98 protein-coding genes, 5 tRNA genes and 1 pseudogene are annotated in these 115,343 nt (G+C 63.6%); 70 read left to right on the forward strand and 34 right to left on the reverse strand.

What is annotated here, in order from left to right; translation table 11 throughout:
* Positions 1-125: 125 nt before the first annotated feature.
* The 3 genes from QVN30_RS00005 to ispD all read left to right on the forward strand — a co-directional run bounded on the left by QVN30_RS00005 (position 126) and on the right by ispD (position 4,754).
* Positions 126-2,750, forward strand: a complete 2,625-nt coding sequence (locus tag QVN30_RS00005) for an ATP-dependent Clp protease ATP-binding subunit (RefSeq protein ID WP_289834959.1) — start codon at positions 126-128, stop codon at positions 2,748-2,750.
* A 269-nt stretch (positions 2,751-3,019) separates the two neighbouring features.
* Positions 3,020-4,054 (forward strand): DNA integrity scanning diadenylate cyclase DisA, encoded by a 1,035-nt coding sequence (disA, locus tag QVN30_RS00010; protein ID WP_411431520.1) that lies wholly within the window; start codon positions 3,020-3,022, stop codon positions 4,052-4,054.
* Position 4,055: 1 nt separating this feature from the next.
* Positions 4,056-4,754, forward strand: coding sequence for a 2-C-methyl-D-erythritol 4-phosphate cytidylyltransferase (ispD, locus tag QVN30_RS00015; protein WP_289834960.1), 699 nt, complete (start codon positions 4,056-4,058; stop codon positions 4,752-4,754).
* A gap of 87 nt (positions 4,755-4,841) precedes the next feature.
* Here the strand turns inward: ispD and QVN30_RS00020 are convergent, their stop codons facing one another.
* Complete coding sequence (locus QVN30_RS00020; protein WP_289834961.1) at positions 4,842-5,564, reverse strand: gamma-glutamyl-gamma-aminobutyrate hydrolase family protein; 723 nt, start codon at positions 5,562-5,564, stop codon at positions 4,842-4,844.
* Between the two features lie 386 nt (positions 5,565-5,950).
* On the opposite strand from QVN30_RS00020, the gene ispF reads away from it, so the two are divergent.
* The 18 genes from ispF (at position 5,951) to QVN30_RS00110 (ending at position 18,534) form a co-directional block, all read left to right on the forward strand.
* Complete coding sequence (ispF, locus tag QVN30_RS00025) at positions 5,951-6,457, forward strand: 2-C-methyl-D-erythritol 2,4-cyclodiphosphate synthase (protein WP_087201531.1); 507 nt, start codon at positions 5,951-5,953, stop codon at positions 6,455-6,457.
* Between the two features lie 114 nt (positions 6,458-6,571).
* Positions 6,572-8,038 carry a cysteine--tRNA ligase gene (gene cysS / locus QVN30_RS00030; protein ID WP_289820336.1) on the forward strand — a complete coding sequence of 489 codons (1,467 nt, stop codon included), beginning with the start codon at positions 6,572-6,574 and terminating at the stop codon, positions 8,036-8,038.
* A 188-nt stretch (positions 8,039-8,226) separates the two neighbouring features.
* Entirely contained in the window at positions 8,227-9,186 is a 960-nt protein-coding gene (gene rlmB / locus QVN30_RS00035) for a 23S rRNA (guanosine(2251)-2'-O)-methyltransferase RlmB (protein WP_289834962.1), read from the forward strand.
* A 3-nt stretch (positions 9,187-9,189) separates the two neighbouring features.
* The gene (locus QVN30_RS00040) at positions 9,190-9,876 is read left to right on the forward strand and encodes an NYN domain-containing protein (protein WP_204540801.1); all 687 of its coding nucleotides are present in this window, start codon (positions 9,190-9,192) and stop codon (positions 9,874-9,876) included.
* A 76-nt stretch (positions 9,877-9,952) separates the two neighbouring features.
* Positions 9,953-10,027, forward strand: a tRNA-Thr gene (locus QVN30_RS00045).
* A 654-nt stretch (positions 10,028-10,681) separates the two neighbouring features.
* Positions 10,682-10,763 (forward strand) — tRNA-Tyr (locus tag QVN30_RS00050).
* 9 nt (positions 10,764-10,772) lie between these two features.
* Positions 10,773-10,848, forward strand: a tRNA-Thr gene (locus tag QVN30_RS00055).
* Between the two features lie 4 nt (positions 10,849-10,852).
* A tRNA-Met gene (locus QVN30_RS00060) sits at positions 10,853-10,926 on the forward strand.
* Positions 10,927-11,017: 91 nt separating this feature from the next.
* Positions 11,018-12,208: an elongation factor Tu gene (gene tuf, locus QVN30_RS00065; protein WP_066829724.1), complete on the forward strand. Its 1,191-nt coding sequence runs from the start codon at positions 11,018-11,020 to the stop codon at positions 12,206-12,208.
* A 205-nt stretch (positions 12,209-12,413) separates the two neighbouring features.
* Positions 12,414-12,563 (forward strand): 50S ribosomal protein L33, encoded by a 150-nt coding sequence (gene rpmG / locus QVN30_RS00070; RefSeq protein WP_079989048.1) that lies wholly within the window; start codon positions 12,414-12,416, stop codon positions 12,561-12,563.
* Between the two features lie 12 nt (positions 12,564-12,575).
* Positions 12,576-12,651: transfer RNA gene (locus QVN30_RS00075), tRNA-Trp, on the forward strand.
* A 75-nt stretch (positions 12,652-12,726) separates the two neighbouring features.
* Positions 12,727-13,137 carry a preprotein translocase subunit SecE gene (gene secE / locus QVN30_RS00080; protein ID WP_087201537.1) on the forward strand — a complete coding sequence of 137 codons (411 nt, stop codon included), beginning with the start codon at positions 12,727-12,729 and terminating at the stop codon, positions 13,135-13,137.
* 3 nt (positions 13,138-13,140) lie between these two features.
* The gene (nusG, locus tag QVN30_RS00085) at positions 13,141-13,677 is read left to right on the forward strand and encodes a transcription termination/antitermination protein NusG (protein WP_066829720.1); all 537 of its coding nucleotides are present in this window, start codon (positions 13,141-13,143) and stop codon (positions 13,675-13,677) included.
* Positions 13,678-13,796: 119 nt separating this feature from the next.
* Positions 13,797-14,228 carry a 50S ribosomal protein L11 gene (rplK, locus tag QVN30_RS00090; RefSeq protein ID WP_066829718.1) on the forward strand — a complete coding sequence of 144 codons (432 nt, stop codon included), beginning with the start codon at positions 13,797-13,799 and terminating at the stop codon, positions 14,226-14,228.
* A gap of 106 nt (positions 14,229-14,334) precedes the next feature.
* Positions 14,335-15,042, forward strand: a complete 708-nt coding sequence (gene rplA / locus QVN30_RS00095) for a 50S ribosomal protein L1 (RefSeq protein WP_066829712.1) — start codon at positions 14,335-14,337, stop codon at positions 15,040-15,042.
* Positions 15,043-15,277: 235 nt separating this feature from the next.
* Positions 15,278-15,628: a PadR family transcriptional regulator gene (locus tag QVN30_RS00100; protein ID WP_066829709.1), complete on the forward strand. Its 351-nt coding sequence runs from the start codon at positions 15,278-15,280 to the stop codon at positions 15,626-15,628.
* Positions 15,625-16,758: a permease prefix domain 1-containing protein gene (locus QVN30_RS00105; protein WP_066829706.1), complete on the forward strand. Its 1,134-nt coding sequence runs from the start codon at positions 15,625-15,627 to the stop codon at positions 16,756-16,758. The genes QVN30_RS00100 and QVN30_RS00105 overlap by 4 nt, the downstream gene beginning before the upstream one ends.
* Before the next feature lie 561 nt (positions 16,759-17,319).
* A complete protein-coding gene (locus QVN30_RS00110; RefSeq protein WP_289834963.1) occupies positions 17,320-18,534 on the forward strand; it encodes a mandelate racemase/muconate lactonizing enzyme family protein in 1,215 nt (404 codons plus the stop codon).
* 228 nt (positions 18,535-18,762) lie between these two features.
* On the opposite strand, the gene QVN30_RS00115 is transcribed toward QVN30_RS00110, so the two are convergent.
* Positions 18,763-19,806, reverse strand: coding sequence for a threonine aldolase family protein (locus QVN30_RS00115; protein WP_289834964.1), 1,044 nt, complete (start codon positions 19,804-19,806; stop codon positions 18,763-18,765).
* A gap of 524 nt (positions 19,807-20,330) precedes the next feature.
* Here QVN30_RS00115 and QVN30_RS00120 point away from each other — a divergent pair.
* The 4 genes from QVN30_RS00120 to leuB all read left to right on the forward strand — a co-directional run bounded on the left by QVN30_RS00120 (position 20,331) and on the right by leuB (position 24,959).
* Positions 20,331-21,872: a 2-isopropylmalate synthase gene (locus tag QVN30_RS00120; protein ID WP_289834965.1), complete on the forward strand. Its 1,542-nt coding sequence runs from the start codon at positions 20,331-20,333 to the stop codon at positions 21,870-21,872.
* 57 nt (positions 21,873-21,929) lie between these two features.
* Complete coding sequence (leuC, locus tag QVN30_RS00125; RefSeq protein ID WP_204540866.1) at positions 21,930-23,183, forward strand: 3-isopropylmalate dehydratase large subunit; 1,254 nt, start codon at positions 21,930-21,932, stop codon at positions 23,181-23,183.
* Between the two features lie 78 nt (positions 23,184-23,261).
* Positions 23,262-23,759 (forward strand): 3-isopropylmalate dehydratase small subunit, encoded by a 498-nt coding sequence (locus QVN30_RS00130; protein ID WP_204587077.1) that lies wholly within the window; start codon positions 23,262-23,264, stop codon positions 23,757-23,759.
* A gap of 39 nt (positions 23,760-23,798) precedes the next feature.
* Positions 23,799-24,959, forward strand: coding sequence for a 3-isopropylmalate dehydrogenase (leuB, locus tag QVN30_RS00135; protein ID WP_289834966.1), 1,161 nt, complete (start codon positions 23,799-23,801; stop codon positions 24,957-24,959).
* Positions 24,960-25,391: 432 nt separating this feature from the next.
* On the opposite strand, the gene QVN30_RS00140 is transcribed toward leuB, so the two are convergent.
* The gene (locus QVN30_RS00140) at positions 25,392-26,045 is read right to left on the reverse strand and encodes a Crp/Fnr family transcriptional regulator (RefSeq protein WP_289834967.1); all 654 of its coding nucleotides are present in this window, start codon (positions 26,043-26,045) and stop codon (positions 25,392-25,394) included.
* A gap of 111 nt (positions 26,046-26,156) precedes the next feature.
* Between QVN30_RS00140 and hcp the strand changes: the two genes are divergently transcribed.
* The 3 genes and pseudogenes from hcp (at position 26,157) to QVN30_RS00155 (ending at position 30,992) form a co-directional block, all read left to right on the forward strand.
* The gene (gene hcp, locus QVN30_RS00145) at positions 26,157-27,761 is read left to right on the forward strand and encodes a hydroxylamine reductase (RefSeq protein ID WP_289834968.1); all 1,605 of its coding nucleotides are present in this window, start codon (positions 26,157-26,159) and stop codon (positions 27,759-27,761) included.
* A gap of 338 nt (positions 27,762-28,099) precedes the next feature.
* Positions 28,100-29,083 (forward strand): hypothetical protein, encoded by a 984-nt coding sequence (locus QVN30_RS00150; RefSeq protein WP_289834969.1) that lies wholly within the window; start codon positions 28,100-28,102, stop codon positions 29,081-29,083.
* A 358-nt stretch (positions 29,084-29,441) separates the two neighbouring features.
* Positions 29,442-30,992, forward strand: a pseudogene (locus tag QVN30_RS00155) (helicase HerA-like domain-containing protein).
* A 71-nt stretch (positions 30,993-31,063) separates the two neighbouring features.
* Here QVN30_RS00155 and QVN30_RS00160 read toward each other — a convergent pair.
* The 11 genes from QVN30_RS00160 to asnS all read right to left on the reverse strand — a co-directional run bounded on the left by QVN30_RS00160 (position 31,064) and on the right by asnS (position 42,097).
* Positions 31,064-31,843, reverse strand: a complete 780-nt coding sequence (locus tag QVN30_RS00160; protein WP_066829675.1) for a mechanosensitive ion channel family protein — start codon at positions 31,841-31,843, stop codon at positions 31,064-31,066.
* Positions 31,844-31,883: 40 nt separating this feature from the next.
* Positions 31,884-32,846 (reverse strand): acyl-CoA dehydratase activase, encoded by a 963-nt coding sequence (locus QVN30_RS00165; protein ID WP_239455978.1) that lies wholly within the window; start codon positions 32,844-32,846, stop codon positions 31,884-31,886.
* A 62-nt stretch (positions 32,847-32,908) separates the two neighbouring features.
* Positions 32,909-34,168 carry a 2-hydroxyacyl-CoA dehydratase gene (locus tag QVN30_RS00170; RefSeq protein WP_204540836.1) on the reverse strand — a complete coding sequence of 420 codons (1,260 nt, stop codon included), beginning with the start codon at positions 34,166-34,168 and terminating at the stop codon, positions 32,909-32,911.
* Entirely contained in the window at positions 34,161-35,192 is a 1,032-nt protein-coding gene (locus QVN30_RS00175; protein ID WP_204540839.1) for an acyl-CoA dehydratase activase-related protein, read from the reverse strand. The genes QVN30_RS00170 and QVN30_RS00175 overlap by 8 nt, the downstream gene beginning before the upstream one ends.
* Before the next feature lie 121 nt (positions 35,193-35,313).
* Positions 35,314-36,108 carry an ABC transporter ATP-binding protein gene (locus tag QVN30_RS00180; RefSeq protein WP_066829664.1) on the reverse strand — a complete coding sequence of 265 codons (795 nt, stop codon included), beginning with the start codon at positions 36,106-36,108 and terminating at the stop codon, positions 35,314-35,316.
* 3 nt (positions 36,109-36,111) lie between these two features.
* The gene (locus tag QVN30_RS00185; RefSeq protein WP_066829661.1) at positions 36,112-37,041 is read right to left on the reverse strand and encodes an ABC transporter permease; all 930 of its coding nucleotides are present in this window, start codon (positions 37,039-37,041) and stop codon (positions 36,112-36,114) included.
* Positions 37,042-37,264: 223 nt separating this feature from the next.
* A complete protein-coding gene (locus tag QVN30_RS00190) occupies positions 37,265-38,299 on the reverse strand; it encodes an ABC transporter substrate-binding protein (protein WP_289834970.1) in 1,035 nt (344 codons plus the stop codon).
* A gap of 101 nt (positions 38,300-38,400) precedes the next feature.
* Entirely contained in the window at positions 38,401-39,414 is a 1,014-nt protein-coding gene (locus QVN30_RS00195; protein ID WP_289834971.1) for an ABC transporter substrate-binding protein, read from the reverse strand.
* 435 nt (positions 39,415-39,849) lie between these two features.
* Positions 39,850-40,170 (reverse strand): type II toxin-antitoxin system RelE/ParE family toxin, encoded by a 321-nt coding sequence (locus tag QVN30_RS00200; RefSeq protein ID WP_066829654.1) that lies wholly within the window; start codon positions 40,168-40,170, stop codon positions 39,850-39,852.
* Position 40,171: 1 nt separating this feature from the next.
* Entirely contained in the window at positions 40,172-40,480 is a 309-nt protein-coding gene (locus QVN30_RS00205) for a hypothetical protein (RefSeq protein WP_289834972.1), read from the reverse strand.
* Between the two features lie 213 nt (positions 40,481-40,693).
* Positions 40,694-42,097, reverse strand: a complete 1,404-nt coding sequence (gene asnS / locus QVN30_RS00210; protein WP_066829650.1) for an asparagine--tRNA ligase — start codon at positions 42,095-42,097, stop codon at positions 40,694-40,696.
* 239 nt (positions 42,098-42,336) lie between these two features.
* On the opposite strand from asnS, the gene QVN30_RS00215 reads away from it, so the two are divergent.
* On the forward strand, positions 42,337-44,064 hold the full coding sequence (locus tag QVN30_RS00215; RefSeq protein ID WP_289834973.1) for an ABC-ATPase domain-containing protein: 1,728 nt from the start codon (positions 42,337-42,339) through the stop codon (positions 44,062-44,064).
* A 513-nt stretch (positions 44,065-44,577) separates the two neighbouring features.
* On the forward strand, positions 44,578-45,582 hold the full coding sequence (locus tag QVN30_RS00220) for a VanZ family protein (RefSeq protein WP_289834974.1): 1,005 nt from the start codon (positions 44,578-44,580) through the stop codon (positions 45,580-45,582).
* A 31-nt stretch (positions 45,583-45,613) separates the two neighbouring features.
* On the opposite strand, the gene QVN30_RS00225 is transcribed toward QVN30_RS00220, so the two are convergent.
* A complete protein-coding gene (locus QVN30_RS00225) occupies positions 45,614-47,218 on the reverse strand; it encodes a hypothetical protein (RefSeq protein ID WP_289834975.1) in 1,605 nt (534 codons plus the stop codon).
* An 8-nt stretch (positions 47,219-47,226) separates the two neighbouring features.
* Positions 47,227-47,946: an ATP-binding cassette domain-containing protein gene (locus QVN30_RS00230; protein ID WP_204563834.1), complete on the reverse strand. Its 720-nt coding sequence runs from the start codon at positions 47,944-47,946 to the stop codon at positions 47,227-47,229.
* A 231-nt stretch (positions 47,947-48,177) separates the two neighbouring features.
* Between QVN30_RS00230 and QVN30_RS00235 the strand changes: the two genes are divergently transcribed.
* Positions 48,178-49,533, forward strand: a complete 1,356-nt coding sequence (locus tag QVN30_RS00235) for an FtsX-like permease family protein (protein WP_289834976.1) — start codon at positions 48,178-48,180, stop codon at positions 49,531-49,533.
* Between the two features lie 45 nt (positions 49,534-49,578).
* Here the strand turns inward: QVN30_RS00235 and QVN30_RS00240 are convergent, their stop codons facing one another.
* Entirely contained in the window at positions 49,579-50,709 is a 1,131-nt protein-coding gene (locus QVN30_RS00240) for an aldo/keto reductase (protein ID WP_289834978.1), read from the reverse strand.
* A gap of 331 nt (positions 50,710-51,040) precedes the next feature.
* Between QVN30_RS00240 and QVN30_RS00245 the strand changes: the two genes are divergently transcribed.
* From QVN30_RS00245 to QVN30_RS00260, 4 genes are all read left to right on the forward strand, one after another.
* Entirely contained in the window at positions 51,041-51,943 is a 903-nt protein-coding gene (locus tag QVN30_RS00245) for an alpha/beta hydrolase (protein ID WP_289834979.1), read from the forward strand.
* Positions 51,944-51,985: 42 nt separating this feature from the next.
* Positions 51,986-52,990, forward strand: a complete 1,005-nt coding sequence (locus QVN30_RS00250) for a YdcF family protein (RefSeq protein ID WP_289834980.1) — start codon at positions 51,986-51,988, stop codon at positions 52,988-52,990.
* Positions 52,991-53,032: 42 nt separating this feature from the next.
* Positions 53,033-53,515: a YbaK/EbsC family protein gene (locus QVN30_RS00255; RefSeq protein ID WP_204540427.1), complete on the forward strand. Its 483-nt coding sequence runs from the start codon at positions 53,033-53,035 to the stop codon at positions 53,513-53,515.
* Positions 53,516-54,222: 707 nt separating this feature from the next.
* The gene (locus tag QVN30_RS00260; protein WP_289834981.1) at positions 54,223-55,395 is read left to right on the forward strand and encodes an isocitrate/isopropylmalate family dehydrogenase; all 1,173 of its coding nucleotides are present in this window, start codon (positions 54,223-54,225) and stop codon (positions 55,393-55,395) included.
* A gap of 125 nt (positions 55,396-55,520) precedes the next feature.
* Here QVN30_RS00260 and QVN30_RS00265 read toward each other — a convergent pair whose 3' ends face one another.
* The gene (locus tag QVN30_RS00265) at positions 55,521-56,456 is read right to left on the reverse strand and encodes a LysR family transcriptional regulator (protein ID WP_204587111.1); all 936 of its coding nucleotides are present in this window, start codon (positions 56,454-56,456) and stop codon (positions 55,521-55,523) included.
* A 230-nt stretch (positions 56,457-56,686) separates the two neighbouring features.
* On the opposite strand from QVN30_RS00265, the gene QVN30_RS00270 reads away from it, so the two are divergent.
* The 6 genes from QVN30_RS00270 to feoB all read left to right on the forward strand — a co-directional run bounded on the left by QVN30_RS00270 (position 56,687) and on the right by feoB (position 67,149).
* Positions 56,687-58,969 (forward strand): hydratase, encoded by a 2,283-nt coding sequence (locus tag QVN30_RS00270; protein ID WP_289834982.1) that lies wholly within the window; start codon positions 56,687-56,689, stop codon positions 58,967-58,969.
* A 184-nt stretch (positions 58,970-59,153) separates the two neighbouring features.
* Complete coding sequence (locus QVN30_RS00275) at positions 59,154-60,458, forward strand: SLC13 family permease (RefSeq protein ID WP_204540418.1); 1,305 nt, start codon at positions 59,154-59,156, stop codon at positions 60,456-60,458.
* Positions 60,459-60,471: 13 nt separating this feature from the next.
* A complete protein-coding gene (locus QVN30_RS00280; protein WP_289834983.1) occupies positions 60,472-61,239 on the forward strand; it encodes an amidohydrolase family protein in 768 nt (255 codons plus the stop codon).
* A 348-nt stretch (positions 61,240-61,587) separates the two neighbouring features.
* Positions 61,588-63,540, forward strand: coding sequence for an aconitate hydratase (locus tag QVN30_RS00285; protein ID WP_289834984.1), 1,953 nt, complete (start codon positions 61,588-61,590; stop codon positions 63,538-63,540).
* A gap of 95 nt (positions 63,541-63,635) precedes the next feature.
* Positions 63,636-64,535 (forward strand): LysR family transcriptional regulator, encoded by a 900-nt coding sequence (locus QVN30_RS00290; protein ID WP_204570532.1) that lies wholly within the window; start codon positions 63,636-63,638, stop codon positions 64,533-64,535.
* A gap of 256 nt (positions 64,536-64,791) precedes the next feature.
* The gene (feoB, locus tag QVN30_RS00295) at positions 64,792-67,149 is read left to right on the forward strand and encodes a ferrous iron transport protein B (RefSeq protein WP_289834985.1); all 2,358 of its coding nucleotides are present in this window, start codon (positions 64,792-64,794) and stop codon (positions 67,147-67,149) included.
* A gap of 105 nt (positions 67,150-67,254) precedes the next feature.
* Here feoB and QVN30_RS00300 read toward each other — a convergent pair whose 3' ends face one another.
* Entirely contained in the window at positions 67,255-67,785 is a 531-nt protein-coding gene (locus tag QVN30_RS00300; protein ID WP_289834986.1) for a cysteine hydrolase family protein, read from the reverse strand.
* 214 nt (positions 67,786-67,999) lie between these two features.
* Here QVN30_RS00300 and QVN30_RS00305 point away from each other — a divergent pair, with 214 nt between their 5' ends.
* A complete protein-coding gene (locus tag QVN30_RS00305; RefSeq protein WP_289834987.1) occupies positions 68,000-69,577 on the forward strand; it encodes an aminotransferase class I/II-fold pyridoxal phosphate-dependent enzyme in 1,578 nt (525 codons plus the stop codon).
* A 202-nt stretch (positions 69,578-69,779) separates the two neighbouring features.
* The gene (locus QVN30_RS00310; RefSeq protein ID WP_087201604.1) at positions 69,780-70,715 is read left to right on the forward strand and encodes a helix-turn-helix domain-containing protein; all 936 of its coding nucleotides are present in this window, start codon (positions 69,780-69,782) and stop codon (positions 70,713-70,715) included.
* Between the two features lie 161 nt (positions 70,716-70,876).
* Here the strand turns inward: QVN30_RS00310 and QVN30_RS00315 are convergent, their stop codons facing one another.
* Positions 70,877-72,154: a putative ABC transporter permease gene (locus QVN30_RS00315; protein WP_289834988.1), complete on the reverse strand. Its 1,278-nt coding sequence runs from the start codon at positions 72,152-72,154 to the stop codon at positions 70,877-70,879.
* 286 nt (positions 72,155-72,440) lie between these two features.
* Here QVN30_RS00315 and QVN30_RS00320 point away from each other — a divergent pair, with 286 nt between their 5' ends.
* Positions 72,441-72,854 carry a hypothetical protein gene (locus QVN30_RS00320; protein WP_289834989.1) on the forward strand — a complete coding sequence of 138 codons (414 nt, stop codon included), beginning with the start codon at positions 72,441-72,443 and terminating at the stop codon, positions 72,852-72,854.
* Between the two features lie 451 nt (positions 72,855-73,305).
* Positions 73,306-74,232, forward strand: a complete 927-nt coding sequence (locus tag QVN30_RS00325; RefSeq protein ID WP_289834990.1) for a LysR family transcriptional regulator — start codon at positions 73,306-73,308, stop codon at positions 74,230-74,232.
* An 84-nt stretch (positions 74,233-74,316) separates the two neighbouring features.
* On the opposite strand, the gene QVN30_RS00330 is transcribed toward QVN30_RS00325, so the two are convergent.
* Together QVN30_RS00330 and QVN30_RS00335 are read right to left on the reverse strand one after the other, a co-directional pair.
* Entirely contained in the window at positions 74,317-77,424 is a 3,108-nt protein-coding gene (locus tag QVN30_RS00330) for a mechanosensitive ion channel domain-containing protein (RefSeq protein WP_289834991.1), read from the reverse strand.
* 11 nt (positions 77,425-77,435) lie between these two features.
* Positions 77,436-78,293, reverse strand: coding sequence for a transporter substrate-binding domain-containing protein (locus QVN30_RS00335; protein ID WP_289834992.1), 858 nt, complete (start codon positions 78,291-78,293; stop codon positions 77,436-77,438).
* Positions 78,294-78,577: 284 nt separating this feature from the next.
* On the opposite strand from QVN30_RS00335, the gene QVN30_RS00340 reads away from it, so the two are divergent.
* A complete protein-coding gene (locus QVN30_RS00340; RefSeq protein ID WP_289834993.1) occupies positions 78,578-78,832 on the forward strand; it encodes a hypothetical protein in 255 nt (84 codons plus the stop codon).
* A gap of 212 nt (positions 78,833-79,044) precedes the next feature.
* On the opposite strand, the gene QVN30_RS00345 is transcribed toward QVN30_RS00340, so the two are convergent.
* The 4 genes from QVN30_RS00345 to QVN30_RS00360 all read right to left on the reverse strand — a co-directional run bounded on the left by QVN30_RS00345 (position 79,045) and on the right by QVN30_RS00360 (position 82,974).
* Positions 79,045-79,605: a ferritin family protein gene (locus QVN30_RS00345; protein ID WP_239455980.1), complete on the reverse strand. Its 561-nt coding sequence runs from the start codon at positions 79,603-79,605 to the stop codon at positions 79,045-79,047.
* A gap of 227 nt (positions 79,606-79,832) precedes the next feature.
* The gene (locus tag QVN30_RS00350) at positions 79,833-80,720 is read right to left on the reverse strand and encodes a DUF5131 family protein (protein ID WP_289834994.1); all 888 of its coding nucleotides are present in this window, start codon (positions 80,718-80,720) and stop codon (positions 79,833-79,835) included.
* Positions 80,721-81,046: 326 nt separating this feature from the next.
* Positions 81,047-81,457 carry a peptide deformylase gene (locus QVN30_RS00355; protein WP_289834995.1) on the reverse strand — a complete coding sequence of 137 codons (411 nt, stop codon included), beginning with the start codon at positions 81,455-81,457 and terminating at the stop codon, positions 81,047-81,049.
* Positions 81,458-81,465: 8 nt separating this feature from the next.
* Positions 81,466-82,974, reverse strand: a complete 1,509-nt coding sequence (locus QVN30_RS00360) for a Sau3AI family type II restriction endonuclease (RefSeq protein ID WP_204540386.1) — start codon at positions 82,972-82,974, stop codon at positions 81,466-81,468.
* On the opposite strand from QVN30_RS00360, the gene dcm reads away from it, so the two are divergent.
* Entirely contained in the window at positions 82,936-84,435 is a 1,500-nt protein-coding gene (gene dcm / locus QVN30_RS00365; protein WP_289834996.1) for a DNA (cytosine-5-)-methyltransferase, read from the forward strand. The two genes, QVN30_RS00360 and dcm, sit on opposite strands and share 39 nt — an antisense overlap.
* Here dcm and QVN30_RS00370 read toward each other — a convergent pair.
* Entirely contained in the window at positions 84,432-84,875 is a 444-nt protein-coding gene (locus QVN30_RS00370) for a helix-turn-helix domain-containing protein (RefSeq protein WP_289834997.1), read from the reverse strand. The genes dcm and QVN30_RS00370 overlap by 4 nt on opposite strands.
* Positions 84,876-84,907: 32 nt before the next feature.
* Between QVN30_RS00370 and QVN30_RS00375 the strand changes: the two genes are divergently transcribed.
* The 4 genes from QVN30_RS00375 to QVN30_RS00390 all read left to right on the forward strand — a co-directional run bounded on the left by QVN30_RS00375 (position 84,908) and on the right by QVN30_RS00390 (position 90,953).
* On the forward strand, positions 84,908-85,699 hold the full coding sequence (locus QVN30_RS00375; protein WP_289834998.1) for a 4Fe-4S binding protein: 792 nt from the start codon (positions 84,908-84,910) through the stop codon (positions 85,697-85,699).
* A 765-nt stretch (positions 85,700-86,464) separates the two neighbouring features.
* Positions 86,465-87,859, forward strand: coding sequence for a lipase family protein (locus tag QVN30_RS00380; protein ID WP_289834999.1), 1,395 nt, complete (start codon positions 86,465-86,467; stop codon positions 87,857-87,859).
* Between the two features lie 202 nt (positions 87,860-88,061).
* The gene (locus tag QVN30_RS00385) at positions 88,062-88,592 is read left to right on the forward strand and encodes a nitroreductase family protein (RefSeq protein WP_289835000.1); all 531 of its coding nucleotides are present in this window, start codon (positions 88,062-88,064) and stop codon (positions 88,590-88,592) included.
* Between the two features lie 525 nt (positions 88,593-89,117).
* The gene (locus QVN30_RS00390; protein ID WP_289835001.1) at positions 89,118-90,953 is read left to right on the forward strand and encodes a DUF2130 domain-containing protein; all 1,836 of its coding nucleotides are present in this window, start codon (positions 89,118-89,120) and stop codon (positions 90,951-90,953) included.
* 132 nt (positions 90,954-91,085) lie between these two features.
* On the opposite strand, the gene QVN30_RS00395 is transcribed toward QVN30_RS00390, so the two are convergent.
* On the reverse strand, positions 91,086-91,247 hold the full coding sequence (locus QVN30_RS00395; protein WP_204563896.1) for a hypothetical protein: 162 nt from the start codon (positions 91,245-91,247) through the stop codon (positions 91,086-91,088).
* 233 nt (positions 91,248-91,480) lie between these two features.
* On the opposite strand from QVN30_RS00395, the gene guaA reads away from it, so the two are divergent.
* The 4 genes from guaA to QVN30_RS00415 all read left to right on the forward strand — a co-directional run bounded on the left by guaA (position 91,481) and on the right by QVN30_RS00415 (position 93,697).
* Positions 91,481-92,464 (forward strand): glutamine-hydrolyzing GMP synthase, encoded by a 984-nt coding sequence (gene guaA, locus QVN30_RS00400; RefSeq protein WP_204563898.1) that lies wholly within the window; start codon positions 91,481-91,483, stop codon positions 92,462-92,464.
* A gap of 10 nt (positions 92,465-92,474) precedes the next feature.
* On the forward strand, positions 92,475-92,648 hold the full coding sequence (locus tag QVN30_RS00405) for a hypothetical protein (RefSeq protein WP_289835002.1): 174 nt from the start codon (positions 92,475-92,477) through the stop codon (positions 92,646-92,648).
* On the forward strand, positions 92,645-93,394 hold the full coding sequence (locus QVN30_RS00410; protein WP_289835003.1) for a nitrilase-related carbon-nitrogen hydrolase: 750 nt from the start codon (positions 92,645-92,647) through the stop codon (positions 93,392-93,394). The genes QVN30_RS00405 and QVN30_RS00410 overlap by 4 nt, the downstream gene beginning before the upstream one ends.
* Positions 93,395-93,556: 162 nt before the next feature.
* Positions 93,557-93,697: a hypothetical protein gene (locus QVN30_RS00415; protein ID WP_289835004.1), complete on the forward strand. Its 141-nt coding sequence runs from the start codon at positions 93,557-93,559 to the stop codon at positions 93,695-93,697.
* A gap of 159 nt (positions 93,698-93,856) precedes the next feature.
* Here QVN30_RS00415 and QVN30_RS00420 read toward each other — a convergent pair whose 3' ends face one another.
* Complete coding sequence (locus QVN30_RS00420; RefSeq protein ID WP_289835005.1) at positions 93,857-94,225, reverse strand: ACT domain-containing protein; 369 nt, start codon at positions 94,223-94,225, stop codon at positions 93,857-93,859.
* A gap of 102 nt (positions 94,226-94,327) precedes the next feature.
* The gene (locus QVN30_RS00425; RefSeq protein ID WP_289835006.1) at positions 94,328-95,179 is read right to left on the reverse strand and encodes a DMT family transporter; all 852 of its coding nucleotides are present in this window, start codon (positions 95,177-95,179) and stop codon (positions 94,328-94,330) included.
* A gap of 497 nt (positions 95,180-95,676) precedes the next feature.
* Between QVN30_RS00425 and QVN30_RS00430 the strand changes: the two genes are divergently transcribed.
* The 3 genes from QVN30_RS00430 (at position 95,677) to QVN30_RS00440 (ending at position 98,385) form a co-directional block, all read left to right on the forward strand.
* Entirely contained in the window at positions 95,677-96,198 is a 522-nt protein-coding gene (locus QVN30_RS00430) for a nitroreductase family protein (RefSeq protein ID WP_204570559.1), read from the forward strand.
* 450 nt (positions 96,199-96,648) lie between these two features.
* Positions 96,649-97,530 (forward strand): ATP-binding protein, encoded by an 882-nt coding sequence (locus QVN30_RS00435; protein ID WP_289835007.1) that lies wholly within the window; start codon positions 96,649-96,651, stop codon positions 97,528-97,530.
* A 420-nt stretch (positions 97,531-97,950) separates the two neighbouring features.
* Positions 97,951-98,385, forward strand: coding sequence for a GNAT family N-acetyltransferase (locus QVN30_RS00440; protein WP_204563911.1), 435 nt, complete (start codon positions 97,951-97,953; stop codon positions 98,383-98,385).
* Positions 98,386-99,144: 759 nt separating this feature from the next.
* Here the strand turns inward: QVN30_RS00440 and QVN30_RS00445 are convergent.
* Positions 99,145-99,999 (reverse strand): GIY-YIG nuclease family protein, encoded by an 855-nt coding sequence (locus QVN30_RS00445; protein WP_289835008.1) that lies wholly within the window; start codon positions 99,997-99,999, stop codon positions 99,145-99,147.
* 69 nt (positions 100,000-100,068) lie between these two features.
* Positions 100,069-100,611, reverse strand: a complete 543-nt coding sequence (locus QVN30_RS00450; protein ID WP_289835009.1) for a DUF2220 domain-containing protein — start codon at positions 100,609-100,611, stop codon at positions 100,069-100,071.
* 656 nt (positions 100,612-101,267) lie between these two features.
* On the opposite strand from QVN30_RS00450, the gene QVN30_RS00455 reads away from it, so the two are divergent.
* The 7 genes from QVN30_RS00455 to QVN30_RS00485 all read left to right on the forward strand — a co-directional run bounded on the left by QVN30_RS00455 (position 101,268) and on the right by QVN30_RS00485 (position 106,825).
* A complete protein-coding gene (locus QVN30_RS00455) occupies positions 101,268-102,698 on the forward strand; it encodes an alanine/glycine:cation symporter family protein (RefSeq protein WP_289835010.1) in 1,431 nt (476 codons plus the stop codon).
* A gap of 307 nt (positions 102,699-103,005) precedes the next feature.
* A complete protein-coding gene (locus QVN30_RS00460; protein ID WP_273357062.1) occupies positions 103,006-103,635 on the forward strand; it encodes a TetR/AcrR family transcriptional regulator in 630 nt (209 codons plus the stop codon).
* Positions 103,632-104,552, forward strand: coding sequence for an ABC transporter ATP-binding protein (locus QVN30_RS00465; protein ID WP_289835011.1), 921 nt, complete (start codon positions 103,632-103,634; stop codon positions 104,550-104,552). Before QVN30_RS00460 ends, QVN30_RS00465 begins: the two co-directional genes overlap by 4 nt.
* A gap of 9 nt (positions 104,553-104,561) precedes the next feature.
* On the forward strand, positions 104,562-105,359 hold the full coding sequence (locus tag QVN30_RS00470) for a DUF2705 family protein (RefSeq protein ID WP_289835012.1): 798 nt from the start codon (positions 104,562-104,564) through the stop codon (positions 105,357-105,359).
* Between the two features lie 216 nt (positions 105,360-105,575).
* Entirely contained in the window at positions 105,576-106,040 is a 465-nt protein-coding gene (locus QVN30_RS00475; protein WP_289835013.1) for a helix-turn-helix domain-containing protein, read from the forward strand.
* 184 nt (positions 106,041-106,224) lie between these two features.
* Positions 106,225-106,494 carry a type II toxin-antitoxin system Phd/YefM family antitoxin gene (locus tag QVN30_RS00480; protein ID WP_066829506.1) on the forward strand — a complete coding sequence of 90 codons (270 nt, stop codon included), beginning with the start codon at positions 106,225-106,227 and terminating at the stop codon, positions 106,492-106,494.
* The gene (locus QVN30_RS00485) at positions 106,484-106,825 is read left to right on the forward strand and encodes a type II toxin-antitoxin system RelE/ParE family toxin (protein WP_289835014.1); all 342 of its coding nucleotides are present in this window, start codon (positions 106,484-106,486) and stop codon (positions 106,823-106,825) included. The genes QVN30_RS00480 and QVN30_RS00485 overlap by 11 nt, the downstream gene beginning before the upstream one ends.
* 313 nt (positions 106,826-107,138) lie before the next feature.
* Here the strand turns inward: QVN30_RS00485 and QVN30_RS00490 are convergent, their stop codons facing one another.
* Complete coding sequence (locus tag QVN30_RS00490) at positions 107,139-107,849, reverse strand: metalloregulator ArsR/SmtB family transcription factor (RefSeq protein ID WP_289835015.1); 711 nt, start codon at positions 107,847-107,849, stop codon at positions 107,139-107,141.
* Between the two features lie 112 nt (positions 107,850-107,961).
* Between QVN30_RS00490 and QVN30_RS00495 the strand changes: the two genes are divergently transcribed.
* From QVN30_RS00495 to QVN30_RS00505, 3 genes are all read left to right on the forward strand, one after another.
* Positions 107,962-108,516: a DUF5714 domain-containing protein gene (locus tag QVN30_RS00495; RefSeq protein WP_239459280.1), complete on the forward strand. Its 555-nt coding sequence runs from the start codon at positions 107,962-107,964 to the stop codon at positions 108,514-108,516.
* A 203-nt stretch (positions 108,517-108,719) separates the two neighbouring features.
* The gene (locus QVN30_RS00500) at positions 108,720-109,352 is read left to right on the forward strand and encodes a DUF6796 family protein (protein ID WP_289835016.1); all 633 of its coding nucleotides are present in this window, start codon (positions 108,720-108,722) and stop codon (positions 109,350-109,352) included.
* An 18-nt stretch (positions 109,353-109,370) separates the two neighbouring features.
* A complete protein-coding gene (locus tag QVN30_RS00505) occupies positions 109,371-110,264 on the forward strand; it encodes an acyl-CoA thioester hydrolase/BAAT C-terminal domain-containing protein (RefSeq protein ID WP_289835017.1) in 894 nt (297 codons plus the stop codon).
* 11 nt (positions 110,265-110,275) lie between these two features.
* On the opposite strand, the gene QVN30_RS00510 is transcribed toward QVN30_RS00505, so the two are convergent.
* Positions 110,276-111,148 carry a helix-turn-helix domain-containing protein gene (locus QVN30_RS00510; protein ID WP_289835018.1) on the reverse strand — a complete coding sequence of 291 codons (873 nt, stop codon included), beginning with the start codon at positions 111,146-111,148 and terminating at the stop codon, positions 110,276-110,278.
* Positions 111,149-111,378: 230 nt separating this feature from the next.
* Between QVN30_RS00510 and QVN30_RS00515 the strand changes: the two genes are divergently transcribed.
* Together QVN30_RS00515 and QVN30_RS00520 are read left to right on the forward strand one after the other, a co-directional pair.
* The gene (locus tag QVN30_RS00515) at positions 111,379-113,271 is read left to right on the forward strand and encodes an ABC transporter ATP-binding protein (RefSeq protein ID WP_289835019.1); all 1,893 of its coding nucleotides are present in this window, start codon (positions 111,379-111,381) and stop codon (positions 113,269-113,271) included.
* Positions 113,272-115,044 carry an ABC transporter ATP-binding protein gene (locus QVN30_RS00520; RefSeq protein ID WP_289835020.1) on the forward strand — a complete coding sequence of 591 codons (1,773 nt, stop codon included), beginning with the start codon at positions 113,272-113,274 and terminating at the stop codon, positions 115,042-115,044.
* The last annotated feature ends 299 nt before the right edge of the window (positions 115,045-115,343 follow it).

Consider the following 115,343-nt stretch of genomic DNA (forward strand, 5'->3'; position numbering starts at 1 on the left):
TCGAGGAGTTTTTAGCCGGTGTTTCCGCGGGCTTCTTTTAAAATTTCACGTTTCGGTTAAGATAGTGCAACTTTGGGTACCACACTGGTCGAACGAACAAGTGTTAGCACGTAAGAGGTATTCGCATGCTAGATCGATTCACCGACCGTGCGCGGCGCGTCATGTCCTTGGCCAAGGAGGAAGCGCTGGCACAGAATTCCACGAAGGTGGGCACCGAGCACCTGCTGCTCGCGCTCGCCAAGGAGCAGGAGGGCATTGCCGCGGAGGCGCTGCGCTCCCTCGATATCAGCTACGACGACATCTTGACGCAGCTCAAGGAGATCCGCACCACGGTTCCCGATGAGGAGCAGCCCGCGGAGGCCGCCAAGCTCGCGTTCACCCCGCGCGTCATCTCGGTCATGGAGCGCTCCTTCCGCCTGGCGCGCGAGAACAACCAGACCTACGTGTCGACCGAGCACCTGCTGCTCGGCGTGGTCGACGAGAGCGACGGCATGGGCATGGACATCCTCCAGCGCCTGGGCGTGTCCGCGGCCGCGGTGCGCGGCGCGGTGGACAAGCTCACGTCGAAGGACCAGGGGCGCAAACGCCCCATGGCGGGCTCGGCATCCGGTCGTCCCGGCGCGGGCCTGCCGTTCTTCTCGGGCGAGTCGGCGCGCGCCGACGACGCGAACGCCAGCACGCTCGCCCAGTTCGGCACGAACCTCACCGCGCAGGCGCGCGAGGGCAAACTCGACCCGGTCATCGGGCGCGAGAAGGAGATCTCCCGCATGATGGAGATCCTTTCCCGCCGCACCAAGAACAACCCCTTGATCCTGGGCGATCCGGGCGTTGGCAAAACGGCCATCGTCGAGGGTCTGGCCCAGCAGATCGCTTCGGGCGACGTGCCGGAGAACCTCGTCAACATGAACATCTGGACGCTCGACCTGCCGGGCCTTGTCGCGGGCGCCAAGTACCGCGGCGAGTTCGAGGAGCGCCTGAAGAACGTCATCCAGGAGGCCACCGAGGCCGACGACATCATCCTGTTCATCGATGAGATGCACACGCTGATTGGCGCCGGCTCCGCCGAGGGCTCCATCGACGCGAGCTCCATGCTCAAGCCGGTGCTCGCGCGCGGCTCGTTCCAGATCATCGGAGCGACCACGGCCGAAGAGTTCCGCAAGTACCTCACCAAGGACCCCGCGTTTGAGCGCCGCTTCCAGCCGATCGACGTCGAGGAGCCGAGCGTCGAGGACACCATCAAGATCCTGAACGCCTTGCTGCCCCGCTACGAGGAGCACCACCACGTGCGCTACACGCCTGCGGCGGTCGAGGCGGCGGCCAACCTGTCGTCCCGCTACATCCAGGACCGCTTCCTGCCCGATAAGGCCATCGACCTGATCGACGAGGCCGGCGCCCGCGCGCGCATCGCGGCCAATCGCGCCCCCGAGCCGGTTCGCACCGCCGAGGCGCACGTCGGAGAGCTCAAGGCGGCGGTCGAGGCGGCCACGAAGGACGACGACATGAACCGCGCCGCCGAGCTCAAGGAGCAGCAGCATGCCGCCGAGATCGAGCTGTCCGAGGCCCGTGCCGCCTGGAACGCCGAGATGGATGCGAGCCCGCTTGCCATCGACGTGCCGCAGATCGCCGACATCGTGTCCGCGACCTCGGGCGTGCCGGTGTCCTCGCTGACCGAGGACGAGTCCCGTCGCCTGCTCGCCTGCGAGGACGTGCTCAAGACCCGCATCATCGGCCAGGACGAGGCGGTGCACGCGGTGGCCAAGGCAATCCGCCGCTCGCGCTCGCCGCTCAAGGACCCGCGCCGCCCGGGCGGCTCGTTCATCTTCCTCGGCCCCACGGGCACGGGCAAGACCGAGCTCGCCAAGACGCTCGCCGAGTACCTGTTCGGCAGCAAGGACGCGCTGATCAGCTTCGACATGAGCGAGTTCGCCAGCGAGTACGAGGTCTCCAAGCTCATCGGTAGCCCTCCGGGATACGTGGGCCACGAGGAGGGCGGCCAGCTCACCAAGGCCGTGCGCCGGCATCCGTACTCCGTCGTGCTGTTCGATGAGATCGAGAAGGCACACCCGGACATCTTCAACGTGCTGCTGCAGGTGCTCGACGAGGGCCGTCTGACCGATGGCCAGGGCAAGACCGTCGACTTCCGCAACACCGTGATCATCATGACGTCCAACGTGGGCGCGCGCGAGATCGCGCAGGACGCGAGCGTGGGCTTTGGCACCACCGGCGAGACCGGGCTTTCCGCCAAGGAGATCAAGAGCCGCGCCATGGGCGAGCTCAAGCGCCTGTTCAGGCCCGAGTTCTTGAACCGTATCGACGACATCGTGGTCTTCCAGAAGCTTGCGGGAGAGTCGCTCACCAAGATCGCCGAGCTTCTCGTGGACGACCTGCGCCAGCGCCTGATCGCCAACGGCATGAACATCGTGCTGACCGATGCCGCCATCGCCAAGATCGTGGCCGAGGGCACCGACCTCACCAACGGCGCCCGTCCGCTGCGCCGCGCCATCCAGCGCCTCATCGAGGATCCTTTGAGCGAGGAGCTGCTGGCGGGCGAGTGGCGCGAGGGAGACACGGTGCTCACCGATGTCGTGGATGACGAGTTCGTCTTCAGCCACGGCACGGGCGAGATTCCGGCTCCGCGGGCGACCGGCGTGCTGGGCGCGTCGTTCGAGTCCGCGCCGCGTAGCGGCTCGGCGGGCGCCCGGAACTCCTCGGGCACCGCACGGCAGCTGGGCGCCGGAGCGCGCTCGTAGGGTCCAGGGACCGGCCCGTACCCTCTTCATAATCCCGAATAGGGTGACCTATCGAACGGCGTCCGCCATCGCGGGCGCCGTTTTCGTTGCGGAGCGCGTCAGTGCGCGGATGTGGTCGGCGGTCTGCAGCGACCTTGGCGGTGACATTTTTCTGTTTAACTTTGTAAAACGTTGTCGCAAAGCGGTGGTATCCATGAGAAAATATTTGCATGACTGAGAATGCGAGCAGATGGAGTAGCACATTGGATAAAAACGAGATTCAAAAGCGCATGGACCAGGCCATCAGACTGACCGCTCCCGGTCAGCCCATCAGGACCGCCCTCGACATGATCATCGCCGGGCATCTCGGCGCCCTGATCTGCGTCGGCGATACCGAAAACGTGCTCGCCGCCGGCAACGACGGCTTTCCGCTGAACATCTCGTTTACCTCCAACCGCCTGTTCGAGCTTTCCAAGATGGACGGCGCGGTCGTGATCGACGAGGATCTGTCGCATATCCTGCGCGCCAACTTCCACCTCAATCCGGATTCCTCCATCACCACGAGCGAGACGGGCATGCGCCATCGCACGGCCGCCCGCATGAGCGTGCTGACCGACGCCATCATGATCTCGGTGTCGTCCCGCCGTTCGGTGGTGAACGTCTACGTCAAGGGCAAGGCCTACGAGATCCAGCCCGTCGGCATCATCATGAGCTCGGTCAACCAGCTCATCGCCACGCTGCAGACCACGCGCGCCTCGCTCGACAAATCGCTGGTCCGTCTGACCGCCCTTGAGCTGGACGACTACGTCACGCTCGCCGACATCACCGGCATCTTCTCGAGCTTCGAGATCATGCAGCAGGCCAAAGAGGAGCTTCGCAGCTGCATCGTCAAGCTCGGCAACCAGGGCAAGCTGGTCCAGATGCAGATGGAGCAGCTCGCCGGCGAGAGCATGGATACCGAATACGACCTCATGATCCGCGACTACGCGAGCGATTCGTCGGAGGAGAACGCGCGACGCATCCGCGAGCGCTTCAGCTCCATGACGCCCGAGGAGCTCTCCAATCCCGCGCGCGTCGCCGACGCGCTCGGTTTCGACGACCTGGATGAGGACTCCGTCATGACGCCGCTCGGCCTGCGCACTCTCTCGCGCGTGTCGGTGGTGCGCGACGGTGTGGCCGAGAAGATCGTCGACGAATACGGCTCGCTGCAGGAGCTCATGGGCGATATCCAGAAAGACCCCGAGCGCCTGGGCGACTTCGGCGTCAACAACCCCGCGATCCTGGCCGATTCCCTGGCGCGCATGCAGGGCAAGCAGGGTGCCTGACATGGGCGACGTGTGCGCGGTCATCGTTGCCGGCGGATCGGGGCAGCGTTTCGGCAACCCCGGCGGCAAGCAGCTCATCGATGCCGCGGGACGTCCGCTCATGACCTGGTCGCTTCTGGCGTTTGACGCCGCGCCCTCGGTCGGCCATATCGTGGTGGTCTGCCCGGCTGAGCGCACCGAGGAGGTGCGCCGCCGCGCGGTCGATCCGTTCGACCTCACGGTGCCCGTGAGTTTTGCCCCCGCGGGCGACACCAGGCAGGATTCCACGCGCTCTGGTCTGGCGGAGGTGCCAAAGACCTGTGATTTCGTGGCGATCCATGATGGCGCACGCCCCCTCATCACCCCAGAGGTTATCGAAGGCGCGGTGCGCGTCCTGCGTGAGGACCCCGAGCTCGACGGCGTGGTGTGCGGACAGCCCGCCGTCGACACGCTCAAGCTCGTCGAAGACGGAATGATTCTCGACACGCCCGATCGAAGCCGCTTCTGGACCGTGCAGACGCCCCAGATCTTCCGCGTCGAGGCGCTCCGCCGTGCCGAGGACGCCGTGCGCGCGGAGGGCTTCGTGGGCACTGATGACGCATCGATTGTCGAGCGCGCCGGCGGCCGCGTCCGCTGCGTCGAGGCCCCGCGCGACAACCTGAAGGTCACGTTGCCCGAAGACCTGCCCTTGGTTGAATTCCTGCTGCGCTCCCGCGGCTGACAAATGGGTTGTTTGGGGACGGGTTCGTTTCAACCCATCCCGCCGTCCCGGTTCGACGCTTTTTCATGAACGCCGTCTAGTGCTCCCTTAACCTTGTGCGCGCTCCACGAGGTCGGTAAACAGTCCGAGCATGCGCGGTTCGCTTTCGAGCAGCTCTTCAGGGTGCCATTGGACCAAAACGATCTGGCCGTCTGCAGATTCCAGTGCTTCGGGGATGCCGTCTGAGGTACGGGCGATCACGGAAAGACCGCGTCCCGCTTCTTTGACGCATTGGTGGTGGAGGGTGTTGGTGTACAGCGAGGTGGTACCGAGGATGCGTGCCACGCGGCTTGCAGCGTCGATGTCGATGCGGTGCATCAGGTAGTCGCGGTTTTGCTTCTGGGCATGCAGCAGATGCCGGGGGTTCGCGTAAGCGAGGTCTTGGTACAGACTGCCTCCCAGGGCGACGTTGGCGAGCTGCAGGCCGCGGCAGATGCCGAGTAAGGGAAGGCCCAACTCGAGGGCACGCATGCAGGCCGTCATCCAAAGTCGGTCGGTGTGCAGGTCGACTTCGCCCAGCTCGGGCAGGGGATCTTCGTGGTAGAGACGCGGATCGACGTCGATGCCTCCCGGCAGGAGCAATCCCTGGCAGCAGGCGAGAAGCCTGTCCACGTCATCGATGCCCGTCGTGGCGGGGATGAGCAGCGGGATGCCGCCGCCTCGCTGGACGGCCGCACAGTACGCGGCATTGGTGAAGTCGCGCATGACGGGGACGTTTCCGCTCGCGTCGATCGTGCGCATGCCGAGAATGCCGATGATCGGCCGATCCATAGGGCTCTCCTTTGGCGGTTGAGTGCAACAAGCCAAGCCGAGCTCTCGCGTCGGTTGGCCGCGCACCATGGTAGCAAGTTTGGTGTGCGATGTGGGTGCGATGGGCAGTGGTATTGCCGCACCCCGCCATCGCTCGCTTTTCATGAAAAAGTGCGATGTCAGAAATCGCTTTCCTGGGCAAACGCCGAAAACGGTGTCCTTCGTTCATGAAAAACCGGGGAGCTGAAGTTCGGTCAGTCCAGGCTGCACCGGCTGCGAGCGACCGGTGTGAAAGCGAGCGGTCGATGTCCCATGCAATCGCGGTCTCACTCGGGGCCTTCCGGCAAACCTTCGCCTGCTGAGGTATGATGCTGGCAACGCAAACCGAGCAGGAAGGCAATCGCGCCATGCAGCAGCCCGCACTTCGCATAGGACACGGCTACGATGTTCACCGTCTGGTGGAAGGACGCCGCTGCATCATCGGTGGCGTGGACATCCCGTACGAGAAGGGCCTGCTCGGCCATTCGGACGCCGACGTGCTCGCTCACGCGCTGGCAGACGCGATTCTCGGCGCCTGCCGAGGAGGCGACATCGGGAAGCTGTTCCCCGACACGGATCCCGCGTACGAGGGCGCGGACTCGCTTGTGCTGCTTTCGCGCGTCATGGAGTTCGCACGCGAGCGCGGCTACGAATTCGTCGATGCCGACTGCACCATTGCGGCGCAGGCGCCCAAGATCACGCCGCATCGCGACGCGATGCGCGCCAACCTCGCCCGCGCGCTCGGCGTCGATGTCGAGCAGGTGGGCGTGAAGGCGACGACCACCGAGAAGCTTGGCTGGGAAGGCGAGGGTGCCGGCATCGGTGCCTGGGCCGTGTGCCTGCTCGAGCGATGTAGCTCCCGCGATCGGGCCTAGGAGCCGGCGCATCGTCCGCCCCGAAGACCCCATCTCCGACCGACCGCACGACGGACGGGCGAGGTGCCGCATCGCGCCTCGCCGTCTTTGGACCTCCCTGAGAGGATGTTTGCCATGAAGATCTACAACAGCAAGACCCATACCAAAGAAGAGTTCCAGCCCATCGAGGCGGGCAAGGTGCGCATGTACGTGTGCGGCCCCACCGTCTACGACAACATCCACATCGGCAACGCGCGCACGTTCATCTCCTTCGACGTCATCCGCCGCTGGCTGATCGCCTCCGGGTTCGAGGTCACGTTCGCGCAGAACCTCACCGATGTGGACGACAAGATCATCAACCGCGCGAACGAGCAGGGCCGTACGGCCGAGGACGTGGCGAGCGAGTTCTCCGAGAAGTTCATCGCGGTCATGCACAAGGCCAACGTGATGGATCCCGACATCCGTCCGCGCGCCACCAAGGAGATCGGCCCCATGATCGGCATGATCAAGACGCTCATCGAGCAGGGTCACGCCTATGCGGCCGATAACGGCGACGTGTACTTCGCGGTCCGTAGCGATCCCAGCTACGGCGAGGTTTCCGGTCGCAAGATCGACGACCTGATGGTCGGCGCGCGCATCGAGGAGAACGAGGACAAGAACGATCCGCTGGACTTCGCCCTGTGGAAGGCCGCCAAGCCGGGCGAGCCCATGTGGAACTCCCCGTGGGGCAAGGGGCGCCCCGGCTGGCATACCGAGTGCGCCGCGATGGTGCACCGCTACCTGGGCACGCCGATCGATATCCACGGCGGCGGCTCCGACCTCGCCTTCCCGCATCATGAGAACGAGTGCGCGCAGGCCTCGTGCGCGTGGCATCAGGGTTTTGCCAACACCTGGATGCACACGGGCATGCTGCTCGTGGACGGCGAGAAGATGTCGAAGTCGCTCGGTAACTTCTTCACGCTCGAGGAGGTGCTCGAGAAGCACTCCGCGGCGGCGCTTCGCCTGCTCATGCTGCAGACGCACTACCGCAGCCCGCTCGACTTCAGCTGGGAGCGTCTCGAGGGCGCGGAGAACTCGCTCGCGCGCATCGCGGGAACGGTGAACAACCTCAAGTGGGCTGCCGACCACGCGGAGGGCGAGGCGGACGCCCAGCGTGCGGCCGCGCTCGTCGCCGCGACTGAGAGGGCTTCCGCGGAGTTCGAGTCCTGCATGAACGACGATTTCAACACTGCCGGCGCGCTCGCTGCGTACTTCCAGTTGGTGACGGAGGCGAACACCTATCTCGACCAGGCCGGCTCCGCCGTGGACGAGGAGGCGGCGACCGTGTGCGCCGTGTCCATCGCGGGCGCGTTTGCGATCTTGGGCATCGAGCTGCCGAAGCCGGAAGAGGAGCTGCCGGTTGGCCTGCTCGGCGTCGCCGCCGGGCTTGTCGGCTATACGGGTGATGACGTCGACGAGGCCGCGGAGAAGATCCTTGCCGCCCGTGCCGAGGCGCGCGCAGCCAAGAACTGGGAGCTTGCCGACGCGATTCGCGATCAGCTTCGCGACATGGGCCTCATGATCGAGGACACCGCCGCGGGATCGCGCATCAAGCACCTCTAGCGCCACCTTTTGGGACGGGGCCATCTTTAATCATCTGCGAGCAGGGGTTTCGATTGCGAAGCCCCTGCCGTCCTTTTAGGGCTCCGACGTCGTTCCCAACCGTGGAACATCTGCGCAACGTGCCGGCGTCGAGGACGTCTCATCTATACTGCAAGGTCGAATAACGATGAGAGTCAGATGGGAGCCGCATGGCACGACAGCAGAACAACAAGGGACAGCGCCCCGAGGCTCGCGGAGGGCGCGGTGCGAACCGCAAGGGGCCCGAAAGGCAGCGCGAGGCCGCTGGGCGACAGCGCCCGGGCGGACGCAGCCAGACGCATCCCGGCAAGGGCGGCCAGCGCTCCGGGGGAGCGACGCGCCCTGCTCGCGCGGCCCAGCCCGCCCATGCACCGGAGGGCTCGTATCTCGAAGGCCGCCGCGCAGCCATCGAGGCGCTGCGCACGGGTTATCCCGTCAAGCGCGCGCTGGTTGCGGAGAGCTCGAGTAAAGACGTCGTCCTGACGCAGATCATCGAGGCGTTGCGCTCGGTGAACGCGCCTGTCAGCTACGTTGCCCGCGAGCAGCTCGATGCCATCTCGAGCCATGGCGCGCATCAGGGCATCGTGCTCGAGGTCGGATCGTACCCGTATGCCGACCTGTCGGACATCATCGCGCGCGCCGGCGACGGTCCGGCGCTGGTGCTCGTGCTCGACCATGTGACCGACGCGGGCAACTTCGGCGCAATCGTGCGCTCGGCCGAGGTCGTCGGCGCCGCGGGCGTCGTCATCGCGAACAAGCGCGCCGCCGAGGTCACGGTTGCGACCTATAAGACGAGCGCGGGCGCGGTCATGCATCTGCCGATCGCCCAGGTTCCCAACATCGCGCGTGCGCTCGAGGACCTCAAGGAGGCCGGTTTTTGGGCGTGCGGCGCTTCCGAACACGCCGAGCAGGTGTGCTGGGACGCTCCGCTCGAGGGCCGGGTCGCGCTCGTCATGGGCTCAGAGGGCGAGGGCATCTCCCGCCTGGTGCTCCAGACGTGCGATTTCCTGACCAAGCTCCCCCAGCGCGGCGAGACCGAGAGCCTGAATGTCGCCCAGGCGGCGACGGCTCTCAGCTTCGAGTGGATGCGCCGCAACCGCGCCGTGCTCGTCGACGGGGCGGGCGAGTAGCCCATGACCAAGAAGAACCGGGCCAAGGCCAAGGCGAAGCGCTTCGGCGAGGGATCGGCGCAAAAGTTCGTCGATGCGAGCACCTACGGCGTGGGTAACGCGTTCGCCTCGGCATTCTCGACGCCCGATGTGCCGCGCGGGTCGAACGTGAGCGGGAAGCGCGAGCTTCTGGTCGTGGACGGCTACAACGTCATCCATGCGACGCCGCGCTACGAGCAGCTTATCTTCGACAAGTCGGACGACCCCTATTCGCACGATGTGTACGACCGCGCGCGCACGGCGCTGATCGCCGACGTCGCGGCGTTCGCCGGCCGCCGCTACGAACCGGTCATCGTGTTCGACGGCGCCGGCAATGTTTCGGCCGACCGGCCCAATCTGCCGCAGGCGGGCGTGCGCATCGAGTTCTCTCCCACGGGCGTATCGGCCGACACGGTGGTTCAGCAGCTGTGCACCGATGCCCGCGAGGCGGGCCGTGCGTGCACGGTGGTCACCAGCGACGGCACGATTCAGGCGACCGTGATGGGGAAGGGCGTGGCGCGCATCTCGGCCCGCATCTTCGTGGAGGAGCTTCGTCACGTCGACGAGGATGTGCGCGAGGCGGAGGAGGCTCCCAAGATCAAGATGACGCTGGGCAGCCGTCTTTCGCCTGAAACCCTGGAGAAGCTGCGGGCGTTCAAGGCGACCCGATAGGGAATGTCGCGGCGCTCTTGCCCCTGATGGTCGCTTTCAGTATCCTGTAAGGGCTTCACGCGCAAGCGCCAAGCGTGCCAGCGTGGCTCAACGGTAGAGCAAATGATTTGTAATCATTGGGTTGCGGGTTCGATTCCTGTCGCTGGCTCCATAGAAAACAGCAGGTCAGACACGGTAAATGGTCTGGCCTGTTTCTTTTTGTTGCCAGTATTAATAAGAAGTGCCAGTAAATCGCCAGTAAATATGGTGAAGTGGGCGCGAAAAGATCCCTGTCGCTGCATTCCATTCGCATCAAGTCATGAAACGGTCATGAACCAGTCATGAAATCGAGGCGGACACGGAACGCTGAACCTACGTCGGGGGAGCTCGAAGATCGAAGCCGGGCTTACCGGTCGGTCGAGCGTCCCTCTGTCACTTGTGCCCATCCCTAATGGCAGGGGGCAGGCCGTGGGAGACGGGCGCGGGCGACGGGATGGGTTGAAATGAACCCGTCCCCAAACAACCCATCCCAGGCGCAGAAGCAGAAGGGGTGTCCCCAGTTTGTAAAAGTGCAAGCGGAAGGTACGTCCCCAATTTGCACAAGCGGAAGGTACGTCCCCAATTTGCACTTGTCAGGAATCCTGCATCTTCACAAGCTCACCATGATAAAGTGCCGCTAAAACCGCAGGTCAACGCCTATGTGGCACAAATGGGATACGCCCGGTGGCGTGTATTAAGCAACTTTGCGTTGACATCCGGCCCCCGAGCGTCGTAATATCCTTCCTGCGCAACGGAGCGGCCAGCCGTTCCGAGCGCGTGAACACATGGGAGTTTGCCCGAGTGGTTAATGGGGACGGGCTGTAAACCCGTTGGCTATGCCTACATAGGTTCGAATCCTATAGCTCCCACCCGTTCACGCCTGTGTAGCTCAGTCGGTAGAGCACCTCGTTGGTAACGAGGAGGTCACCGGTTCAAGTCCGGTCGCAGGCTCCAGTACGGCGGTGTAGCTCAGCTGGTTAGAGCACACGGTTCATACCCGTGGCGTCACTGGTTCGAATCCAGTCACCGCTACCCAGGTAACACGGTGGCTTTCCTATATACTAGGGGAGCCACTAAGTTTATTGGTACGTCCCGCCGGGGACACCTTTAAGGAGGAGGCTTCATGGCCAAGGAAAAGTTCGAGCGCACTAAGCCGCATGTTAACATCGGCACCATCGGTCACGTTGACCACGGCAAGACCACGCTGACGGCTGCCATCACCAAGGTTCTCTCCGAGACCGAGGGCTGCAAGGCCGACTTCACCGCGTTCGAGAACATCGACAAGGCTCCCGAGGAGCGCGAGCGCGGCATCACCATCTCCGTCGCTCACGTCGAGTACGAGACCGCTACGCGTCACTACGCTCACGTCGACTGCCCCGGCCACGCTGACTACATCAAGAACATGATCTCCGGTGCTGCTCAGATGGACGGCGCTATCCTGGTCATCGCTGCCACCGACGGCCCCATGGCCCAGACCCGCGAGCACATCCTGCTCGCCCGTCAGGTCGGCGTGCCCTACATCGTCGTGTTCCTGAACAAGTGCGACATGGTTGACGACGAGGAGCTTATCGACCTCGTCGAGATGGAGACCCGTGAGCTCCTCTCCGAGTACGACTTCCCCGGCGACGACATCCCCGTTGTCCGCGGCTCCGCTCTGGGCGCCCTCAACGGCGAGGAGAAGTGGATGGATTCCGTCCGCGAGCTCATGAAGGCTGTTGACGAGTACATCCCGACCCCCGAGCGCGACGACGCCAAGCCGTTCCTGATGGCTGTCGAGGACGTCATGACCATCTCCGGCCGTGGTACCGTTGCTACCGGTCGTGTCGAGCGCGGTCAGCTCAAGCTCAACGAGCCCGTCGAGATCGTCGGCATCAAGGAGACCCAGTCCACCGTTGCTACCGGCATCGAGATGTTCCGCAAGACCATGGACTTCTGCGAGGCTGGCGACAACGTCGGCATCCTGCTGCGCGGCATCAAGCGTGAGCAGATCGAGCGCGGCCAGGTTCTCTGCAAGCCCGGTTCGGTTCACCCGCACACCAAGTTCACCGGCGAGGTCTACGTCCTCACCAAGGAGGAGGGCGGCCGTCACACCCCGTTCTTCGATGGTTACCGTCCGCAGTTCTACTTCCGTACCACTGACGTGACCGGCTCCGTCAAGCTGCCCGAGGGCACCGAGATGGCCATGCCTGGTGACCACATCACCATCGAGGGCGACCTCATTCACCCGATCGCCATGGAGGAGGGCCTGCGCTTCGCTATCCGCGAGGGTGGCCACACCGTTGGCTCCGGCGTCGTCAGCACCATCATCGAGTAACTTCGGTTAGTCGTAGCTGATTTGCTTCTTGAACCCGGCTCCTTTTCGGGGGAGCCGGGTTTTTCTTGTCTACTCCTTTGTACAGGTTGTGTAACGAATTTGCAGATATCCACCAGATTTCAAAGGAGCATTGACACACTTCCGTATCTGCGGTTAAATGTTCCACCGTGCCCGCAGGGGACGGTAAATGGAGGTTATTAGATACATGCGTACTCTCGTTACACTTGCCTGCACCGAGTGCAAGCGTCGCAACTATACGACGACCAAGAACAAGGCAAACATGCCTGATCGCATGGAGATCAAGAAGTATTGCCCCTGGTGCCGTCGTCACACCGTGCACAAAGAGACTCGCTAGTCTCACGTACATACGCCAGTAGTTCAATTGGTAGAGCATCGGTCTCCAAAACCGAGTGTTGAGGGTTCGAGTCCTTCCTGGCGTGCCAGTTTGTAATCCGTAAGCCTCCTTGTGAGGCTTACGGTTTCTAATGTCTAGGTGGTTTAGGCCGGAGGTAAACGTCATGGCCAACAAGAAGTCCAAGAAGAAGAGCAACCAGGCTTCTCCTGCTGCTTCTAAGGCCCAGCCTGCGCAGGCAGCCGGCAAGAAGGCGGATGCCAAGAAGGCCGCTCCTCAGAAGGAGGAGAAGAAGTCTCTCTTCAAGAAGGGCGAGAAGGCCCCTGAGACGTCGAAGAAGGCTTCCAAGAAGACCACCAAGGCCAAGAACGCCAAGCCGGGTATCATCGCCCGTGCAAAGAAGTACCTTGGCTCCATCCGCTCCGAGATGAAGCGCGTTGTGTGGCCGTCCAAGAAGGAGCTCATCAACTACTCCGTGGCGGTCGTCGTTTCGCTCGTTGTCGTTGGTATCGTGATCGCCGTCCTCGATGTTGTCATCGGTGAGGGCCTTCTGCTCTTGTCGGGACTGAGGGGGTAGTTCATGTCTAAGCGTTGGTACGTAGTTCACACCTATTCCGGATACGAGAACCGCGTCAAGTCCGATCTCGAGCATCGCATCGAGACCATGGGCATGCAGGACCGTATCTTCAACATCGAGATTCCGGTAGAGCGCGTCACCGAGATCAAAGAGGGCGGCAAGCGCGAGACCAAGGATTCGAAGATCTTCCCGGGCTATGTACTGGTCCGTATGGAGATGGACGATGATGCTTGGACCTGCGTGCGCAACACCCCCGGCGTGACCGGTTTTCTGGGCGCCAACGGCAAGCCCGCTCCGCTCTCCCGCGATGAGTACAACAAGATGATGCGCAAGTCCGCCAAGGGCGGCGCTCCCAAGCGCACGTCGGTCGCCATCGAGGTCGGTACGGCCGTCAAGGTCATCTCCGGTCCTCTGGCCGATTTCGACGGCAAGGTGTCCGAGGTCAACGCCGAGTCCGGCAAGGTCAAGGTCACGCTGCTCATCTTCGGCCGCGAGACGCCGGTCGAGCTTTCGTTCGACCAGATCACGGTCATCGGTTAGGTTGTCCGTTCGCGCGTGCACGCTTCGTCATCCGGCCGCTCACCGGATGGTGTGCTTCTAACGGGTTCGCGCTGACGATATAGCACTTGTTCACACGTTCGTGTTTAGGAAGGTTTGACATGGCTGAGAAGAAAGTTGCCACCGTCATCAAGCTCCAGATTCCCGCTGGCGCTGCGAACCCCGCTCCTCCCGTCGGTCCTGCCCTGGGTGCCGCTCAGGTCAACATCATGCAGTTCTGCCAGGCGTTCAACGCCGCCACGGCTGACAAGCAGGGCGACATCATCCCTGTCGAGATTACCGTCTTCGAGGATCGCTCCTTCGACTTCGTCTGCAAGACCCCTCCTGCGGCTCACCTGATCAAGAAGGAGCTCAAGCTCAAGAGCGGCTCCGCCGTTCCGCAGCGCGACAAGGTCGGCCAGCTCACGCAGGAGCAGCTCACCAAGATCGCCGAGATCAAGATGCCGGACCTCAATGCCAACGACATCGAGGCCGCCAAGAAGATCGTCGCCGGCACCGCCCGCTCCATGGGCGTCACCATCGCCGACGCGTAAGTTGTTTTCCTTGCAGGCGCGGCATTCGGTCGCGCCTGCTTTAGCGCAATAGTGCGCACATCGATGTGGGAGGGCTCGTGCCCGTTCACCACAGGAGGTAAGAATCATGGCTAAGCATGGTAAGAAGTTCCGCGCAGCTGCGGAGAAGGTCGATCGTTCTCAGCTCTACACGCCGCTTGCGGCCGTGAAGCTGGTCAAGGAGCTCGCTCCCGCCAAGTTCGACGAGACCGTTGAGGCTCACTTCCGTCTGGGCATCGACACCCGCAAGGCTGACCAGAACATCCGTGGCTCCATCTCCCTGCCTCACGGCACCGGCAAGTCCGTTCGCGTTGCCGTGTTCGCCGAGGGCGCCAAGGCTGACGAGGCTCGTGAGGCCGGTGCCGACGTCATCGGTTCCGACGAGCTGATCGCTGACATCCAGAAGGGCGAGATCAACTTCGACGCCGCCATCGCCACCCCGAACATGATGGCGAAGGTCGGCCGCATCGGTAAGATCCTCGGCCCCCGTGGCCTGATGCCGAACCCCAAGCTCGGCACCGTCACCATGGATGTCGCCAAGATGGTCAGCGAGCTCAAGGCCGGCCGCGTCGAGTATCGCGCTGACCGTTATGGCATCTGCCACGTGCCCCTGGGCAAGGTTTCCTTCGACGACCAGAAGCTCGTCGAGAACTACGCCGCTCTGTACACGGAGATCCTGCGCGTCAAGCCCGCTTCCGCTAAGGGCAAGTACGTGAAGAGCATCACGCTGACCTCCACCATGGGCCCCGGCGTCAAGGTCGACTCCGCTGTCCAGCGCAACTTCATGGAGGAGTAGCGTTTAGCGCTTTACATTTCCGGTGTTGCTGAAAGCCCGGTACCGTTCGCGGTACCGGGCTTTTTTGGTGCACTTGTGGGCAAATGGCTCCGCTTAAGAAGGTTCTTACGAAATCCTACCGTTTACCTTGCCTAATCTACCGTTTATCTGTGTGTGAACATGTATATCAACACACAAAGTAATCTGTGCTACATTGGAGCTGTCAGAAAGCACGTATCCGACGGGAGGTGACGCAATGTCCACGAGGGATGCGGTAAGTGATCTCATTCGCGGAAATATCGACGCCATCATCTTGTGCACGCTTTCGAGTGGTGACAGCTATGGCTACGAGATCCTCAAAGAGATCGCCACGGCCAGCGGGGGAGAATACGAAATGAAAGAGCCCTCGCTGTACACGAGCCTCAAGCGCTTGGAGAATCAAGGGTACGTTGAGAGTTACTGGGGGGATGAGTCGCAAGGCGCCCGACGCAAGTACTATCGGGTTACCCCTTCGGGTGGCGATGAGCTCACCGAAGCGACGAAGCGCTGGGTTCGTGTCCGCAATATTATCGATAGGCTGCTGAAACAGGAGGGGGACAGACGATGAACGAGCTTCGTATGTACGTTGAGCATCTGTTCCAGGGTAGGGTTCTCACCGAAGAGAACATCGAGCTCAAGGAAGAGATCTACGGCAACCTCGTGGCGCGCTACGAGGATTATCTTGCCCAGGGGCTGTCTGAAGAAGAGGCGATGGCGCGCACGAAGGAAAGCGTGCCAAGCATCGATGACGTGCTGTCGGGAGGTGCCGGCACCGATGAGCCCGTCGAGGCGCCGACGACCGTTCTTCCCGAGACGGAGCCGACGGTCGTCATGGCTGCGCCCGCGGTAAAATCCGAGACGCCTCGAGGACCGACTCCACCGACATCCTCTGCGGCCTCTGAGGGCCCACAGCACCAGGCGCCCAAGTCGCGGGCCAAATGGCCGCTCGTGCTCGGCATCGTCGCCGTTGCCCTGATCGCCGCGGTGCTCGGCCTGTTCGAGTTCGTGATCGATCCCATGCTGGATCATCAGGAGGATGTCGCCGAGGCCCAGGCAGAGCAGCAGTGGCGCGAGCAACAGAACCAGAGCCCGCAGACCTCGCAGGGCGACTCGACGAGCGGTGATGCGGCCACGTCGTCCAACACTCAGTCCCAAACGCAGGCCCAGACCCCGCAATTCGACGACCCTGAGGATCAGCGCGAGTGGGAGGCGACGACGGCGCTCGACAACGAGATCGCCAACAACTCGATCGATACGCTGAAGTCCTATACGGGGAACGGCACGACCAAGGTGCAGCTGTTCGAGAGCCTTCCGCTCGGCTCCTATGTTGATAGCTCCGGCGTCGAAGAGAACGGCGACAGCTTCAACGTGCGCTACAGCAATGTGAGCGAGGACATCGATGGCGACGCTCTCGACCGCGCGATCGTCTACGACGCCGTGGCGGCACTGTCGGTCTACGAGGACCTCAATACGGTGAACATCACGGTTCACGAGCAGTACGACAGCGAATACGAGACTGACATCTACAGCTTTGAGCGCACGATGCTCGAGCAGCTCCTGTCGGATGCGAGCGGCGGTTCGATCACGCAGCTGAACTCCTCGCTGTTCGAATCCGGCGACCAGTGGAACGCTGTGCGTGACCTGGTGATGCGCGAGAACGTGTACGACACGGCAACCGATCGAGCTGAGCGCAACTAACTTGATACCTCTCGGATGGGGGCGGACATCATTTGGATGTCCGCCCCCCTGCGTTAGGGAAACACTGAACAATTGCTTTTGCGGCGGGTAGCATAAAGCGGCCTTGCGCTCACGTCCTGGGAGGACGCCCAGCGGAGATTCAGCCGTACAGAATTGCTGAAAAATCGACGTTATGAGTGAGTGGATTTGGAAGGTCCTGAAAATCGCATCCGTTGAATGGCTGTGACCTGCGGAAACATCGGCCCGAAGATGCCGTTTTGTACGGGTTTGAAATCGATGCGCTCAAAACGTCGATTTTTCAGCGAACGCTCGGCCAGAACCCTCCGCTGCGGGCTGCGGGCCGGTAAGCCGTGCCACCAAGCGCCCCCGCGGGGCCGGCTCCCTACCCGGGGTGCTCCTGCGGAAGCCCTTACTCCGTGGTCCCTTTGCCATATCTGTTACTGCCGTTTATCGAATGTGTATTTCGTACCGATGACGAGTGCGTGGCTTCTCTATAGAACGGATGAAAGGGAGCGCTGATGATGCGCTTCGGTTCGAGACGCGGATGACGGAGGAACGGCCATGGCTATCATTACCACATTGCGGACGATTCGCGTAGAACAGTATCCAAACTGCATATGGGTCGAGGTCGAGACCGACGACGGGCTTGTTGGTTTGGGCGAGGCGTGGCGCGGAGCCGCGGCGATTGAGGCGGTCGTGCACAGCGAGCTGGCCGATTGGCTGATCGGCCAGGATGCCCGTCGCATCGAGTTTATCTCGCGCACGCTGCTGACGCCCTACGTGGGCTTCCATAGCGCCAGCGCAGAGGTCCGCGCGGCGAGCGCGGTGGATATCGCCCTGTGGGACCTGTTCGGCAAGCGTGCCGGCATTCCGGTGTACGAGGCCCTGGGCGGCGCCTCTCGGACCTCGCTTCCGGTGTACAACACGTGCTCGGGCTACTCGTTCAACGCGAGCAGCAGCGCCTACGATTCGGGGAACGCCCGCCGCGTCATCACCGATGCCGACGGCATGCGCGGTCCCTATGACGACCAGATCGCCTTCACGCGCGATGCAGGCAAGCTGGCCGAGAGCCTGCTCGCGGAAGGCTATCGCGTGATGAAGATCTGGCCGTTCGATCCGTATGCGAAGGCGACCCAGGGCATGTGGATCTCCGACGAGGATCTGCAGGCGGGCATGGAGCCGTTCCGCAAGATTCGCGCCGCGGTGGGCAACCAGATGGAGGTCATGTGCGAGCTGCACAGCCTGTGGAGCGTACCGGCGGCGCGCAGGATCTGCCAGGCGCTCGAGGAGGTGGATGTCTTTTGGGCGGAGGACCCGCTGTGCAAGATGGACGACGTCGATCAGCTTCGAGACCTTCGCGCCGGGACGCGGACCCCGATCTGCGGCAGCGAGACGCTGTCTTCGGCTCCGGTGTTCCGCCGGTTGCTTGCCGAGCAGGCGGTCGACTACGCGATGCTCGACCTGGGCTGGTGCGGCGGCTTGACGGAAGGGCGCAAGATCGCCGCGCTGGCGGAGAGCTTCAACATCCCCATCGCACCGCACGATTGCACCGGCCCCGTCCAGCTGTGGGCGGGCCTGCATCTGGGCATGTATGCACCGACCGCCATGTTCCAAGAGGTGGTGCGCGCGAACCTCGCGACGTGGTATCGGGATCTGGCGGATGCGCTTCCCCAGATCGATGGCGGTCGTGTCGGTCTGCCCGAGAGGCCGGGACTCGGCGTCGAGCTGCGTCCCGAGGTCAAGCAGCGCCCGGATGCCATCATCCGTGAGAGCTAGAATCTTTGATTGATTGGCCGATGTGCGCCCGAGGTCTCCCTTCGGGCGCTTTTCTGTGTGCGTCCAACGACGACACCCCTCTTCATTCATGAATGAAGAGGGGTGTCAGAAATTTGAATCCTGGGCAAACGTTGAAAAGGACCCCGCTTATTCATGAATAAGCGGGGTCCGAGGGGGTGCGGCAGGCCGATTCGTCTCGACCTCGCTCCACGCGTCACCGGATACGGATCAGCCCGCGAGCTCGTTTTCGAGCTCGCGGACGATGGCGGCTGCTTCGAGTGCCTCGTCGCGCGTGATGCCGCGGTAGAAGACGAATCGGATGTAGCGCTTCATGACCGGGCGGATGATAAGGCCCCGTTGGGCGGCGAGCTCGCAATAGCTCAGCGGGTCATCGATCAGGTCGCTCACGTCTATCACGACGATGTTGGTGACGACATCGCCCACGATGTGGGTATGCGGAAGGTCGAGGATCGCATCTGCGAATGCGCGGGCGTTCGCATGGTCCTCTGCCAGGCGGCCGATGTTGTGGCGCAGCGCGTAAAGCCCCGGCGCGGCGATGACGCCGGCCTGCCGCATGGCCCCGCCGAGCGCCTTGCGCATGCGACGCACCTCCAGTATGGTGCCCTGATCTCCGCAGACGATCGAACCGACGGGGGCCGAGAGCCCCTTGGACAGACAGAACATAAGGGTGTCCACGGATGCGCACAGCTCGGCGGGGGCGATGCCGAGGGCGACGGTCGCGTTGAACATGCGGGCGCCGTCCATGTGGACGGGGACGCCATGGGCTCCTGCGAGTTCGTGGATGGCGGCGAGCCGATCAGGCGAGACGACGGCCCCGCCCGCGTAGTTGTGCGAGTTCTCGACGCAGACGAGGTCGATGCCGCCCGCATCGAGATGCCGTTCGATGTCGGCGAGGTCGGGCTGGCCGTGCTCGTCGTGGCGGTAGGTCCGGAACTTTATGCGTCCGAAGTCGGGGTCGAACAGGTACTTCTCGCTGATGAGCAGATGCTGCTGCTCGTCCACCAGCAGGGTGCTTCCCGGTTTTGCCTGGGCGAGCACGGCTGCGGTGTTCGCCATGCTGCCCGACGGCATGAGGACCGCGGCCTGTTTGCCGGTGATCTGCGCAGCGAGGTCCTCGAGCTCGTTGACCGTGGGGTCTTCGCCGCGGCCAAGCTCATGGGTCCGGTCGTCGTCGCCGAGCGGGGCGTCGAGGATCGTCTCGAGCATCTCGGGCGTCGGTTTGGTGAGGGTGTCGCTGCGCAGGTCGATCATGGTGCCTCCTCGTGCCGGTGGTGCGGCACCATCATATCGCGCGATCGGGGCGTGGGGCGAGGCGGCATCGTTCGGACGGAGGCATCGGGCCGGCTGAAGGCCGATGTCCTGCTGGGGCCCTCTCGGTGTGCCCGGGCATCCCGCGCTGGGCTGCCAGAGGCACCGTGCGAACCGTTTACGGGATTCTGGCTTGCATGAGCGCTTTAGTTTGCTAAACTGCAATACATTCGCCTACGAAAGGACGGAACGCATGGCAACAAGGGAGTACAGCATGGCTTCGCGCGCGAGCGCCTCTGCTGCTCAGTCCCTATCCCTAGCGCTCCTACTAGCCGCCGATGCGCGCTAGGGTCCTTCGTATGGCACGAATGGCATAAGCCGGCACTTCCAGAAGCACCCCACCGCGCATCTGACCGACGCCTTGCAGGGCGTGACGCGCGACGGGGTGCTTTTGCGTATCTTGCGCAACCGCAATCGGTGCCACCTCCTGCAGGCACAGCATACGACCACGAGCACAGGAGGAACCCATGACCCGCAAGATCGCCATCTTTGACACGACGCTGCGCGACGGAGAGCAGTCGCCCGGCGCAAGCATGAACACCGAGGAAAAACTCATCATCGCCCGTCAGCTTATCCGCATGAACGTCGACGTCATCGAGGCGGGTTTCCCCATCTCGAGCCCCGGCGACTTCAAGAGCGTGGCCGAGATCGGCCGCCTCGCAGGCGACAAATGCACGGTGTGCGGCCTGACGCGCGCGGTCGACAAGGATATCGAGGTCGCGGCCGAGGCGCTCAAGACCGCCAAGCGTCCGCGCATCCATACCGGCCTGGGCGTGTCGCCCTCCCATCTGCGCGACAAGCTGCGCCTCACGGAGGACCAGGCCATCGAGCGTGCCATCCATGCGGTCAAGCATGCGCGCAACTTCGTGGACGATGTTGAGTTCTATGCCGAGGATGCCGGTCGCGCCGATCAGGACTTCCTCGTGCGCATCATCGAGGCCGCCGTCAAGGCCGGCGCCACGGTCGTGAACATCCCCGACACCACGGGCTACAACATGCCGTGGGAGTTCGGCGCGCGCATTCGCGACCTGCGCGAGCGCGTGGACGGTATCGAAGATGTCACTATCTCCGTCCATACCCATAACGATCTTGGTATGGCGACCGCCCTGGCGCTCGAAAGCGTGCGTAACGGCGCCACGCAGATCGAGTGCACCATCAACGGCCTGGGTGAGCGCGCGGGCAACACCTCGCTCGAAGAGGTCGTCATGGCCATCCGCATGCACGGCGCCGAGCTCGACGCCCACACCGACATCGTCACGCAGGAGCTCACCCATGCGAGCAAGCTCGTGAGCTCCATCACGGGCATCATGGTTCAGCCCAACAAGGCGATCGTCGGCGCCAACGCGTTCGCCCATTCCTCGGGCATCCATCAGGACGGCGTCCTCAAGGCGCGCGATACCTACGAGATCATCGACCCCGCCGACGTCGGCGCCGCCGGCTCGCAGATCATCCTGTCCGCGCGCTCCGGCCACGCGGCGCTGCGCCATCGCATGGCAGAGCTGGGCTACACGTTTACCGACGAGGAGTTCGAGGGTATCTACCAGGCATTCCTCGAGGTCGCCGACAAGAAGAAGGAAGTGTACGACGAGGACCTGGAGTCCATCGTCCACGAGCGCGAGCGCGTGAGCGCCGCGATCTGGACGCTGGGCGCCGTGCAGGTGTCTTGCGGCTTCCCGCTGACGCCGACGGCGACGCTGACGCTGGTCGACGAAGAGGGTGCCGAGCATACCGTCGCCGCCTACGGAACCGGTCCGGTCGACGCCGTCTACAAGGCGGTCGACCAGATCGTGGCCGTGGACAACGACCTGTCCGAGTTCTCCATCAAGTCCATCACCCGCGGCATCGATGCGCTGGGCGAGGTCACGGTGCGCGTGACCGCCGCCAACGGCGAGGTCTACATCGGCCGCGGCAGCGATAACGACATCATCGTGTCCTCCACGAAGGCCTATATCAACGCCCTGAACCGCCTGATCTCCGATCAGCGCGAGGCAGAAGCCAGCGCCGCCTAACGGCAGGCGACACGCAACGTCAGATCACAGAAAGGGATGCAACCAATGCCAAGACCTATGACCGTGGCCGAGAAGATCCTTGCGGCCCATGCCGGACTCGATGAGGTCCGTCCCGGCCAGCTCGTCGAGTGCGATGTCGACATCGTGCTGGCCAACGACATCACGGCGCCCATCGCCATCGACGTGTTCCGCGAGCTCGGTGCGACCGAGGTGTTCGACCGCGACCGCGTGTGCCTCGTGCCCGACCATTACGCGCCCAACAAGGACATCAAGAGCGCCGAGCAGACCAAGAAGATGCGCGACTTCGCCCATGAGCAGAAGGTGACGCACTATTGGGAGCAGGGCTGCGCGGGTATCGAGCACGCGCTGCTTCCCGAGACGGGTACCGTCGTGCCGGGCGACCTGATCATCGGCGCCGACTCGCACACCTGCACCTACGGCGCGCTCGGTGCGTTTTCCACCGGCGTGGGCTCCACCGATGCGGGCGTGGGCCTGGCGACCGGACGGTGCTGGTTCAAGGTCCCGCCAACTATCAAGTTCGAGATCGAAGGCGAGCTTGTTGACGGCGCGACGCCCAAGGATGTCATTCTGCACATCATCGGCATGATCGGCGTCGACGGCGCTCTGTATCAGGCCATGGAGTTCACCGGGTCGGCCATCCGCAGCATGTCGATGGAGGGCCGCATGACCATCTCGAATATGGCGATCGAGGCCGGCGGCAAGGCGGGCATCATGGAGGTCGACGACGTGGCGCGCGCATGGCTCGAGGGGCGCTGCCAGCGTCCGTACGTGGAGTACCACGCCGATCCGGATGCGGAGTACGCGCAGGTCATCCATATCGACGCGGCCGACATCAAGCCGTGCGTCGCGTGGCCGCATCTGCCGGGCAACACCCATCCGGTGAGCGAGAGCACCCATATCGCCATCGATCAGGCCGTCATCGGAAGCTGCACGAACGGCCGTATCGAGGATATGCGCGCTGCTGCAGAGGTGCTGCGCGGGCGCACCGTCAACCCGAACGTCCGCTGCATCGTGATCCCCGCGACGCAGGCGGTCTTCAAGCAGTGCATGGCGGAGGGTCTGGCCGATGTCTTCATCGATGCCGGCTGCGTGTTCTCCACCCCCACGTGCGGTCCCTGCCTGGGCGGCTATATGGGCATCCTCGCCGCAGGCGAGCGCTGCGTGTCCACCACCAACCGCAACTTCGTCGGCCGCATGGGCGATCCCACCTCGGAGGTCTATCTGGCAAGTCCCGCGGTCGCCGCTGCAAGCGCGGTCGCCGGCCATATCGCCGCTCCATCCGACCTGTAATGATTCCTTTTGGGACGGGGCCATCTTGTTTCATGCGGGCCCCGTCCCGCCCAGATCGTGAGTACGAAAGGACCGCTCATGCATTTTGAAGGCACCGCGTTCCGCTATGGACGCGATATCGACACCGATGTCATCATCCCTGCCCGCTACCTCAACTCCTCCGACCATGCGTACCTGGCGTCGCACTGCCTGGAGGATCTCGACCCCACGTTTGTCGAGCGCATGAAGCCCGGTGACATCATCGTGGCCGAGGAGAACTTCGGCTGCGGCTCCTCCCGCGAGCATGCGCCGGTTGCCATCAAGGCCGCGGGCGTGTCGTGCGTCATCGCCAAGAGCTTCGCGCGCATCTTCTATCGCAACGCCATCAACATCGGGCTGCCGATTCTGGAGTGCCCCGAGGCGGTCGACGCGATCGCCGACGGCGTGCGGGTCTCGGTCGACACCGACACCGGTACCATCACCAACATCGATACCAGGGAGGCGTTTGCGTCCGAGCCGTTCCCGCCGTTTATCGCCGAGATCATCGAGGCGGGCGGCCTGGTCAACCGCACGCGCGCCAAGCTGGCCGCGCAGTAATGCCGTCCGGTACGTTTTGGGACGGGGTCGTTTTTGCTCATGGACAATCCGTTTTCCGCGGGCCCGAGCTCGCTTGATTGGAGCTGCAACGTGAAGAAGAGCTACAAGATTTGCTGCCTGCCCGGTGACTGCATCGGGCCGGAGATCATGGCCGAGGGCAAGAAGGTGCTCGCGGCCGTGGGTCAGAGGTTCGGCGTCGAGTTTGTCTGCGAAGACGCCTTGATCGGCGGCGCGGCGATCGACGCATGCGGCACCGCGCTGCCCGATGAGACGCTTGATGCCGCGCGTGCGTCCGACGCCGTGCTGCTTGCCGCCGTGGGAGGTCCCAAATGGGACACGACCGACCCTGCCGCGCCGCGTCCCGAGCAGGGTCTGCTCAAGATCCGCAAGGAGCTGGGGCTGTACACCAACCTGCGCCCCGTGCAGATCTTCTCGGCGCTTTCCGGTGCTTCCACGCTGAAGCCCGAGGTCATCGATGGTGTGGACATGATGATCGTGCGCGAGCTCACCGGCGGCCTGTACTTTGGGCGTCGCGAGCGCTTCTATGACGAAGAGGGTGCGGGCGCGGACGGAAAGCCGGGCCAGCGCGCGTACGACACGCTCGAGTATCGCGAGTACGAGATCGAGCGCATCGCCCGCCAGGCCTTTGAGGCGGCGCGCAAGCGTCGCGGCAAGGTGGCGAGCGTGGACAAGGCGAACGTGCTGGAGACGAGCCGCATGTGGCGCGAGATCGTGCATCGCATCCACGACGAGGACTACGCTGACGTGGAGCTCGAGGACGTGCTGGTGGACAACGCCGCGATGCAGCTCATCAATCGCCCTGCGGACTTCGACGTCGTGGTGACCGAGAACATGTTCGGCGACATCCTGTCCGACGAGGCGGCGCAGATCACCGGGTCGCTCGGCATGCTCGCCTCCGCGAGCCTGGGCGACGGCGTGGCCCTGTACGAGCCGAGCCACGGAAGCGCGCCGGATATCGCGGGCAAGGGTATCGCGAACCCGCTTGCCCAGATTCTGTCCGTTGAGATGATGCTGCGCTACAGCTTCGACATGGGCGAGGCCGCCGACGCCATTCGTGCCGCGGTGACCGCGGTTCTCGATGATGGCCTGCGCACGCGCGACATCGCTGACGCCGGGACGCCTGAGGAGAACGTGCTGGGCACCGCCGCCATGGGGGATGCCGTCGTCGCGCGCCTGTAGGGTTGTTCGCGGCCGTTGCGGGCCGCAGAATCGACCGGCTACTCGGCAGATTTTGGGTGTTGGACCCGATTGAGAGCCCCGCGGCGCGTGCCGCGGGGCTCTTTGCGCGCTGCCCGCAACGAAAAAGGGACTTCTGGGTACATGTTTCGGGATTGCGCGAGTAGAGCCTATTTGAGAGCAAGTAAAACATACTATAAGCATAATGATATACTGCTGTTTGATAGGTCTACTCGGCGGTTCCCAGAATATGTACCCAATAGTCCCTTTTCTATTTGAGCAATATAATCAAGCTAAGCAAAACCATTCTTAAATATTAATCTGCGGGTATTATGCCGGGATTTCCGGCATAATACCCGGTTCCGGCGCGCAGGGCTGCCAACATATCGTCACCTCCTGCGATCTCGCGTGGCCTGTCCTAGCAAGCACCACCGATCATGCGAGCAGCTCGAAGCGGTTCTTTTTGAACCGGATGAGCCCGTCGCGCTGCATCTTCGAGAGCTCGGCAGACAGCGCGCTGCGGTCGACGCCGAGGTAGCCGGCCATCTGCTCGCGCGAGAAGGGGATGGCAAAGCTGCGGCTTTCGTGCTCGAGCGCCTGCTCCGCCAGGTAGGACAGCACGCGTTCGCGAATGGTTTTGGGCGCCGTGTGCATGATGCGGCGCGACAGCGCGATGTTCTTCAGGGCGGCGATGCGCACAAGGTTTTGGATGATGCGGTGGTGATAGGGGCAGGACTGTCCGCACACGTGCAGCATTTTCTCGGCGTTGAGCAGCAAGACGCGACTCGGTTCCGCTGCGACGGCATCGACGAGCAGCTTCGACGCGCTGACGGCGTACGCCTCGCCGAACATCTGCCCCGCCTCCGCATGCACGAAGATGTCGCGCGCGCCCCAGATATGATTCGCGACGATGTTGACGCTGCCGTCCAGCACGATGCCGAGGCTGTGCGTGATGTCTCCAGCGCGCATGATCGTTTCGCCCTTGTCGTAGGCGCGCTCATGGGCATCGAAGCAGGGGAGCATGCGCTCTGCGTCCAAAGGATCGATGCCCTCGAACAACATGGCATGTGTGGGAGCGATGTGCTTCATGCGGAGTTCCATTTCGTTGTTGCGACAACATACTTATCGTAGCCCTCCCGGTATAACTGGGCAAGCGCGGGGTCGGATACGGTGACCCCCGAGAGCAAGGAGGGCTCTGGCATGGCATTCGAACCCATGATGTTCTGCTTCCAGTGCGAGCAGACGGCAGGTTGCAGCGGTTGTACGGGAAGGGCGGGCGTATGCGGCAAGCCGGCCGACGTCGCTCATCTTCAGGACGAGCTGACGGGCGCGCTCATCGAGCTGGCGCGCCTGAGCGATGAGGCGGAAGGGGTATCCGAGAGCGCGTGGCATCTGGTGATCGAGGGGCTGTTTGCGACCGTCACCAATGTCAACTTCGACGGGGATGCGCTCCAGAAGCTCATCGACCTCGTCCATGTCGAGCAGGCAGAGGCGGCATCGGCGCGATGCGCAGAGGGCGTTCCCTTTGTGGTGTCGGATTACGACATGAACCGCGTGTGGCATGCAGACGAGGATATACGCTCGTTGAAGTCCCTGATCCTGTTCGGTATCCGCGGTATGGCGGCGTATGCCTATCACGCGCTTGTGCTGGGCTATGCAAAAGACGAGGTGAACGCGTTCTTCATGAAGGCGTTGCGCGCGGTGGGCGACGATGCGGCGGCACCGGATGAGCTGCTCGCGGTCATGCTCGAGGTGGGCGAGAAGAACTACCTCTGCATGGAGATGCTCGATCTCGCGAACACCGCCACGTACGGATCACCTGTTCCCACCGAGGTTCCGCTGCTGGTCGAGAAGGGGCCGTTTATCGTCGTGTCCGGTCATGACCTGTACGACCTGCGGCGCCTTCTTGAGCAGACCGAAGGCCTCGGCATCAACATTTATACGCACGGCGAGATGCTGCCGGCGCACGGCTATCCCGAACTCAAAAAGTTCTCCCATCTCAAAGGGAACTTCGGCACGGCGTGGCAAAACCAGCAAAAGGAGTTCGCGGGCATCCCCGCACCGGTGCTGTTCACGACCAACTGCCTGATGCCGCCGCGCGCGAGCTACCGGGACCGCGTGTTCACCACCGGCGCCGTCGACTATCCGGGACTGGTGCACATCGATCGGGAACGGGATTTTTCGCCGCTGATCGAGATGGCGCTCGAGTTGGGCGGGTATCCCGAAGACCGCCAGTTCACGGGCATCAACGGCGGCACGAAGGTGACGACGGGCTTTGCGCGCGACGCCGTGCTCTCCGTGGCAGATCAGGTGGTCGATGCGGTGCGCGAGGGCAAGATCGGCCATTTCTTCTTGGTCGGAGGCTGTGACGGTGCGCGGCCGGGGCGCAATTATTACACGGAGCTCGTCAAGCAGACGCCGGCCGACAGCGTCGTGCTTACCCTGGCGTGCGGAAAGTACCGCTTCAACGACCTCGATCTCGGAACGGTCGCCGGTCTGCCGCGCCTTATGGATATGGGGCAGTGCAACGATGCGTTCAGCGCGGTGCAGGTGGCTTTGGCGCTGGCGGAGGCGTTCGGCTGCGGCGTGAACGAGCTGCCGCTGTCCATCGTGCTCTCGTGGTACGAGCAGAAGGCGGTGTGCGTGCTGCTGACCCTGCTGTACCTGGGTATCCGCGATATCCGCCTCGGGCCCACGCTGCCGGCATTCGTGTCCGATAACGTGCTTCGCTATCTGGTGGAAACCTACGGCATTTCGGCCATCACCACGCCCGAGAACGACCTGCAGGCGATGCTGCAGGGATAAAGAAGCGCCGGTTCATCGGCTGATGTGCGCCCGGGGCCCTCTCCGGGCGCTTTTGTGCGCCGCACTGCCGCTGCGAGATCCGTTCGTTCATGAAAAAGTGCGGGTGTCAAACAATGGAATCCTGGGCAAACGCCGAATACGACCCCGCTCGTTCATGAATGAGCGGGGCCTAGAGGGTGCTAGCCGATTCCGCCCCAATCATCTCCTTTTGCGCTAAGCCCACCCCGCCGTTTGCTGCCGCGCTTAAACGATTCGATTCATCGGGGTGCGAGCGCTCCGGTGCCGGTAAGATGGAGGGCAGCAGCCGGACTTGTGCGACCGTCGACGAGGTGAGCGCTATGCAGCGAGATGATTTGCAGGTTATCGAGATCCCTGAGGACGCGGTCATCGTGACGCTCGAGGGCGAACTTGGCGTCGAAGCTGTCGCTGGTCCCATGGACACCATCATGCGGTTCAAGTTCTTCGTGATTGCGCTGCTTATCGTGGCCGGCATCGTGTCGGCCGTTCCCCTGCGCGAGATCTTCTCGTCACCCGATACCTTCGCGTCGACCATCGCGACGCTTGACGAGAAGAAGGCCAACGTGCTCGGCATGGTAACCGCGTCGACAGCCGCTTCGGTCGCCATCACGGCGGTGCCCGACGACGTCGGCACGCCCATCGCCGAAAAGCTCATGGATCTGAGCTCGAACCTCATGCTGATCTTGGGCGTGCTCTATCTGGAGAAGTACCTGCTGACCATCTTCGGGTTCGCTACGTTCGGCGTTCTCATCCCGTTGGCGCTGCTGTTCCTCATCGGGGCGATTTTGCTATATCGCCGGTCGGGGGCCTCGGCCGTGCTCGCGCGCCTGGCGGCAAAGCTGGTCGTCCTCGGCGCAGTGCTCGTGGCGACGGTTCCTGCGGGCGTCGCCGTGACCGATATGATCGATAGGACCTATGAGATCTCCTACACCATCGAGGAGGAACCTCAGGAGGAAACGGATGTCGAAGAGGGCGCCGGCAACCCCATCGACTTTATCCTGAGCCTGCCCGAAACCGTCGTCGACGCGGCGAGCAGCATCGGCGAGGATCTGCTCGCCCAGGTCAACCGGTTGATCGAGGGCGTCGCGGTCATGCTGGTCACATCGTGCGTCATTCCCGTCCTCGTGCTGCTGTTCTTCCTTTGGATCGCGAATATGCTGCTCGGCATCAACGTCGACGCGCCCATGCACGCCATCGCGAATCGAGGCCGCCGGATGATGGTGAGCAGAAAAGATGTCGCAGCCGTCAAGTCGGGCATTCGGCAGCATCGCGCGGGTACGGACAGTTCCGCTCCGAAAGAATAAGGCCATCGTGCGCCACACATTGTTTCCCAGAGGGGTGAAGAGGTGTCGATGACACAAACCGGGCAGTTTGACACGCTAAAGGGGGTCAGCAAAGGCTCTTAGCGTGCCAAATTGCCCATTTTGTGTCATCAGCACCTGCCTCTCCGAGGCGAAGGGGGCGAGCTGATCGGCCCTCGCCCCCACAATAACGCAGCTCCGCGGAACGCGGCCTAAACCGCTATTTGACCTCCTCGGTATTGGCAACGAGGTGCGCCGACGGCTTGTTATTGTGGATGGAGCGACCTAAGGGCGGAGGCCGAAGGTCCGTCCGATTCTGCCGAGTGAGGAGCTGCCGATGCTGCAAGAGAACGCAATTTGGATGGGCGTGGGTGCCGAGCCCGACAACAAGCACGTCAGTCTGCTTCTGAACCAGGCGAATCGTCATGGCTTGATTGCCGGCGCGTCGGGAACGGGCAAGACGGTGACGCTCAAGGTCATGGCGGAGGGCTTTGCGCGAGCCGGAGTCCCCGTGTTTATGGCCGACGTCAAGGGCGACATAACCGGTGTGTGCGAGGCGGGAAAGGATTCCGAGGACATGCAGGAGCGCATCGCTCGCTTCGGCATCGAGGGCTGGAGCTATGCGGGCTGTCCGGTCCGGCTGTGGGATATGCTCGGCGAGCAGGGGATACCGGTGCGCATCACGGTCTCCGACATGGGTCCCACCATGCTTGCACGCCTGCTTGAGCTCACCGAGGTGCAGGAGGGCGTGCTGGACATCGTGTTCCGCATCGCCGATGACAAGCAGCTGCTCCTGATCGATCTCAAAGACCTGCGCTCCATGCTCAATTACGCCACCGAGCATGCCAGGGAGTACGAGTCGACATACGGCAAGGTGTCGTCTCAGTCGGTCGGCGCCATACTTCGCTCGCTCATCTCCATCGAGGATTAGGGCGGCGACGTGTTCTTCGGCGAGCCTGCGCTCGATTTGGCGGACTGGTTCGCCTGCGCGCCCAACGGCGAGGGCTATGTCAACATCCTGAACGCGGCCAGGCTCATCCAGAGCCCCAAGATCTATGCGATGTTTCTGCTGTGGATGCTCTCCGAGCTGTTCGACACGCTTCCGGAGGCCGGTGATTTGGACAAGCCGAAATTCGTGTTCTTCTTCGACGAGGCCCACCTGCTGTTCAACGACATGTCGAGCGAGCTGCTCGACAAGATCGTGCAGGTCGTCAAGCTCATTCGCTCCAAGGGCGTCGGCGTGTACTTCATCACGCAGAGCCCTTCCGACATTCCGGATGAGGTGCTCGCCCAGCTGTCAAACCGCATCCAGCACGGCCCGCGCGCCTACACGCCCGCCGAGCAGAAGGCGGTTCGCGCCGCGGCGAGCTCGTTTCGCGCAAACCCCGCGTTCAAGAGCGAAGATGCGATCCTCGAGCTCGGTACGGGCGAGGCGCTGGTGTCGTTTTTGAGCGCGGACGGCCAGCCCGAGATCGTGGAGCGCGCCAAGATTCTGCCGCCGCAATGCCTGATGGCGGCGGCCTCCGACGAGGCGCTTCGTGAGGTATGCGCAGACCAAGGCGACCTGATGGCCAAGTACGGCACGGCGCTCGATCGCGAGAGCGCGTTCGAGCAGCTTGAAGAGGCTGCGCGCGACGAGGCGGAAGCCGACAGGCTCGCGGCGGAGCGCGAGGCGCTTGAGAAGGAGAAGGCCGCGTTCGAGGCGAAGAAGGCCAAAGAGGCGGAGAGCGCCGCCGCCAAGGCCGCGCGAGAAGCCGAGCGCGAGGCGGAGCGAGCCGAGCGGGCTCGCGAGAAGCAGCAGGAGCAGATGATCAAGGGCATCGGCAAGCTCGCGAACCAGATCTTGGGCACGTTCGGCCGTGAGGCGACAAGGCAGATTACGCGGAACCTGTTCGGAGGGCGCCGCAGGTAATCGCACGATCGCGGGCACCGTCAGCCGAGCCGGCGCCGAATCTGCCGGCAGCGCCCGTCCGAGGCGGCGGGCTATGCCATGTCGCTGGCGATGGCGCGCACGATGGCGTCCGCCGCGAGCGACACCTTGCCCGGGTCCTCGACCTGCAGAACGATCGTCCCCTTGATGCCGAGTTCGGTGATCTCGGAGAAGAAGACCTTAGGCCCGTCGGTGACCGGCGAGATGCCGCCCGCCGCCTCGCGCGCCATCGCGATGAGCCTGTCGGCGATCGCGTCCATCGAGAGATCCTCGTGGGCGTCGTCCTTGTAGCGGGGCACGGCGAACGGCACGGACACGCGGTTGGCCGGCAGCAGGTGGACAAGTGCGGTCTTGGATATCACCGAGTTGGGCACGATCACGGTCTGCCCCATCGGGTCCTTGATCGTGGTGTGGCGCCAGGAGATGTCCTGCACCACGCCCTTCTCGGTGCCGATTTCGATGTTGTCGCCCGGCTTGATGATGCCCATGAACGTCATCTGGAGACCGCCGATCAAATTCGACAGCGTGTCCTGGAAGCCGAGCGACACAGCGATACCGCCGACGCCGAGGGCGGTGAAGATGGCGTTGGTGCTGTATCCGTAAACCCCGTCGATGATGATGCTCGCTCCGACGATCCAGATCACGGCGCGCACGATGTTGACGATGATGCTCGATGAGGGCAGCGGGTTGCTGTCCATGTTGAGCAGATGGCGCAGCGCCCGCGCGGCGATGCGCGCGACGATGATGGTCGCCGCTCCGAGTACGACGGTCCAGAAGATTTGCTGGACCAGGGGGTTCGTGGCAAAGGCGAGCAGATACTCGTTGATCTCCATGGCTCCTCCGCGAAAGCAGGTAATCAGTGTTTCCCTGGGGTTATTTACCCACTCGAATCGCTCCGCGGTCGCAGCGATTGCCCCACGAGTCGATCAGGTCGTCATCTTTGTAGACGCAGATGATCTCGCAGTGGTTGGCGCAGCGGTTGCAGACGACCTCGCGCGTGCGGAACTCGAAATCGTCGACATCGAAGGCGAAGGGGCGGCGCTGCGAGGTCGGCACGTCTGCCGCAAGCAGCGCGGCGCCGAACGCGCCCATGAGATGGCCGTCGGGGTCAACGAGGACCTCCATGCCGAGCGCGTCCTCGAAGGCGCGCACCACGCCGATGTTCTTGGATACGCCGCCTTGGAACACCACCGGCGCGACGATCTTTTTGCCCTTGCCCACGTTGTTGAGATAGTTGGTCGCCACGGCGCGGCACAGTCCGGCGATGATGTCCTCTTTGGAATAGCCGACCTGCAGCTTGTGCACGAGGTCGCTTTCGGCGAAGACCGTGCAGCGTGCGGCGATGTTCGCGGGCTTCTTGCTCGACAGGGCGATGGCGCCGAACTCCTCGACCTCGACGCCCAGACGATGCGCCTGGCTGGACAGAAACGAGCCCGTGCCCGCGGCGCACAGCGTGTTCATGGCGTAGTCGACGGCGATGCCGCCCTCGACGCAGATGATCTTGGAGTCCTGGCCGCCGATCTCCAGGATGGTGCGGACGTCGGGGTGCAGGAAGGTGGTGCCCACCGCATGCGCGGTGATCTCGTTTTTGATCACCTGCGCGTCGAGCATGGCACCCACCAGGCGCCGGGCCGACCCGGTAGTTCCCACGGACACGACCTGGACCTCGGAGGTGTCGATCTGCGAGGCGAGCTCGTCGACCACGCGCCGGGCGGCGTCGGTGGGATCGCCCTCGGTCCACAGGTAGGAGCGGGCGATGATGTTCTTGTCGGCGTCGATGATGACGCCCTTGGTGGAAATGGAGCCGGTGTCGACTCCCAGATAGGCTTCGATCATGGTTCTTCCTTTCGTGGCGATCGGGCGGCGCCGTCGCGCTCGGAACGCGGGGCGGGCTGCGATCAGCGGGCCTTGCGCATGGCGATCATGTCGTAGAAGGCCTCGAGACGCGTGTCCAGACCCGTATCGCTTGTCTGCGAATCGTAGGAGAGGAACAGCACGGGCACGTGATAGTCGCGCGAGAGGCGCTGCAGCACGGGCATGACGTCGATCTCGGGCGTGCAGCCCGAGGACTTGAGGTGCACGATGCCGTCGAACCCCTGCTCCATGTAGCGCTTGGCCGCGGCGATGGTGAGCGTGCTCGTGGGCCCCATGTCGTAGGCGACGTACTCGGAGATGCTGCGCCGCAGGTTGGGCTCGTTGTAGTGCAGGTGCCTGCTCGTCATGTTGAGAGCGCGGGCGAGCTCGACGTGCATGGCGAGCAGCTTGTCCTCCAGGTGCAGGTTGCTCGGCGCGTCCTGGGCGGTGAAATACTCGCCCACGATGCCGACGCGCACGGGGTCCGCCGGCTTGTCGATGGCGATGCCGTCGAGCTCCGCCATGCCGCGACGGTAGGCCTCGTCGATATCCGCCGCACTCGTCGCGTCGCGCATGTCTTGGAAAAAGCGCTTCTGGGCGGCCGCGAAGCTGCCGTGCTCGACTTCGAAGCCGGCGCGGGCCAGGTAGGCGTCGTTGTAGCTGTCCATGCGCTCGACCATGCGCAGGCACGCGAGCAGGTTTGCCACGCCTGCGGGGATAGACAGGTGCGGGTTGACCACGCGCTTGCAGTACGCCACGTACTCCTTCATCGAGCCGCTCGGCACGTTGGCGAAGTTCAGCATCTCGAAGTCGTAGCCCATGTCGCGCAGGATGGACTCCTGCAGCTCGCCGTAGTACCCCAGACGGCACGGGCCCGTGAACTGCATGAGCACGTCCGCGCCGGCATCGAGCGCCTCGATGTAGGCACCCATGATGTGCTTGAACGGCGCACAGACGTAGTCGTTGCTGTGCTGGCTGCCGATCTCGAGCGTGCGGCGCGTCGGCTCTCCCATGTCGAGATACTCGGCGTTCAAGACCTGCTCGACAAAGTATTTGAAGACCGGGCCGTAGTAGCTGTAATGGAAGAAGGCGACACGGCGCGCGGCGTGATGCTTGTCGCGGCGACGTGCGCGGTCGGCGCGCTTTGCCGCGCGGCGGTCGGCACGCGTGGCGCCGTCGGATCCGAACAGGCCGCGGCGGGCGCCCGTCTCCACGGCCACGCGGGCGCGCGCCTCGTTGGATACGGGGCGGTGCAGGGTGTCGTCGGCGGACTCGCCGGGCTGTCTCATGCGGGCATCAGTCATGCAGGTAACCTCCCTTTTGCTGATAGCGAAGGATATCGACGAAGCTCTCGATGCGGGTCTCCACGCCGGCGGTGCCCGACTGCGCGTCGACGGTCAGCGCCAGGATCGGCTTGCCGTGGACGCAGCGCTGCACGGCGTCATCGGTCATGGAGTCGGGACCGCACGGGAATGCGCTCATGATCACGATGCCGTCGACGCGGTCGTGCAGCGCCAGGATGGCGCCGACGAGCTCACGGTTGACGATCCAGGGCAGCGTCGCCGAGAACTCGAAGCTCTTCTTGTAGGCGCGCTCGCGGTCGTATTCGTCGGCATAGATGACCTCGGCGCCCGCCGAGCGCAGCGCGTCTTCGACCGCGCCGCCGACGAAGGGGTCGTGCGCCACATAGGGGTGGGCCGCCACGAGGATGGTGAGCGGGCGTCCGGCGCGCGGCAGGCGCTCGATGCTGTCGAGCAGGTCGCGTTGGGCGCGGGCGAGCATCTCCTCGGCGCGCTGCTGCCCGTGCAGGGCGGCATGGATGGCCGCCTTCACGTCGCGGGGACGCTCGCCGAGGCGCGCTCCGAGCTCCATGAGGCCCTCGCGCAGCGAGATGTGCGCCTCGAGCTCGTCGACCGCGAAGGACAGGATACGCGGATGGCGTTCGTAGAGCGAGTTGGCCACGAGGTCGGGAAGGGCCTGGAACTTGGTGCAGAAGTGCTTGAGCTGGCCGAAGTTGGCGGTGCTGGGGATGAACAGGGCGTCGACGGGACGGGGGTTTCCCGCAGGGTCGAGCCCACGGCCGTCGAGCAGCGCAAGGACGTGGCCCATGTAGAGCTTGGACGCCAGACAGCATTCGTCGACCGAGACGGCATCGCCCGCGGCGAACGTGGCACGCGTCGAGGGCTGGTCGACGACGATCGTGCGGCCGAGGCGTTCGAAAAACGTGCGCCAGAGGGTGTGGTAGCGGTAGTACAGCAGGCCGCGCGGAATGCCGACGGTGCGAACGTCGGCGGCATCCGCCTCGCGGGTTTTGATGAGCTTCGGCATAAGCCTCCTTGGATGGGACGGGGCGGGAGAGCGAAGGCGCCGGGCCTTGCGCTCTGCCCGAATAAGAACGGCCCCGGTGCTGGGACCGGGGCCGAAAGAATCGCTCATAAGGGCGGTTGGGCTACGACAGGAGCATGCGGTCGTTCGCGAGCTCGCCGCCGGAGACCTCTTCGAATTTCTGCAGGAGGTCGGGGACGGTCAGCGCCTTCTTCTCGGCGCCCTTGACGTCGTAGATGATGCGGCCCTCGTGCATCATGATGAGGCGGTTGCCCAGGCGGATGGCGTCGTTCATGTTGTGCGTGACCATGAGCGTGGTGAGCTGGTGCTCGCCGACGATCTTCTCCGTGAGCTCGAGCACCTTTGAGGCCGTCTTGGGATCGAGGGCGGCGGTGTGCTCGTCGAGCAGCAGCAGCTTGGGCTCGGTCAGCGTCGCCATGAGCAGCGTGAGCGCCTGGCGCTGGCCGCCGGACAGCAGGCCCACCTTGCTGGTGAGGCGCTTCTCGAGACCCAGGCCGAGCTCGGCCAGGCGCTCGGTGTACTCGTCCTTCTCGGATTTGGTAACGCCCCAGGCGAGCGTACGGGTCTTGCCGCGACGCTTCGCCATGGCGAGGTTCTCGATGATCTGCATGTCGGCGGCGGTGCCCATCATGGGATCCTGGAACACGCGGCCGAGGTACTTGGCGCGCGCGGGCTCGGACAGCAGCGAGATGTCCTTGCCGTCGAGCTCGATGACGCCCGAATCGATGGGGTAGACGCCCGCGATCATATTCATGAGGGTCGACTTGCCGGCGCCGTTGCCGCCGATGACGGTGACGAAGTCGCCCGCATCAAGCGTGAGGTTGACGTTTACCAGCGCGCGCTTCTCGTTGATGGTTCCGGCGTTGAAGGTCTTGCAGACATTGGTGATGTTCAGCATCGCCTATCGCCCCCCTTCCGAGCGTGCGGCACGGGTGTAGGACCGCTTGAGCTGGTACTTCTCCCACACGACGGGGATGCACAGGGCGAGGGCGACGATGATGGCGGACAGCAGCTTCATGTCGTTGGCATCCATGCCCATCTGAAGGACGATGGCGCGGATGAGGAAGTAGACCACGGAGCCCACGACGGCAGACGCCAGGCGCCCGCCGAAGGAGTGCAGCTTGGCGCCGGGCAGGACACGCCACAGGACCTCGCCGATGACGATGGCGGCAAGGCCGATGACGATGGCGCCCGTGCCCATGCCGATGTCGGCGTACTTCTGGCTCTCGCAGATCAGGCCGCCGGACAGACCGACCAGGCCGTTGGAGAGCACGAGGGCGATCATCTTCGTGACCTTGGTGTTCACGCCGAGCGCGCGGACCATGGCCTCGTTGTTGCCGGTGGCGCGGCAGGCGGAACCGATTTCGGTGCCGAAGAACCAGTAGAGCACGACGATGATGAGGACGGCGGCGACAAGGCCGACGACGATGGCGCCGGCGTTCGTGGACAGGCCCGTCATGTCGGTGACCTTGGAGAAGATGGTCTCGTTTTTCAGCAGCGGCGTGTTGGACTTGCCCATGATGCGCAGGTTGATGGACCACAGGCCGATCTGCGTGAGGATGCCGGCGAGAATCGCGGGGATCTCGAACACGGTGTGCAGAAAGCCCGTGACGGCACCTGCAACCATGCCGGCGAGCATGGCCGCCAAGATCGCGACCAGGGGGTCCACGCCTCCCACGACGAGCACGGCGCACACGCAGCCGCCGAGCGCAAAGCTGCCGTCGACCGTCAGGTCCGCGATGTCGAGCAGCTTATAGGTGATGAACACGCCGAGGACCATAATGCCCCAGAGAATACCCTGGGATACGGCGCCAAGTAGGGCGAGCCCCATATCTCTCCTCCTTTATTCAGCCAAATGAACCCCGACGGGTATGCTCGCCGGGGTTCATCGCGAGAACGATGTAGATACATCGGATAAGTCTAGCACGGCGACTTGCCCGATGGAGCCAGAAGGTATCTGTAATGGAGTTGAAACGTGCGAGCTCCGGCGCGAACGAAAAAGGGCTGGAGACGTAGGTCTCCAGCCCTGAGGTGCAAGCTGTCTGCGGGGAGGGTTACGCCGAGACGTCCTCTCCGCCTTCATCTGCCAGGAAGGACACGTCGATGCCGAGCGTATCGGCCGTCTCCTGGTTGTAGACGAGGTCGCACTCATCGGCAGTCATCTGCTCGATGGGCATCTCGGCGGGATCCGCACCCTCGGTGAGGATCTGGACGGCCATCTCGCCTGCGCGGTAGCCGAGCTCTTCGTAGTTGATCGACACGCTCGCCAGCGCGCCGCCCTCGACCATGCCGACCTCGCCGACGACCGTCGGGAGGTTGTTCTCGTTCGTCACCATGGTGACGGTGGAGATACCGGCGGAGATGGTGTTGTCCGTGGGGATGTAGACGGCGTCGACCTTGCCGACCATGGACTCGGAGACCTGCTGGATCTCGTTGGAGCTCGAGACGGTGTAGCGCTCGTGCGCGATGCCGAGCTCGTCGAGGGCCTCCTCGGCCAGCGCGACCTGGATGTCGGAGTTGGACTCGGCGGTGCAGTACAGAAGGCCGACGGTCTTGGCGTCGGGCACGAGCTGCACCAGCAGGTCGATCTGGTCGGACACCGGGTTCATATCGGAGGTGCCGGTCAGGTTGCCGCCGGGGGCGTCGTTGTCGTCCACCAGGCCGGACGCGGCGAAGTCGGTGATGGCCGTGCCGATGATGGGGATGTCGCTCGTGGCGCCGGCGACCGCCTGGGCGGCGGGCGTCGCGATGGCCAGGATCAGGTCGCACCCGTCGTTGACCAGCGTGGAGGCGATGGTCTGGCAGGCGGACTGGTCGTTCTGCGCGTTCTGCTGCTCGATATCGTAGGAGATGCCCGACTCGTCGAGCGCGCGGACGAAGCCGTCGTTCGCCGCGTCGAGGGCGGCGTGCTCCGTCAGCTGCAGCACGCCGATCTTATAGGTCTTGCCGTCGCCGGAGGCCGAGGTGGAGCCGCTCTCGGCGGTGTCGCCGCCGCAGCCTGCAAGCCCGAGCGTGCCGGCTGCGGTCAGCGCCGCCATGCCGGCGAGCCCTTTGGAAAATGTGCGGCGGGAAAGCGTGGTGCGTTCCATAGTTATCTCCTCATATTGCCTTGCGCGGAGCGCAAGGGGGATGCGACGCCGGGGTCCAGTCATTCGGCCCCGGCGCGTGAGCCGTATCGTGTTCGGTAATTCTAGACGATTTCAGCATCTTCGAGGCCGGAGATGTCGATGCCGACCTCATCGGCGGTCGCCTGGTTGGCGATGAGCTGGCAGTCCTCGGCGGCGAGGTACTCGATGGGCATCTCGGCGGGGTCGGCGCCCTCGGTGAGAATCTCGACGGCCATCTCGCCGGCCTTATAGCCCAGGTCGTAGTAGTTGATGGAGTAGGAGGCGAGGCCGCCGTCCTCGACCATGGTGTCGCAGCCCACGATCACGGGCAGGTCGTTCTCGTTGGCGACCATGGAGACCGTCGCCATGCCGGCGGCGATGGTGTTGTCGGTGGGGGCGTAGACGGCGTCGACCTTGCCGACCATGGACTCGACCACCTGCTGGATCTCGTTGGAGGACGACACGGTGTAGCGCTCGTGCGCGATGCCGGCCTCATCCAGCGCCTCCTCGGCCATGGCGATCTGGACCTCGGAGTTGGACTCGGCGGTGCAGTACAGAAGACCGACGGTCTTGGCGTCGGGCACGAGCTGCTGGAGCAGGTCGATCTGGTCGGCGACGGGGGTGAGGTCGGAGCTTCCGGTCACGTTCCCGCCGGGGGCCTCGTTGTCGGCGACCAGGCCGGACTCGGCGAAGTCGGTGATGGCCGTGCCGATGATGGGGATGTCGCTCGTGGCGCTCGCGACCGCCTGCGCTGCGGGCGTGCCGATGGTGAGGATCAGGTCGTCGCCGTCGTTCACGAGCTTGCTCGCGATGGTCTGGCAGGCGGACTGGTCGTTCTGCGCGTTCTGCTGGTCGATCTCGTAGTCGATGCCGGCGTCATCGAGGGCGGCAACAAAGCCCTCGTTGGAGGCGTCGAGCGCGGCGTGCTCGGTGAGCTGCAGCACGCCGATCTTGTAGGTCGAGCCGGTTGCGGCCTCGGCAGTGGAGCTTCCTTCGTCGGTGGTTTCGGTCGTGGCGCCGTTGCCACCGCAGGCGGCAAGCGCGAGCGCAAGCGTGCCTGCAACGACGGCGGATGCCAGGGTCTTGAGCCGTTTCATGGCGAATCCTTCCTCTCTTCGGTTCCTTCCCGAACGAATATGCAGATAGATAGTTGTTGATGATAGAGGGCACCGCCGCGGTGCCCATTAATTCCGTCGCGCAGGTTACACAGTATTAACGTTTGCTCCGGCGATAGGAAAAATCTGCCCGCCGACCGAATTGCCCGGCGCGGATCTTCCCGGATCGGTTCAGCGGAGGCTTCGGCCCCAACTTTTGCTGAAAAATCGACGTTGTGGACGAGTTGGTTTGGAACGCTCGCAAAAGGACACCTGTCGTACGGCCGTTACCTGCGGAAACGTTGACACCGAAGATGCCATTTCACGCGGGTCGGGATTCTGCCCGTCCACAACGTCGATTTTTCAGTAATTCTTGATGCCGGAGCCTCCGCTCCCGCCGGTCTCGGTGGCACAACCGTGTTCCGATCCCGCCGTATGTCAGAAAATCCTGTTTCCATGGAGCTTCTTCCAGCGCCTCCAGAGGTGCGCCGCCCGAACGGCGTCTGCGCCACGGATGCGGCCGGCGCCGCCAAGAAGGAGAACGAGCCGGTAGCCCCTTCTCGCGAGATAGACCCGATGCCTCGCCTCGTCACGAAACCTCAGCTCGAACACGCCGTTGGCGACCTGCTTCCAATCTCCGAGCAGATGCCCCTCGCGTGCGATGGCGCGGATCCTCCGGATGATCGAGAAGCGCACCGGCCTGTTAGGTACGCGGTTGAGCCATCGATCGAATTCGGCCGTGCTTTCGATGCGGTACACGTCAGTCACCCTTCGCCGTCGTGTCGCACCGGTTATGCAGGGAGGGGCGGCATCGGCTGGCGCGGGAAAACGCGAAGGCGTGCAGATCCGCTTGACGCCGGCGGAACAGCGGCGTGTCTTCGGGCAGGTTCTCGCCGAGTGCGGCGGCGAGCTGCTTGGCGAGCGCGCGGAATGATTCGAGGTCGCTTATCTCGGCGACGGTGGCCTGGATGACGGTTGCGTCGGGGTCGGACGCGCGATCGAAGGGGCGGGCGTGGGGATCGTCGACGATTTCGAGGGCGACGTGCTGTTCGGGCCAATAGAGTGCCATGGGTACCTCCCGTAAGATGGCTGATGATGGGCCCAGCCTATCAAAGGGGGTCTAACAGATTTCCAACAGGCATCCTGATGGTGGCCAACGCAGCAGATAGTCGCTGTATACGTAGAAAAACAAGCAAAATATATATCGGCGAACGATACAAAAGCAGCCCCCAGCGGACTGAACGTTCGCTGGGGGCTGAGCGGTCGCAACGTGTTTTGAAGATTAGAACTCCGCGTTGCCCACGGTGCGCGGGTGCGGGATGACGTCGCGGATGTTGCCGACGCCGGTCAGATACATGACCATGCGCTCGAAGCCGAGGCCGAAGCCGGCGTGCTTGCAGCTTCCGAAGCGGCGCAGGTCGAGGTAGTACTTGTACTGGCCCTCGTCCATGCCGAGCTCGGCGATGCGGCGCTCGAGCACGTCGAGGCGCTCTTCGCGCTGGGAGCCGCCGATGATCTCGCCGATTCCGGGCACGAGGCAGTCGGCTGCGGCGACGGTCTTGCCGTCGTCGTTCATGCGCATGTAGAACGCCTTGATCTCGGCGGGGTAGTCGGTGACGAACGTCGGGCACTTGAAGTGCTCCTCGGTGAGGAAGCGCTCGTGCTCGGTCTGCAGGTCGATGCCCCAGCTCACGGGATACTCGAACGTGTGGCCGGCGGCGACGGCGCGCTCCAGGATCTCGATGGCCTCGGTGTAGGTCACGCGCGCGAAGTCGGAGGTGGCCACGTGCGTCAGGCGCTCGATCAGGCCCTTGTCCACGAACTTGTTGAGCATGTTGAGCTCGTCGGGGCACTTCTCCATGACGTAGGTGATGATGAACTTGAGCATGTCCTCGGCGAGGTCCATGTCGTCGTTGAGGTCGGCGAACGCGATCTCGGGCTCGATCATCCAGAACTCGGCAGCGTGGCGCGTCGTGTTGGAGTTCTCCGCGCGGAACGTCGGGCCGAACGTGTACACATCGCCGAAGGCCATGGCGAAGTTCTCGGCGTTGAGCTGGCCGGATACGGTGAGCGATGCCGCCTTGCCGAAGAAATCCTGGCTCCAGTCGACCGTGCCGTCATCGAGCAGCGGCGCGTGCGCGGGGTCGAACGTGGTGACGCGGAACATCTCGCCGGCGCCCTCGCAGTCGCTCGTGGTGATGATCGGCGTGTTCACGTACACGAAGCCGCGGTCCTGGAAGAACTTGTGGATGGACGCGGCGGCCACGGAGCGGATGCGGAACACGGCGCGGAACAGGTTCGTGCGCGGGCGCAGATGCTGCTGCGTGCGCAGGAACTCGACCGTGGCGCGCTTCTTCTGCAGCGGGTAATCGGGGGTGGAGGTTCCTTCGACCTCGATGCTCTCGGCGGTCAGCTCGAAGGGCTGCGGCGCGTCGGGCGTCAGCTTGACGGTGCCCGTGCACACGAGCGCGGCCGACACGTTCTGGTGGGAGATCTCGTCGTAGTTGGCGAGGTCCTCGCGGTTCATGACGACCTGCAGGTCGCGGAAGCAGCTGCCATCGTTCAGGGTGACGAAGCCGAAGTTCTTCATGTCGCGGACGGATTTGACCCATCCGGCGACCGTGACCCGGCTCCCGCCGAGCGACTCGGCATCGGCGTAGAGCTGAGCGATCTTGGTGCGGTTCATAGATGCCCCTGTTCTTGGGTTAAAGCGAATTACAGACCATCGACCATCATAGCAGGCAAACGGGGGACGGGTGCATGTTGGTCATTGCCAATATGGGGAAGAGGTGGCCGGCTGCGTCGTCGGCTCCGCTCCCGCGTTGCGGGCGGCGGGTTTTTCGGTGCGTCGGATGTGCCGCCGCTCGGTTCTGCGCGGATTGATTACAATCCGAGGCACGAGAGCACAACGACGGGAGTCTCCTTATGAAGACAGATCGCGATCTGGCGCGCCAACTGGCATCGATCGAGCGCCGAGGGTATCCGGCCTACAAGAGCCTGCGCGGAAGCTACGACATGGGCGGCTTCACGCTGTCGATCGACCATGTGCAGGGAGATCCCTTTGCGGCCCCGTCCCAGCTGAGCGTTGTCGTGCCGGCGCGGACCGCGGGGTTTCCCCGGCCGCTGTTCGATGCGCCCCACCGCAAGGTTGCGCTCGAAGACGTCTTGATTCGTCGGTTCGCCCAGGCCGCGTCGCGCGTGAGCTTCAAGGTCGGCGGTTCGGGCAAAAGCGGTCTTCTCGCCACAAGTCGTCCCGGACCGGAGGTGCTGGCGCGCTCTGCGTGCGAGGTCTCCCGCGACGGCTTGATCACGCTGCGCTTTGAGGCGGGCCTTCCTGCTCACGGGCGCACGGTCGATGCGCGCGCATGCGAGCGGATGCTGCTCGACCTGGTGCCGCGCTGCGTCGACGAGGCGCTTGTGTGCGATGACCGGGCGCTTGCCGTGGCGCAGCGTGCGGTCGATCTGGCTGATGACCAGCAGGCCGTTCGCGACGAGCTCGGGCGCCTGGGCCTGGTGGCGTTCGTGGCGGACGGGTCGGTGCTGCCGCGCGCGACGGGCGTGTCGGCAAAGCCGCTGAAGGGCGCGCGCCCATTTGCCTCGCCGGCATCGATGCGCGTGACGATCGATCTGCCCCATCGCGGTCCCACGTCCGGCATGGGGATCGCGCGCGGCATCACGTTGATCGTGGGAGGCGGCTACCATGGCAAGTCGACGCTGCTCCGCGCGCTGCAGGACGGCGTGTACAACCATGTCGCGGGCGATGGCCGCGAGCTCGTGATCACCGATGCCACGGCGGTCAAGCTGCGCGCCGAGGACGGTCGTCCCGTGCACGATGCCGACATCTCGCTTTTCATCGGCGACCTGCCCGATGGGCGCGACACGCATCGGTTCTCGACTGAGGACGCTAGCGGAAGCACCTCGCAGGCGGCGGGCGTCATCGAGGCGCTCGAGGCGGGCGCGCGGGCGCTGCTGGTGGACGAGGACACGTCGGCGACGAACTTCATGGTGCGCGACGCCCTCATGGAGGCGGTCGTGAGCGGCGAGCACGAGCCCATCACGCCGTTCGTGGAGCGCGTGCGCGACCTCTGGGAGCAAGCGGGCGTGAGCTGCGTGATCGTGGCGGGAAGCTCGGGAGCGTTTTTCTCGGTCGCCGATGCCGTGATTCAGATGGACCGCTACGAAGCGCACGATATCACCGAGCGCGTCCGTCGGGTGTGCGCGGACCTGCAGGCGCCCCAGACCCCGCGTGCTGTAGGGTTCGCCCTGCCGCAACGGGAGCGGCGCGTGCGCATCTTTGGCATCAAGCCGCAGGTGCGCGGAGGCCGTCGCGGTTCGGATGCGAGGATCAAGGTGCGCGTCCGCGGTCTGGACGAGTTCTCGGTGGGCGGCGGCTCGGTGGACGTGCGCCTTGTCGAGCAGCTGGTCGACGAGGAGCAGACGTCCGCGCTGGCGCAATGCGTCCGCTGCGCGGCGGCGCGCGGCCTGCTCGATGGCGCGCACACGGCGGGCGATATCGTGGCCACGCTCTACGCCATGATCGACGAGCGCGGTTGGAGCGCCTGGTCCGAGCACGGCGATGCGTCGTGCGGCTTGGCGCTTCCGCGCCCGCAGGAGCTGTTCGCCGCGCTCAACCGCTGGCGCGCCACGGGCTGAGGTCGGGGGCTCCGGCCTGCAGATTTCCGAACATGATGGGGTGCTCCGCCGTGGCGCCTCATCGTGAACCAGCGATCTGGATTGCTGGCTAGAAATTTCTATTTTGCTGTAGACCGGTTCGGGTAAGAGCGGTCGTGTTGGCTGTTCTGTCTATATTGACCGTTTAAAACCCCGGATTCGAAGGCCCGATCGTTCCAAATCGAGGCTTTTGAGGGGCCATGCGGCACCAGCGGTGGGATCTGGGCCCGTTTTCACGGTTCCCCCAACAGCAAATCAGAACTTTTTAGCCACTTCGGGGACATCGACTGGAAGAGATGACGGGCGTGGCAGCTAGGCTGTCGACCTGCGCTCGCTTGGTCCCTCGCGCCGCGCATCGGCTGGCCGGCCGTGCAACCTTACCAAACCGTCATGCAACCGTAAGGCAAATCGATGGCGGCCGACCTGCCGCCTGCAGGAACATATATATGTGCGATTTCGCACCTGTTGCAGGCAATTCGGCAGAAGGCGGCATCGATGGCCCTCATCAAACGGTTCTTATCGGGATACAGCGACAATTTCCTGCTCGCGCTCACCTTGTGGCCTGCGGCTTCGTTTGCGCTGACGCTTCCGATCCTGGCGTATCTCTACCATCGCGACGGTCGTCTCAAGTTCGCATCGGTCGTCTCGACGTACCTTGCGGTGCTTTATGTGCTTGGCCTGGGATGCTTCACGCTCTATCCGCTGCCCGACGGTACGTCTGGGCCGGGCATCACCTACGGCGTGCCCTGGCAGCTCAATCCCTTGGCGCCGATCAGCGACTTTGCGCGCGAGGGCCTGTCCGTCCTGCCGCAGATCGCCTTCAACGTCGTGTTCTTCGTCCCTTTGGGCTTTATTGCGGGGCGTCTGCTCCGTCTGCGCTTCGTGCCGTCGATCGTCTTGGGTTTTGCCGCATCGTTGCTGATCGAGGCGGCGCAGGGCACCGGATTGTTCGGCGTCTATCCGTATGCCTATCGCACGGCGGACGTCGACGACCTCATCTACAACACGAGCGGGGCGGCGCTGGGTTGGCTGTGCGCCGCGGCCCTCGCCCGCGTGCTGCCTCCCGGGGCGCTTGCCGAGGAGGGCGAGGTCACCCATGCGCCGGGCTTCATCCGTCGCTGCGTGGCGTTCTGGCTCGATACGCTGATCATCGGGCTGCTGTCGCTTGTGGTGAGCGGCGCGGTGTCCATCATGTTATGGAACCTGCCCGAGGGCATCGCCCGCGACCTGGCGGGCACGCCGTGGATGCTCGTCGTGATGGCGCTTCTGTTTGTGCTGGTGGAGGGCGTGCTGCCCTGGATGCACGCGGGCTCCACGCCGGGCGGCGGCTTCGTGCGCATGAGCTGCGAGACCCGCGAGCGCACCGGCGTGCGGCGCGTGGCGTTTTACCTGGCGCGCCTCGTCGTGCTGGGCGCCGCGTACCTCTTCATCCCGTTCGCGTGGTTTGCGCTCGCCCTGTTCTACCTCGTCGCTCGCCGTATGCCCTACGACTTCCTCTAGCCCTGAAATTCTAGGGACAGTCCCTAGAATTTCAGGCTTGGCCGATGAGCCGCGAAACCACGAGGGCGGTCACGGCCGCGCACCCCATGAATGCAAAGGGGAGCATGCCTACGGGCACGCAGGCGGACAGGACGGCGAGGACGATGCCGCAGACGGCTATCGCCGCCTCGCAGCTGAGGTGCAGACGCCTCGGCCGCGCATCGGCGGCGTCGAGGGCGCTGCAGAGGGCAAACATGATATCGAGCGCCAGCATGCAGACGAGCGACGGGAAGGCCGGCATGCCGGCGTATCCGCCGAATGCCGCCACGATGCACGAGGCCAGCGCGCAGAGGATGAACGCCGGGGCTGCGTCGAGCGCGAGCAGAACGGGGCTGCTTACGGGCAGGTGGTCGCGCATGAAGCGGTTGCGCTCGTCATCCAGGAACACACGGGACACGGCGCGGGGCAGCTCGGCGCTGCGCAGGGCGAACATGATCCACATCGCGGCTCCGAGCACGCGGCCGCCCGCCTCTCCGCCCATCAGGCCCAGCGCCGCCGCGGTCGGCGCGAGCGACCCGCCGAGCAGGGCGACGCCGGCAGGGGAGAGGACGGCCCCGACGCCGATGATGCGCAGCCACGTGTCGTATCGGCGCAGCGTCGAGATGAGTGCGCGCGCCAGGATCGCGCGGTTGCCCGTGCCGGCGGGCATGCGGCCGATCGGCGTGCGCCGCGCCTGACGGCTCCGGCGCACCAGGTCTCGGTAGAGCGATGGGTTGTATACGGCCATGCGCCGCACGGCGTACAGGTCGACGTCCACGCCGGCCTCGCGCGTGAGCGCAGCACGGGGCAGGCGCGCGGCGAGCGCGACGGCGAGCCCGATGGCGGCGAGGGCGATGATGGCACAGGCGATGATGGGCGCAAAGGGGTTGCCGGGCGCATGGAGCAGCATGGTGTCGGCGGCGCGAGCGAGCATCGGCATGTTGAGCACGGCGGCGCCGAGAGCGCATACGCCGGCGGCGATCGTCGCGATGGAAAGGGGTAGCCGGTGGCGGCTGCCTGCGCGCATCCGCACCATGCCGATGGCCCAGGACATCGCGCGCGCCGCGCTGATCGCGAGCGCCACGGTGACGGCAAACGCAAGGCAGCTCGGGACCTCGCTGCGAGCGGTGCCGCAAGCCACCTGGAAGAATGCGGCAAAGAGGTATCCCGGCACCCCGCCGATGACGCCCGCGACGATCGCCCGCGGGAGGAGTTCGGTCAGCGCCCACGGTCCGGTGCCGATGCCGGTCTGCGCAAGCCAGATGATATCGGGCGCGCTGGGCGTCCACGGCGAGCGCCATGCGCTGCGCACCGACCACAGGACGCCGCAGGCGATCGGCGCCGCCAGCACGAGGGCGGCGAGCTGGGATAGCCCAGACGGAAATGCCGCGGTGTATGCGGCGAAGTCTCCGGCGGCGCCCTCGACCATGCCGAGCAGCCATATCCAGCACGCGACGACGTTGCCTCCTACGATCAGGGCAAGATACAGCAGGTAGATGCGGTCGGTGAGGTCGCGCGCGTCGTCCAGGTCGGCACCGGCTGCCCACAGGTAGAAGTTGAGCTCGGAGCGCAGGTGGCGCGCCTGGAGCCACAGGAGGGAGGCGAGATCGTGCAACATGGCGGCGCCTACACGCTTTTCCAGAAGTCGGGCTGCTCCGCGACGGCGCCGTCGCGCGTCTCGAGCGTTCCGTCACGCAAGACGAGCACGCGGTCGGGCTTGAGCCGCTCGAGCCGGTGATGGCAGCTCAGCAGGACGGCGCACCCGCGGTCGGCGGCGCGGCCCAGCTCTTGCTCCAGGATGTCTGCCGATGCGGGGTCGAGCGGGCCGGTGGGCTCGTCGAGCAGCAGGAGGTCGGGCCGGCAGGCGAGCGCGAGGGTGCAGGCGAGCTTCTCGCGCATGCCGCGCGAGAAGCTCTGCGGATACTGATCGCAGAACCGCGCGATGCCGAATCGCTCCAGCAGGCGGTCGGCCTCGTCCCAGCGGCTGTCGCTCCACCGGTTTGCGCGGCCGAGCAGCTCGAGGTGCTCGGATGCCGTGATGTCGTCGTAGAAAGCGGGCACGTCGTTGACGAACGCCATGCGGGCGCGTTCGGCTGCCGTCGCGCTTTCGAGCGGAGCGCCGCAGATCGTGATGGCGCCCGCGCGCAGGCGCTCCCAGCCGGCGAGGCAGCGCAGCAGGGTGGATTTGCCGGCTCCGTTGGGCCCGACGAGCAGGGTGAGCGAACCCGGTTCGAGCTGGAAATCGACGTCTTCCCAGATATTTGCGCGGCCGTAGCCAAAGGCTATGCCGCGCGCCAGCAGGGCGGGCGCGCCTGTGGAGCTCTGCGGTGCCTCTGCGGATTGCATGGTTCCTCCCGGTTTCGAGCGACCAGATGCCCCCATGATGGCACCGTCGGGCCGGAAACGCCAGGTGGGACTTTTTGGGACGGGCCCGGCTGCCGGGGGGCAGACGATCCGAGAAGCCCCACCTTACAAAAGCGTTAGCCCCAAGCGTCCAACCGTAAGCCGCCCGTAAGACATCGGCGCGCGCGACGTGGAACCATAGAGGTCGTCCTGTCCCCGACCGTGGAGGATCCCATGCTCATCAAGCTTGCCCTCGGCAACGTGCGGCGCAGCGCGCGCGATTTCTCGGTCTACTTCATGACCCTCGCCTTCGCCGTCTGCCTGCTGTACTCGTTTCTGGCATCGACCGACTATCTGCTCGCGCTCGACCTCACGGCCGAGCAGCGGCTCTATTACGCCAAGTCCGGCGAGGTGCTTGTCGCGTTCGCGGTGTTCGTGGCCGTGATCTTCGCGTTTCTCATCGGATATGCCAACGTGTTTTTGGTGCGCCGCCGCAAGCGCGAGTTCGGCCTGTACGAGCTGCTGGGCATGGGGCACGCTCGGGTCTCGTGCGTGCTGGCGCTCGAGAGCGCCTCGGTGGGCATCGTGTCGCTTATCGCGGGCATGGCGCTCGGCGTGGCGCTCTCGCCCCTGTTCGGCCTGGTGGCGGCGTTCGTGTTCGGCGTTCCCTGGACGCCGGTGGTGACGGTCTCGTTCGCGGCGGCAGCGCAGACCGCCCTCGCATTCGCGGCCATCACGGTCGTCGCCGCCCTGCGCGCGGTGCGCAGCGTGGACAGGTGCTCGCTGATCGAGCTCATGCGCACCGATCGCGCGCCTGAGCGCCGCGTCGCCTCGGGGCGGGTCGCCGTGGGCGTGCAGCGGCTGCTCGCGATCGCGCTGCTGGCGCTCGTATGGGGCGTGTGCCTGCTCGCCCCCGGCTACTTCATCGTGTTCATCATCCCCATGGGGTTCATCGCGCTGGGCGGCACCTACTTCGCCTTCCGCGTGCTCGCGGCGCGCGTGCCCGAGCGCCTGCGCGCGCGTTCCGAGCGGTACTACTCGGGGCTCGTGCCGTTTACCGTGCGACAGGTCGAGGCGCGCATCGAGAGCGGCTGCACGGCGCTGGCCGCGGTGTGCGTGCTGATGGCCGCGGGGATGTGCATGATCGTGGCCGGCTTGGTGTTCAGCGTGGGCCTGCGCTCGGGAGACCTGTTCGAGAGCGCTTGGGCGCTCGCCCCGCTCGCCTACGCCTGCGTGTTCTACGGCGCGGCGTTCATGGTCGCCGCCGCCGCGGTGCTCGCCTTGCAGCAGCTCTCGCAGGCGGCCGACGCGGACGTCGCCTACCGCACGCTCGACCGCCTGGGGGCCGATGCCGCCCTGGTGCGATCTTCCGTGCGCGCGCAGGTGGGGGTGAGCTTCGCCATTCCCGCCGTCATGGCGTGCCTGCACTGCCTCTTTGGGTTCGCGTTGATCTTCGTTTTGTCGATCATGTTCGCGTCGGAGGGCTTCGTGCTGTTCGCGGCAGCGACGGTCGGGCTCACGCTGGCGATCCTTATCGCCTATTACCTGGCGACGAGCTCGACGTGCATCCGTGCGCTGACGCGCCCCTAGAGCCCTGATATTCTAGGGACAGTCCCTAGAATTTCAGGTCATGGGCTATTCGGCGATCCCCAGCGTCTCGACGCAGCGTGCGAGCTCGTCGGGAATCTTGATGTGCTGCGGGCATGCCTGCTCGCACGCTCCGCACGCGATGCACGAGGTCGCCCGCTTGTGCCCGTGCTTGCCGACGAGCCATGCCTCCTCGTCCTGTGCCTTCTTGAGGTCGCCGTACAGGGTCAGCATGTTCATGGCCATGAATGTCCCCGATATGCCGACGCCCATGGGGCACACCTTGGCGCAGTAGTTGCAGGCGGTGCAGGGGATGAGCGGGATGCGGGCGAGCTCGGCGCGCGCCTTGTCGAGCGTGGCACGCTCGGCGTCGGACAGGCCCGTGAAGCCCTTCATATACGAAAGGTTGTCCGCCATCTGCTCGACGCTGCTCATGCCCGACAGCACGGTGATGACGCCCGGCAGGCTCGCGGCGAAGCGGACCGCCCAGCTCGCGGCAGAGGATTCGGGCTCCGCATCGTGCAGCACGCGCGCGACGCTCTCGGGCGGGTCGGCGAGCATGCCGCCCTTGACGGGCTCCATGATCACGATCGGCATGTTGTGGGCGCGCGCCACCTCGTAGCAGCTGCGCGACTGCACGGAGGGGTTCTCCCAGTCGGCGTAGTTGATCTGCAGCTGGACGAACTCCATCTCAGGATGGGCGGTGAGCAGCGCATCGAGTTCCTCGGGCGTGGAGTGGAAGCTGAAGCCGGCGTGCTTGATGCGCCCGGAGGCTTTCTGCTCCAAGATCCAGTCCCACAGACCGAACTCGTCGAAGAGCGCCGTGCGGTGCTCGCCCAGGTTGTGGAGCAGATAGAAGTCGAAGTAGCCGGCCCCCGTGCGCTCAAGGGACGTCTCGAACTGCGCGATCGCGTCGTCGCGCGTCTTGCAGTCGATCCACGCGGCGCATTTCGTCGCGAGCCGGTAGCGCTCGCGCGGATACCGCTCGACAAGCGCCTGGCGAATGGCGTCCTCGCTGCCCTTGTACGCCCAGGCGGTGTCGAAATAGGTGAAGCCGGCATCGAGGAACATGTCGACCATCTGCTTGGTCTGCTCGATATCGATGTCCTCGCCCTGTTTGGGCAGGCGCATGAGGCCGAATCCCAGCTTGCCGATCATATCGAATTCGTTCTCAGGCATCTTGTCTCCCATCTTGCCGCACGTTCGGCAAAAACAGTTCGCGCCCGGCCCCTCCGTGACGGGCGCCGGGCGCGAAGGCAATCGGTCGGTGCTCCCTAGCTGCGGTTCGCAGCTTATCAAGCTCATCATACCCAAATACGCACCGGATGGCTTGGCATGAACCCAAGTCCAACCCCGGAGCACATGTTTGGGGGCGCGGGCGGCTTGCGGCATCCTCAAGCATGTGCGGAGACCGTGCGCGAGCCAGGCGCACGGCGCGGGAATGCCCTAAGATAAGCAGACATGCGCCGCGCCCGCGGCGCGCAGAAGAGAATGAATGGAAAGGGCCTTCATGGTTATCGAACAGCATGCCCTTTGGGGAGACGATCCGACCGACGAGCATCCGGCGACGTTTACCGCCTATCTGGCGGACCCGGTTCCGGCGCGCGAGCATGCGCCCCGCCCGGCCGTGGTCATCTGCGGCGGAGGCGGTTTCACCAACATCGCCGCCCATGAGCAGGAGCCGGTCGCGTTCGCGTTCTTGAATCAGGGCTATCAGGCGTTCGTGCTCGACTACGTGACGAGCGCCACGGGCAACGTGTCGTTCCCCAACCCCGAGGCCGATCTTGCTAAGATGGTCGCCCGCGTGCGCGCCAACGCGCAGGCATGGCACGTCAACCCCGAGAAGGTCGCCGTCGTCGGCTTCTCCGCAGGCGGCTTCATCTGCGCGTCGCTGGCGGCCCAGTGGAAGACCGGCCCGTTCGCCGCGCTTACCGGCGAGCGTCCCGACCATATCCGCCCCGATGCGGTCGTGCTGGGCTATCCGCTGCTCGACATGCGCGTGATGCGCGATGAGCGCACGCGCGATCCCCGCATCGACCTGCGCGTTCCCAAGACGGGCGGCAAGACGGGACGCGATCTGCTCAACGATTTCATCTCCATGGTCATCGGCGGGGAGGCGACCGACGAGCGCATGGCGGAGGTGTGCCCCACGACGCATGTCTCGCGCGATATGCCGCCGACGTTCGTGTGGGGGACCAGCGACGACCGTACCTGCCCGATCATCCAGGTCTACGATCTCGTCTCGGCGCTTGCGCGCGCCGGCGTCGCCCATGAGCTGCACGTCTTCGACCGGGGCGGGCACGGCCTATCGGTCGCGAACATCAATACCTGCGCCGATAACGCCGAGGAGCAGGCCGTCGTGCGTCCCTGGATCGGTCTTGCGTGCTCCTTCCTGGAGCGTTGCGGGCTGTAGGGGACGGCAGGGGCGCGGACCATCTCGAAAGGACGAAAGAACATGGATGTGCATCTGATGGGCCTTGTGCTCGCCGTCGTGGCGCTCGCGGTGCTCGTCGTGACGTTCCGCATGGGGACGCGTGCGTTCGGTCGCGCTTCGGTGCCTGCGGCGTTGATGCTGTTCACGGGGCTTGTGATCGCCACCTGCGCGGCCCCCGACGGCTTCACGGTGACTTCCGGCTCGCTCATGATCGTGTTCGTGCTGGTCGCGGTCGAGCTGTTCGCCATGAACGGCGTGCTGCTGATCTCGCGCGACGGGGGCGTCCGCCCGGCGTCGGCGATCCCTCTGGCCATCGCCGTCGTGCTCGCGCTGCTGTTCACCGTGGTTCCCATGGTCGTGGAGGGGGCTGGAAACCAGCTGGTGAGCGCCCTGCTCGGGCTCATCTCGCTGGTCGGGCTGTGGATGTCGTTCTCGCTCGCCATGGTCGCGCTCGCATCGTTCGTCTATCGGGTGGCCGCGCGCGGAGCCGCGCCCGACCGCAAGAACGCGTACAAGTTCATTGTCGTGCACGGTGCGGCCATCGAGGGCACGCGCCCCTCGCCCGTGCTCATGGACCGGCTCGACTGCGCCTTCACGCTGTGGGAGCGCCAGGGCAAGAAGGGCACGATCATCGTTTCGGGCGGACAGGGTTCGGACGAGGAGCTGAGCGAGGCCCGCGTCATGCACGACTACCTGCGCGATCGCGGCGTGCCGAAAAAGCAGCTCGTCGAGGAGGACCGGTCGTCCACGACGCGTGAGAACCTCGCGTTCTCACGTGAGGTCATGGGCGGCCTGACGACGGCGGAGTCGTATCGCGTGGCGCTGGTGACCAGCGATTTCCATGCGTATCGCTGCGGCTACCTTGCATGTCGCATGGGTTTGGACGCCGACGTCATGGGCGCGACGACCGCAGGCGACACCTGGGCACGCTCGATCATCCGCGAGTTCGGCGCCGTGTGCGCCGACTTCCCGTGGACCTTTGCCGTCCCCGTCGTGCTGTGGGCGGCTGGCCTGATTCTGCTGTAAGAAGACGCCCGGTTCAGGCGGGCGAGGGGAGAGGACTGCGACATGTCGTTTGATGTTGCGAAGGCATATCTGGACAGTATCGGTCTCGGCGACCGCGTCATCGCGACCGAGGCGCCGAGCTCGACGGTGGAGGAGGCCGCGGCCGCGCTCGGCTGCGAGCCGGCGCACATCGCCAAGACCATGGCGTTTCTGGTGGACGAGGCGCCGGTGCTCGTGCTGTGCGCTGGCGATGCCCGCGTGAACAACAGCATGTTCAAGCAGTTCTTCCACACCAAGGCCAAGATGATTCCCGGCGACGTGGTCGAGGGGCTCGTGGGCCATGCGCCCGGCGGCGTGTGCCCCTTCGGCGCGAACCCTGAGGCCCGCGTGTACCTGGACGAGTCGCTGCGCCGCTTCGAGGTGGTCTACCCCGCCTGCGGCAACGACCACAGCGGCGTGCGCCTGACGATCCCCGAGCTCGAGCGCGCCACGAACGCCGCCGGCTGGGTCGACGTCTGCCGCGGTTGGCGCGAGGATGACAAGTAGGGCAGGTTCTTCTGCCATGTGAGGCTGCCGTGCTTGCGCATCGGCTTCTCGGATGACGACGCGCACAGACCGTTCGTCTGCTCCGGCGCCCCCTTCCCGCGAAAGAATCTTGCAGATAGCACATTTGTTCCGGCTTGGTAGGCCCTCCTCCTGACAGAGCTTGCAGTTTGTCCATTTGCCCCGGCTCGGTGGACCCCCTCCCGATAGAAACTTGCAGATCGCACGTTTGCTTCTGCCCGGGGCCGCCCACGTGACAGAAACTTGCAGATTGCACATTTGGTCCGGATAAATCCGAGCAAATGGTCAATCTGCAAGTTTCTGATATTTTAACCCCCTGCAAATGTGCAATCTGCAAGTTTCTGCCAAATTGACCCCTGTCAAACGGTCATCCTGCAAGCTCTGTCATCCGGAGAGGGTTTGAGGCCGAGGCAAATGGTCAACCTGCAAGTTCTGTCGGCCGTTTGATCGGGGTGGCGCGCGACGGTTCCAAGCAGAGTTTGGCTCCGCAACCAAATTGAAGGGAGCGGTCGCAGGGTTGACATACCGCGCCCGGCCCATTATCCGAGATGATGTCGCGCAGGGCGTCATGCCCCCATGCTAAAGCGGCATGGGGGCATGACGGTTTTCAATTGGATTGCATCTTTCGTCTGGTTCATCATGGAATCACCGAGATATCGGGCCAGAGTGGCCCGGGCGAAGGAGGCATCATGGACGCTGCAAAGCAGGAAGCCATCGACCGCGCAACCAAGTGTTTCGGCGAGCTTATCGCCGGCGAGTTCGAGCGCATCGAGCGGGTGCGCCAGGATGGCGCCCCCAAGAACTACGCGAACCTCGACCATATCACCATCGGCATCCTGCCGGGCGACGGCATCGGTCCGACCATCGTCAAGCAGGCGGTCCGCGTGATCGAGTGCCTGCTCGACGACCAGATCGCATCCGGCCGCGTCGAGATCCGCCCCATCGACGGCCTCACCATCGAGCGCCGTGCCGAGCTGGGCGAGTCGCTGCCCCAAGACGTGCTCGACGCCGCCCTTGAGTGCGACGTGCTCCTCAAGGGGCCGCTGACCACGCCTCGCCCGGGCGACCCGTGGCCCAATATGGTGAGCGCTAACAGCCTGCTGCGCCGCGGCCTCGACCTGTTTGTGGGCATGCGCCCCATCCGCATGCCGGATCAGGGTATCGACTGGACGTTTTTCCGCGAGAACATCGAGGGCGAGTACATCTGGGGCGACAAGGGCATCCAGGTGAACGACGACCTCGCCGTCGATTTCAAGGTCTGCACGCTGCCCGGCACCGAGCGCCTGGCCCGTATGGCGCTCAACTACGCCCGCGACAACGGCAAGTCCACGGTCACGGTCATCACGAAGGCCAACATCGTGAAGCATGCCGACGGCAACTTCCAGAAGATCATCTGCGATGTGGCTGAGCGCGAGTACCCCGAGATCACCGTGCAGACCCGTCTGGTCGACGCGACGGCGGCCAAGCTCATGGACCCAGAGTTCAACAAGGATTTCCAGGTCATCGTCCTGCCGAATCTCTACGGCGATATCGTGACCGATGTGGCCGCCGAGCATCAGGGCGGCCTGGGCTCCGCGGCGTCGGCCAACCTCGGCAGCCAGCACGCGCTGTTCGAGGCCATCCACGGCACAGCGCCGACGCTCGTGGAGCAAGGTCTTGCCGACTGGGCCAACCCCTGCAGCGTCATCCGTGCAGCCGGCCTGCTCGTGGGCCACATCGGGTTCCCCGAGCGCCGCGCGCTGCTGGAGGACGCGCTCGATATCTGCTGCACGACCGAGCAGCGCGTCGTGATGGGATTCGGTGACGGTCCCACCTCGGCGGATTTCACCGACTACCTCATCGAGACCATCGAGGGACTCTAACTTCCCAATCTCGTCCTATCGGCCGGCATGTACTCATAGCATTTCCTCCTACGTGGTGCCCGCAGGCAGCAGCGGGCACCATGCCTTTTCTGGGCACCGCGCCCCGCCATGTGGACATCTGGGCGTCAAGCGACGACGGTTCGCTCGATGGCGTCTTTGAAATGCGAGGCGAGGACCTCGTCGGCGCGGGAGAGCGATCCGTTCCTGAACGTGGCGATGCACAGGTGCCATGTGGCGTTGAGGGAGCTGTCGAGCGAGAGAAACCGCGCCTCTTCGTCGACCCGTGAGATCTGGGTATAGCTTTGCGGCCCTATGGTGTATCCCAATCCGCGCGCAGCCATGCGCTGCGCCGTCGTGTAGTCGCGCGTCTCCAGCAAGATGTTCGGTCGCACACGGGCTTGCAGGAAGACGAGGTCGAGGACCTGACGGATGCGCTGGCCGTAGGGGACCGTCAACAGCGGCTGGCCTGCAAGGTCGTGGATGTCGATATAGGGATACTGATGGAGGTTGGTCTCGACAGCTTTGTCGATCAGCGGGCTGTTCGGGCCGACGGTCACGACGAACGGATCCTCCCATAGGATGCTGTAGTCGATATGGTTGTTGACGTTTCCGGGCAGGCGGTGCATGACGGCGAATCCGATCTCGCATGCCGTAAGGGCGCGGTCGAGCTCCTTCGAGTTGCCCTCGACGATATTGAGCTTGATGTTGGGGTAGGCTGCGCAAAACGCAGGAAGCACCTTGGGCAGGAGCATACGACCCAGCAGGCGCGTTATGCCGAATGTGACGGTGCCCGTTTTCAACTCGTCGGCGTCTTTCAGCTCGTTGCGCAAATCGTCGTAGAGCTTGAGCACCTGATTTGCCATTTGCAGATATTTCTTACCGGCTTCGGTAGGCTGCAGCCCGCTTTTCGTGCGAAAGAACAGCTTCGTTCCCAGGGAGCTCTCCACGCGATGGAGCGATTGGGAGAGTGATGGCTGGGCTATAAAGAGCTTGCGAGCCGCCGCGGAGATGCTGTGCTCCTCGGCGATGGTCCTGACATAGGTCAATTCGCGCTCATTCATGATCGGGCCTTTCGGACGACGGTGAACGGTGAAAATAGGCGGGCAAACGGTTTCGTGGGGCAGAACACGTAAAAGACACCTCTTATAGGTGAGTTGGTTATAGCAAGCTACCTTGGTGTATAGGCTTTATACTATAGCAATCATCATATCAAAATATTGGCTATATATAGGCTGTGACCAGATACTCAGGTCATGGAACTACCGCCTTACGTACGAGGAGGAGCGTGCAAATGGAAGCAGTAAAGCTGTATGAGGGCGGCGTGTATCTGGTCGATGGGAGCATGGTCGTTCCCGAGGCAGAGACAGGCGCCGTCAAGAACGCAATGGGCCGTGAGGTCACGCCGGATGAGGCGCGCCGCGGCACCATCGCCTACGGCATCATGCAGGGCCACAACACCTCGGGTGACGAGAAGAACCTCAAGGTGAAGTTCGATGCGCTCACGAGCCACGACATCACCTACGTCGGCATCGTCCAGACCGCGAAAGCCTCGGGTCTCGAGAAGTTCCCGATCCCCTACGTGCTCACCACCTGCCACAACTCCCTGTGCGCGGTGGGCGGCACCATCAACGAGGACGATCACCTCTTTGGCCTGTCCGCGGCCAAGCACTACGGCGGCATCTACGTGCCCCCGCACATCGCCGTCATCCACCAGTACATGCGCGAGATGATGGCCGGTGGCGGCAAGATGATCCTGGGCTCCGACTCCCACACCCGCTACGGCGCGCTCGGCACCATGGCCATCGGCGAGGGTGGCGGCGAGCTCGTCAAGCAGCTGCTCGGCCAGACCTACGACGTGGCCACGCCCGAGGTCATCGCCATCTACCTTGAGGGTGCGCCCGCGCCGTTCGTCGGCCCGCAGGACATCGCGCTCGCCATCATCGGCGCCGTCTTCGAGTGCGGCTACGTCAAGAACAAGGTCATGGAGTTTGTTGGCCCCGGCGTCTCGAGCATGACCACCGACTTCCGCAACGGCGTCGACGTCATGACGACCGAGACCACCTGCCTGTCCTCCATCTGGCGTACCGACGAGGACACGAAGAAGTTCCTCGCCGACCACGGTCGTGCCGACGACTTCAAGCAGCTCGACCCGGCGGACGTCGCCTACTACGACGGCTGCGTGCGTGTGGACCTCTCCAAGATCCGCCCGATGATCGCCCTGCCGTTCCATCCCTCCAACGTCTACACCATCGACGAGCTCAACGCCAACCTCACCGACATCCTGGCGGATGTCGAGAAGCACGCCGACGAGATCTCCGGTCGCGCGGGCTCGCTCGACTTGCTCGGCAAGGTCGACTCCGCTGGCCTGCACGTGCAGCAGGGCACCATCGCCGGCTGCGCGGGCGGCAACTACACGAACGTCATCGAGGCCGCCCACGCGCTGCGTGGCAAGAGCTGCGGTGCTGGTGAGTTCGCGCTGTCTGTGTACCCCTCTTCGCAGCCGGTCTTCGCCGACCTCGTCAAGAAGGGCGCCATCTACGACCTCATGCAGGCGGGCGCCATCATTCGCACGGCGTTCTGCGGCCCCTGCTTCGGCGCGGGCGACACGCCGGCCAACAACACGCTGGCCATCCGCCACACCACGCGCAACTTCCCGAACCGCGAGGGCTCCAAGCCCGGCAACGGCCAGATGAGCGCGGTCGCCCTCATGGACGCCCGCTCCATCGCGGCCACGGCGGCCAACGGCGGCGTGCTGACGTCTGCCGAGACGCTCGACTGCTGGGGCGACGTGCCCGAGCACGACTTCGACCCGTCATCCTACGAGCACCGTGTGTTCAACGGCTTCGCTGCCGCCAAGGAGGAGGAGCCGCTCGTCTACGGCCCGAACATCAAGGACTGGCCCGAGATGGAGCCGCTCGGCGAGAACATCCTGCTGCAGGTCTGCTCCAAGATCCTCGACCCGGTGACCACGACCGACGAGCTCATCCCCTCGGGCGAGACCTCGTCGTTCCGCTCCAACCCGCTCGGCCTCGCTGAGTTCACGCTGTCGCGCCGCGACCCGGCCTATGTGGGCAACGCCAAGAAGACGGCCGCCTACGAGTCCGCGCGCCTCGAGGGCGCTGAGCCCGCGGAGCTCGCCGACGTGTTCGCGGCCATCCGCACCGTCACGCCCGAGGCCGCTGCGGAAAATGTCGAGATCGGCTCCATGGTCTACGCTATCAAGCCGGGCGACGGCTCCGCGCGCGAGCAGGCAGCGAGCTGCCAGCGCGTGCTCGGCGGCCTTGCCAACATCACGAAGCAGTACGCCACGAAGCGCTACCGCTCCAACGTGATGAACTGGGGCATGATTCCGTTCCAGTCTGAGGACGACCCCGCCTTCGAGGTCGGTGACTTCGTCTACGTCCCCGGTGTCCGCGAGGCCATCGCCTCCGGTGCCACCGAGTTCACCGGTCACGTCATCCGCGACGGCAAGGTTGCCGGCACCATGGCGCTCTACGTTGCGCCCATGACCGACAACGAGCGCCAGATCGTGCTCGATGGCTGCCTGATCAACTTTAATCGCAATAAGCGCTAACAGTCGCAAACGGCCGGGGCGATGCCCCGCCCCGGCCGCACGTGATCCGTCGCCTGTCGCTCAGCAAAAGGGTATGCGAGCGGAACGGAAGTTTCCACACGGTGCCCCGCCCGCATACGCAGGGAGGTGATTGCGCTCGAAATAGACGTAGGTTAGCTTTCCATTACTATATGAGGGGATAACAATGGAATCTGTGCTGGTTATCCTAGCCATCGTTTTGGCAATCGGCCTCGGTGAGATATTTAACATCAATACCGGTCTGATTGCAGGCGCGTTTGCCTATATTATCGGCTGTTTTGTACTCGGAATGTCGGTCGATGACCTGCTCGGTGCGTGGCCGACCGACCTGTTCATGGTCATCTTCTCGATTTCGCTCTTCTTCAACTTCGCCGTGGTCAACGGCACGCTGGAGAAGGTCGCGAACGTGCTGTTGTACCGCTTTCGCAAGCTCGAGCAGTTCCTGCCGCTCGTTTTGTATTTCGTGACGGCGCTCGTCTCCGGTCTCGGCGCCGCGTTCTTCACCTCCGTTGCCGTCATGGGCGCCATCGGCATGGTGCTCTGCCGCAACTCCAACATGAATCGCCTGTATGCCGCCATGGCCGTGTCGCTCGGCGCTCTGTCCGGGGCGAACTTCATGGTCAGCGCCCACGGCGTCCTGTTCAATTCGCTGCTCAGCCAGGTCGAGGGCGTCGCCGATCAGGCGAGTACCATCACGACGAACATCTTCGCCGTGTCGTTCATCTACCCCATTATCGTCATCGGCATCCTGTGCTTCATCGACATGCGCAACAACCGCGGCAAGGACAGCGAGCTTCGCATTGAGAAGCCCGAACCCTTCACCGGCAAGCAGAGGCTCAACCTGGCGCTCATCTTCGTCATGATGCTTATCGTTCTGGGTGCGCCCATCCTGAGCAACGTGTTCTCCGATGTCACCTGGTTCGTCGAGGCGTGCGGCCGCGTGGATGTTACCTTGGTCGCCCTGGTCATGGCCATCGTCGGCTACCTGTGCAAGCTCGTGGACGACCCCAAGCCCGTGTTCCAGCGCGTGCCGTGGGACACCATCTGGCTGGTCGGTGGCGTCGGTATGCTCGTCGAGGTGGCCGTCCAGGCTGGCACCATCGACATGCTCGCCAGCCTCATCAACATGATCCCGACGCCGATCGTGCCCATTGCCGTCTGCGTAATCGCCGGTATCATGTCCATCTTCAGCTCGACGCTCGGCGTCGTGGCACCGCTCATGTTCCCGATGATCCCGGGTTTCGTGGCCGCCACCGGCATGAGCCCTTCGCTGTTCGCCGTCGCCATCATCATCGGCGCTCAGTCCACCTCGATCGCCCCGTTCTCCACGGGCGGCTCGCTCCAGCTCGGCGCCAGCGGCCTCGAGGGCGAGGAACAGGACAAGTTCTACAACGAGCTCCTGTTCAAGGGCACGCCGCTTGGCATGGTCTTCGCTGCCGTCGCTTCGGTCGTCCTGATGTTCATCTTCTAGGTTTGGGGGAGTCGTGTACAAGGTATTCGATAGTCACTTCCACATCATCGATCCTGCATATCCCCTCGTGGTGAACCAGGGCTTCACGCCCGACTACTACACGGTCGAGCAGTACCGCGCCGAACTCGCCGGCATGGGCGTCGAGGCCGTCGGAGGTGCCGTGGTGTCCGGTTCGTTCCAGGGCTACGACCAGAGCTACTTCGCCGGCGCGCTCAGCAAGCTCGGCGAGGGCTTCGTCGGCGTGACGCAGCTTGATCCGGAGACGTCCGACGAGGAGATTCTCAAGCTCGACGAGCTTGGCATCCGCGCGATTCGCTTCAATCTCTTCCGCGGTCTTTCCGCCACCTTGGAGGAGATCGAGGAGCAGGGCCGTCGCGTGCGCGAGCTGTGCGGTTGGAAGACCGAGCTGTATCTTGACGCGTCCAAGATGGATGACGATTTCGTGGCGCTCGTGTTGCGCATGCCCGGTGTTTCAATCGACCATCTCGGCATGCGAAAGGGTGGTGCCGACGTTTTGAAGCGATTTGTCGCTGCCGGTGTTCCTGTTCGAGTAACGGGCTTTGGCCGTATCGACTACACCCGTGAAGAGGCGGCAAAGCTCGTTGCCGAACTGTATGCAGAGAATCCCAAGGCGCTCATCTTCGGCTCGGATCTGCCGTCGACTCGCGCAAGCAAACGCTTCGGCGTCGATGACATCGAGCTTATCGAGGCCGCTGTTGGCGCCGATCACGCTCAAGGCATTCTGTACGACAACGGCGCTGCTTGGTATTTGAACAAGTAGGACTCTGATAAATCATCGAGACATTCCTTTCCGTCTCCCTTTTCCGAAACCCCGATGCGCCCCGCTCAGGTGCACCGGGGTTTGCCTTGCGCCGTGTCGTACGTGGGGGTAGGGGGTCAATGACACAGAATGGGCAATTTGGCACGCTAGGAGGGGCCAATAGGGGTTCTTAGCGTGCCAAATTGCCCATTCTGTGTCATTGACCCCCTCGGTCATTTGGGGACGGGTTCGTTCCAACCCATCATGCCGTCCGGGCATGGGCTTCATGCCCGCTTTCAATTGGATAATGCGCCCTGCCCGTTGCACCATATGTATGAGATACATCGCGCTGCAGAAAGGTTACGCACCATGGGATCGTCTCTTGTCCACAAAATCATCGAGTCTCATCTCGTCTCGGGCACCATGGAGCCCGGCGAGGAGATCTTGCTGCGTGTCGACCAGACGCTGACGCACGACATCAACGCGGTCATGACCTACCTCGCCTTCGAGGCGACCGGTCTTGACCGCGTGCGCACCGAGCTTTCGGTCTCCAACCTCGACCACAACCTGCTCTACATCGACAACAAGACGCCGGACGACCATATCTATCTGCAGTCGGCGGCCAAGCGCTTCGGCGTGTACGTGTCGCGTCCGGGCAACGGCATATGCCACGCCATCCACACCGCCCGCTTCGCGGTGCCCGGCAAGGTGCTCTTCGGCGGCGATTCGCATACCCCGCACAGCGGCGCGGTGGGCATGCTCGCCATCGGCGTGGGCGGTATGGACGTCGCCTGCGCCATGGCCGGCCAGCCCATGCGCCTCGTCTACCCCAAGGTGGTGCAGGTCTACCTTACCGGCTCGCTCAGACCCGGCGTGAACGCCAAGGACGTCATCTTGGAGATGCTGCGTCGCGTGGGCGTCAAGGGCGGTCTGGGCCGCGTGTTCGAGTACGGGGGTCCCGGAGCCGCGACCCTCGAGGTGCCCGAGCGCTGCAGCATCGCCAACATGGGTGCCGAGATGGGCGCCACGACCTCGATCTTCCCCGCCGACGAGCAGGCGCGCCGCTTCATGGCCGCCCAGGGCCGCGAGGACCAGTACACGGAGCTGCTGCCCGACGAGGACGCTGTCTACGACGAGCGCATCGACCTCGACCTCTCCTCCCTCGAGCCGCTCATGGCCTGCCCCGACCTCCCCGACAACGTCCACAAGCTCGCGGATGTGGAGAGGGGTCCCGTCCAGCAGGTCTTTATCGGCAGCTGCACCAACGCGAGCTACTCGGATATCGCCAAGGCGGCGCTCGTCATGCGCGGCCTGCACGTGAACGAGAACGTGAGCTGCACCTGCGCCATCCAGTCCAAGCAGGTCTACAAGCAGCTGCTGCACGACGGCTACATCGACATGCTGCTCGACGCGGGCGTGCGCCTGCTCGAGTTCGCGTGCGGCCCGTGCTGCGCCATCGGCCAGGTGCCCGCCACCGACGGCGTTGCCGTGCGCACCTCCAACCGCAACTTCCGCGGTCGCGCCGGCAGTCCGTCGGCCAAGGTTTACCTGGCGAGCCCCGAGAGCGCGGCGGCCACGGCCATCATGGGTACGTTCGCAAGCGCCTACGACATCCTGGGCGAGGACGTCGCCCAGCTCGCCCGGATCCACGAGCCGGACTCCTATCCCATCGACGACAGCATGCTGATTGCCCCGCTGCCGCCCGAGCAGGCGAAGCGGGTCGAGATCGTGCGCGGCCCCAACATCAAGTTCCTGCCGGTGCCCGAAGAGCCCGTCCAGCACCTGTGCGTGCCGGTCTCCCTCAAGGGCGGCGACAACATCTCGACCGACGACATCACGCCCGCCTCGGCCGAGCTCTCCAGCATGCGCTCGAACATCCCGCTCATGTCCAAGTACTGCTACATGCGCTACGACCCCGAGTTCTCCGAGCGGGCGCGCACCATGGGCCAGTCCATCATCGTGGCGGGCGAGAACTACGGCCAGGGCTCGAGCCGCGAGCACGCCGCCATCAACCCCATGTACCTGGGTGTGCGCTGCGTGATCGCCAAGAGCATGGCGCGCATCCACAAGGGCAATCTCATCAACCACGGCATCATCCCCATGCTCTTCGAGGACCCGGCGGCCTACGACTCGATCGAGCTCGGCGACGAGCTGGAGATCTGCGGGCTGCTCGACCAGATCCCGACCCGTCGCGTGACGGTGCGCAACAAGACGCGCGGCACCGAGTTCGCGGTCGTGCTCGACCTGTCCGATGCCGAGCTGGAGGTCGTGCTCGCCGGCGGCCAGCTGCGCCTGCTCAAGGCGCGTCTCGCCGCCGAGTAGCGCAAGCCGGCGGTTGACGTGCTGTCAGGGCCGGCGGCCGGCTGATATAGTCAAGGTGGGCATACACAAGGCACTCGACAAAACGGATGGTGCATATGAGGGACTCCGATTGGGAGATCATCAACGAGCTGTTCCGCAACCCCAACGTGTCGCGTGCGGCCGCTGCCCTGTTCATGACGCAGCCCACGTTGACCAAACGGCTCCAGCATATCGAGCGCGAGCTGGGTGTGCGCATCGCCGAGCGCACGCCCAAGGGGCTCACCTTCACCCCCGAGGGCACCTACCTTGCCCAGCGCGCTGCCGAGCACGTCGAGTTCGTGAACCAGACCTTCCGCGGACTCGAGGACCTGCAGCGTGCCTCGCGCAAGGCGATCACCATCGGCTCGTCGTACACCTTCAACAAGTACAACCTGTGGGAGGTGCTCGAGGGCTACGCCGAGGTGGGCGACCCCGAGGTGCGCTTCACGGTGGTGAACGAGCAGAGCGACGTGCTGTTCCGCATGGTTCTGGACGGCAACGTCGACCTGGCGTTCGTGCGCGGCGACCACGAGGGGCCGGTCGAGAGCATCCTGGTCGACTGCACGCAGGCCTATCTGGTCTACCGCGAGCCCGTCGCCACCGACGAGCTGCCGCTTCTGCCTCGTATCGACTTCCGGACCAACCAGGAGTCCACCGAGCTTCTGAACTCCTGGTGGGCCGAACGCTTTACCTGCGATATGCCCCAGGGCATGAGCGTGGGCTACATCGACTTCGTGTGGGAGCTCGTCTCGCAGGGGAAGGGCTACGCCCTGTGCTTCGTCCCGGCGAACTTCGAGAACGAGCGCGGGCTGTACCTGCATCCGCTCACGCGCGCCGACGGCTCGCCGGTGGTCCGCCGGACCTGGTGCGTCTATCCCAAGGCCGTGCTCCCGCCGCATACCGAGAGCTTCATCCGCTACGTCCGCGATGACGTGGCCATATCGGACGGCGAGGTCCTCCGCCCCCGCTGCCTCTGATGACACCCGCGGGGACGGGGGTGATGTTGTCATTCGAGCGTGCGGATGAGTTCGACCAGGTAGCGCTCGGCGCGCGTGAGGTAGCGGCCGCTGGGTTCGTTGGGGACGGGTTCGTTCCAACCCATGGGTTGGAACGAACCCGTCCCCAACGAACCCATTTGAAGATTGAGAAACCACCTCTAACCGTTCGGCTCCACGCTATCATGTCTTGGAACGTCATGCATGTACGGCGATTCAGAGGGGAAGAACGGTACGCATGAGACTAGATACGCTCGAGATCGGCAAGGACGCGATCATCGCGTCGGTCGATTCTGATGACGCTGCGCTCAGGCAGCATATTTTGGACATGGGCCTCACGCCTGGCACCGAGGTCACCATGATGAAGTACGCCCCCATGGGCGACCCGCTGGAGATCCGCCTGCGCGGGTACGAGCTGACGTTGCGCAAGGATGACGCCGCCCGCATCGAGCTGCGCGACATCCACGATGCGCATGCGCTCAAGCGCGCCGACGTGCGCACGGGCACCACGGCGCATCCGGCGCTCGGCGAGAACGCGGCGCGCCCCCGCTCCGGCGGCAGGCCCATCCCCGAGGGGCAGGCGCTGACCTTTGCGCTGGCGGGCAACCAGAACTGCGGCAAGACCACGCTGTTCAACCAGCTCACCGGCTCCAACCAGCACGTGGGCAACTTCCCGGGTGTCACGGTCGACCGCAAGGACGGCCAGATCAAGGGCCATCCCGAGGCGACGGTGACCGACCTGCCGGGCATCTACTCGCTGTCGCCCTACACGAGCGAGGAGATCGTCTCGCGCGAGTTCATCCTGAACGAGCAGCCCGACGGCATCATCGATATCGTGGACGCGACCAACATCGAGCGCAACCTCTACCTCACGCTGCAGCTCATGGAGCTCGACCGGCCCATGGTGCTCGCGCTCAACATGATGGACGAGGTCGCGGCCAACGGCGGCACCGTGGACGTCAACCGGCTCGAGGAGCTGCTCGGCATCCCCGTGGTGCCCATCTCCGCGGCAAAGGGCGAGGGTATCGGCGAGCTGGTGGAGCATGCCATGCACGTGGCGCGCTACCGCGAGCATCCGGGCCGCCTCGACTTCTGCGCGCAGGATGGGCCGGACGGCGGCGCGCTGCATCGCTGCATCCACGGCATCTGCCAGCTTATCGAGGACCACGCGGCGTCGGCCGGCCTGCCGCTGCGCTTTGCCGCCACCAAGCTTATCGAGGGCGACGCGCGCGTGATCGCGGCGCTCGCGCTGGACCAAAACGAGCTCGACGCGCTCGAGCACATCATCGTGCAGATGGAGGGCGAATCGGGTTCCGACCGCCTTGCCGCCTTGGCCGACATGCGCTTCACCTTCATCGAGGAGGTCTGTTCGGCGAGCGTCGTGAAGCCACATGAGAGCCGCGAGCACATGCGCTCGGTCGCCGTCGACCGTATCCTGACGGGCCGCTATACGGCCATCCCCGTGTTCATCCTCATCATGCTGGCGGTGTTCTGGCTGACGTTCGATCTGATCGGCCAGCGCCTGTCCGACCTGCTTGAGCTGGGAATCGAGTCGTTCACCGGCGTGGTGGACGCATGGCTTGCCGACTTCGGCGTGAACCCGGTGGTCCATTCGCTCGTGATCGACGGCATCTTTGCCGGCGTGGGCAGCGTGCTGTCGTTTCTGCCCATCATCGTCGTGCTGTTTCTGCTGCTCTCCATCCTCGAGGACTCCGGCTACATGGCCCGCGTCGCCTTCGTGATGGACAAGCTGCTGCGCAGAATCGGCCTTTCCGGCCGCAGCATCGTGCCGATGCTGATCGGCTTCGGCTGCAGCGTGCCGGCGATCATGGCGACCCGAACGCTTCCGTCCGACCATGATCGCCGCATGACCGTGATGCTCACGCCGTTCATGAGCTGCTCGGCCAAGCTGCCGGTCTACGGCCTGCTGACCGCGGCGTTCTTCCCGCGCTACGGAGGGCTGGTCATGGCCGCCATGTATCTCATGGGCATCCTGGTCGGCATCCTCGTGGCGCTCGTGCTCAAGCACAGCGCGTTTCGGGGCGATCCGGTGCCCTTCGTCATGGAGCTGCCGAACTACCGTCTGCCGAGCGCGGGGACGGTGGCGCGCCTCGCGTGGGACAAGGGCAAGGGCTTCGTGCGCAAGGCGTTCACCATCGTGTTCGTCGCGACCATCATCATCTGGTTCCTGCAGACGTTCGACATCCGCTTCAACGTGGTCACCGATCAGTCCCAGAGCCTGCTTGCCGGCGTGGGCCAGGTGCTGGCGCCCATCTTCGCGCCGCTCGGCTTTGGCGACTGGCGCGCCTCCACGGCGCTCGCTGCGGGCTTTGCGGCGAAGGAGAGCGTCGTCTCCACACTGACCGTGCTTCTGGGCGGCGACGTGTCGGCCCTCTCGACGCTGTTCACCCCGCTGACGGCGTTTTGCTTCCTGACGTTCACGCTGCTCTACACGCCGTGCGTCGCGGCCGTGTCGACCGTGCGCAGCGAGCTGGGGACCCGCATGATGTGGGCCGTGGTCGGCCTGCAGTGCGGCGTCGCCTGGATCGCATCGTTCGCGGTGCACCTGATCGGCATGGCTGTCGGATTGGGATAGCGGCACGTCTCGCCACTTCTTGAGACGGCATATATGGGGACGGGGCCATTTCCACCCATGGCAGGCGCTGCGCCGCCATGGGTGGAAATGGCCCCGTCCCCATATTTAGCGCACTTCGACCTGGCAGCTCTTCATGGTCGTCAGCGCCGCGTCGTGTGAGGAGGGGGTGACGCCGGCGCAGAGCGCCGAGTTGACGCGCACGGGGATCTCGGGGAAGTGCGCCTTGATGAGCAGGGCGTTGCTCACCACGCAGATATCGGTGCACAGGCCGATGAGCTCGATGGAGTCGATCGGCTCGGCATCGTTCTCCTCGGCGAGCCACCAGACGAGCTGCACGGAGCCGAACGTGGGCTTCTCGAATACGAGGGCGCCGCGCTCGGCGCGAACCTCCTCGAGTTCGGGCACGAGCTCCCAGCCCGGGGTGTCGCGCACGCAGTGGACGACCGGCAGGTTGCGCCCCTCCTGCGTCTCGAGGTAGCCCTCCTCGTGGGTGTCTTTGGTGAACACGACGGTCCCCTCGAAATCGCGCACGTAGGCGGCCGCATCCGCAACGATCGCCTGCGCCTCGGGCGTTCCGAGCGCGCCGGATACGAAATCGTGCTGCATATCGACGACGATCAGGTAGTTGTTGGCCATGATGGTGTCCTTTCGTCAGCGGCTGGCGAGCGCCCTTCACGGCGTTCGTGTTGAGACCATGATGATACCGCGCCGACGAACCATCCGGGAATTCTCGGCAAGTTCAATTTCTTTCTGTGGTAGACTGCCCATAAATTGAACTTTGAACCTGATTGCACACATCGCAAGCAAAAAAGTTCAATTCTGATTCGGAAATTGAACTATTGGAGGCGAGATGGCGCAGAACACCGAGCACGAGTCGTTTGCCGACCGTCTCAAGACGGCCATGGCGCATCGCGGCCTCAAGCAGAGCGATATGATCCGTGCGGCGTCCGAACTCGGCAGCAAGTTGGGGAAAAGCCAGGTCAGCCAGTATGTGAGCGGCAAGACCGTTCCCCGCCGCGACGTGGTCGCCCTGCTGGCCCGCATCCTCGACGTCGACGAGGGCTGGCTTGAAGGCGCCGCTTCCCTGCAGGCGGAACCGAACGCACCCGTCATACCGAACGACGAGCGAGCTAGCGCGCGGCATGAGGCCGCCGACCAACCTTCCGATTCCGACCGTCAACATGACGCACCAACGCAAAGGAGCACTTCAATGCGCGAGTTCAATAAGTCAAGCAAGCTCGATAACGTCCTGTACGACGTCCGCGGCCCCATCACCGACGAAGCGGCCCGCATGGAGGCCGAGGGCCAGCGCATCCTCAAGCTGAACATCGGCAACACGGCGCCGTTCGGGTTCCGCACCCCCGACGAGGTCATCGAGGACATGCGCACGCAGCTGACCGACTGCGAGGGCTACTCCGAGGCGCGCGGCCTGTTCAGCGCCCGCAAGGCGATCATGCAGTACGCGCAGCTCAAGGGCATCCCCAACGTGAGCATGGACGGCATCTACACCGGCAACGGCGTCTCGGAGCTCATCCAGCTGTGCATGAACGCGCTGCTCAACAACGGCGACGAGATTCTGATCCCCATGCCCGACTACCCGCTGTGGACCGCCTGCGCCACGCTCGCCGGCGGCACCCCGGTGCACTACGTGTGCGACGAGCAGGCCGAGTGGAACCCCGATGTCGCCGACATCGAGTCCAAGATTACCCCGCGCACTAAGGCGATCGTCATCATCAACCCCAACAACCCCACGGGCGCCGTGTACCCGCGCGAGGTCCTCGAGCAGATCGTCGAGATCGCGCGCAAGCACCAGCTCATGATCTTCTCCGACGAGATCTACGACCGCCTGGTCATGGACGGGTTCGAGCACGTTTCCACCGCGACGCTCGCCCCCGACCTGCCGTGCGTCACCTTCTCCGGCCTCTCGAAGTCGCACATGGTCTGCGGCTTCCGCATCGGCTGGATGGTGCTTTCGGGCAACAAGCGCTGCATGAAGGACTTCATGTACGGCGTCAACATGCTGTCGAACATGCGCCTGTGCTCCAACGTCCCCGGCCAGTCCATCGTGCAGACCGCGCTCGGCGGCCACCAGAGCGTCAATAACTACATCGTTCCCGGTGGGCGCATCTACGAGCAGCGCAACTACATCTACGAGGCCCTCAACGCCATCGACGGCGTCACCGCGGTCAAGCCCAAGGCGGCCTTCTACATCTTCCCCAAGCTCGACGTCGAGAAGTTCAACATCACCAGCGACGAGCAGTTCGCGCTCGACCTGCTCCACGAGAAGCGCATCCTGATCACCCGCGGCGGCGGCTTCGCCTGGCCGGAGCCCGACCACTTCCGCATCGTCTTCCTGCCGCGCATGGGCGTGCTGCAGGAGGCCGTCGAGGATCTGGCGGACTTCCTGGAGCATTATCGCCAGCGCTAGTCATGGCGCCCGCAGACGGCCCCCACACATCGACTCGGCAAGGCAGCGGCACCTCGGTGTCGCTGCTTTTTTGTGCAGACATTGATTCTCTACATCTGTTGCCTGCGGAAACTCTACACTAGCTGACGGCCGGAAGGCCTGTATGTGATTGCGGTCCAAAAAAGAGGCCGCCTGTTGAGCGCCGAGGGCGCAGGAGGAACGCATGTCTGAGTACAGCGAAAACGATGTGACCATGACCGAGAACGATGAGATCGCCGTCGAGAAGACGGCCGAAGCGGATGTCGTGTCCGCTGACGTGACGGCTGAGGTCGAGGCCGAGGAGCCCGTGGCCGAGACCGTCGTTGAGTCCGAGGCTGACGTCGAGAAGGAAGAGGACGCCGAGGATTCCAAGATTGCACCCGAGAATCTGGATGATGAACTGTTTGACAAGGTGAACCGTGCAGCCCGTCTGCTGCGCGGTCGTCGCGATATGATGCGCGAGGAGGCCGAGGAGGACGCCAAGCGCATGAACGACCTCATGCGTGCGCTCAAGCTCCTGGAGCTCAAGCCCCGCATGGAGCAGAAGGAGATGGCCGAGCTCATGGGCATGCGCCTGCGCGAGCTCGACGGCATCCTGGCCGAGGCGGAGAAGAACGACATCGTCGCGCGCATCGAGCCTGAAGAGGAGGATATGCGCAAGATCGTCGTCATCGCCAGCGAGGACGCCGAGGAGCTCATCGCCGCCCTGGGCAACAAGCGCAAGAAGCTCGTTCCGCAGCTGTCCGCTGCGACGGCCGAGAGCCTGATCGAGATGCTCGACCAGGTCGTCGAGCCGCTGGTCGCCATGGGTCTCGACTCCGACCGCGGTCCGCGCGGCGGCCGTGACGACCGCGGCCCGCGCGGCGGTTTCGGCGGTCGCGATGACCGCGGTCCGCGCGGCGGCTTCGGTGGCCGCGGCGGCGACCGTGGTGGCGACCGTGGCGGTCGCGGCGGCTTCGGCGGCCGTGACGACCGTGGCCCGCGCGGCGGCTTCGGCGGCGGTCGCGGTGGCGACCGTGGTCCGCGCGGCAACTTCGGTCCGCGTGGCGGTCGCGGCGGCCGTGACGACCGTGGTGGTCGTGGCGGCTTCAGCGGCAACCATCGCGGCGGTCGCTTCTAAGCGATGCGGCATATATGCATGAGCCCTTGGCGGTCTTCTCGTCCGCCAAGGGCTTTTTTGTTGCCGGCCTCGGTGGGCTTGCCGAGGCCTGCGCATAGGAAAGGCCCCGACGGCATGTGCCGTCGGGGCCTTTCGCTGCCCGTTGGAATCGAGGATCGTCCTTACGCCGTCGCGGCGGTGTCGGACGCGGTCCCTCCGTCGATACGTCCGGAGTCCTCGGGCGTGATCGTCATGCTCTCGAAGCGATGCTCCATGTAGTCGTTGTCGAAGTGCTCGGCGTAGAACTGCTCGACCGGCGTCGTGCCCGCTACGCCGGAGAGGCGCTCGAACCAGCAGTCGAGCGCCTGCAGGGTCATGACGCCGTTGACGACCATGAGCACCGTGCACAACGCGGTGAACGAGTAGCGGAGCTTCCAGGGAATGATGTTGATGAGCTTGAGCAGCCACGGTAGGCAGAGCTTGATCCATACGAATCCGAGGGCGCCCCACATGCACATGAACAGCGTGCTGGTTCTGCCGCCGAACAGCACGGCGACCGGATCGGGGAACAGGCCGAAGATGGTCGAGCCGGAATAGTCCCATGCGACGGCGCCGAAGCCCGTCTGCATGAACCAGCTGACCGCCGCCTCGAACAGGCCGCCGATGATGGCGGACACCACGAAGATGATGACGGGGTTCGATCGGTAGAAGCGGTTGAGCGCCACCGTCATGAGCACGGCGCCGAATCCGTAGATGGGGGAGAACGGGCCGAACAGCATGCCGGCGCGGTCCTGGTAGACGCCGGGCTCCACGATCACCATGTGATAGATGGTCTCGATGATGAGGCCGAGCACGCAGCAGACCACGAAGACCCAGAACAGGTTGAAGAAGTTGAGCTGGATGTAGCCCTCGCCCTTGAGGTCGCGGCCGAGCATGCCGATGCGCGCGGCCTCGCGATCCGACAGGTCGCGGGCGGTGCGCTCGAGATGGCGCTCGTGGCGCAGCGAGGGATCGACGGTGACCGACAGCGTCAGCAGGATGACCAGCTGGATGGTGTCGGGGATGAGGCTCGTGCTGACGCCATCGAGCATGATGCGCAGGATGATCTGGACGAGCGTCGTGGCGATCAGCGCGTAGGACCATCGCGCGGCATGGCGGCGGCGGTTCTTCAACAGGGAGCGGCCGAACACGATGAGGCCGATGGCGTTGCCGAACGTGGTGACCAGCGAGATGACCAGCAGGATGACCGGCAGCGTCGGGTCGGTGCCGACGATGATAGCGCTCGGGTCGGTCTGCAGGGCGAACAGGAGCAGCAGGCCGAAGACCAGCACGGAGAAGACCGTGAAGATGCCGTCTGCCATGCAGAGGAAGCCGTATACCTTGAGGATGAGCGGAATCTTCTTATCTGCTTGGGGCTCAGGTGGGAAGACGCCGTGCTGATCGAGTGCGGTTTGTGCCATGGATGTCCCTTTTGGTCGCGTTGACGGATGGGCCATGCCGGGGATGCGCCGAGCTGCAGCGTGCATTCCGGGCATGCGCAATACAGCAAAATCATAGCCTATGCGCTGCGGCGCAGCAGGATACGGATGGTGTCGGGCCACCCTTCAAAGAACGGTTGATGCGATGCCCCGCTTATTGACGCCCCAGATCGCTACTCAATATAATCGCCCAGTTTGTTACTGCCAGCTATGCGTCGCCTTCCGTGTGGCAAACATGCGGCGGCGATCGATGTGAAAGGACGAAACCATGGCAAGTCAGTCTAAGGAGTGCGCGATCGTCAAGGGCATCAGCATCTTCTTCTTGGTGTTCGGCATCGCGGCCATCGCCGTCGCCGCCCTCATGTTCTTCGGCGCTCCCCACGTCGATCTCAACATGGAGGATGGCACCCAGATCGCCCAGCTCTACGCGGCCATCATGGCCCTCATCGGCCTCTTCGAGTTCGTGACCGGCTTCGTCGGTATCCGTGCCGCCAAGAAGCACTCGCTGCTCAAGCCCTACGTCTATCTGTGCGCCTTCATGGTCGTGGTCAACCTCGCCGAGACCGGCCACACCTTCATGAACGGCGGCGGTTCGGTCTACATGTATCTCGTGTACGCGGCGACCGCGTTCGCCGGCATCGTGTTCGCCTCCCGCGCCATGAAGAACGAGGGCGTGAACTAGGGAACGCTGGCAGATTCATTCCGCGTCTGGAGGTTCCGTGCCGTCGTCCGAATCGACGGTACGCATAGGGCACGCCGCCCCGCCGAGAGTACGGTATAGGCACGTTTTTCGTCCAAAAGCGTGCCTATACCGTACCGTGGATGGGGCGGCGTGCCTATATCGTACCTTCGATTTCCCCGTCGCACCGCTCGCCACGGGTGTGCACGGCGCGGGGCGCATCAATCGGCGCCTGCGGGAAACACCGAACCATGCTTTCGTGCCCGTCTGCATGAGCAGGCGGGCTTTTTCATGTCGCGCGTCAAGCTGCATGCTCAACTCTTCGTTGATGCGGGCGGGATTTCTCCACGCGGGGAAGTGCGAGACGTATTCTATTCTGATGGCCTTCGCGCCGGGTGGAGAGCGTTCCCGCGTATGGGCCGGGGATGTCTGCTGCCGAGCGGTGTTGTGGGGCGTGATTGTGAACATACGACAGCTTCAATATTTCTATCTTGCCGCGTGCTGCGGGAGTTTTTCCGAGGCGGCCCGTGCGGAGAACGTCTCGGTCCAAGCGGTGTCCAAGGCGATGCTCGACCTCGAGGAAGAGCTGGGCGCCCCTTTGTTTGTGCGCGGGGGAAGGACCGTGAAGCTCACGCCGTTGGGGAAATCCCTGGTCGGTCCCGCCCGTGAGGCCGTGGCGAGTTTCGACGCGTTCGGCCGGGCGGTCGAATTGCGCACGCAGGCGGAGGTCGGCAAGAAACAGGCCAATGTGCGCCTGGCGCTGATCTCTCCGCCCTTTGCCAAGCATGAGCTTGTGTGCAACGCGTTCTCCCAACTCATCTCCCATATGGCGGGCATCAAGACGCAGCTCGAGCTCGCCATGGGGACCCAGGCGCTCGCGGATCTGCGCGCGGGGAACATCGACGCGATGATCACCATCGGCGCTTTCTCCGATCCCCGCTGCAGCTGCCTGGTGCTCGGCACCGTGTCGGTCGGCGCGTTCATGGGCAAGAACCATCCGCTGCGCCGCAAGCGCCTGCTGACGTTCGCCGATCTCGAGCGGTATCCGGTGCTCTACAACGAGGAGATCGATTCGTTCAACGAGACGATCCTCTCCTCATGCCGCAAGCGCGGGCTCGCCTCGCCGCTGATAAGCGTCGACACCGATGAGGGGGTCGCGGAGTTTCTCGAGCAGAAGGACGGGTATGTCCTGGGCATCCATCTGAAGGCGCTCGACATCAAGCCGCTCGCCATCATGCATCGCGTGGATCCTTCAGATGCGCCGCCCGTGCCGATATGCATGGTGACGCTGAAGGGCCGCCAGAGCGAGGCGATCGATCGTCTCAACCGATTCGTCCGCAACGAGTTCCCGTTCATGAAACGCGTGCTCTCAAGCACGTAAAGGCATCCGACATGGCAGGTGCAAAAGAAAACGGCCTGGAAGCGCGTGCTTCCAGGCCGTTTGCGTTACCGCTTCTCGCAGCTATCAGTGGCGATGGGAATCGTTGAACTCGTCGAAGTCCTCGTTCTCGTCCACGAAGTTCTTGAACGCCTCCTTCTGCTCCGCGTTGAAGGCGTCGGCGGCACGCTTCTCGGCGGCCGTCGCCTTCTTGAAGACGGTCGGCTGGTTGATTACGACCTGCGGGAAGGGGATGGAGATTCCGTACTTGTCGAACAGCAGCTTCATCTCGCGATTCAGGTCGTTCGTCAGGCCGCCACGGTCCTTCTCGTTGCACTCCGCCACGATCTTGATGTTGACCGAGTTGTCGGCGAGCATCGTGACGCCGCGGTAGAACGGGCCGTCGATGATGGCGGGCAGGCGCTTCCTGATGTTCGGCAGCTCCTTGGAGAGGATGTTTTCCACGCGCTCCAGGCTCTCGCCGTACTCGATGCCGACCTCGACGGCGGCGAACGAATGCTCCTTGGTCATGTTGACCACGTTGGAGATGCCGGAGTTGCGCAGGACGAGGATGTTGCCGGAGCCGTCGTTGATCTTGGTGGTGCGCACGCCGATCTCCATGACGGTACCCTTGCTGCCGCCGACCTGGATGATGTCGCCGACGCGGAACTCGCCCTCGAAGATGATGAACAGGCCGGCGATGATGTCGGCCACGAGGTCCTTGGCGCCGAGCGAGATCGCGAGCGTCAGCAGGCCGGCGGAGGCGAGCAGCGTCGCGGTGTCCACGCCCAGCAGCGCCAGGCACCAGTACAGCATGCCGATCATCGCCGCGTACTTGACGATGCTCGCGGCCAGACGGCACATGGTGACGCCGCGGGCCTCCACGACCTGGGCGATCAGCATGAAGATCTTCTGCAGGATCGTCGCGACGGTCATGATGACGCAGGCGGACATGAGGCTGGCCGTGATGGCGAAGATATTCGGGCCGTGCTGCCAGGAGCCGCCGAGGATGTAGGCGAAGATGGAGTCGGTGCCGAAGATGGCGTCCTTGAAGATGACGGCGAGGCACACCAGGATCACGGCGACGCCCATGAGCCAGCGGAGCACGGTGCCGAGCTTCTGCTCGGGGGTCATCTCGTCCCAGCTGAAGGCGCGGTTGAGCCAGCGGCTCGCGGCGCTCTCGGTCTTCATGGTGCGACCGCCCACGGTGACGTCGACCATGCGCGGGTCGTCATCGGACTCCTTGCGTGCGGACGCGACGGCCTGGTCGGCGCCGGGCTTGGGCTCGATGACCATGAGGCAGAAGATGACGGCCAGGCACACGAGCGCGATGCCCGCGGTCGCGATGGTCAGCGGCACGCGCTCGGCCATGAGGGTGCCGTCGGAGCCGACAGCGTAGACGTAGTAGTCCGACGTCTCGACGGAGGCGGCGAAGTACTGCTCGCCGTTGACGGTGATGTAGTCGCTGTAGCCGTCGACCAGCTGGTTTTCGGTCATGCCGCATGCGGTGGCCGCCTTGCCCACCGTGTTGGCATCCGGGTAATAGGCAAACGTTCCGTCGCTCTTGTCGATGGCGAACGCAAAGCCGTCAGCGCCCACGTGCACGCCGTCGAGCACATGGTCGATCTGGACGGACTCGAGCAGGGACTCCAGGCGCGTCGGGCGGATGCCGAGCTGGACGAAGCCGTCGATGATGCCGTCGGCGTTGTGCGTCACGACGCCGATGTACTGGCGCAGCTCGCCGGAGACCTCGTCGGGGCCGGCGGGCTGGACGTAGGACTCGACGCCTTGCAGCAGCTTGCGGAACTCATAGGACTGGTCGGCGGGATCCTCGGACAGCACGAAGTTCGTGAACGTGGAGTTCGTGGCGGTCACGCGGCCAGAGGAATCGAACTTGAACAGATACTGGATCTGCAGCGCGTCTGCGAGCTCCTGGAGCTTCTCGCGCGTGGCGAGCTCGGGGTTGCGGTCGAGGATGTAGGCCGCGACCTGCGCCTTGGAGAGGTAGCGCTCGTTGTACTGGTCCTCGAGGTCGGAGGCGCGGTCCTGGCTGGTCTGGATGGTCTGGGTGATCTGCTCGACGCGCTCGGTCATGGTCAGCGACTGCGAGGACAGCGCGAACAGCGTCTGCATGTAGAACGAGATCACGATGATGCCGATAAAGCCGACGGCCGAGAGCACGGCAGCCTTCTTGGCGATGCGGCGGTTGATGCGCAGGCCGCCTGCCTTGGACCCATCCTGCTCCGTCTCGCCGCAGCGCTCGTCGTCGCGCAGGACGAAGATGCCGTACAGGGCGACGGCGGCCACGACGGCGGTGAAGGCGAACAGGATGACGCCCACGGTCACCATGGTCGAGGCGTTCATGTCGGAGGCGGGAACGGCCTGGATGTAGTACATGTCGTCGATCAGGCTGACGTGGCAGTACAGGGAGTCGCCGCCCAGGGTCATCCAGCTCGTCGTGCCATCCTCGAGCTTGGCGACCTCGATGCCCGCGTCGATCGCGTCGGTGCCGACGAGGTTCTCATCGGGATGGTACTCGATCAGGTAGGTCTGGGCGGACAGGGCGAACACGTAGCCGTCCTGGCCGACCGTGATGCTTCTGAGCACGCTCGCGGTGGAGCTCGTCGCGGCGTCGAGTTCGTCGAGCTCGACGGGGCTCTGCTCGATGACGGCCATGGTGTCGTTGTCGATCTTGGCGGCGTAGTAGCGGTACAGCCACTCGCGGTCGGGCAGATCGATCTCCACGGCACGGCTGGGCTCTCCCGTGTTCAGGGATTCGCGCAGGTAGTTGAAGCGCGCGTGGGAGAAATCGGCCTCGGTCTTCTGGGCGCACGCGACGACGGAGCCGTCGCGCTTCACGATCAGCACGTTATCGACACCGAGGAGCTCCTGGTACTCGCGCATCTTGGCGTCGGTTGCCTCGTAGCCGGTGTTGTTGTTGGCCATGAAGGCGATGCTTTGCGCCTTGGACTGGTAGATGGCGTCGAACGTCTCCTTGTTCTGGTCGGCCTCGGAGGCGGCGTCGGCCAGCAGCGTGTCGAGCTGCTCCGCCTCGGCGATCATCTCGGAGGCGTAGTTGCTCTGCGTGAGGGCGTTCTGCATGTTGAACAGCAGGACGCCCATGACGACGATGCTGGCGAGCGCGGCGACGATGATCGCTGCGATCTTGATCTTCAGGTTGCGTGTCATCTTCATCGGGCGGCCTCCTAGTCCCACTTGTCGATCAGGGTCTCGATGGTGCCGTCATCGAGCATGGCCTGGATGGCGTCGGAAACGGGGGCGGAGAGGTCGGAGCCCTTCTGCGTGGCGACGCCGAAGGACTGCTCGGCGACCACGAAATCGGGAAGGATCGAGCGCTTGTAGTTCATATAGGTCTTGGCGATGGCGCCGTCGAGCACCATGGCGTCGACCGTTCCCTCCTCGAGCGCGTCGGAAAGCTCCTGGTAGGTGGGATACTGCAGCAGTGTCCAGGTATCGAAGATGACATGGCTGTTGTCGTCTTTCACGACCTGCTTGATCTCTTTCGAGAAGCCCATCTCGGCGAACTTGTTCGTCAGCAGCGGGGCGGCGTTGGCGCCGGACATGGTGCCGAACGTCATGCCCTTCATGTCGTCGATGCTGTCGAACATGGAGCTGTTCTGGACGACCGCGATGACCTGGTCATCGTAGTAGGCGGGGGAGAAGTCGAAGTTCTCCTTGCGCGAGTCGGCGATGGAGTAGCAGGCGATGATGCAGTCGATCTTGCCGTCGAGCAGCATCTCTTTGCGGTCATCGGGCGTGACGGTCGTGAACTCGACGTTCGACTTGCCCATGCGGTCCGCCATCTCCTGGGCGATGTCGATTTCCAGTCCGTAGTACTTGCCGGTCCGATCGTTGAGGTAGCCGAAGCCGACGATGTCCGAGCGGACGCCGACGCGCAGCATGTTCCCGTCGGAGCGGGACGTGGTTGTCGCCGAGCTGCCGGCGGCCGTGCCGGAATCCGTGCATCCGGTCAACCCGGCGAGCGCACAGGTGACGGTGCCCAGCGCCAGCGCGCCGAACTGCCTCCTTGTGATGACGTGCATCTTCCCTCCTGTTTCAAGAGCAAATCTATATTTCAAACTCGTTAATTATGCAGGTCAGAGCACGAAAAAGCATTGCTTTGGAGCTGCGGTAAACGAACAGTTGAAACCACTTGAAAAGAAAGGGGCGCACAGATAGCGGACAGGGCGCTTCCGCCGTCTTCTTGAGCATCTTTACACGAATATGACAGCCCCCTCACGCAACGTTGCCAATCGGCGATTACGTTAGTACTTGGTAAGGCATGCGCGGTCTGCATGCTGACCGTCCGATGAGGAGAGGGTGCCGTATGGATGCAACGAGTGGGTTTGTTCCCGAGCGTGAAAGCGAGTTCACGGGGCTGAAGGGGACGTTGCTCAAGTACACGGGGTGCACCTATGCGCTGGTGATCGCAAGCCAGTTCATCGAGGCACTCGCATTGTCCGTCGGCGACGCGACGGGTGCGCTGTTTGCGGCCTCCCGGGTTGTGTTCGTTGCAGCGTTTGTTGCATATCCCGCGGGAGCGTGCATCGCGCGTGCGATGCGGTCAGGAAAGCGCGCATAGGAGCTACGGCGCATTTGTGCAAATCGGGGGACGTACCTGTTGCGTGCACTTATGCACGCAACAGGTACGTCCCCCGATTTGCATGACCCCCTGCGATGGGTTGAAGCGAACCCGTCCCCAAACAACCTATCCCAAACCGGCCTGGGGCAAAAGAAAAACGCGCCCCCGGAGAACCGGGGGCGCGTCTGGTGCGCAGCTACGCAGGGTTCGGCTTAGCCGAAGTAGCGCTTGAGCAGGCCGGCGAAGGCCTTGCCGTGACGGGCCTCGTCACGAGCCATCTCGTGCACGGTGTCGTGGATGGCGTCCAGGTTAGCGGCCTTGGCGCGCTTGGCAAGGTCGGTCTTGCCGGCGGTGGCGCCGTTCTCGGCCTCGACGCGCATCTCGAGGTTCTTCTTGGTGGAGTCGGTCACGACCTCGCCGAGGAGCTCGGCGAACTTGGCGGCATGCTCGGCCTCCTCGTGAGCAGCCTTCTCCCAGTACAGGCCGATCTCGGGATAGCCCTCGCGATGAGCGACGCGAGCCATGGCCAGGTACATACCGACCTCGGTGCACTCGCCCTCGAAGTTGGCGCGCAGGTCGGCGACGATGTCCTCGGGGACCTCGGGCAGCTTGCCAACGCCCACGACGTGCTCGGCAGCCCAGCTCATCTCGGTCTCGCTCTGCTTGATGAAGCGGTCACCGGAGACGCCGCACTGGGGGCACTTGAAATCCTCGGGCAGCTGATCGCCGTCGAACTCCTCAACGTAACCGCAAACGGGGCAAACGAACTTCATGATCTTCCTCCGATCATAGGCGATTGCGCGATTCCCGGTCCCTTCGGACCCTCTCCGGGACGACCGCGCCGTACATCTAGGATTATGACCAAATGTTGGCGCTATAGGCCCATATTGAGACTGATTCCTAGAAGTTCAAAGGACCTTCACAGTATGTTTAATATAGCTAACTCAGTGGGTTGAACGAACGCGCCGTGATGGCATGGAACGGGCCGATCGGCACCGCTCTACCGCATCCAGCATGTGGTGCATGAGCCGCATCCGTTGCAGATGAGGCGGCTGCCGCATTGGGCGCATTGCTCGTGATAGACGGGCTGGAACAAATCCCGATCGGGAATCTCGAGCCCCAGCCGGTCGGTAAGGTGCCAGGCGATTGGGCGCCCCTGATATCCCATCCCGGACTTCCATGCCTGCTGGCTTTGAAGCTTCTTGCCGCGCAGGTGGTAGGTGCGTCCGTCTTTGATAAAGACGCTGCCCGTCTCGATGAACGCGAAGGTGACATGCGCCGCGACGCATTCGCTACGCAGGGCGCGAACCCAATCGAAGTCGCAGGGGCGCGCTCCGCCATAATTCTCGCCGCCGCATATGACCTGCTCTATTCCATGCGGACCGAGGCTTCCCGGAGCAGCCTGCTCTACGGAGACCGGTCCGATAAACGGAGCGCACATGATACCGCGATGTTTGGCGGGCGTGGCGAGCAGGATGGGGATGCGTTCGTTGGCGCGGCGCTGGTTCTCGCAGGTGACGTTGAGCATGACGTTGTCCCAGCCGTCGCCCCAGTCTGCCGGAAGGCAGGCGGCAAAGCGTTCGGGCCGCTTAGTGAGGATGAAAAAGCGCACGTCGGGACGCTCGCGGATGATGTCCCATGCCTCCTCGCGCCATGGATCGGCCTCGGGTACAAGGAAGTCCGACGTCATGCAGATGCGGATCAGCTCGCCGGGCCGTATTCTGTACGACCCGTCGCGCGTCCGCTGCAGGGGGTAGTCGAAGTTTTTGGTGCGCGCGATCTGCGAGGCGTCCAGGCCGCGCCGCCCGTCGTTGTAGTACATGTAGCAGTTGTCGCACCCCTCGCTCACGCGCGTGCAGCCGTGCCAGGGGTTCCATATGTCGTGCACGGGTTGCCTCCTTTCGCACGTGGCGGGTCGTTGGCATCTATGGTATTCGATTGCGCGGACATGCTGCGTGTTCCACCGTGGCCGGCTGGCGTCTCTTAGCAGCGCTTGCGTCAGCGTGCTCCAGGCATTCCTGCCGCACCTCCGTCTGCCCGTTGATTCATGAATGAGGACGGGTGTCAAAAAACCGAATCCTGGGCAAACGCCGAAACTGCCTCCGTTAATTCATGAATGAGCGAAAGCCTGGGATCGGGGGACCGCCGACCGGCTCGTCCCGTGCCGTGCGCCTCGTGCCGTGCGTTCGGCGCGATAGCAATCGATTGACGTTTCTAGATAAGAATCCCGTTGCAGTGATCGATCTCGTGCTGGATGATCTGGGCGGTGTATCCGGTGAATGTCTCGGTGCGCGGGGCAAAGTTCTCGTCGAGGTAGCTTACGCGGATGCGGCGCCAGCGCACGGTCGGGCGCGTGCCGGAAAGCGACAGACACCCCTCTTCCGTCTGGTACTCGTTGGCATGGTCGACGATAACTGGGTTGTACATGAGGCGCGCACGCGGGCCGTCCTGCACGACGATGACGCGCTTTCGCTGTCCGATCATGTTCGCTGCCATGCCCACGCATTCATGCGCATGGGCTACAAGCGTGTCCAACAGATCCTGCCCGATGGAGGCATCGTCCGGTGTCGCGTCGACGCTCGGCATACGCAGCATGAGAGGGGAGGTGACGATGGGTCGGATCATGGGGCTCCTCAGCAATCCAGTGACTGGCGTAAAATCGATAGAACGTAGCTATTGTTGAACCAAAAGCTCTGCTTTGTCATCCATCTGCCGTCGGGGAGTTTCGATCCGTCTCTCTGGATATTACCGATTTCAAACCCGTCAAACTTATATGCAGACTTACTGGCGTGCGGGCGGACATGGGCGATAGAGTTATCGGCAATTCCTGGGAGATTGTTTGTGATGACAACTGTTCCGTCCCGGCGATGCGTTTTCGTTAATAAAACCCCTTTTTCAATCGTCGCGCGTGTGGTGTCCCAGCATCGCTTTGCCTCACCATCGATATCCGAAACTGGCATATTCCAAAATGTGCTGCCTTGGAGAACGTATTCATTGCCATGTTTTTTAAACACAACGAAAAAGAACTTTGTTTCATCGAGATATGAGCGAAATTCTGAACTCTCCCACTCCTCATGAAGCAGGTCCGTAAACTCAAACGGAGCAAACGACAGACTTTCTTGAATCTTTCCATTTCCTTCAATACGAACCGCGCGTGCTGAGATGCCCGCCTTGACAAACTCTTCTGCCTTATTGCGCCGGATGCCAAGCATGCGATAGACAAGGGTGGTCCATTGAGCCTTTCCGCCGGTATAGGTGAGCCCGTATTCGATTGCAATCTCCTTGTCAGTTTTTCCGATATGCGGACTGATGAGGCTCTCAATATGCTGTTCAAACGTTTCTTTGCGAAGGTCTCCTAGCTCAAGGACCTTTTCTGCATCGGATTGTTGCCCCATGAGATAGTGATGGAGCACGTAGTCCATGTATTGGCGTTTGAACGAGAACGCTCGTTTCTTCGCTTTCCTATGCGTAACTGTTCCGTCATCTTCTACATGAGGATAGTACTGGTCAACCCAGCTCCTCGCCTCTGTTGATCCTTTCGTGGCGGCTCCAAGGTATGTGGTCAGTCCCTCGCTCAGCTCGTCCGCTCGTCCATTTCGGATATAGGAGACGATTTTTTCGTAGTCATCGCGGATGATTTTTAAATCTTCCTTTGGCGGAGTGAAAAGGCGTACGTATTCAATTTTCTGGTCATACTTATTGATCGTCTTGTCGCGATGGTAGTAGACGAGAAGGATTTTCTTGCATTTTTGCCAGAGATGTGAGGAATCGAAATCAATGTCTATGGGCCTGTCGTATGGAATCATGGTCAAGACAAGGCGTTCGCCAGCAGACAGCCTTTGGCCATGATCTCGCACATCAAAACAGGTTGCTTTCAGCTCAACGCCAGCTTCGGGAAAGTCTGGTCCCTCGTCGCTATTCGATTTGTATCCAAAAAACCGCTCTTCTAGGAGGTTTCCCATTCCGCCTTTGTAGTTGCTGTCGTCAAAGTGCTTTTCTTTGGAATCTGCGGGAGCAATGCCGAGTTTCAGAATGTCACGAAACGTCATGCCCTTAAGTCGCACGGCATAACGCTCGATGCTCGCGCCATCGGATAGGTCTGTATGGGCAAGAAGGCGTTTGAATTCGATACCGGCGTCCACGTGATCTCCTTCAAATTGATTTCTGCTTACAGAATTGTATACGTTGAGATTGGCGGTATCGAGACGTTGAGTCGTGAACGGCGTGCGAAGATCGAGCTGCGGATCCTTTCATTGTCCATGCGATCTTCTACAATGATTTGGGAAAAAAGAAGACACAGCAGCGATTGGAGAAACGTGTCCTCTGAGATTACTATCGCCGAGCTCTTCGCCGGAGTCGGTGGCTTTAGGCTGGGACTCGACGGCTACGACAACTCGAGTCATCCTGAGTTTAAGATGCCGGCTGCGGGCCCATTTAGGACGGTTTGGGCAAATCAATGGGAGCCAGGGACTGATCGCCGTCAGTTTGCTGCCCGATGCTATAAAGCGCATTTTGGCGAGGACTCGGTTGTTAACGAGGATATCCATTCTGTTTTGGACAAATATGAGGCAGGGGATATTGATATCCCCGATGTCGATATGGTCGTCGGTGGCTTTCCCTGCCAAGACTACTCGGTTGCACGCACTTTGTCTCAGGCTGATGGAATTGAGGGGAAAAAGGGAGTTCTCTGGTGGGATATCTATAGGTTCCTTCGCTTGAAACAGAAGCCTGGCCATAAACCGCCCCAGTACTGTCTTTTTGAAAACGTCGACCGTCTGCTCAAGAGTCCTGCAGCGCAGCGTGGACGCGATTTTGCGATTATTCTGTCTTGTCTCGCGTCTTTGGGGTATGCGGTCGAATGGCGCGTGATAAATAGCGCTGAATACGGTTTCCCCCAAAGAAGGAAGCGCGTCTACATTTATGCCGAAAAAACGAGCAGTTCCTGGGACCTTAATGAACGCCTCGAGAGCGGAGTTTTGGCAGAGGCGTTCCCCCTTGCTCCCGTTGACGCATGGGATGAATTGAACGTATTCGAAGATCCTGCCGAGAATTCCGAGCGCTTTGGGGTCGGAATGAAAGTGTCTCCATTTAAATCCGCGGGGGTGATGCAGGGTTGCCACATTCTCACTGCCGATGTGACGGAAGACTACCGAGGAAAGAGGAAGACTCTCGGTGATGTTCTCGTTCCCGAGTCGGAGGTGCCGGCAGAATACTATGTCGCCGATGACAAGATTGATGACTGGAAGTACCTCAAGGGTGCGAAACGAGAACCAAGGAAGAACAAAAAAACTGGTTTTGAGTACATGTACACAGAGGGGGCTATGTCCTTTCCCGATGCGCTGGATAAACCGTCGCGAACCATCTTGACGGGAGAGGGCGGCATTACCCCCTCGCGTTTCAAGCACGTTATCGAGACGCCCGATGGTCGGCTTCGCCGTTTGGTTCCTGACGAACTTGACCAGCTTCAGTGCTTTCCTATGGGTTGGACCAAAACCGGTATGACCGATGGTCAGCGTGCCTTTTGCATGGGGAATGCTCTTGTTACGGGGATTCCTCATCGAATAGGGCAGGCGATTATTCATAAAAGAGAAGGGGCCGATTAAACCCGTTCAAGTCTCACGATTCGCCGCGTGCGAGTGGGCAGATGGGCGTCCCCTGGGCTTTTCGCCGTCAACATGTCTATCGCTTCGCTTGTGTCGTCTGCTGGAGCGGCTATCGGCATGTTGGTTGACGCGGTCGCTCGCGTTGCTTCACAGGATGGATTGTCTCGGTCATCAGCAATCGCAACCAAAGGGGCCGATTTGGACGCACCCTCTTGCGTGGCGTGTCGCGGCTGAAGCCTGCGCGCCATCTCGCGGACGCTCTCGCCCTTGTCCAGGCCGAGCTCTATGACGCGCCTGTCGTTCAGGGTGAGCCTCGGGTAGGCCCTCTGCGAGGCCACCGTCCCAACTTCCCGGCCCCTTTTCTTCTTCCTCCTTCTTGCCGCCTTGCAGCTCCGATTCGGGGGTTGTTCGGTTCGGTTTCCCCGGTGGGGCTGTATCATAATTCGACAGCAACTCGAGAAAGGCACCAACTATGACCCCTGCCACCTGCACCGTTGCGTATTTCACGGGCGCTGGGACGACGCGCGTCGTCTCTGAGCGCTTCGCCGCCGCTGTCGAGCAGGCCGGCGTCTCCGCGGGCGCCGTCGACATCACGCCGCATGGCTCTGAGGTCCCCGCGTTCGGGTCCGATGGCCTGGCCGTCTTCGCCGTTCCCTCCTATGGCGGGCGCGTGCCGGCGCCGGCGCTCGAGCAGATCGCGTGCTGCGAGGGGCGCGATACGCCCGCCGTGCTCATCGTCACCTTCGGCAACCGGGCGGTGGACGATACGTTTCTCGAGCTTGCGGACACCGTGCGCGAGCACGGCTTCGTGCCGGTCGCGCTGGGCGCCATCGTCGCGCACCATTCGCTGATGATCGACGTCGCCCAGGGCCGCCCCGACGCGACCGATCTCGCCGCGGTCGACCGCCTCGCCCGGGGCGCGCTCGACAAGCTGGCTCAGGCGCCGACGGCTCGCGACGCCGAGCTCCTCGACATCCCCGGCAATCGTCCGTATCGAGATTTCAACGGCGTGCCGTTTCGCGCGCAGGCCGATCCTGGCGTCTGCATCGGCTGCGGAGCCTGCGCCCGTCAATGCCCGGCGGCCGCGATCGACCCGGAGAACCCCGCGCAGACCGACGCCGACGCGTGCGTCACGTGCATGCGCTGCATCGCCGTCTGCCCTGCTGGCGCCCGCTCGCTGTCCGGCGGCGACGCCCTCGCGGCTCAGCGCGCCGCGTTCACCGAGCGCTTGGCGCAGCGCGTCGAGTCCTACGTTATGGCGTAGGGGAGAAAAGGAGTACTCCGAAAGCCTTTCGAGACCTCACGAGAAACGCCGGCAAGAGCGCTTCGCGCGGACTGCCTAAGAGCGACCCATGCCCTTGCCTTGGGAGGACGTCCAGCGGAGGTTTTAAGGTCCGGAGTCGCTGAAAAATCAACCTTGTGAGCGAGTTGGATTCGAGGCGGCATAAAACGGCGCCTCCGGGACCGACGTTTCCTCAGGTGGCGCCCTTTGCGACGGGTGCGCTTTCCCGGGATCTCGATCCGAGCCACTCAAAAGGTCGCTTTTTCAGCAAAAGTCTGTGCCGAAACCTCCGCTGGGGCTGTTTGCCCGTGCGTTGTCTCTCAAAGCGTCTCTGTGACAGAGCGGCTTGTGGGGCTGTCGCTGCAAAAGCCTTTTCTCATCATCCGGGCGAGGCCTAAGGGACAGGCGCGCGAGGTTCCAAACGTTCCGCAACCTCGCTATATGCGGCCCCGTCTGCCGGGAGCTGACCTTTCGCCGCGGGTCGTTATGCCACAATAGTGCCGTTCGGGCACCTGCGAGCCGCTTCGCCATTGCCATCCACGTGCGCAATCGGCCGAGGAATCGCTAGGGCCTCCTCTCGCGAGCTGGTTTGGCGCTCGGCCCCCGTCGCGTCGGCTGGCCTCAACGCAAGGTTGAGGAACGCGCCCGCAGGGGGCGTGTTGGAGGGGATAACCCCGTTGTCCTGCGTGAACGTGCGGCGCCCACGCTATACTTCCGCCGTACGAGCGTTACGGAAGGGATGGCGCCATGGCACGGGATGGACAGCGGGGACGTCACGACGAGGAGACGGCGGCAGGGGCGTCGGCACCCGATCGCGCGCCGTTTTATCGTCGCCATCCGTGGCTCGTCCGCATCTCGGCTGCCGTCTTGATCGCTGCCGTGGGCATCGGCGTTGCGCTTGCCGTCGCGGTGCATAACCGCCAAGAGCAGGAGCGCTTGGGGCTCGGCGCCGTCGAGCCGCCGAGTGCGCCCGTGAAGCTCGAGGGATCGACCGCGCGCACCGGGGCCTTCACGGCGCATGTCGAGTACACGAGCATGGCCGCAACCGATGGCCAGCAGGTGGCGACCGACATCGCCTGGGATGACAGCTGGTTTTTCCAGGATCCCACCGTCTACAACCATGAGCTTGCGACCACGTGCTCGGTCCTCTCCGCCATCGCCAACTCGGAATCCGGGTACTACCAGGCGGGATCCAATGCGCCTGCCTATATGGAGGACGCGCTCGCCAAGCTCGGGTTCCAGGATATCTCGACCGCGTCCTATCGGTATCGCAGCGAGATCTTCGACGAGATCGTCGACTTTCTTGCCGGGACGGACGACGTCGTGGCCTATTCGGTGGCCACCAAGCCCCTCAAGCACGCCGACGGGCGGGAGAAGACCCTCTACCTGGTGTCCATTCGCGGCAGCTACGGATCGGAGTGGCTGAGCGACTTTAATATGGGCGATGCGTCCGATTACGACATGGAGGCCATCGACCACGAGGGCTTCATGCGCGCGGCGAGCGAGATCGTGGACGACCTAGCAGGTCGCTTGTCCGAAGACGGTGGCAGCGACGAGGTCGCGCTGCTGTTCTGCGGCCACTCGCGCGGCGCCGCGACGGCGAACCTCGCCGCGTCGTACGCCGACGACATGACGACGGGCCTGCGCGCGCTCGCGCCGCTCGACAGCATCTACTGCTACACGTTCGCCACGCCCGAGGTCACCGAGTTCGGCAACGTCCGCGACGAGCTGTACGACAACATCTTCAACATCATGAACCCGAGCGACCTGGTACCGCGTCTTCCCCTCGCGTCGTGGGGATACGCGCGCTACGGTCGCGACCTGTGGCTTCCCGGATACGGCGACGAGGCGTTCGACGCGCATTACGACGAGATGCGCACGGCGTTCGAGGAAAATGTGGGCGCACCGTGCCCGTATGTTCCCGAGGACCGTGAGCGCGTCGACGCCTTGGTCGACGAGCTTGCCGCCCATATCCCCACGGCTCGAGACCTTGCGTCTGCGGGAGGGCTGGCGTCGCTTGTGCACGACGTCGCCTCTGACATCGACCCCATGCAGGTCCTCTACGGTCATTATCCCAACGTCTACATCGCGTGGATGCAGGTGATCGGCGCGCATGAGCTGCGTTCGGGCGACGCCGCATGATGCACTGAGCGCCGGCGCGCTGCGCTCGACACCGTGCTTATCTCGAGCGGGCAAGCTTCGGGCGTGAATCCTTACGGGCGGGGACAAACTTTGCCCGGAGTTTCCCATGGTGCCAAAAGGGGAGACGCAAAAGGGTACGTTGATTGGTGCGCGCCCTCGCAGACGGCGCGCAACGGTATCCGCACGTGCAAAGGAGCGCTCTATGTCCATGCTCGAGGCCATGCTGCATCGTCGCAGCGTCCGCAGCTATACCGATGACCCGGTGTCCCGGGAGCAGATCGAACAGATCCTGCATGCCGGCCTGACGTCGCCCACCGGCAAGAACCTCAAATCGTGGGAGTTCGTGGTGGTCGACGACCGCGAGAAGCTCAAGCAGTTCGCCGAGGGCCGCAAGGGTGGCTCCATGAAGATGCTGACGCGCGCGGCTGCCGCCATCTTTGTGTTCGGTGACACGGGCGCCTCCGATGTGTGGTGCGAAGACTGCTCGGCCGCCATGGCCAACATGCACCTCATGGCCGATTCCCTGGGGTTGGGCAGCTGCTGGATCCAAGGGCGCCTGCGTGAAGCCGAGAACGGTCGTTCCACCAGCGATTTCTGCCGCGACCTGCTCGGTGTCCCGGAGGGCTATGAGATGGAGGCCGTGCTGTCCGTCGGCGTGCCCGACGATTCCGCCCCGGCGCCGCACGTCCTTGATGAGGCGGATACGAGCAAGGTCCATTGGGGCGTGTTCTAGGGAGCGCCGCCCATTGCCAATGGGTCATGTGGGGACGGGTTCATTCCAACCCATCCCCGCACGACCGATCGCCGCCGAACCCGTTTGACGGGTTCGGCGGCTTTTCTGTGCCGATATGGCATGGAGGCCAGGTGCCGCGCGTGAAAACCGAGCGCGAGGACCGCGAAACCGGCGCGCCAGGGTCTTCCGGGCGCATCAGTTGGACCTGCTGTCGAATTTGGTATCAAGTTCAGAGGTATGGAGGGGGGTGCGTTGCGATGCGCGGGGCGCGAAGCGGCTTTCCCGACGTCCTGGTCCTGATGCCGAGAGCAAAATCTCAGGTCACAGCTGTCTGAACGAGGATGTTTCGCGTACCATATCTCACAAGTTGATACCAAATTTCTCTGAGGCAGTTCGAGAGGGCGTGCGCCGTGTAGGCGCAGGCCCTTTTTGCGTCGTGCGCACTGTCTGTCCGCGCGACGGGGTATCGTATAGGGAGATCACGAAGCCCGTCAGCGGCGGTGCATGTTTGAAGGAGAAAGCCGCATGAACGAGATCAAATGCCCCAACTGCGGAACCGTTATCCAGGTTGATGAGAGCGACTACGCAAGCATCGTGCGCCAGGTGCGCGACGAGCAGTTTGCCTCGGAGGTCCAGGAGCGCGAGGAGGCTATGAGGCGCGACCGCGACCATGCGGTCGAGATGGCCCGCGCAGAATCGAGCAGCGCGCTGCAGAAGCTCGCGGCGGAGCGCGATGCCCAGATCGCAGAGCTGACGGCAAAGCTAGAGGCGGCGAACCGCGAGCGCGAGCTCGCGGCAAAGCAGGCGGCATCGGAGGCGCGCGAGGAGGCGAACAGGACCGCGACCGACCTGCAGCGCGAAGTCGATAGGCTGCAGGCCAAGCTCAAGCAGCAGGAGGACGCGTCGGCCATCAACGAGGGGGCCATCCGCCGCACGCTGGAGCAGGACGTGGCCGAGCGCGACACGCAGATCGCGCAGCTCAAAGCACAGCTCGATGCCGCCGAGCGCGCCCAGGGCCTTGCGGTGCAAAAGGCGGAAGCGGAGGCGCGCGAGAAGCTCCAGGCATCCGAGGCGGAGTCCCAGGCAAAGCTGCAGGAGGCCGTCGAGGCCGCGCGCAAGGAGGCCGAAGACCTGCGCATCCAGCTTGCCCAGCAGCAAAGCGCCCTCGATGCGGCGAAGGAGAGCGTTCGCGCCGAGCTGCAGCGCGACCTCGCGTCGAAGGATGGCGAAATCGCGACCCTACGGCAAAAACTCGAGGCGGGCGAGACCGAGCGCGAGCTTGCGGTCACCCGTGCCGTTGCTGAGGCGGAGCGCGAGCGCGACGAGGCGCGCGCCGAGCTCAGCCGCGAGCAGGCGGTGCGCGACGCCGAGCGCCAGCAGCTCGAGACCGCCCACACCCTTGAACTCGACCAGGTCCGCAGAAACGCAGACGAGCTGCTGCGCTACAAGGACGACGAGATCGAGCGCTTGAAGGACATGAAGGTTCGCCTGTCCACCAAGATGGTGGGCGAGTCGCTCGAGCAGCATTGCGAAAACGAATTCAACCGGTTGCGCATGACGGCCTTCCCCCGCGCGTACTTCGAGAAAGACAACGATGCGTCCGAGGGCTCCAAGGGCGATTTCATCTTCCGCGAAAACGACGAGGAGGGCAACGAGATCATCTCGATCATGTTCGAGATGAAAAACGAGAACGACGACACGGCGCGCAAGCACAGCAACGAGGACTTCTTCAAGAAGCTCGACTCCGACCGCACGAAGAAGAAATGCGAGTACGCCATCCTGGTGTCGCTGCTCGAGCCCGACAGCGAGCTGTATAACACGGGCATCGTGGACGTGAGCTATCGCTACCCCAAGATGTACGTCATCCGCCCGCAGTTCTTCATTCCCATGATCACGCTGCTTCGCAACGCCGCGCTCAACACGCTGAGCTACAAGCAGGAGCTGGCGGTGGTTCGCCAGCAGAACATCGACGTCACGAGCTTCGAGGAGAAGCTCGGCAAGTTCCAAAGCGGATTCTCACAGAATTTCGAGCGCGCGAGCCGTAAGTTCAACGACGCGATCAACGAGATCGATACCGCGATCAAGCATCTGCAGAAGGTGAAGGACAACCTGATCTCGTCTGAGAACAACCTGCGCCTGGCGAACGACAAGGCCCAAGGGCTCACCATCCGCAAGCTCACGTGGGGTAACAAGACCATGCAGGAGAAGTTCAAGGAGGCCCGCGCCGCAGCGGAGGCTGAGCAGGCAGAGGAAGCGGTCGAGGTCGAGCTCGAGGCGGAAGAGGCCGTGGTCGAGGTGGAGGAGACCGCTGAGGCCGTCGACGCTTCGGAAAAGGGAGCCGGTGCCGCCGAGACCGAATAGGCGCGGCAGCGGGGGACGGCGAGCTGTTCCCATGCGCACTAAGAAGGGGCAGAGCGCATCGAGCGCTCCGCCCCCGGCGTGTCTGGGCGATGTGCCTGCGCAACGGGTCTGCGCAGGTGTTGCCTCAGCGCGTTACAGGTACGGGCTGACGGGGTGGCGGCTGGGAAGACGGGCGCCGCCCGTCACGTCGTCGAGCTCCTCTGCTGTCAGCTTGCGCTTGTCGTCGGTGGCTTCGGCGGTCTGTGACTGCTCGTTCTGTTGCTGGTCGTCGGGCTTGATGGTGGGTTCGCTCACGGTGTGTCTCCTTGATGCGACGATGTCTCGGTCGTCCTTACGGTTGCAGTGTATACCGCGCGGGAGCGTTTGTCTTCATGAGGGAACGGGGCGCCGGTTATTGGAGCGAAGCGTCTTTTGCCCCTCGGGCCATCCGGGGGCGGGAGCGTACCCCTTGCCGCTCTGTTGACCTGACCTGGGATGGGCTTGGATACAATCCGAGGTATAGGTCCCATGGCAGCAAGGAGGAGTCTATGGATCCCAACAAGCGTCCCGACGATATGGAGCGCATCACCACACCTGAGCAGGCACGCGCGTTTATCGACCAGCAGGTCGCTGCCTGCCGCGAGCAGATCGGCGACAAGAACGTGCTGCTTGCGCTTTCCGGCGGCGTCGACTCGTCGGTCGTGGCGGCGCTGTTGATCAAGGCCGTGGGCAAGCAGCTCATCTGCGTGCACGTCAACCACGGGCTCATGCGCAAGGGCGAGTCCGAGCAGGTAATCGACGTGTTCAAGAACCAGATGGATGCGAACCTGGTGTATGTCGACGCGACCGACCGCTTCCTCGATCTGCTCGCCGGCGTCTCCGAGCCGGAGAAGAAGCGCAAGATCATCGGCGCCGAGTTCATCCGCGTGTTCGAGGAGGAGGCGCGCAAGGTCGCAGGCGACGTGAGCTTCCTGGCGCAGGGCACCATCTACCCCGACATCCTCGAGTCCGATGGCGTCAAGGCGCACCACAACGTGGGTGGTCTGCCCGATGACCTGCAGTTCGAGCTCTGCGAGCCGGTGAAGCTGCTGTTCAAGGACGAGGTGCGCGTCGTGGGCCGCGAGCTCGGCCTGCCTGAGTCCATGGTCGAGCGCCAGCCGTTCCCGGGCCCCGGTCTGGGCGTGCGCTGCCTGGGCGCCATCACGCGCGACCGCCTCGAGGCCCTGCGCGAGGCCGACGCCATCCTGCGTGAGGAGTTCGGCAACGCAGGGCTTGCCGGCAAGGTCTGGCAGTACTTCGTCGTGGTGCCCGACTTCCGCGCCACCGGCGTGCGCGACGGCAAGCGCGCCTACGACTGGCCTGCCATCATCCGCGCCGTCAACACCGTGGACGCCATGACCGCCACCGTGCCGGAGCTCGATTGGGCGCTGCTCAAGAAGATCACCGACCGCATCCTGGCCGAGGTTCCGGGCATCTGCCGCGTGGTGTACGATCTGACGCCCAAGCCGGTGGGAACCATCGAGTGGGAGTAAGCCGTTTGGCATGAAAGGCATAGAGGGCATCTGCAAAATCGCAGGGGTGCAAGCGGAACCCGTGATGTTCGACAAGCGTGCCTCGCTCGAGAAAGCCCTTCGCTGCATCGGCGAGGCCGCAGCGCATCATCCGAATCTCATCGTTTTTCCGAGCTCTTCGTTCCCGGTTATCCCGTTGGGATGAATTTCGGCTTCAGCATAGGGAAGCGAAGCGAGGAGGGTAGGAAGGACTGGAAGCGTTACTACGACGCCTCCGTTGTTGCGGGGGAAACGGCGTTTCAGCGGCTTGCGGAGGCAGCACGGAACACCGGTGCCTACACCAGCGTCGGCTTTTCCGAGAGGGGCGCCGTCAATGGGACTCTTTACAACGGCAACGCCATTTTTGAGCCGGGCGGATCGTATAAGGTACATAGAAAGCTAAAGCCCACGGGTTCCGAGCGGGTTGTATGGGAGGATGCCGACAAGGGGTACTTCCCCGTCACCTCAACGCCGCTGGGGCCGATCGGCAGCTTGATTTGCTGGAAAAGTTACATGCCGCTCGCTCGCGTGGCTCTGTACCAAAAGGGCATCACGATCTACATCTCGCCCAACACCAACGACAACCCGGAGTGGCAGGCCACCATTCGGCACATAGCGATAGAGGGCATGTGCTTCTTCGTCAATGCGGGCATGGTCATCAGGCGAAGCTCGTACCCTTCCGATCTTCATGAGGGAGATGTCGCGTCGCGGTTTCCGGAATATGCCTGCAGGGGCGGAAGCTGCATTGTCGACCCGCGCGGGCACTATGTGACGGAGCCGGTCTGGGATGAAGAGGCTGTCATTTACACGGAGCTCGATATGGGCCTGCCCATATCCTGCAAGATGGAGCATGACGTGGTCGGGCATTATGCGCGCCCGGACGTCCTCGAGCTGAACGTCAACGAAAAATAGGCCGGGGCGATTACCAATCCCGCAATCATGGCGGGTTGGTTGGCCAGGGGAAGGATTTCCTGGCGCGATTCGAGGTCGCCGTGGCGTGCAAGCGATTCGCTGGCTCGCGGTTTCCCATGGCGGCATACATAGCCTCATGCATCGCCCGGTCAAATTGAGGCGATGGGCGAGTTCGGCAGGTACTACGAGAAACGCTGGGGGTGCGGCATGTGGCACGACAAGGCGCTCGAGGCAGTTGCCCGCGAGCGCCTGAAAGCGGCCTACGCCATCATGCTCGACCAGCTCCCCTACCTGGCTGCCTAGGCCCTCTCAAGACCACTTGGAAAAGCGCTCGCCCGCCGGGTGCGTCGCGGCACGCCGAAATCTCCTCGAAGGGTTGGGAAAGCCATAGAAAAACCTCGCGCCTTGCTACGTGAGGAGCAGGCGCACCTCAAAGACGCTGCCCGGCAAAAGGCGGTGCCGTCACTCGACGATTTCGTATCCCGTGCGCCCGAGAATGTCCAGCGCCTTCTGGTAGCTCTCCTTTTTCATCAAAACGTAGTCGGTGTTATAGGTCGAGATGGCAAAAATCGAGATGCCGTTCTCTGCCAGGATCTCCGCGATGCCGGTCAGTATCCCGATGAGCGAGAAGTCCAGCACCCCCTGGATGCGGAAGCCCTTCCACCCGTCGTCGCGCTCAACAACGTTCGACGGGACATCGCTGGTGGCGCATACCAGGGAGTCCTCTTCATCCGTCTTGCCGATGAAGCAGTACTCTGCGCCAAGGTCTACCAGCGAGTAGTCCTTCACCTTGCATACCGAGAAATCCTGATCGAGCTTCTTCAGTTCCATGATGCCCGCTCCTGTCACATTCCGATTGAATAACCCCATTATCCTTGCTGACTGCTCCCTCCAGCTGGTCGCTCCGAATCCGCAGCCGTCTCATTGGCTTGGCTATACCGTCGGTCTCTGTGAGCGGGCTCCTCCCAGCGCGGGCACTTGCGCAAGGCACACGCCAGCGAGTATGACGGCCACGCCTAGCCACTCGACGGCGCCGAGGGGCTCGCCGAGCACGATCATGGCGATGAGGAGGCCGGCGGGAAGCTCCGCGGCGGCCATGACGGTGGAGAGGCCGGCGGGCAGGTGCGGGGAGCCCAGGCCGAAGAGCAGCACAGGGCACATGAGGCCGAAGAGGCCCGCTACGGCGGCGAAGGGCAGGATGCCCTGGAAGACGACGCCGGAGACGAGGTAGTCGGGGCACACGGTGAGCGACATGATGCCCGCGCCGAGGCACACGATGACGCCTCGCTGCTCGTTGGAGCAGCCCACCTTGACCTTGCCGGAAAACGTGACGAACAGAGAGCAGGTCACAGCCGCGCCGAGGGCACAGACGAGGGCGACGGGGTCGTAGCCGGCGAGCCCTGTTTTGTAGACGCCGCTTGCGAACACGGTGCCGAACACGATGACCGCGGCCGAGGCGATTTCGAGGGGCTTGGGCGCCCGCCGCGTTATGATGGTCTGCCAGATGAGTCCCATCCAGGTGAACTGGAACAGCAGCGTGAGCGCTACGGGTGCGGGGAGCACGCTCATGGCGTAGCAGTACAGGATCGAAGTGGTGCAGGTTAGGGCGCCAAGCCCCATGAGTTTGAGCGCCTGCGTGCCCGTAAGGCGAACCAAGCGCCCGCCGCGCGCCAGTTTCACAGCCGTTGCAAGTACGAAGAACAGGCAGCCGAACCACGCCTGGCTCGCCACCACCTGCGCGGAGGTAAAGCCTGCTGCGTAAGCAAGCTTGTACGTGGTTGCCATCGCGCCATAACAGGCCCCGCCGGCAAATACCTGCAGGGCGGCCGTAACCTGGCGATGCTGCGAAGACGAGGTGTCCGTAGATGGCGTTTGCGAATTGATTGCGCTTCCCATGTTCTCTCCCTCCCGCGCCCCGCCTCGCGCGGGGCATGGCTTCGTACGTTTCGAGCTGTCGGAAGAGAGACCATGCGGTTGGCGACCGCCGACAAAGAAAAGGCCACGCGACCGAAGCTCGGTTGCGTGGCAAAAAGGTGGCTTGCGCCCAGAAAAGTCCACACGTTTTTAGACGGACTAAATTGTCGAGGGTTCTTCGAAAATGTCAAGCAGGAATGGTCGGATCGCCCTCGGCTCTTGACGGCGCTGACGTTGAGGCCATAATGGACCTCGAAAATCGCAGCGGATTTTTCTGGATGCCGTCACCTTTTCGCCGCTCGCCTGCCCCTGGCAGACGGGCGGCTTTTCTGTATCGGCGGCTCCAGCGAGAGAAGGGACATGGCATCATGGCGAACGACCTCATCGACCTCATCAAGACGCGCCGCAGCGTGCGATCATACACGGCGGAGCCCGTGCCGGAGGAGCTGCTCGATCAGGTGCTCGAGGCGGGCACCTTCGCGCCCACCGGCGGCGGCCATCAGTCTCCGGTGATCGTGGCGGTGACCAACCCCGAGACCCGCGAGCGCCTGCGCCAGCTCAACGCCGCCGTCATGGGCAAGGACACGGACCCGTACTACGGCGCGCCGGTCGTCGTGGTCGTGCTCGCGGACGGAGAGCGCGGCACCTTCGTGGAGGACGGCTCCTGCGTGCTGGAGAACCTCATGCTCGCGGCGCACGCCCTGGGGCTCTCCAGCTGCTGGATCCACCGCGAGCGCGAGATCTTCGATGGTGCCGCGGGCAAGGAGCTCCTCAGGGAGTGGGGTCTGCCCGAGACGCTGCGCGGCGTGGGGGCCATCGCCCTGGGATACGCCGCGCAGCCCGAGGGCGCGGCCGCCCCGCGCAAGGAGGGCTATGTGGTGCGCGTCTAGCAGGATTTGGTCTTGCCAGAGGCGTCCGTCCTCCTTGGCGGGAATGCAAGCCGCTCGGAAGCTGTCGAGCGAACATCGGCGTTGAGTTCATATTGAGTTCAACTCGAGTGCTCGAAAATTGCCAGTTTCCGGCGAATAGGGGGACGCCGATACACCACGTAGACGAGAGGCTATGGAAGTGCACGATTTGATTACTGAGTGGCAGTAGTTAAGGCTCTTTGCGAGGGAGGCCGAAAGAGGTCTCCCTCGTTTTTTCTTGCGCCAGACGTTCTCGATATTCCGAAGCGAATGCTGCGCGACGTTATGCGCCGCCTCGTGGAGAGGGGTATCGTAGTGGCGACGGGCGCGTACCGAAATAGGCAATAATTGCCGGGCCCGCAGCACGCACGCTGCGCCTCCGTTTGCGGCACGCGTTTGCACATCGAAAACGTCCGTAAGTGTGGGCGTAAAATGTTACGAACTTATTTACGACCGCATTTCGTAGAACGCGTATCTGCGCGGGTCTTCCGTAACGACATCGAGCTTAGTCTGGGCGAAGGGGAACTCAGGACGCTCGGTGCCGCCTTGCCGGATGGCGCGTTCACCAACCTTGGTCTGCTGCTTTCGGATCAATGCACGCCTACGGTAAAGGCGGCGCTCTTTGCGGATGACGACCGTAACATCTTTACGGCGCGCGAGGAATGCACGGGCTCGGTACTGAAACAGCTCTCTGATGCATATGCGTTTCTCGAGCACGACAACCGTTACCGAACCGAGTATTCGGGTCTGGAACGCATCGACTACCATGACGTACCGCCCGTGGCGCTGCGCGAGGCGCTCGTCAACTCAATCGCGCACCGGGAATATTCCCTCTCGGGCCCCACGCTCATCTCGGCCATGCCCGGCGGAGTAGAGATCGTTTCACCGGGAGGTCTTCCGCTCGGCATCGAAGAGGCAGACCTCGGGGCGCACATATCGATTCCGCGCAACAAGATGCTCGCAAACGTCCTATTTCGCCTCGAAATCATCGAGACGTACGGAACGGGAATCGGGCGTATGCGCGCAAGCTACGCCGATAGCGAATTCGACCCGAGCATTCGTCTTACACCAAACACCCTCACCGTCTTTCTGCCCAACCGCAACGCGATTGGCATGCGGGCGGCCGAAGCAAGCGATGAGAAAGCCAGGGCTCTACGAGATCTTCTTGAAGGCGGTCCCAAAACGAGGCACTTCATTCAGGGCTCCCTCGGCATATCTCAGACCACGGCCATCAGGATGCTTGGCGATTTGACCAACAAGGGAGTAATCGAGAAACAAGGTGCCGGCAAGAACACCATGTATATGCTGAAATAGCGAGAAAGAGTGCCACAGCTGTAGGGAGAATACCTTCTGCATGCACTTTTGCATGTCGGGGACACGCCTTCGGCGTGGAAAAGGAGCTTGGACGCCTGCCGAGGTGCCTGTATGATGATTTCGCAGGACGGTGTGCTGCCCTCTGCAGCTGGAGGTTCTCGGCACCGTCCCGCTTTTGCCGAAGATGGCCCCTATGGCCGTACCACCGGGTAGAGGGCTGTCGCCGGCTCAGGGGAGCCTGGCGTCTATTTGCGCTAGGATGTCTTCGTCTGCTCAGCCTCATGTTCGACGGAGCCGGGAATTCCCCGCAAGCGGATCGACGACATCGTGAGGGCGGGGCCCAGGGTGCCGCCGGCCTCGACAGGCGGCTGCACTTCGACAGGTGGAGGTAGAGCCGAGATGGCGGACATGAGATTGCACGTGAAGAGGTTCGACGAACTCACGGTCGGGGAGCTCTACGAAATCCTGAAGCTGCGCATCGACGTTTTCGTCGTCGAGCAGAACTGCCCGTACCACGAGGCCGATGACTTGGACCAGGCCGCGCTCCACGTGTTCCTGGAAGGCGAGGACGGCGTGCAGGCGTATCTGCGCGTGATGGACCGCGGCGTGGAAAGCGAACATGTCTCGATCGGCAGGGTGATCGCCTCGAAAAGAGGATGCGGACTGGGCGGGCGAATCCTGCAGGAGGGAATCGCCGTCGCGAAAGAGCGGTTCGATGCGCGGGCCATCTATCTCGAGGCGCAGGTCTACGCGGAGGGTTTCTACGAAACCGCCGGGTTCCGAAGGATATCCGATCCATTCGATATCGACGGGATTCCGCATATCAAGATGCTGCGAGCCCCCGACGAGGCATGACGGGTTGAACCGTCTCCGCGGTTTTCTCGTTTGAAGAACCAGCCCGTGACACAATTCTGGACATAATCTGGACAAATGCGACGACGTGTCCAGAAAAATGTCCAGAATAAGGCGGCGGTGTCCAATGAGCGATGCGCTTGGCAGATGCATCCAGACGGTCGCCTCGCCCACCTCCGCGCAGGGTCCCCAGTTTCCGCCCTTTGCGGCCGAACTGGCTAGAAATTTCTAAATTGCTGTAGGATGCCCCGGACGGGGGAGGCCGTCTTGGCCGCCGTGTCCCTTCTGGCTGGTCGAAATGCTGCTAACTGCACCTCGAATGGCCCAAACGGAATCTTTTCCGTGGGTAAAACGGCGCAGACGGCGGATCCGGACCTGGATGCGCGGAGCTCATTACAGCAAATCAGAAATTATTAGCCACTTTGCCGCAGGGGACTGTGCAAGCGGCGTCCAGTGCTCGGCGCGGCGAGGGCCGATCGGCGTTTTCCCGAAACCTCTGTTAGGGCGCCGTGGATACGGATGCCCAGCGGGATGGGTTGAAGCGAACCCGTCCCCAAACAACCCTAGACATGATTGAGGCCCGGTGACATGAATCAGAGGTCATTCCCGGGCCCATCGGTACGTATCCTACCCGCCCGCGCGGAACCTAACAAGGGAATTCCGGGGCTATAAGGATGCATCACTTCCTACTCCCGCTTTCCTTGAGCCCGTCCGTCCGGCACGGCTGCGAGTATTGCCGAGGGGCATAACGCCCCCTCCCGCCTAGTTATCGTTATATCCATGCTCCCGCGTGTCGAGGCAGTCCTTCCACCACTGTTCCCGCTTCAGCACCTTGATCGGGTCATAGCTCATGCCGAAGTACTCGAGCAGCGTGAACTCGAAGTACTTCCTGAAGTACTCCGCGCCCTCGCGTTTGTAAAGTTCGCGCAGTTTCTTGTTTCCGCCGTGCTTTGAGTCCAGATAGCTGCCCCAACGCGCCGCCACGCCTCCCTCGCTGGTTGCCGACCCGATGTAGAGCTTGCCGGTCTTGGTGTCCGTGAGGCAGTAGACTCCCGTCACGCTCTCCAGCGCGTCGTGAAACGAGGGCATGATCTCGCGCTTGAATATCCGGTCGAGTTTCGCGAACGGCAGATGCACCTGGTCGTATCCTCGGAATTCATCTCCGCTGTACATCACGGGAAGGATTTCCTTGATCGTCGCATCGTTGAGGTATTTGCTCAGGTTGAACGTGTATCGGGAGAACTTGTTTCCTTTGTAGAGGTTGATGATCAGTCGGCCGAAAAGGGGCGCATACTCCGTCAGGATCTCGACATCGGCCTGTCTTCCCTTGGGGACGGCCAGCACTTTCGCCGCCGACGCGAAAAGCCAGTCGTTTCCGTCACCGAGTCGGATAAAGCTGAACACCCACTGCCCCTCGTGGAAGTTTCGTTTGTCGCCAAACCAGCCCCAATAGCAGGTGACGCAGGGCGCGCCGGTCCCGCGTTCCTCTTCCGTCCGCTCAAGCCACATATCGATGAAGGGGACCTGGGTCGTTCCGGTCCTCGTGTTCAGCTCGATCTTGCTGTTTTCGATCTGCTTCTCGCTAAGATTGAGGGCGCTGTTCAGAGGGATTCCCATAACGCACCTGCCCGCAGTATCGCAATTGCCCTTATTGTAGGCGAGGAGGCCGCGCGACGGACTCCGCGGTCATGAGCCCGATTCAAGCGTTGAGGCGGCTTGAAGAATCCGACCGCATGCCCAATCCCACTCGATGCGTTCCTGCTCGAGCCGAAGGGACGCGATGCCGCGCGCGGGGTCGCCGCAGCGCAATGCCTCGAGCGCGGCGGCCTCCTCCGCCGTGAGACGGGAAAACCTCCCGGCATTTGGCTGGGGCTCCTCCACGCACAGGTCGAGATGGCGCTCGAGCGTCTCGCGGTCCATCAGCACCGACGTGGTGTGGGGAAACGCGCTGCGCATATCGTTCAGGATGGCGAACCCGTTGGTGTCCAGATCGCCCCAATACAGCAGGGGTATATCGGCAAGCGACGGCACGCAGCGCAGGTCTCCCACGGCGTACCCTCCGCCATGCACAGCAATCGCACCCGGTATATCGGGAAGCGTCAGCGTGCTCACCAGGTTCTCGCACACGATCGCAAGCCGCGCGCGGCGCACGATGCGGTCCAGCTCGCAAATCGGCAGGGCAAGGTCGACGATGTCTTTCGGTTCCGTGCAATCGGGCTCGAAATCCACTGCTGGTGCCGTCCTCGCTCCCTGCCGATGCCGTATTCGAGGCATTTTATGCTGCGCCGCCCGCGTCATGGTCGGCCGATACAGCCACGCCGGCCAAAACGAACATCCTTATCCGAGACGGCTTACAGCAAAACAGAAATTTCTAGCCACTTTCGCTGGGAGGGGGACGGTGCCGTTGGTCGGCGCTTGCCCAGCAGGTTACCCGCTAACGGTACCCAGAACTGCGAGGGAGGGCTTCAAAATGGACCCTCTCTCGCAGTTCTGGGTACCGTTAGCGGGTGTTCAACACTGTGGCATGTCACGGGCGGGAGGGCGTCCGTGATGTGCCACCTTTCCTCAAACTCGCTATAACGCGCTCAGCAGATCGTATAGAGCGGTCGAGCTCGACGATTTCCAAGCATTGCTGATTCCGACTGTCTGTTCAAAAGGCGGTTCATGTGCCATATATCCTCCTTTTACCGCCATTATTTAACCGCCACTGGCGGTAAAGATGGCTCCGAGCAGCCGTCCCTGGTAGTGCGGAGCTGGCGCCCGTGATGCAATGTACCGCGCATCATCGGGCGGGCTCGTCATGAGATGGAAACATAGCGCGTGTACACTAGCACCCTATGGCTTCGCCCATGACCTGCATAACGGGACCTGCCGAGGGGGAATACATGTTCGATTCCATCATGTCCGTACTCGCCACGTTGAACAACAATGTGCTGTGGGGCATCCCCATGGTCGTGCTGATGATCGGAACGGGTGTGTTCCTGCTCGTCGTCACCAGGGGTGTCGTCTTCACGCGCTTCAACGTCGTGATGCGCTACACCACCAAGACGCTTTTCCATCGTCCCAACAAGGACGAGCTGGAACACGGCGCCATCTCACCGTTCCAGGCGGTGTGCACCGCGCTTGCGGCGACGCTCGGCACGGGCAACATCGTGGGCGTGGCGCTCGCGGTGGCAACGGGTGGCCCGGGGGCGATCTTCTGGCTGTGGCTGAGCGCGCTTGCGGGCATGGTCATCAAGTACTGCGAGGTGACGCTGTCGGTTGCCTACCGGACCCGCAACGAGCGCGGCGAGATCGTCGGCGGTCCCATGTACTACATCTCCCGAGGCCTGGGAACCGGCTGGCTCGCGGTGCTTTTCGCCATCTTCGGCTTTCTGGCGTCGTTTGGAATTGGGGCGAGCGTGCAGGCGAACTCGCTCGCCGGCAGCGTGAACGCGACGTTCGGCATCCCGCTGCCCGTCATCGGCGCCGCCGTGGCGGTGCTCGCCGGACTCGTCCTCATCGGCGGCATCAAGCGCATCTCGCATATCACCGAGGTGCTGGTGCCCTTCGCCGCCGTGTTCTACCTCATCGCGGCCTTCGTGGTGCTCGTCATCAACGCGGCCGAGATCCCGGCAGCCATCGGCATGATCTTCCGCGACGCCTTCACCGGCACGGCGGCCACGGGCGGCTTCGTGGGCGCCACGGTCATGTACGCCTGCCGCGTCGGCATGTCGCGCGGCGTGTTCACCCACGAGGCGGGCATGGGCTCGGCGCCCATCGCGCACGCTTCCGCCGACACCGACCATCCCGCGCGCCAGGGCCTGTGGGGCACGTTCGAGGTGTTTTTCGACAGCATTGTCATGTGCACCATCACCGGGCTCGTGATCCTCACCTCGGGGCTCTGGTGCGCCGACCCCATGATGTCCGAGGGCGCTATGAGCTCCGCGGCCTTTGGGCAGAGCATCCCGGGCGGTCAGTACGTGGTGACGGTGGGGCTGATGCTTTTCGCCTTCGCGACGCTCATCGCGTGGTACTACTACGGCGAGAAGTGCGTGGAGTACCTGCTCCGCGGACGTCGGGGCGGTCGCGTGGCGATCCGCATCTACCAGGTCGCCTATGTGGCCATGGTGTTCGCGGGCTGCGTGGCGAACCTCGATGCCGTGTGGGAGTTCGCCGATTGCTTCAACGGCCTGATGGCGATTCCGAACCTGATCGCGCTCATCGCGCTTTCGTCCGTGATCAAGCGCCTCTCGCAGGATTTTTTCCGCGATCCCGACCTCCGTCGTCCGCGCAACGAAGACTACAGCGATCTGCTGACGTTCCGCGACAAGTAGCGCGGGTGCGCCGGGTGCGGCGCCCCTCGCGCATTCCTGAAGAAAGGGCAGGGAGTCAATGACACAAAGCGGACCGTTTGGCACTCTAAGGGCTTTTACAGACCCCCTTTAGCGTGCCAAGCGGCCCGCTTTGTGTCATTGACCCCTCATCGCTCACCATGCTCGGTAAGCTCGGAGGGCGACTATAAGGCTCCCAGCCAGAGCGCCTTACATGACGCATACCGTTATCCTGCCTGCTCAAAGCCCCTTCCATATCCTGGTCAACAGGGTAGCCTTGTTCTTGAAAGTCGAAGGAGGGCAAGGCTTCATGTCGGACAGGTTTGAGCGATTCGAGAATCTTCCCGAGGACCGCAGGCGCGCCGTCGTTGACGCCGCTGCCGAGGTGTTCGGTGACGAGGATTACGCCCGCGCGTCCACGGCGGACATCGCCAGGCGCGCCGGCGTGTCGAAAAGCCAGCTCTTCTTCTACTTCAGAAACAAGCGCGACCTCTATCTCTACGTGCTCACGGTGCTCACGAGGCGCGTGGCGGACGCGGTGGTCGACGACCGCTGGTACGAGATCGACGACTTCTTCGAGATCATGCGCTACGCCGCGACGCGGAAGGCCGGGCTCGTGGGCTCGAGCCCGCGCATCATGGACTTTTTCGTCCGCGCGTTCTACCTCGGCCATCGCGACGTCTCGGGGGTGCTCGACGCGTTCATGACGGATGCGGTGCCCGCTATGGTGCAGACGTATCTGGGCCACGTGCGCTGGGAGCGCTTCCGAGAGGACGTCGATCCCATGCGCGCGGTGCGCATGCTCGTGTGGTGCGGCGACGGCTACCTGCACGAACAGCTGCGCGGCGGAGGCGAGTTTGACTTGGAGGCGATGCTTTCCGAGTTTCTCGTCTGGCTCGATTGGCTGAAACGGGCCACGTACAAGGAGGAATACCTATGACAGCGAACGGCACGACGCCCGCGATCAGCGTGCGCGGGCTCACGAAGGATTACGGCCGCGGCCGCGGCGTCTTCGACGTCAGCCTCGAGGTGGCGGCGGGCGAGGTGCTCGGCTTTCTCGGCCCCAACGGGGCGGGGAAGACGGTCACGATGCGCCATCTCATGGGGTTCGTCAGGCCGCAAAAGGGGACGGCCGAGGTTCTCGGGTACGACTGCTTCCGCGAACGGCCGTCGGTGCAGGCGCATCTGGGCTACCTTCCAGGGGAAAGCTCGTGCATGCGGGAGATGACCGCGCAGTCCTTCCTCGACCTCATGGCGGGAATGCGGGGCATGCGCGACCGTTCCCGGATGCTGGAGCTCGCCGATATCTTCGGGCTGGATCTCCGTGCGCGGATCGGCGGGATGTCCAAGGGAAATCGGCAGAAGGTGGCCATCGTGGCGGCGTTCATGGCCCGTCCGGACGTGCTTCTCCTCGACGAGCCCACGAGCGGTCTCGACCCGCTCATGCAGGAGCGCTTCCTCGATCTTGTGGAACAGGAACGCGCGCGGGGTGCTGCCATCCTGCTTTCCTCGCACATCTTCGAGGAGGTCGGGCGGGCGTGCGACCGGGTTGCGTTCATCCGTGCGGGGCGCGTGGCCATGACCTGCACCATGGACGAGGTGCGCTCGATGCGGGGCCGCGGCTACACGGTCGAGTTCTCGAGCGCGCGGGAGCGTGCGCGCTGGCAACTCGCTCACGGGGATGGTCCCGCGGAAGGGGAGGCCCGCAGCGTCGAGATCCGCGACGTGCGCGACGTGAACGCGCTCATCCGCGAGCTCTCCTCATACGACGTGGCCGCGATCACGTCCCGCGAGCAGACGCTCGAGGAGCTATTCTTGCACCTGTACGAGGGCGGCGAGCCCTCACGGCAAAACTAGGGGGTTTCGATGATCCTTCCTCTGTTCAAACACGAGCTCCGCTCCTGCTTGCTCCCGACCTCCATCATCGCCGCGGTGGTCGTCCTCTACGCCGTCGTCATCATCGGTATGTACGATCCTGAGCTCGGGGAGTCGCTCGCCCTTATGCGCGACGCCATGCCCGAGCTCTTCGCGGCCTTCGGCATGGCCGACCAGGGGACGACGCTGTTGGAGTTTGTCGTCAACTACCTGCACGGCTTTTTGCTCGTGGTGCTTCCCCTCGTTCTTGTGGCGGTCCTCGTCAGCCGGCTCGTGGTCCGACACATCGAGCGCGGCAGCATCTCCTACCTCCTCGCGCAGCCCGTAAGCCGCGCAAGGCTCATGCTCTCGCAGGCGGGCGTCCTTGCTCTCTGCCTCGCTCTCCTCATGGCGGTGCTGACCGCGTCCGAGCTGGCCTGCGCCCACGCCATGTTTCCCGGCGAGCTCGGTGCCGCCGATCTTGTCGCCGTCAACGTGGCGACGCTGTGTCTGTGGGTGTTTCTCTCGGGTGCATGCTGGGCGGGCGCCTGCGCCCTGCCGGGTGTCACGGCTGCGCGATGGGCGGGCGTCGCCGTGTGCTCGCTGTTCGTCCTCGTGCAGATGCTCTCAGGGGTAGGGGACGAGCTCTCATGGCTCGGCGACATCGCGCCCCTTGCGCTTCTCGACCCGCTTGGGGTGGCCTCCGGGGAGGCCGGGGCCGTTGCGGGCGCGGTCGCGCTCGCCATATCGGGGATCGCGCTTATCGCGTTGGGGATAGCCGCGTTTGCGCGACGCGACCTGAGCGTGTAGAGGGCGTGCCGCCATCTTCCTTCCATGTCGGTTTTGCGTGCGGAAAAGTCGCTCTCTGTTGGTGGTTTTGGTATCCCTTCGGCTGGGATAATCCTTTTGACAAACGATGAAGTCAAGCCGCATCGCGCGCTCCTAGGTGGTCGCGCGGCATCGCTGCCGCAGCGGCGCATGCCGCGCGACTTCCTCGCAAGGTGCACGCGGAGAGGAGAAAACCACATGGTGCTCGGCAACAGTCTGTTCCACGCTCGAAAGAAGGCCGGCCTTACACAGGAGGAGGTGGCCGAGTGTCTGGGAGTGTCCCGTCAGACGATCGGGAAATGGGAGGCCGACGAGACGCTGCCCGATATCCGTCAGTCCAAGCGCCTGGCCACGCTCTACGGCGTGACGCTCGACGAGCTCATCGAGTTCGATCTCGACGTGAGCCAGGTTGAGGAGGCCATCGAGCGCTCGAACGAGGAGCTTGAGGAGAAGATCGACTGGACGAGTGCCTGGGCGAAGAAGTACCCCATCCTTGCCAAGTACCAAGGTGAGGTCAACATCCCTCTGTACGCGCGCCGCATCCGCCAGATGCTCGACGACCTCAAGGCGGAACACGGCTACAGCGAGCTCGATGCCATGCTCGCCTTGAAGGATATTCTCTATGGGGTCTGGAAGCAGGCCAAGGCGGCAGGGGTGAAATAGACCCCGCTTTCGCGCTTCGGCGGCGAGCGCCGGCGCCTCCCCGTAGTGGCAGGCTTCTCTATTTTCCTATGAAAACGTGCAGTCTCAGCACACTTTATCCTCGGAATGCATCTACTGCTGACAAGATGGCCATTCGCTATTAGGTATAATTTCGGTATAATTCAACCATAATTAGGAGGTAATTATGGCGACTTGCGTACCGATTAGTGAGCTTAAGGACAGCGCGGCGTTTGCTGAGAAGGTAGCACGAGCGGGCGAGCCGGTCATCGTGACGAAAAACGGCTATGAGAAATTTGTCGTCATTGATGCTGATTTGTTTCGCGAGTATCGCCGAGAAACACCTGAAGAGCATCTGGAGCGTTTACTTCAAGAGGCAGATCGCGACATACGTGCTGGTCGCGTTTCCGATATGCGCGAGGGCTTAAGCGAGATTCGAGCCAAATATGGCTTGTGATGTTCTGTGGACCGAGCGGGCTCAGCAGGACGTTGATGACATCATCGGCTACATCGCGGTCAAGCTGGCGAGTCCCCACGCTGCACGCGAGCACCTGATTGCGTTTGAGGAAGCTGTAGATCGCATCTCGAATAACCCTGAGCTTTACGCTATTTCTCGACAGCCGTCGTGCGCTGCGCGCGGTCTACGTGCATGTTTTGTGAGACGGTATGTCCTGCTCTATTCCTACAATGATAAAGATACCGTTTTTGTATATCGCGTGTTTTCTACCCTGCAAGACTACGGTTCGATTGTCGAGCGCTGCGACAACGGGAATGGTTCCGCGCTTTGATGGAGGTTTTGGAGGTTACTGCCTGCTTTTGAATTGCCCCCGCGACGCGGTTCTCGCCCAAGAACTATGACGCTCAGCTGGAATGTACCACATGCGACGAGCTCGCACGACGTGACTGCGATGTTTCCGCTGGAGCTTTGCAGGCAGATGAAGTCGACTTCGTGGCGAGTGGACACGCGGACAAGCTGCACTTAACGCAGGCGTACGAGTGCCACTCCAGTACAAAGCGGACCGTTTGGCACGCTAAAGGGGGTCAATAAAAGCTTCTAGCGCGCCAAACGGTCCGCTTTGTGTCGCAGCCCTCCGTCGCATGTCATTCCCGGCGCAACGTCTCGCCCTCGTCGAGCGATGGGGCGGCGAGGGCGGAGATGGCGCGTCCAAGGCATGCGAATCGCTCCGGGTCGAGCCGGTAATGGGACCAGCGCCCCTCTTTGCGCTGGGAGACCAGGCCCGCCTCGACGAGAATCTTCATATGATGCGAGAGCGTGCTTTGGCTTACGGCGAGATGATCGAGAAGCTTGCAGGCGCACAGCTCCCCCTCCCGCGAGAGGGCGGCGACGATTTCAAGGCGGGTCTCGTCCGCGAGCGCGCGCAGGACCGCCACGCTGGGCGTCCGGGGTGCGAGCTCACCGGCTCTCAGGCGCCGCGCAAGGTCGTCGACCCGTTCCTGAATGGCGAGCATGCACGCCTCCATCGCCGCGTCCCCCTTTCCCGTCGGGTCATCGAGTCCCCAGTCCTCTCGATGTTTGCACGGCAGGGTGGGGCAGCTGACGCCGCAACCCATGGTCACCACGATATCGACTGCGGGGATTTCGCCCAGCGCCTTGCTGCGAAGGCCTGTGGTGTCGACGTCGCGTGCGGCGAGCAGGCGCAACGCATCGGGATTTGGGGTGTCCTCGGGATCGGTTCCCGCCGAGAACGGCTCGATGATGTCCGAAGCGCGCAGACGCGCGAGCGCCTCGGCTATCTGGCTTCGGCATGCGTTGTGCGTGCAGACGAACGCGACGCGGGTTCTAGCTGTCATGGTGCGCTCCTCCAAGACGGTTGGCTCAGCCAGATTGTATCCTATACATTGACGGATATCGATCTGACAGATATATTGATAAATATCGATATGAAGACGAGAGGGGCTGATCATGGAGCATAACGGGGCGTCGTGGGTGAAGGAGATCTGCCTGCGCAGCACGTCGACATGTCCTGCCGATCTGTTGGAGGAGCTGATGGCGGTGCCGGAGTGTCCCACCTTCGGCCCCGTCCACCACTATCTTGCTGGTGCGGCGCTGCTCGCCTGCGCCAAGCGCGCGGGGGCGGACGGAAACCTCGAGGCCCAGCTCGACGAGCTGGAGGAGCGCTCCTCGGGTGTGCCGGGAGGGGCCTGCGCGCGCTGGGGCGTGTGCGGCGCGGCCGCCTCATGCGGCATGGCGCTCGCAATCGCGCAGGAAAACGCGCCGCTCAAGGAGGCGGGGTGGAGCGAGACCCAGCTCATGGTGGCAGATCTGCTCGAGAAGATCGCGCGTGCGGGGGCGCCGCGCTGCTGCAAGCGCGACTCCCGCATCGCGGTGCGCGAGGCGATACCGTGGTTCTCGCGCGCGCTCGGCGTCGAGCTGGAGCTGCCCGCGTCGCGCCCCGTCTGCACGGTCTCGAGCAGCAACACCGTCTGCATCGGGAGCTCCTGCCCGTATTTCGGCTAAGCGCTTCACAGGGGCGTCGATTGGTTCGTTTTGCGCCCAGATGGGCACTTTTGGAACGGGGCGGCTTTCGCTCATCGTAAGGGCGAAAGCCGCCCCGATTCGGGATTATCCGTCCGTCCGAAACCTGACCGATGGGCGCCCGTTCCACCTCGCGTATGTTAGAATTAGCTAACTCTATAAGCGTCGAATCCGGGGGGACCGCCATGACGTCCGCAATTCCGCTCCTCGCAATCGGCCTCGTCGGCTCGCTCGTGATGTTCGCCGGTGACATGCTGCTGTACTTCACGCCCGGCGCCTACGACATGGATGGCACCTTGAGACCCTACGCGAGAATCATGCGCGACCTGCCCGAGGGGCGCGTGCGGCTGGGCGGCATGCTCGGGCCGGTCGCCTCCTTTTTCTATGTCGTCGGGTTCGCAGGGCTGCCGATGCTCGCGACAGGCGGGTTCTCTTGGCTGACCTGCGTGGTTGCCGCCCTGCTCGCTTTCGCGCTCATCTGTGGCGGCGCCTACCACGCCCAGTATCCGTATCTCGCCATTGTCGCGCGTACGGGGGATGACGGACTTGTCGATCGGGTAGCCGGCAACATCATGGCGCTCCAGCGTCTGGCCACCATCCCGATGTACGCGACATTCGTGCTCCTCGGCATGCTCGTCGTGCTTGGCCAGACGCAGCTTCCGCCGTGGATGGTCGTGACCACGCCCCTTGTGACGTCGTTTCTCGGTTTCGCGTGGCTGCGTGTGCCCCAGCCGGCCCGCTGCGTACTGTTCGGCGGTTGGAGCAACCTCGTGTTCACGATCATGTTCGCGGCGATGATCGCCTTCGTCCTGCTGTAGGAGGGGGCGGCGGTGCGCATGGAGTGCTTCGATGTCGGGCAAGACGGCTTTCACGGGTTCCTGCATACGCCTGCAGCAGATAGCGATCGTGCCGCCCGCTTCGCCGGCAAGGCGCTCATCGTTATGGGCGGCAGCGAGGGCAACGAGAACATCCCGCGCGACCTCGGGGCGCGCTTCGCACATGAAGGCGTGACGGCGCTCGGGCTCTGCTATTGGAACGCGCCCGGTCTGCCGCGCGAACTCGTGGAGGTTCCCGTGGAAAGCGTCGAGCGCGCCGCGGGGCTCTTGCGGTCGCGAGGCTTCGAGAGGATCGGCGTCTACGGCATCTCCAAGGGCGGGGAGCTGGCGCTGCTCGCCGCCTCGCTTATGCCCGATATCTCATGCGCGGTGGCGCTCTCTCCGCTCGACCACGTGATGCCGGGTATCACGGGCAGCGGCAGCCTGCTGTCGAAAGGCGTGGCCGTGCGTTCAAGCTGGACGTGGCGCGATGAGCCGCTGCCCTGCGTCCCCGGTGGGATGTGCCTGCCCTACGCGAGCATCGTCCGACGGTCGCTTCGTGGGCGCCAGCTCGACATGCGCTTTGTGTACGAGCGGATGCTCGGCGACGCGACGGAGCAATCCGCCATCAAGGTCGAGCTGATCCGCGGTCCCGTGCTGCTGGTGAGTCCTGCGCGCGACTCCATGTGGCCGAGCGACGAGGCGTGCCGTCGCATCGAGCTTCGCCTTCGCGCCCACAGCCATCCCTGGGAAGTCGAGCGCCTTTCCTATGGGCATGCGAGCCATATCATCGTGCCCATGGACACCGGCATGCTCAAGCTGTTTCGAGAGGAGCGGCAGTTTCCCCGGGAGTGCGCAGCCAGCCGCGAAGATGCGTTCGGCCGCGTCCTCGATTTCCTGGAGCGGTGGCGGTGATTCGGCCCGCATCATAATGGGTCATTTGGGGACGTGCTTGTTTCAACCCATCGGCGCGCAAGCTCTTTGAACTGCTGGGGCGACACGCCGTGCGCCCGTGCGAACGCCGCCGCGAAGCTCGTGGGGGAGCGATAGCCCGCAAGCTCCGCCGCTTCCCTGACCGTGCGCCCCGACGTGAGCAGCGACCGTGCCTCCTGCAGGCGCATCTCGGTGAGGTACGCGCCCCATGAGCGCCCGGTCGTCCGCCGGAAGAGACGCTTGAACTTGGTGAGGCCCATTCCCGCGACGGTTGCGGCCTCCTGCTGGCTCGCGCCGTCGCGCCACCGCGCGTGCGCGAGCTCGATGGCGGCGAGGATGCCTGACCGGTCGCCTTGGCCTTTCGGCAGGGCCGCAGCCGTCGTTCCGACGAGCGCGCCGAGCAGCATCTTGGCGGCACCCTCGTAGACGAGGGAGGCGCCGGGTGCCTTCGGATCGGTACGGGCTATCTCGCCGAGCGCGGAGAGGACCCCCGGAGCCCAGCCCACGCTGCGGTGCATCTCAGCGAGAAGCGATGATATCTCGTCGATGGAGTCTCGGCCGAGCTCGGCGAACGCGTCGCGAAGGGCGTCCTCGAAGTACTCCACCTCCGTATAGGAAAAATGAGATCCCGCCAAAACGGGGGAGGTGACCCATCCCTCGCGCGTCTCGATGTAGGCGATCGCGGCGGCCTCCGTCGAGGCTTCGCGGTCATAGGGACGCGTCATCGGGCCGCGCACGGTGAGATAGCGGCGCGTGTCGATGGCGAACAGCGTGTCCTGGAACATGGTGAAATCACAGGTGACCACTGTGAAGTCCCCACAGGTCCAAGCGCGGTACCAGCCGTCTGCCCGAACCCCGTCGCCCAAAAAGAGCGTGCCGGCCCCTCATCTTGCTTTGCGGGTAGCATCCCCATGCGCTCGAGCTCTGCCGCCTGGAAGAGCTCCGGCTCTCCGTCCGGTCGCTCGGCTCTCGCGTCGGTCGTTTTCCCCATGGCCGTCTCCCCGTTCAATGCATCAGTTCAGAATAACTGTAAGTCTAATCTAACTTGTTGCGTCTGTACGGGGACTTCGTCCAGTCGCGACGGAAAGGGGGCCAGATGGCACATCGGAAGGAGGATGCGGGCAAGGAGACATCCTGGGTCGCCCGCGTCATCGGGTTCACGGGAGGCGGGAGGTGGCTCATCTACCTCTCCATGGTGCTTTCGGCGCTCTCCTCCCTCTGCTCGTTCGTGCCGTTCATCGCGGTGTACCTCGTGGTTGCGGATGTCGTTGCGATCTACCCCGATTTCGCGGCGCTGGACGCGGCACGTATGGCCGGTTTCGGCTGGATGGCGATCGCGGGCGTGGTGGGGAACATCGGGCTCTACCTCGCCGCCCTGCTCTGCGCGCATTCCGCCGCTTTCGATGCCGAGTACAACCTCAAGCTGCAGATGGCCGAGCATCTGGCGCGCATTCCGTTGGGGCGGCTCGAGGCGCTTGGCAGCGGGCGCGTGGGAAAGGTCATGGACGAGAGCGTGGGCGCCATAGAGGGTTTCTTGGCCCATTCGCTGCCGGACACGGTGGCGGCGTTCACGGCGCCTGCGGCCATCGCGGTGCTGCTATTCGTCTTCGACTGGCGCTTCGGCCTTGCCGCCGTGGCGTGCGTGGTGGCGGCTTTCGGCGTGGAGGCCGCCGGCTTCTCCAACAAAGCGGTCACGGAGAAGATGCGGCGCCACCTGGTCAACCAGGAGCACATGACCAACGCCACGGTGGAGTACGTGCGCGGCATGCCCGTGGTCAAGACGTTCGGTCAGACGGCGGAGTCGTTCGGGCGCCTTTCCGCCGCGGTGCGCGCCTATACGGACCTGGCGCTCGACGTGGCGCTGTTCTGGCAAAGCCTCATGCCCGCCTTCACGGCTATCATCAACAACGCCTACCTGTTCATCCTGCCGGTGGGCATCATCCTCGGTGCGGGACTCGCGGGCTCCGACTTTCGCGCCTTCGCGCTCGACTTCATCTTCTACCTGCTGTTCGTGCCCTCCATCGCGGGCGCGCTCAACAAGATGATGTACATCTCCGAGGACAGCATGATCATCGGCGCGCAGCTCGCGCGTATCGACGAGCTGCTCGGCATCGATCCGCTTCCCGCGCCGCGTCCCGAGGCGGTGCGCGCGCCCGAGCGTTTCGGCGTGGAGCTCGATTGCGTGTCGTTCGAATATGGCTCCGGTGGCGAGGAGGGCGAGGGCAGCGGCGCGCTCGCGCTCGACCGGGTGAGCCTTGCCGTGCCCGAGGGCACGACGCTCGCCATCGTAGGGCCGTCCGGCGCGGGCAAATCGACCGTGGCGAGCCTCGTGGCGCGCTTTTGGGACGTGGATGCCGGCGCGGTGCGCATCGGCGGCGTCGATGTGCGCGACATGGATCCCGACGACCTCATGGGCTGCGTGAGCATGGTGTTCCAGGGCGTGCACCTCTTTCGGACGAGCATGTTCGAGAACATCCGCATGGCCCGCCCCGACGCCACGCGCGAGGAGGTGGTCGAGGCTGCGCGCGCCGCGCAGGCCGACGGCTTCATCCGCGCGCTGCCCCAAGGCTACGACACGGTGTACGGCAGCGCGGGCGTGCATCTCTCCGGCGGAGAGGCGCAGCGCGTCTCCATCGCCCGCGCGATCCTGGCGGACCGTCCCATCGTGGTGCTCGACGAGGCGACCGCCTTCTCGGATCCCGAGAACGAGCATCTCATCCAACGCGCTTTCGAACGGCTCATGGCGGGCAAGACGGTCATCATGATCGCGCATCGTCTCTCCACCGTGGTGGGGGCCGACCAGATCGCCGTGATCGACGGCGGGCGTGTGGTGGAGCGTGGTCGCCATGGGGAGCTGCTCGCCGCGGGCGGCGCCTATGCGCGCATGTGGAAGCGCTACACGCAGGCCCTCTCGTGGGGTATCGGATCGGATGTCAAGTCGGAGGGTCTGGACGCGCCGTGCGTTTCGGCCGACAAGGAGGTGGTCTAGATGATGGATACGAACGGAAAGCCGCGGGTGCAGCGCGCGCTCGCGCTCACCGACGAGGGATATCGCAGCCTCAAGGGAGCCGTCGCGGCATGCACGCTCACCAACCTGGTGCTCATGGTGCCGTTCACCATCACGGTGATGGTTTTCGGCACGGTGCTCATGCGCCTCACGGGGCAGGATGTGGATTGGCAGGCGCTCTGGGGACTTTTCGCAGCGGGTGTCGTGGGGCTCGTCGCGGTCTTCCTTTGCGCGCGCAACGACTACCGGCGCACCTATGTGACGGCCTACCGCGAGACGGAGGCCACGCGCATGGGCTTGGCCGAGCATCTGCGCCGACTGCCCATGTCCTTCTTCAACCAGCGCGACCTCTCGGAACTCACCGAGAACCTCATGGGCGACGTGTCGAGTCGCGAGTCGCTCATGTCGAGCACGGTCCCGCAGCTCGTTGCGAGCTGCGTCTCCACTGCGGTCGTCTGCGTGATGCTCGCGTTCTTCGAGTGGCGGCTCGCACTCGGCGTGTTCGCGACCCTGCCGGCGGCGCTTCTCATCGTGCTCGCCGCGCGCGGACGCGAGCGCAGGCTTTTCGAGCGGCAGACCGAGGCGCGTCTTGCGGCCTCCGCGCAGCTCATGGATTACGTCGAGGGCATGCGCGACATCCGCGCGTGCCGGCAGGTGGGGGCGCAGTCGGCGCCTATGCGCGCGGCGCTTCGGGCCCTGCGGGACATCGCGATGAAGGTGGAGCTCGCGGTGGACGTATGCGTCTCTGCTGCGACCACGGTGCTCCAGGCGGGCGTGGGCATCACGGTTTTCTCGGGCTGTGCGCTCCTTGCGGGCGGTGAGGTCGACTTCCTCACGCTGCTCATGTTCCTGCTCATCGCCTCGCGCGTGTACGGACCCATCACGTCGATTCTCTCGCAGCTGCCGAATCTTTTGCAGCTGTCCGGGCGCACGGCGCGCCTGCGGGCGCTCGCCGACGAGCCGGTCGCTGCGGGCACGGGCGATGCGTCGGGTTTGGGCGTAAAGCCCATTGACCTGCGCGACGTGCGCTTTTCGTATGCCGACGGCGACGATGAGGTCCTGCGCGGCATCTCCTTCCGCATGGAGCCCGGCACGGTGACCGCGCTCGTCGGCCATTCCGGTTCGGGCAAGTCGACGGTCGCCAAGCTCGTCGCGCGGTTCTACGCCCCCTCGTCCGGCGCGATACGCGCGGGCGGGGTGGACCTGGCGGGGTTGGACGAGGAGTCGTGGCTGCGCAACGTATCCGTGGTCTTCCAGGACGTGACGCTTTTCGACGACACGGTGATGGAGAACATCCGCATGGGCCGCTTAGGTGCCACGGACGAGGAGGTGCGCGCGGCGGCGCGGGCAGCCCATTGCGAGGAGTTCATCGAACGGCTGCCTGAGGGCTGGGCCACGCGTCTCGGTGAGAACGGCGCACGTCTTTCCGGGGGAGAGCGGCAGCGGATATCCATCGCCCGGGCCCTGCTGAAGGACGCTCCCGTCGTGCTGCTCGACGAGGCGACGAGCTCACTCGATCCCGAGAACGAGACGCTCGTGCAGGACGCCGTGGGACGGCTTTGCGCAGGCAAGACGGTTCTCGTGATCGCGCATCGCCTGCGCACCGTGGCCGGTGCCGACCGGATCGTGGTGCTCGATCGCGGTTGCGTGGCCGAGCAGGGCACCCATGCCGAGCTTATGGCCGCAGGCGGTCTCTATGCGCACCTTGTGCGCATCCAGCAGGAGAGTCTCGGCTGGACTGTGGCTCGCCCGTAGCTATTCGGGGAGCGCCGATGTAGGTTTCGCGCCCGTTGGCAGCTCCGAAAAGGCATGCATACGAGTTTGTCATTGTTTTTCGGTGCCCTTTTCCCGCACGCGCTGCACCCGTTTGCATTTCCGCAGGATTCAACTGGGGAAATGCTAGAGGGTACGGCGCATGTGGCGCGGGGGCACCGAAAAACAATGACAAACTCGGTCCCTCCCTTTTCGCGCCGCCCGCAGGCCCCCGAATTCCCCGTTTTTTATGCAAGATCGTCACGAGAATATGCGGTTTGCGCCACGAGGGCGCATTGACA

It is taken from the genome of Collinsella ihumii, assembly GCF_030385545.1.
Classification (GTDB): Bacteria; Actinomycetota; Coriobacteriia; order Coriobacteriales; family Coriobacteriaceae; genus Collinsella; species Collinsella ihumii.

Coding starts and splice junctions, on each gene's coding strand:
- QVN30_RS00005 (WP_289834959.1), top strand. CDS start 126: ATGCTAGATCGATTCACCGACCGTGCGCGGCGCGTCATGTCCTTGGCC.
- disA (WP_411431520.1), top strand. CDS start 3,020: ATGGACCAGGCCATCAGACTGACCGCTCCCGGTCAGCCCATCAGGACC.
- ispD (WP_289834960.1), top strand. CDS start 4,056: ATGGGCGACGTGTGCGCGGTCATCGTTGCCGGCGGATCGGGGCAGCGT.
- QVN30_RS00020 (WP_289834961.1), bottom strand. CDS start 5,564: ATGGATCGGCCGATCATCGGCATTCTCGGCATGCGCACGATCGACGCG.
- ispF (WP_087201531.1), top strand. CDS start 5,951: ATGCAGCAGCCCGCACTTCGCATAGGACACGGCTACGATGTTCACCGT.
- cysS (WP_289820336.1), top strand. CDS start 6,572: ATGAAGATCTACAACAGCAAGACCCATACCAAAGAAGAGTTCCAGCCC.
- rlmB (WP_289834962.1), top strand. CDS start 8,227: ATGGCACGACAGCAGAACAACAAGGGACAGCGCCCCGAGGCTCGCGGA.
- QVN30_RS00040 (WP_204540801.1), top strand. CDS start 9,190: ATGACCAAGAAGAACCGGGCCAAGGCCAAGGCGAAGCGCTTCGGCGAG.
- tuf (WP_066829724.1), top strand. CDS start 11,018: ATGGCCAAGGAAAAGTTCGAGCGCACTAAGCCGCATGTTAACATCGGC.
- rpmG (WP_079989048.1), top strand. CDS start 12,414: ATGCGTACTCTCGTTACACTTGCCTGCACCGAGTGCAAGCGTCGCAAC.
- secE (WP_087201537.1), top strand. CDS start 12,727: ATGGCCAACAAGAAGTCCAAGAAGAAGAGCAACCAGGCTTCTCCTGCT.
- nusG (WP_066829720.1), top strand. CDS start 13,141: ATGTCTAAGCGTTGGTACGTAGTTCACACCTATTCCGGATACGAGAAC.
- rplK (WP_066829718.1), top strand. CDS start 13,797: ATGGCTGAGAAGAAAGTTGCCACCGTCATCAAGCTCCAGATTCCCGCT.
- rplA (WP_066829712.1), top strand. CDS start 14,335: ATGGCTAAGCATGGTAAGAAGTTCCGCGCAGCTGCGGAGAAGGTCGAT.
- QVN30_RS00100 (WP_066829709.1), top strand. CDS start 15,278: ATGTCCACGAGGGATGCGGTAAGTGATCTCATTCGCGGAAATATCGAC.
- QVN30_RS00105 (WP_066829706.1), top strand. CDS start 15,625: ATGAACGAGCTTCGTATGTACGTTGAGCATCTGTTCCAGGGTAGGGTT.
- QVN30_RS00110 (WP_289834963.1), top strand. CDS start 17,320: ATGGCTATCATTACCACATTGCGGACGATTCGCGTAGAACAGTATCCA.
- QVN30_RS00115 (WP_289834964.1), bottom strand. CDS start 19,806: ATGATCGACCTGCGCAGCGACACCCTCACCAAACCGACGCCCGAGATG.
- QVN30_RS00120 (WP_289834965.1), top strand. CDS start 20,331: ATGACCCGCAAGATCGCCATCTTTGACACGACGCTGCGCGACGGAGAG.
- leuC (WP_204540866.1), top strand. CDS start 21,930: ATGACCGTGGCCGAGAAGATCCTTGCGGCCCATGCCGGACTCGATGAG.
- QVN30_RS00130 (WP_204587077.1), top strand. CDS start 23,262: ATGCATTTTGAAGGCACCGCGTTCCGCTATGGACGCGATATCGACACC.
- leuB (WP_289834966.1), top strand. CDS start 23,799: ATGGACAATCCGTTTTCCGCGGGCCCGAGCTCGCTTGATTGGAGCTGC.
- QVN30_RS00140 (WP_289834967.1), bottom strand. CDS start 26,045: ATGAAGCACATCGCTCCCACACATGCCATGTTGTTCGAGGGCATCGAT.
- hcp (WP_289834968.1), top strand. CDS start 26,157: ATGGCATTCGAACCCATGATGTTCTGCTTCCAGTGCGAGCAGACGGCA.
- QVN30_RS00150 (WP_289834969.1), top strand. CDS start 28,100: ATGCAGCGAGATGATTTGCAGGTTATCGAGATCCCTGAGGACGCGGTC.
- QVN30_RS00160 (WP_066829675.1), bottom strand. CDS start 31,843: ATGGAGATCAACGAGTATCTGCTCGCCTTTGCCACGAACCCCCTGGTC.
- QVN30_RS00165 (WP_239455978.1), bottom strand. CDS start 32,846: ATGATCGAAGCCTATCTGGGAGTCGACACCGGCTCCATTTCCACCAAG.
- QVN30_RS00170 (WP_204540836.1), bottom strand. CDS start 34,168: ATGACTGATGCCCGCATGAGACAGCCCGGCGAGTCCGCCGACGACACC.
- QVN30_RS00175 (WP_204540839.1), bottom strand. CDS start 35,192: ATGCCGAAGCTCATCAAAACCCGCGAGGCGGATGCCGCCGACGTTCGC.
- QVN30_RS00180 (WP_066829664.1), bottom strand. CDS start 36,108: ATGCTGAACATCACCAATGTCTGCAAGACCTTCAACGCCGGAACCATC.
- QVN30_RS00185 (WP_066829661.1), bottom strand. CDS start 37,041: ATGGGGCTCGCCCTACTTGGCGCCGTATCCCAGGGTATTCTCTGGGGC.
- QVN30_RS00190 (WP_289834970.1), bottom strand. CDS start 38,299: ATGGAACGCACCACGCTTTCCCGCCGCACATTTTCCAAAGGGCTCGCC.
- QVN30_RS00195 (WP_289834971.1), bottom strand. CDS start 39,414: ATGAAACGGCTCAAGACCCTGGCATCCGCCGTCGTTGCAGGCACGCTT.
- QVN30_RS00205 (WP_289834972.1), bottom strand. CDS start 40,480: ATGGCACTCTATTGGCCCGAACAGCACGTCGCCCTCGAAATCGTCGAC.
- asnS (WP_066829650.1), bottom strand. CDS start 42,097: ATGAACCGCACCAAGATCGCTCAGCTCTACGCCGATGCCGAGTCGCTC.
- QVN30_RS00215 (WP_289834973.1), top strand. CDS start 42,337: ATGAAGACAGATCGCGATCTGGCGCGCCAACTGGCATCGATCGAGCGC.
- QVN30_RS00220 (WP_289834974.1), top strand. CDS start 44,578: ATGGCCCTCATCAAACGGTTCTTATCGGGATACAGCGACAATTTCCTG.
- QVN30_RS00225 (WP_289834975.1), bottom strand. CDS start 47,218: ATGTTGCACGATCTCGCCTCCCTCCTGTGGCTCCAGGCGCGCCACCTG.
- QVN30_RS00230 (WP_204563834.1), bottom strand. CDS start 47,946: ATGCAATCCGCAGAGGCACCGCAGAGCTCCACAGGCGCGCCCGCCCTG.
- QVN30_RS00235 (WP_289834976.1), top strand. CDS start 48,178: ATGCTCATCAAGCTTGCCCTCGGCAACGTGCGGCGCAGCGCGCGCGAT.
- QVN30_RS00240 (WP_289834978.1), bottom strand. CDS start 50,709: ATGCCTGAGAACGAATTCGATATGATCGGCAAGCTGGGATTCGGCCTC.
- QVN30_RS00245 (WP_289834979.1), top strand. CDS start 51,041: ATGGTTATCGAACAGCATGCCCTTTGGGGAGACGATCCGACCGACGAG.
- QVN30_RS00250 (WP_289834980.1), top strand. CDS start 51,986: ATGGATGTGCATCTGATGGGCCTTGTGCTCGCCGTCGTGGCGCTCGCG.
- QVN30_RS00255 (WP_204540427.1), top strand. CDS start 53,033: ATGTCGTTTGATGTTGCGAAGGCATATCTGGACAGTATCGGTCTCGGC.
- QVN30_RS00260 (WP_289834981.1), top strand. CDS start 54,223: ATGGACGCTGCAAAGCAGGAAGCCATCGACCGCGCAACCAAGTGTTTC.
- QVN30_RS00265 (WP_204587111.1), bottom strand. CDS start 56,456: ATGAATGAGCGCGAATTGACCTATGTCAGGACCATCGCCGAGGAGCAC.
- QVN30_RS00270 (WP_289834982.1), top strand. CDS start 56,687: ATGGAAGCAGTAAAGCTGTATGAGGGCGGCGTGTATCTGGTCGATGGG.
- QVN30_RS00275 (WP_204540418.1), top strand. CDS start 59,154: ATGGAATCTGTGCTGGTTATCCTAGCCATCGTTTTGGCAATCGGCCTC.
- QVN30_RS00285 (WP_289834984.1), top strand. CDS start 61,588: ATGGGATCGTCTCTTGTCCACAAAATCATCGAGTCTCATCTCGTCTCG.
- QVN30_RS00290 (WP_204570532.1), top strand. CDS start 63,636: ATGAGGGACTCCGATTGGGAGATCATCAACGAGCTGTTCCGCAACCCC.
- feoB (WP_289834985.1), top strand. CDS start 64,792: ATGAGACTAGATACGCTCGAGATCGGCAAGGACGCGATCATCGCGTCG.
- QVN30_RS00300 (WP_289834986.1), bottom strand. CDS start 67,785: ATGGCCAACAACTACCTGATCGTCGTCGATATGCAGCACGATTTCGTA.
- QVN30_RS00305 (WP_289834987.1), top strand. CDS start 68,000: ATGGCGCAGAACACCGAGCACGAGTCGTTTGCCGACCGTCTCAAGACG.
- QVN30_RS00310 (WP_087201604.1), top strand. CDS start 69,780: ATGTCTGAGTACAGCGAAAACGATGTGACCATGACCGAGAACGATGAG.
- QVN30_RS00315 (WP_289834988.1), bottom strand. CDS start 72,154: ATGGCACAAACCGCACTCGATCAGCACGGCGTCTTCCCACCTGAGCCC.
- QVN30_RS00320 (WP_289834989.1), top strand. CDS start 72,441: ATGGCAAGTCAGTCTAAGGAGTGCGCGATCGTCAAGGGCATCAGCATC.
- QVN30_RS00330 (WP_289834991.1), bottom strand. CDS start 77,424: ATGAAGATGACACGCAACCTGAAGATCAAGATCGCAGCGATCATCGTC.
- QVN30_RS00335 (WP_289834992.1), bottom strand. CDS start 78,293: ATGCACGTCATCACAAGGAGGCAGTTCGGCGCGCTGGCGCTGGGCACC.
- QVN30_RS00340 (WP_289834993.1), top strand. CDS start 78,578: ATGGATGCAACGAGTGGGTTTGTTCCCGAGCGTGAAAGCGAGTTCACG.
- QVN30_RS00345 (WP_239455980.1), bottom strand. CDS start 79,605: ATGAAGTTCGTTTGCCCCGTTTGCGGTTACGTTGAGGAGTTCGACGGC.
- QVN30_RS00355 (WP_289834995.1), bottom strand. CDS start 81,457: ATGATCCGACCCATCGTCACCTCCCCTCTCATGCTGCGTATGCCGAGC.
- dcm (WP_289834996.1), top strand. CDS start 82,936: ATGGGCAAGAAGGCGTTTGAATTCGATACCGGCGTCCACGTGATCTCC.
- QVN30_RS00370 (WP_289834997.1), bottom strand. CDS start 84,875: ATGATACAGCCCCACCGGGGAAACCGAACCGAACAACCCCCGAATCGG.
- QVN30_RS00375 (WP_289834998.1), top strand. CDS start 84,908: ATGACCCCTGCCACCTGCACCGTTGCGTATTTCACGGGCGCTGGGACG.
- QVN30_RS00380 (WP_289834999.1), top strand. CDS start 86,465: ATGGCACGGGATGGACAGCGGGGACGTCACGACGAGGAGACGGCGGCA.
- QVN30_RS00385 (WP_289835000.1), top strand. CDS start 88,062: ATGTCCATGCTCGAGGCCATGCTGCATCGTCGCAGCGTCCGCAGCTAT.
- QVN30_RS00390 (WP_289835001.1), top strand. CDS start 89,118: ATGAACGAGATCAAATGCCCCAACTGCGGAACCGTTATCCAGGTTGAT.
- guaA (WP_204563898.1), top strand. CDS start 91,481: ATGGATCCCAACAAGCGTCCCGACGATATGGAGCGCATCACCACACCT.
- QVN30_RS00405 (WP_289835002.1), top strand. CDS start 92,475: ATGAAAGGCATAGAGGGCATCTGCAAAATCGCAGGGGTGCAAGCGGAA.
- QVN30_RS00410 (WP_289835003.1), top strand. CDS start 92,645: ATGAATTTCGGCTTCAGCATAGGGAAGCGAAGCGAGGAGGGTAGGAAG.
- QVN30_RS00415 (WP_289835004.1), top strand. CDS start 93,557: ATGGGCGAGTTCGGCAGGTACTACGAGAAACGCTGGGGGTGCGGCATG.
- QVN30_RS00420 (WP_289835005.1), bottom strand. CDS start 94,225: ATGGAACTGAAGAAGCTCGATCAGGATTTCTCGGTATGCAAGGTGAAG.
- QVN30_RS00425 (WP_289835006.1), bottom strand. CDS start 95,179: ATGGCAACCACGTACAAGCTTGCTTACGCAGCAGGCTTTACCTCCGCG.
- QVN30_RS00430 (WP_204570559.1), top strand. CDS start 95,677: ATGGCGAACGACCTCATCGACCTCATCAAGACGCGCCGCAGCGTGCGA.
- QVN30_RS00435 (WP_289835007.1), top strand. CDS start 96,649: ATGTTACGAACTTATTTACGACCGCATTTCGTAGAACGCGTATCTGCG.
- QVN30_RS00445 (WP_289835008.1), bottom strand. CDS start 99,999: ATGGGAATCCCTCTGAACAGCGCCCTCAATCTTAGCGAGAAGCAGATC.
- QVN30_RS00455 (WP_289835010.1), top strand. CDS start 101,268: ATGTTCGATTCCATCATGTCCGTACTCGCCACGTTGAACAACAATGTG.
- QVN30_RS00460 (WP_273357062.1), top strand. CDS start 103,006: ATGTCGGACAGGTTTGAGCGATTCGAGAATCTTCCCGAGGACCGCAGG.
- QVN30_RS00465 (WP_289835011.1), top strand. CDS start 103,632: ATGACAGCGAACGGCACGACGCCCGCGATCAGCGTGCGCGGGCTCACG.
- QVN30_RS00470 (WP_289835012.1), top strand. CDS start 104,562: ATGATCCTTCCTCTGTTCAAACACGAGCTCCGCTCCTGCTTGCTCCCG.
- QVN30_RS00475 (WP_289835013.1), top strand. CDS start 105,576: ATGGTGCTCGGCAACAGTCTGTTCCACGCTCGAAAGAAGGCCGGCCTT.
- QVN30_RS00480 (WP_066829506.1), top strand. CDS start 106,225: ATGGCGACTTGCGTACCGATTAGTGAGCTTAAGGACAGCGCGGCGTTT.
- QVN30_RS00485 (WP_289835014.1), top strand. CDS start 106,484: ATGGCTTGTGATGTTCTGTGGACCGAGCGGGCTCAGCAGGACGTTGAT.
- QVN30_RS00490 (WP_289835015.1), bottom strand. CDS start 107,849: ATGACAGCTAGAACCCGCGTCGCGTTCGTCTGCACGCACAACGCATGC.
- QVN30_RS00495 (WP_239459280.1), top strand. CDS start 107,962: ATGGAGCATAACGGGGCGTCGTGGGTGAAGGAGATCTGCCTGCGCAGC.
- QVN30_RS00500 (WP_289835016.1), top strand. CDS start 108,720: ATGACGTCCGCAATTCCGCTCCTCGCAATCGGCCTCGTCGGCTCGCTC.
- QVN30_RS00505 (WP_289835017.1), top strand. CDS start 109,371: ATGGAGTGCTTCGATGTCGGGCAAGACGGCTTTCACGGGTTCCTGCAT.
- QVN30_RS00515 (WP_289835019.1), top strand. CDS start 111,379: ATGGCACATCGGAAGGAGGATGCGGGCAAGGAGACATCCTGGGTCGCC.
- QVN30_RS00520 (WP_289835020.1), top strand. CDS start 113,272: ATGATGGATACGAACGGAAAGCCGCGGGTGCAGCGCGCGCTCGCGCTC.